Source organism: Pseudomonas fluorescens (genome assembly GCF_001902145.1).
GTDB lineage: Bacteria > Pseudomonadota > Gammaproteobacteria > Pseudomonadales > Pseudomonadaceae > Aquipseudomonas > Aquipseudomonas fluorescens_BV.
Genome location: NZ_MRST01000013.1, coordinates 1 through 103734, shown reverse-complemented (window position 1 = coordinate 103734; position 103734 = coordinate 1). Strand labels below are relative to the sequence as shown.

Here is a 103734-nt window from a genome sequence, read left to right as displayed (position 1 = left end):
GATTCACGCTTCCTCCCCACACTCGGTCGCCCTCATGCAGTTGCGCTTCACTTCGTTCGCTGTGGTCAGCTCACGGCGGGACTCTCACCCACAAGATTGCGCCCATGCTGGGCGCACACAAAAAAGGGGCGATCAGATCGCCCCTTGTCGAGTCATCCGGCTATCAGCCCCGGCGACGCAGTGCGTCAATCCGCTCTTCCAGCGGCGGGTGGCTCATGAACAGGCGAGCCAGGCCCTGCTTGATGCCGCCGTTGATGCCGAAGGCGGTCAGGCTGTCGGGCATATGCACCGGCAGGCCCTGTTCGGAGCGCAAGCGTTGCAGCGCGCCGATCATTGCGCTGGTGCCCGCCAGGCGTGCGCCGGCTTCATCTGCGCGGAACTCGCGTTTGCGCGAGAACCACATCACGATGGCGCTGGCCAGGAAGCCCAGGACCAACTCGGCGAAAATGGTCGCCACGAAGTAGGCAATACCACGGCCTTCTTCGTTCTTGAAGATGACCTTGTCGACGAAGTTGCCGATGATCCGCGCAAAGAACATCACGAAGGTGTTCACCACGCCCTGTACCAGCGCCAGGGTGACCATGTCGCCGTTGGCCACGTGACCGATCTCGTGGGCCAGCACCGCCTTGACTTCGTCGGGCGAAAACCGCTCCAGCAGGCCCTGGCTCACGGCTACCAGCGCGTCGTTCTTGTTCCAGCCGGTCGCAAAGGCGTTGGCCTCATAAGCCGGAAAAATCCCGACTTCGGGCATTTTGATGCCTGCTTCTTGAGACAACTGCTCCACGGTTTGCATCAGCCATTGTTCATGGCGAGTGCGGGGTTGAGTGATGATCTGGGTGCTGGTGCTCATCTTCGCCATCCACTTGGAGATGAACAGCGAGAACAGCGAACCGGCAAAACCAAAGACTGCACAGAAAATCAGCAGCTGATTGAGGTTCAGATCAACCCCATTGGCCGCCATGAACCCGTTGAAGCCAAAAAGGCTCAGGGTGACGCTGGCAATCAGTACGACTGCCAGGTTAGTGGCCAAGAACAGCAGGATGCGCATCATGGTTGTAGAGTTCTCCTCATGCTTAATATGTCGCTCACTGCGGGGTATATAAGGTGCGGCATGGGGTGATTCAACCGGGGGACTATTTCAAACTGTGTCCTACACCGGGGGCGTAGGGCCTTGAAGGGATTTTCCGACCTGTATTGTCAGCCTTGATCGACCCGATGCTACCCCGTCGCCCCGTGATTATAGGGGGTACGTCATTGGCAGGGGCCAAATGAAGTACAACCGCAAGTAAGTGAAACAGAAGTGTTGCCAGATAATCGCTGTACGACCCTTTGTGAGTCGTACAGCGTCAATTGCCTTACTGGCGATAGGACTTCAGGAAGTTACCGATGCGACCAATCGCCATCTCCAGGTCATCCACACGTGGCAAGGTCACCACGCGGAAGTGGTCCGGCCACGGCCAGTTGAAGGCAGTACCTTGCACGACCAGTAGTTTTTCCGACAGCAGCAAATCGAGCACGAACTTCTCGTCGTTGAGGATCGGGCAGACTTTCGGGTCGATCCGCGGGAACGCATAAAGTGCACCCATGGGCTTCACACAGCTCACGCCGGGGATAGCGTTGAGCAACTCCCAGGTGCGGTTACGCTGCTCCAGCAGGCGACCTTGGGGCAGGATCAGGTCGTTGATGCTCTGATAGCCGCCGAGGGCGGTCTGGATCGCGTGCTGGCTCGGTACGTTGGCGCACAGGCGCATGTTGGCCAGCATGTCGATGCCTTCGATGTAGCTCTGGGCATTGTGCTTGGGGCCGGAGATAGCGATCCAGCCGGAGCGGAAACCCGCCACGCGGTAGGACTTGGACAGGCCATTGAAGGTCAGGCACAGCAGGTCCGGGGCCAGGGAGGCGGTGCAGATATGCACGGCGTCATCGTAGAGGATCTTGTCGTAGATCTCGTCGGAGAACACCACCAGGTTGTGCTGACGCGCCAGTTCCAGCATGCCCAGCAATACTTCCCTGGAGTACACGGCGCCGGTGGGGTTGTTCGGGTTGATGATCACCAGGGCCTTGGTGTTGGGGGTGATCTTGGCCTTGATGTCGGCCAGGTCCGGGAACCAGTCGGCGCCCTCATCACACAGGTAATGCACCGGGTGGCCGCCCGCCAAGGTCACGGCGGCGGTCCACAGCGGGTAATCCGGGGCTGGCACCAGGACTTCATCGCCATTGTTGAGCAATGCCTGCATGGACATCACGATCAGCTCGGACACGCCGTTGCCCAGGTAGATGTCCTCGATGCCGACGCCTTCGACCTGTTTCTGCTGGTAGTACTGCATCACCGCCTTGCGCGCGCTGAACAGGCCCTTGGAATCACTGTAGCCCTGGGCGGTCGGCAGGTTGCGGATCACATCCTGGAGGATTTCGTCCGGCGCTTCGAAACCAAACGGCGCCGGGTTGCCAATGTTCAGCTTGAGGATGCGATGGCCTTCCTCTTCCAGGCGTTTGGCGTGCTTGAGCACTGGGCCGCGAATGTCATAACAGACGTTGGCGAGCTTGTTCGATTTGCTGACCTGCATGGCGATGTGATCCTGAAAATGAACGATCCCGACGGCGTAGGCACTACCGTAGGGTGAAGCCTGCACGGCCCGCACCCACAAATACGTTTGAATGCCGATGGCGCGGGTGCCAGACTGGCGTTTTGAAGAGGCGCAATCATACGTGCCGCCTGATCCATGGAAAAGACACAGATCAGGGTTTTTCAGTTGCCGAGGTGTACCGATGGATAAGTTGCAGAAAACTGTAGATGAATGGAAGGCGATGCTCGATCCGCAGCAGTACAACGTGTGCCGTCTCAAGGGTACCGAGCGACCGTTCAGCGGCAAGTACAACGCGACCAAGACCGACGGCGTCTACCACTGCATCTGCTGCAACGAGCCGCTGTTCGATTCCAGGGCGAAGTTTGATTCCGGCTGTGGCTGGCCCAGCTTCTATGAGCCGATTGCCGATAGCGCGATGGTCGAGATCCGCGATGTCAGCCACGGCATGATTCGCACCGAAGTCACCTGCGCCAAGTGTGATGCCCACTTGGGGCATGTGTTCCCGGACGGCCCGCCGCCGACGGGCCTGCGCTACTGCATCAATTCGGTATGCCTGGAGCTGGTGCCGCGCTAGGCTCCATGGCCTGTGTAGGAGCGAGCTTGCTCGCGAAAAGCGTCAACGATAACGCGGGGCTCTTGAATGAACGCGGCGCCCGGGAGTTTTTCGCGAGCAAGCTCGCTCCTACAAATAAGGTTTTTCTTTCCCTGACTGAGGCATTGCCATGAGCGACTCCCTGCTGAGCATCCCTTGCACCACCATCAAGGGTGAGCAAAAGACCTTGGCCGATTTTGCCGGCAAGGCCATTTTGGTGGTCAACACCGCGAGCAAATGCGGCTTCACCCCGCAGTACAAGGGCCTCGAGCAACTTTGGCAGCAATACAAGGACCAGGGCCTGGTGGTGCTCGGCTTTCCCTGCAACCAGTTCGGCAAGCAGGAACCCGGCGATGAAGGCGCGATATCCGAGTTCTGCGAGCTGAACTTCGGCGTCAGTTTTCCGCTGTTCAAGAAAATCGACGTCAATGGCAGCGATGCCCACCCGTTGTTCGTGCAGTTGAAAAAACAGGCCCCGGGGCTACTGGGTTCCAAGAACATCAAGTGGAACTTCACCAAGTTTCTCATCGGCCGTGATGGCAAGCAGGTCAAGCGTTTTGCGCCAACCACCAAGCCCCAGGACTTGACCCAGGAGATTGAAGCCCTGCTCAAATGACCGCAATATTGCGGGTACCCATCAGAGGCTGGTTGTCTTCGGTACCCACAGTTCCAGTAAGGCGTTGAGCTCTTCCCGGCGAAACGGCTTGGCCAGGTAATCGTTCATTCCTGCGGCCCGGCAACGCTCGCGCTCTTCGGCCATCGCGTTGGCGGTCAAGGCAACAATGGGTAAGTCCGGCCAACGCCCGCTGCGGCGAATTTGTCGGCTGGCCTCATAGCCATCCATCACAGGCATGTTGCAGTCCATCAACACCAAATCGAAGCGCTGGTCCTCCAGAAGCTTGAGGGCTTCGCCACCATGGGCCGCTACGATCACCTCACACCCGAGCTTGCTGAGCATGCCCTTGGCCACCAGTTGATTGACCGCGTTGTCCTCCACCAGCAGGATGCGCGCGCGGTGCGCAAGCGGAGCGGTTTCTATCTGGACCGGGTCGAGCACCAGTTGCGCGTCGCTGCGCAGGTTGCGTTGCAGGATCTGGTACAGCGCGTTGCGGCTCAATGGGCGCGCTTGTTGCTGTAGCGGCGCCAGGGCCGTGACTTCTTCGCTGGGCAAAAAGTTGCCATAGGCGGTAACCAGCAGAATCGGCGCGTTGATGCCCGGGCGCAAGCGGAACAGGCATTCAGGGCAGTCGGTGATCAACAGGTCGGGTACAAGCCCGCTCAAATCATCGTCCTGGGAATAGCAGCGCGGTGTCAGTCCCCAAGAGGGCAGCAGCGTGGTGAGCAGCTCCGTCAGCCCGCCGCCGGCGTTGGTGATGGCGATCACCTCGCCCGTGAGCGGTGCATAGCGCATGGCAGGCAAATGCGCGGGCAGTGGGAGGTCGGCGCTGAACTGGCTGCCAAAGCCCACCTCCGAGCTGATACTCAAGCGGCCTTGCATGGCTTCGCACAGGTTACGAGTCAACGCCAGGCCCAATCCCGTCCCGCCAAACTGGCGGGTGATGCCAGCGCCGGCCTGGGTGAACGGCTGGAAGATTTTCACCTGGGCTTCTTGGGCGATGCCGATGCCGGTATCGCACACTTCAATGCTGACCCGGCCTTCAAAGGCGCACAGGCGCACATCGACGCGGCCAAAGCGGGTGAACTTCAAGGCGTTGGAGAGCAAGTTGCTGACGATCTGTCGCACACGGGTAGGGTCGCCGATCACCTGGGCGGGAAACTGCGGGTCGATCAGGCAGGTCAGTTCCACACTCGGAGCGGCATTTTGCGATAGCAGGTTGGCGGTGTCTTCCACCAATGAGCCCAGGTCGAACGGGATATGCTCCAGTTCCAGCTGGCCGGCGTCGAACTTGGACAGGTCAAGAATATCGTTGAGCAACTCCACCAGCACTTTGCCTGAGTCATGGGCAATGGACAGTTGCTGGCGCTGTTCGGCGGTCAGCGGGCTGTCCAGTGACAGGGCAATCATGCCCAGTAGTCCATTGAGCGGCGTGCGGATTTCATGGCTCATATTGGCCAGGAATGCTGCCCGTGCCTGAGCCATGCCCAGCGCAGTCATTTTCGCCGCCTCCAGCTCATCATTGGACTGGCTCAAGCGTTGGTTGCTGGCCTTGAGTTCGAGGGTGCGCGCAGAAACGATATTTTCCAGTTGCCCCAGGTACTCCGTAAGGCGATCTTCGGCGTGGCGCCGTTGCTGGATCTCGGTTTCCATGTTTTCGAATTGTTGGTTGGCGACGCTGACCAGCACGCCGATTTCATCGTGCTCATGCCCCGGTGGGCAATCCAGGCGCGCCTGTTTGCGTGTGCTCAGCTCGCGGATAATGCGCACCAGCGGTTGGGTGAGCATTACGTAGAACAGGCCGAGCAAAATCCCGGTGAGCAGCAGGCTGCGGGCGAAGCCATTGAGCAGGGTGATCTCGGCACGATGCAGGAAACGGCTGCCAAAGGCATAGGTATCGACGTCCAGGCGTAGCACACCAAGGGAGTCGTTGGGCATATGGCTGAGAAACAGTCGGTCTTCGAACTGGCGATTGGCGCCAAACAGAAAATCGCTGACCGGCCGATAGTTGCTTTCCTTGCGCGGACGGTTGACGTCGGCTAGCACTATGCCATTGTTGTCGATCAACTGCGCGCGGATGATGGCAGGGGAGTGCAACAGGCCCAAGGTCAGTTCCTGGGCGAGTTCGGCATCGATGTTGTAGGCGATTCGTGACGCCGGGTTATGGCTGATTTCAATCAGTGAGCGTATTTCACGGTTGATGGATGCGTCTTCACTGGCATAATCAATGCCGATTTGGATCAGACTGAGCAGGGTTCCCAAGACGAAACCGACCAGCACAGTCAATCTGGCTTGTTTATAAGACAAGCGGTGGGCGAACTTGATATCCATCGAGTGTTGAACCACTTAGCGTTTCCCTTCGCCCGGCAAGCATAGCTGAACATCCACAAGCTTTGGCTCGCCCGGCATGAATCGTTTGTTTGATGCAGCCCTGCAGTTTGCCGCAGGGTTGCCAATACGCCATCTTTTGCAAGAAGTTGCCAGAGGAATAGCTGTGGATTCTCGATTGAATGCCTTTCTTGAGCGCGCCGATGCGGTGCTGGCTCGCCTGGAACCGTTGTTACCCGCCCCACGCCAGGCGATCGACTGGCACCAATGCCTGGCCGCCCGTTGGCAGCGCGAAGGTCGCAATGGCTTCCTGTTACCGTTGGAAGTGAGCCTGGACATGCGCCTGTCGGACCTGATCGGTGTCGACAAACAACGTGAACAACTGGCGCGCAACACCCAACAGTTCCTCGACGGGTTGCCCGCCAACCATGCCCTGTTATGGGGTTCGCGTGGCACCGGCAAGTCTTCCATGGTCCGGGCTTTGCTCGCCCAGCACGCCAGGGCGGGCCTGCGTCTTATCGAGATCGAGCGTGACCACCTGGCTGACCTGCCGCGGGTGGTCGAGCAACTGATCAAGCTACCCCAACGCTTCATTTTGTTTTGCGATGACCTGTCGTTCGAGGCCGGCGAAGGTGACTATCGCGTGCTCAAGAGCGTGCTGGATGGCTCCCTGGAACAGGCGCCGGAAAACGTGCTGCTGTATGCCACATCCAACCGTCGCCACCTTGTGCCGGAAAACCAGAGCGACAATGACAACTGGAAACGCGTGGATGGCGAATTGCACCCGAGCGAGGCGGTTGAAGACAAGATTGCCTTGTCGGATCGTTTTGGCTTGTGGTTGTCGTTCTACCCCTTTACCCAGGAGCATTTCCTGGATGTGGTGGAACACTGGATCGGTGAGTTGGCCAGCAAGGCCGGCTTGCAGTGGCAACGCGATGAGCAGCTTGACGTTCTCGCGGTGCGTTGGGCCACTGGGCGCGGCAACCGCAATGGCCGGTGCGCCTATCAATTCGCCCGTTACTGGGTGGGTCTTAAATTGCTGGAACGTCAACCATGATCGATTTACAACAGGCCGGCAGCGGCCTTGATGGCTATGCCATGCTCTGCGCGCAACTGGAGTCACTGCTGGCTGATGAGCGCGATTTTATTGCCAACAGTGCGCAGTTTTCCGCGTTCCTGTTCAACCAGCTGGATGACTTGAACTGGGCTGGCTTTTACCTCAATCGTAACGAAGAGCTGGTGCTTGGGCCCTTTCAGGGGCAGATCGCCTGTGTGCGCATTCCGTTTGGGCGCGGCGTGTGTGGTGCGGCTGCGGCCTCACGCAAAACCCAGCGCGTGGAGGATGTGCACGCGTTCCCAGGCCATATCGCCTGCGACAGCGCTTCGAACAGTGAATTGGTGGTGCCATTGGTCAAGGACGGCCAACTGATTGGTGTCCTTGATCTCGACAGCCCCTTGCTGGGCCGGTTTACCCCTCAGGACCAGGTGGGAATTGAGCGGCTGGCGGAGATTTTCCTGCAGTTGACCGACTGCTGAAGCGGTTGGTGCTTATGCTGGTCGCGGTAGGAGCGAATTTGCTCGCTCCCGCCACGACGGGGCCTGGTGCTATGGGTCCTGCAGCTCATCCAGTTGAACCCGCAGCATCTTCTCCAATTCCAGCATGAGTTGTTCCAGGGCCCTGATGCCGCTTTCGATCACGGCCCACTCCTCATTGCGAGAACAGGTTTGCTCCAAGGCTTCGCATTGCCCCGCCAACGAGTGGGCTTGAACGATGCGGGCCGCACCCTTGATCTTGTGGGCTTGCTCAATGATGTCCGAGGGGGGCGCGTGTCGATCCCGCAGTTCGATAAGGACCCTGCGGTCGTGAAGGCTGCTGCTCAGCAGCTCCTCCAGCAAGCGTCGACTCAACTGTGGATCACCGCCGGTCAGCGCTTCCAGGCATTCGAGGTCCAGCCGTTGGAGCACGGGTTCAGGGACGATCTGTGCCAGTTGGCGCTCTAGTACGGTAAGGCTGATGGGTTTGAACAGGCAGTCATCCATGCCGGCTTGCACGCACTGTTGCCTTTCCTCCGGCTGGGCGTTGGCGGTAAAGCCCAGTACTACGCAGGGCACCAATTGTTCGCGTTGCTCATACTCACGGATTGAACGACTCAGTTCGTAGCCGTTCATGATGGGCATGTTGCAGTCGGCAATCACAAGGTCGAAATGCTCTTTACGCCAGGCCTGGAACCCTGCGGCTCCGTGCTCGGCAGCGGTGAACTTATGCCCCAGATAGCCCAATTGCTGGCACATCAGCAGGCGATTCGCCGAGTGGTCGTCTACCACCAGTACGTTAAGCGCCCGTGCGGTGGCCGGCGTTGGCGGCGTGTGTTCACCCACCGTCTGGATCGCTTGCAGGCGAGGCATGCTCAGGTTGACGTGCACCTGGGTGCCTACCATGGGCACGCTGCTCAGGCTCAATTGGCCGCCCATCATCGCGCACAGGCTGCGGCAGATCACCAGCCCCAGGCCCGCGCCACTGCGTGCCAGTTGCCCGGAATTGTCCGCCTGGGCAAAGGGTTCGAACAGGCGCTGTTGGTCCTCCCGGCTGATGCCGATGCCGGTGTCTTCCACCACCAGTTTCAGCTCGATCTGCTCCGGTGCCTGGGTAGGCTGCAGCTCGACCTTGATCTTGACCTGCCCTTGTTCGGTAAACTTGATCGCGTTGCTCACAAGGTTCGATAGCACCTGCTTGAAGCGCAGCGGGTCAATCAGCACCTCGATATCGTTCAGGTCGGGTTTGAACTCCAGCAGCAGGCTGAGGGTTTTCTGCCGTGCGAGACCGTCGAAGACGCGCACCACTGATTCAATTACCTCCCGCAGGTTGACGCGCTCCGGCGCCAGGCTGAGGCGGCCGGACTCGATACGCGCGATGTCGAGAATGTCACCGATCAGCTCCAGCAGATCTCTGGCCGAGTTGTACGCCACCTCGATCGCCGGACGGTCAAGGTGTCCTTGGTCGGCGCGCTTGAGCGTCAGTTCGAGCATGCCGATCACCGCGTTCATCGGGGTGCGAATCTCGTGGCTCATGGTAGCCAGGAACGTGCTCTTGGCGCGGTTGGCTTCGTCGGCGCGCTCCTTGGCAGCACGTAGTTCATCGAATAGCTGGCGTCGGTCACTGATATCGATCCAGCCACCGATGATGCCTTGGACTTCACCCGTAGAGTCGCGGTAGGGAAGGATCCAGTGATAGATGGTCAGTTTCTTGTCGTGGATATGCAGGCTGCGATCGAGGATCAGCGGGTTACCCTCGGCCACCACACGCAGATAGTCAGCATGATACTGGACTGCCTCCGACGCCAGCGCCATGGTCATCTGGGTCACGCTTTTGCCGATCACCTCTTCGCGCTTGACGTCGAACACCTGCAGGTAGCTGTCGTTACAGGTCTGCAACAACCCATTGCGGTCGCGCACGTAGATCGGATGGGGCGTCTCATTGACCAGTGCACGCATGAACTCGAACTGATCGTTGAGGGCGCGTTCGGCCATTTTTCGATGCTTGATCTGGCGACGCATGTAGGCGTTCCAGGCCAGGGATATCAATAGCAACAGCCCGGTGCCGATGATGATTCGCGCGATCAGTTGATGGTAATTACGCCAGTAACTGTCGGACGCGGCGGTGTAGCCACGCCAGCGACTGTTGATTACACCCATTTCATCCGGGGCAATGCTGAGCAGGGCCTTATCGAGGATCGAGCTCAATTCCGTGGCTTGGCGCGAGGTGGCCAGGGTGAAGGTGGCGGGAGTGGTGCCGATGCTGGCGCTGATTTGCAGGCGGTCCTGGAAAACCTGGGAGGACAGGAAGTAGTTGGCAATCACCAGGGTGTTCACGGCCCCATCCACTTGTCCCTGTGCGAGCAGCTCAGATGCTCTGAATGTATCACTGGTTTCCACCAGGTGAATCTCTGGAAAGTCCTTGCCCAAGGTTGCGGCCAAGGGGTTGCCCTGGGTTATTGCCAGACGCTTTCCTGCCATTTGCTCCATGTTCGACGGCGCTCCTGGCTCTTTGCGCGTCAACAGCACATAGGAGTTTTCGAGGTAAGGGCGGCTGAAATTAAGCTGTGAATCTCGTTCGTCGCTGGGAACGATGGCCCCGATCATATCGACTTTCTGGGTTGCGACCTGGTCGATCATTGCGTTGACGTCGCGCTCGCGCTGTACCGAAAAGCGCAGGCCGGTGCGCAAGCGTATCAACTCCAGTAAGTCGGCGGTGATGCCACGAAAGTTGCCGTCCGTATCGAAGAACGTCAGGGGCGCGAAGGTTTCGTTGACGACCACCGTGACCACCGGATGCTCTTTGAGCCAGCGCTCTTCGCGCTGGGTCAGTTGCAGTTTCTGGTCGGTCAGCAGGATGTCGCTGCCGGCGCTCCAGCGCTTGGCAATACTGTCCCTTTCGTTGATGGGCACTGAGGCCAGGGCTGAATCGACAATGCTGAGGAGCATCCGGTTGTCCTGGCGCGTGGCAAAACTGAAGCCATAAGCTTCATGCTTGCCGAAGTTGGCCATGCGAATGTTTTTGAGATAGCCCTTGTTGATCATGTAATGGGTGGAAATGGTGTCACCGAGAAACACATCCGCCTGGTCGAAGGCCACTGCATTCAAGGCATTTTGATAAGACGGGTAGGCGCGGATGATCGCCTTGGGATACAGCTTTTCCACCTCATCGAGCGGTAGGTAATGATAGACGAGGCTCAGGCGCAGCCCGTCGAGGCCGTCGCTGAGGCTGCGGGTTTCTCCCTCGCGCGTGACCAGTACCGGCTGGTCTACGGCATAGGGTTCGGAAAGGATCAGATTCGGCGTCGCAGCTTCAAACCCGTTGGAGGAGCCCAGCAGGTCAATTTCCCCCGCTTCCAGGGCACGAATGGCCGCCGCCCGAGAGGGATAGCGCATCACAGTGATTGGCAGGGAGAGTGCCTTGGCCAGCAATCCTGCGTAGTCGGCGGTAAGGCCTTCGTAGTCATGGCCGCTGGAAGTGAGGTCGAAGGGCGGGTAGTCAGGGGTGGATGTCCCCAGCGTGAGTTCACGTTTGTTCTGCAGCCACTGGCGCTGGGCCTTGTCAAAATGGGTGTCCAGTTGCACAGCTCCCGCACGACTCAAGAGGGTGAAACGTTCCGGGCTGGTTTGGTGCTCCGCCAGCACGGCAGTGCTGAAGTACAAACCGGCACTTAATATAATCAGATAGTCCTTTATACGCCTGGGCATCCGCTTTCTCACACTAGCGCGTTTCGTTTTGCCATCTCGATGAGTTCTACCAAGGATTTGGCTTTGAGTTTCTGCATGAGTCTCTTTTTATAAGTGCTGACTGTCTTGTTACTTAAAAACATACCTTTGGCTATTTCCTTGTTAGTGCGACCTTGCGCAAAAAGTTGCAGGACCATCAGCTCACGGTCGTTAACGGACTTGAACAGTTCCAGCTCCTGAGCATCCATGCCTTCGGCTCCGGGGCCACTCAATGCCTGGCTGGGGAAGTAGTTGTAGCCGGACAGGACAGCGCGGATGGCGCTCAGCAACTCGCTCAGGTCACCCTCCTTGCACACGTAGCCTTCGGCGCCCGAGCGCATGCACCGCGTAGCAAATAGCGTCGGGCACTGGGCCGTGAGCACCAGGGTTTTCATCGAGGTGTTCATGGCATTGAATCGGCAGAGCACCTCGAGGCCGTCGAGTTTCGGGATGCTGATATCCAGAATCACCAGGTCTGGAAGGCACTCACGGACCATTTGTATGGCATCGCACCCGTTGTCTGTTTCGCCGACAACCTTGTAACCTTCGTGCTCCAGTAACATTCGAATAGCAAGCCGGATAACGGGGTGGTCATCGATAATAAAAACTGAGTTCATAATCACATTCCATGCAGGTGCAAATAAAGCGGGCACATTAGCTCAGAAGATAAGGGCACGGCATGAAGCTCAGGAGCAGTAGATGCAAAACAGGAAAGTTCCTACAATTAAAAAGGTATAAGCCTACAAGTTGTCGGGTAGTCGCGGCAGCGTATGTGAGCGTTTCGAACCCAATCGTGGCATGGGGGGATGCTTGAGTTTTTACGGCGGGCTTCGTAGCGTATTTCGTCGAGGGAGAGGTTTAAAGTCCTACGTGGGGGGGGTTAAAAGTTAAGCTGATTAACTTTTCCAGTTCGTCCTTGTTCAAAGGTTTTGATAAATAGCCAAGAAGCGGAAGACTTCGTTGCAAGGCTTGTTTTGTCAGGCTTATCAGTTCTGGCGTGGGTAACCCGCTTAACAGAATAGCGCTGGTAATGAAGCGCCGACGGCTGGCGATTTCCACCAGTTCAAGTCCGGGCAAGTCAGGCAGGCATTGGTCGCACAACATCAGGTCAAAGGGATGTTCGGACTGGCTCATTGTGCGTATGGCCTGCTCGGCGTTTTCCACCGGGGTCAGTTGATCGAAGCCGAAGCTTTTGAGCAGGCATTGGGTGGCCAGAAGTTGAAACGGGTGATCCTCCACCAAAAGAATACGAAGAGAGTATCTGGGCATAGAAAGCACACAGTGAGGCAAGCGTCGATGGGGGCAGTAGAATTGCTCGGTCGGTCGGTTGGGAGCGCGTGATTATTCTTCGGATGCTTGTACGAATTCGATCAGTCCGCTCTGTTCCCATCGTAGGGCGATTCGCTTCAGGGAACAGGCGGGCTGATGTAAGCGTTACTGAGGGCTGGAACGCCCAGTCATTTCTCGTGCCATTTCGGTGGCGTAGCTGTCGGTCATACCGGCAATGAAGTCGATCATTCGCAGGAACGAGGCGTGCAGTGACCAGGCCGGGTCCGGCGCGCTGTTGCCCAGCAAGTCGAGAATGCGCCGATTCTTGAACGATGGTGTTCGCCCGCCATGTTGTTCAAGGGCCGCGCCGCAGAACGCGTTCAGCAGGATTTCCAGGGTGGTGTAAGCCCCGATTTCATGCAATGTCTTGCGCTTGTCCTGGAAGATTTTCTTGCGCGCCATGTCCTTGGCATCTAGCACGCAGCGCTTTGCCGGGCCGTGCATATGCTCCACCAGATCTCCCGGCAGCGTGCCGGCCAGCAGGGCGTCCTGCTGTTCGACAAACGCCTGCGCAGCCGCGTTGGTCAGGTGCTCGATGGCTTTGCCACGCAGGATCGCCAGCTTGCGGCGGCGAGAGTCCAATGGGCCCAGCTGGCGATAGGTTTGTGGCAGGTCATCACCAACCAGGTCTAGCAACAACGATTCGACTTCGGCGTACTGCAGAAGCTCCATTTCCAGGCCATCTTCCAGGTCGATCAACGCGTAGCAGATGTCGTCGGCTGCCTCCATCAGGTAGACGAGCGGGTGACGCGCCCAGCGTTGTTCCTCTAACTGGGGCAGGCCAAGCTTGTGGGCGATCTGCTCAAGAATTGGCAACTCGCTCTGGTAACAGCCGAACTTGTGTTTCTTGTAGCCCAGCGAGTCGGCGTGGCGGGCAGTCCAGGGGTATTTGAGGTACGTGCCCAAGGTGGCGTAGGTCAGCCGCGTGCCGCCGTCGAACTGATGGTATTCAAGTTGGGTGAGTACCCGAAAGCCCTGGGCATTGCCTTCGAAGTTAAGGAAGTCATTGCGTTCGGCGCTGCTCATGTCATCCAGCCAACCGCGCCCGGCGGCCTGTTGGAACCAGTGGCGAATGGCGTCTTCGCCGGAATGCCCGAATGGCGGGTTGCCGATGTCATGGGCCAGGCAGGCCGATTGCACCACCATGCCCAGATCGCTCGGGTCGCACCAATCGGGCAGGGCGCTACGCAGGGTTTCGCCCACGCGCATGCCGAGTGAACGCCCCACGCAGCTGACTTCCAGGGAGTGGGTCAAGCGTGTGTGGATATGGTCGTTGCTCGAAACCGGATGCACTTGGGTCTTGCGTCCCAGGCGCCGGAACGCGCCGGAGAAAATAATGCGGTCGTGATCTTTGTGGAAGGGGCTGCGGCCCAGTTCTTCAGGGCTATGCAGGGGTTTTCCAAGACGTTCGCGGGTTAGCAGGGTGGGCCAATCCAAGGCGCAGGCTCTCCGTAGTGTGAATGACAGTTCCAGCTTCCCGGTTCGGCCTTCAAGGGCAAGCGAATCCAGCGGTCGGCCGCGTCGGTATCAATTAACAGGCAGCACGAAAAACCGCAATGACCAGCAGGTGTCTGGTCATTGCGGTCATCGGCTCACGAGGGTCAGCTTTTGCGCGAAGAGCCTTGCATGGCCAACTTGATCAGCGGGATCAACCCGGCACCCAGCCGCACCAGGCGCGTGATGCTGCTGATACTGCCGCCCTTGGCACCCTTGCCGGTAAAGAAGCCCATCAGCGTTACCGCCGCCACGCCCCACAACGGCGCGTGCTTGATGCCCAGGCTGTCCTGCCAGTTGTGGCGCATGTTGCGCATTTTGTGCAAGGGCGCCATGAGTTGTTGGGACTCATGACGGATTTCCTGGCGGTGCATTTCCATGCGCAGGCGGATCAAGGCCTTGCGCATTTCCCGGCGAGAAGTATTTTGCGGGATCTCAGTCATGCTCATGGCAGCAGGCGCTCCCGATCATTGGCCAGTTCTTCAAGCGTGGCGTGGAAGGGCGTGGATTCATCGAACACCGCCGCCTTCAAGCGCACACCGCAGAACGCAGCGGCCAGGCTATAGAACACGCAAAGGCAGATAATGCCGGTCAAGCGATAGCCCGTGTCCCACACCAGGATCATCACCAGCGTCGACAACCCCACCAGCAACAGCAGGGCAAACACCAACGCCAGGCCGGCAAACAGCAAAAGGCTGACGGTACGGGCCTTTTGCTCTTGTAATTCAATGCCGAACAACTCGACATGACTGTGCAGCAAGCCCAGCACAGCTGCGCCCAGGCGTCGGGAAGTTGAACCGCTTGCTGAGGAATGTGCGCTCGTGGATGAGCTGGATTCGCCGATAGACATGGTTAGCGCCTTGTAGCCAGTAGACCGATCAAAAAGCCTACGCCGGCAGCAATGCCGACTGACTGCCATGGGTTGGCTTGCACGTAGTCTTCGGTGGCGGTGATCGCCGCCTGGCCGCGCTCGCGCAATGAGTCTTCGGTCAGTTGCAGGGTCTCGCGGGCCTTGAGCAGGCTCTCGTGGATCTTGGTGCGCAGCTCGTCAGCCTGGTCACCGGCCAGCACGGCAGTGTCGTCCAGCAACTTTTCGGTATCGCTGACCAGGGTTTGAAAATCCTCCATCAGTATCTCTTGAGCAGTCTTTGCTGTTTTACCGGCCATGGTTATCTCCGTGGGTAGCTGATCTGTACGTGTGGTTTCGAGTCGCGGCGTTCGCTGAAGGTTCATTGCAATTGTTTGGTACAGCTTTTGCTTTGCCTTGGTGCGCAGGTTCTGGAGCCTGCGCTGAATCCGGGCGGTCGAGGTAAAAACCTTGGAAAACCTTACCCTAAATCACTTAATTTCGCGGAAAAACCCTTTCGGCAACGGCCTGTTGTGTTGATCGCTGCGCTAAAGCGGTTCACGCCCTCTGAAGAACGGCGAAGCCGGCGGTGCCAATTTAGTGCGCTAAACCCTGGCTTGAACCGCTTTGGTGCTTTTTGCCTTGATGCAGGCCTGCCAACCTTCATGGAAAACTTGCAAAGCGCGGTGGACACTCTCGTCCACAGTTCCAACACCCTGTTCATCCTGATTGGCGCGGTCATGGTGCTGGCCATGCACGCCGGCTTTGCCTTCCTTGAGGTTGGCACGGTACGGCAGAAGAACCAAGTCAACGCCTTGTCGAAAATCCTCAGTGATTTCGCGATTTCAACGCTGGCCTATTTCTTTATAGGCTATTGGATCTCCTACGGTGTGAGCTTCCTGCAACCGGCCGCGGTGATCAGCGCCGATCATGGCTACGGCCTGGTGAAGTTTTTCTTCCTGCTGACGTTTGCCGCGGCGATTCCGGCAATTATTTCCGGCGGGATTGCCGAGCGTGCGAAGTTTGCCCCGCAGCTGTGTGCCACCGCGCTGATCGTGGCGTTTATCTACCCGTTCTTCGAAGGCCTGGTATGGAACGGCAACCTTGGCCTGCAAGCCTGGCTGCTCGCAACCTTTGGCGCCAGCTTCCACGACTTTGCCGGCTCCGTGGTGGTTCACGCCATGGGCGGCTGGCTGGCGCTGGCGGCGGTGTTGCTGCTGGGCCCGCGCAATGGGCGTTATCGTGAAGGGCGCCTGGTGGCGTTTGCGCCGTCGAGCATTCCTTTCCTGGCGCTGGGCTCGTGGATTCTGATCGTGGGCTGGTTCGGCTTCAACGTGATGAGCGCGCAAACGCTCAATGGCGTCAGTGGCCTGGTGGCCGTCAATTCGCTGATGGCCATGGTCGGTGGCACCGTGGCTGCCCTGGTAATTGGCCGTAACGATCCCGGTTTTCTGCACAACGGTCCCTTGGCCGGGTTGGTGGCAATCTGCGCCGGTTCCGACCTGATGCATCCGGTGGGCGCGCTGGTCACGGGTGTGGTCGCTGGTGGCTTGTTCGTGTGGTGCTTTATCGCTGCCCAGGTACGCTGGAAGATCGACGACGTGCTGGGCGTGTGGCCATTGCATGGCTTGTGTGGCGTGTGGGGAGGCATTGCCTGCGGCATCTTCGGGCAGGCTGCCCTGGGTGGGCTGGGCGGCGTGAGCCTGATCAGCCAGTTGATCGGCACCGGGCTGGGCGTGGCGGTAGCGTTTGGCGGCGGCTTGCTGGTGTACGGCGTGATCAAGCGCGTGCAAGGGCTGCGCTTGAGCCAGGAACAGGAGTATTACGGCGCGGACCTGTCGATTCACAAGATCGGTGCGGTCAGTCAGGACTGATCGACGCTTCTTCGTCAGTGTTTGTGGGTGGGTAAAAGCCGTGTAGCAGGCGATAGCGGTTGTGCCGTACTTCATCCACCCGCGCCTGCACCTGTTGGTCCGGCAGGCCTAGCAGGATCAGGGCGTGGGCGGCGAGCATCAGGCTCGACTCCAGCAACTCGGGCACTACTTCGCTGGCGCCCGCGGCCTTCAGTTCAGCCAACTGGCTGTCATCGCGGGTGCGCACCAGGATCGGTACGTCTGGGTTGATCTGCCGCGCCTCCTTGAGCACGGCCAGGGCGACATCGCTGTTGTCCACGGCGATCACCACCAACCGCGCCCGCTCCAGGCCGACGGCGCTGAGCAATGCACCACGGCAGCAGTCGCCGTAATGCACACTGCTGTCCTCGGTGGCGGCTTCCTGCACCCGTTCCGGATCGTCGTCCAGAGCGATAAACGCCTGTTGTTCCCGGCGCATAAAGCGCCCGATTGACTGGCCTACCCGGCCATATCCGCAAATCACCACGTGCCCATGCAGTTGGGCGTTGAGCGCGGTGATGTGTTCCAGTTGCACTTGCTGGTTGGGCTTGCGGTGCAGGCGCAGGGCGAGGGCCGGTGCCGCACGCAACAGCAGCGGTGTCAGCAGCATCGAGCAGAAGGTGGCGGCCAGTAACAAGCCGTTGAACTCATCGGGAATCAATCGGCTCTGCTGCATCTGCGCCATCAGCGCAAAACAGAACTCGCCGCCCTGGGCCAGCGCCAGGCCGCTGCGCCAGGCCGTTTCGGTGTCGCTGTTACGCCACTTGACCAGCGCCGCGACGACCATGCCTTTGACCAGCATCAGTGCGAGCGTCAGGCCGAGGATCAACAGGCTGTGACTGACGAACAACTGCAAGTCGATGAGCATACCGATGCTGACAAAAAACAGCCCTAGCAGGATGTCGCGAAACGGGCGGATATCCGCTTCTATCTGGTGCCGGTAATGACTCTCGCCCAGCAACATGCCGGCCAGGAACGCACCAAGGGCAGGGGACAGGCCCAGCAGGTGGGTGAGCCAGGCGGTGAGCAAGACAATCACCAGTGCCAGCAGCACAAACAATTCCGCCGAATGAGATGCGGCCACTTCATGGAATAGCCGTGGCAGCAACCAGCGACTGGCGAACAACAAGCCGACGAATAGCACTACGGTCTTAGCCAACGTCAGCGGCAGCGCCCAGTACCAGGCTTGGTCGCTGCTGCCGGCGAACACCGGCACCAGTGTCAGTAGCAACACCGCCACGACATCCTGGAACAGCAACACGCCTATCGCATTCTGGCCATGACTGCTGAAGATTTCACCGAGGCTGGTCAACTCCTTACTGACAATGGCCGTGGACGATAACGCCAGCCCTGCGCCCAGCAACAACGCGATGCCGGGTGCGAGGCCAAAACCCATCAACAAAGCGCCCAGCAATGCCCCACACCCCAGCACTTGCAGGCTGCCCAGGCCAAATACCGCGCTGCGCAGCGCCAACATTTTCGACAGGGAAAACTCAAGCCCCAGGGAAAACAGCAGGAATACCACACCCATCTCGGCCAGGTCCGGCAGGTCTTCGTTGTCATTGACCCAGTCCAGCGCGGTGGGGCCCACTGCCAGGCCTACGCACAGGTAGCCCAGCACGGGTGGCAGTTGCAGCCGGCGAAACAGCGCAATCACTACCAGGGATGAGGCCAGAATAATCAGCAGGTTGGTGAACACAGGCATCTCCGTTGCAGGGCGAGCGGCAAAAAGCCGCGAGAATCGCTGAATCAGTTATAGGCCATGGTGATCTGGATCAGGCTTTTTGCACCGTAGGAGCGAGCTTGCTCGCGAAAAACGTCAACGATAACGCGCGGTTCCTGAGTGAACGCGGCGCGCGGGAGTTTTTCGCGAGCAAGCTCGCTCCTACAGGGGCTTGTTGGGATTAGAATGGACGTTCGTTTCTTGTTCGAGTCCTTTCGCCATGCTTCCTGAATGCCAGCTGTTCGGCACCCTGGGTTGCCATCTGTGTGAGATAGCCGAAGCCGAAGTCATGCCGCTCGTCGAACACGGGCTGCTGGTGGAGTTGGTGGATATCACCGACCCCGAGGACCTGACAGATGTCTACGGCCTGCGGATTCCGGTGCTTCGCCGCACGGACACCGGGGCGGAACTGGACTGGCCGTTCGACACCGAGCAGGTGGTTGCCTTCCTGCGCTGAGATTTATGCGATGGCGGCTTTCCAAATATTAAGTTACTGTATATTCGTACAGCGATTGAATAGAGGGAACGCCCGTGGTGAATGTTGAACAACTTAAAAGCAGCGTCAATCGCATGTCCGCCGATGTGGTGCGCGACGCGGTGAACGAGCTGCGCCTCGATGGCCTGGTCACGGAAGGCAAGACGCCGTTTAACAAAGTGCATTTCAACACCTGCTTCGCGGAAATCGAGGCGCTGTTCCAGCGCGCCGGTTATCACAAGCAGCTGGATGTGGTGGGTTATCAGGGCTTGCTCTACGCGCTGTATGACCCGGGCCGTTGGGAAGCGGTGGACGTGCTGCGCTGGCTCAAGGAATTCACCGAGGCGGCGAGCGCCTCGCCGGTGCTGCGGGCTCAACTGGCCAAGGCCTGAGATAGGCCCTAGGCAATCGCGCGCCATGGGCGATAATGCCCGCCTGTTTTCCAGGCTTTGAGCGTCGGCATGTCCACTTCCGTTTTTTCCCCCTCCCAGCACCAAGCCAGCACCCTGTACCTGCCGCCGGGCTCCTGGGTGACGGTGCTCGATTGCCTGTGCGCACACTTTCCGGCCATTGGCCGTGAACAGTGGCTGGACCGCATTGCTCGCGGCCGGGTGCTGGATGTCAATGGCAACCCGATCAGCCTGGGCCTGGGCTACAAGGAAGGCTTGTGCATCTATTACTTTCGCGAAGTGCCCAACGAGAAAGTGATTCCGGTGCTGGAAAGCATCCTGTACGCCGATGAGCACCTCGTGGTGGCGGACAAACCGCATTTCCTGCCAGTGACACCCGCTGGCGAGTACGTCGAGCACACCTTGTTGCGACGCTTGATCCGGCGCCTGGACAATCCCGCCCTGGTGCCTCTGCATCGCATCGACCGGCACACGGCGGGGTTGGTGCTGTTCTCGGCCAACCCGCACAGCCGTTCGGCCTATCAGCAATTGTTTCCCACGCGACGTATCGACAAATTCTACGAAGCCATCGCACCGGCCTTGCCGCACCTCAGCTTCCCGTTGGTGCACAAAAGCCGTCTGGTGGATGGCGAACCCTTCTTTCGCATGCAGGAAGGGCCGGGTGCCAGCAACACCGAGACGGCGGTAGAGGTGCGCGAGAAAAACGCTGATCTATGGCGCTACGGCCTGTTCCCGGTGACCGGTAAGAAGCACCAGCTGCGCGTGCATATGACGGCGCTCGGGGCGAGCATCTGTAATGACCCGTTCTACCCCGAGGTGATCAAGGATGCCGAGGACGATTATGCCAAGCCACTCAAGCTACTGGCCCAGGGCGTGCGCTTTATCGACCCGGTGACTGGCCAGGAGCGCAGCTTTCGCAGCCAGATCACCCTGGACTGGTAAACCCCAGGAACAACAAGGCCCGCGCGAGGCGGGCCTTGTGTGCAAGCGCTGAGGCTTACAGGTCTTTAACGGTGCGAACCTGATCTTTGTTGATACGGGTGTGCTTGCCGTCCAGTTGTTCGAATTCGTAGAAGCCCGAATCTTCATCGTACTTCGGGGTGTCGACGGCCTGGATTTCGCGACCGTCATTCAGGGTGATCACTGTTGGCGAAGCGCAACCGGCGAGGGTGGCGAGGCCCAGTGCAAGCATGAGAGCGGCGATGGTCCGTTGAGTCATGAGTTTGTCTCCGAGAGAATACTTTTAAATTGCTGACCTTGTGACGTATGGGACGCCGGCAAAGTTCCTTGTGCAGGGTTCATTCTGACATGCCAGCCCCGGGGAGCAACAGCTCGGGCGTATTAAGATTGGCCAGGCGCGGGTCATCAGCCGGACATTCCAGCGCCACGGCACCCAGTTGCAGCCACAGCTTGCGCGGGCTGCGCTCTCCCGCTTGCCACGCCTGTTCCACCTGGTTTTTCAGGCGAGTGGGGATGATGCACAGCAAGGGTTCCCAGAAGTCACCCTGGCGCACCATCACCGGTCGCTGCCGATTGCGTCGTGCGGTCGCACGCAGGTCGGCCAGCAGTCGCGCATCGATCTGCGGCACATCGCAAGGCAAGATCAGCAGATGCGCATGGCGTGCGGCGAAGAGTCCCGCACGGATACCGGCCAGCGGGCCGGGGAAGTCCGGGTTGTCATCGCTCACCTGTTGGTCGGCGTAGGGCGCGTAGCGTTCATGGTTGCGGTTGCACGAGATGATCAGGTCATCGGTGAGTGGTCGGGTCAACTGGTGCAGGTGAGCGATCAAGGGCTGGCCTTGCCATTCCAGCAGGCCTTTGTCCTGGCCACCCATGCGTTGGCCGCGACCACCGGCCAACAACAGGATCGAACATGGCAGGGAGGAAAATTCAAAGGTCATGATGGTTGCGCTGCGGCAGGTAAACAGGGGCCTGTGATATAACATCGGGCTGTTCCTTCGACAACCGGACCGTGCCATGAAAGCCAAGGCCGATGCGCCCTTTGTACCCCTGAATATTGCTGTATTGACCGTCAGCGACACCCGCACCCTGGAGACTGACACCTCCGGCCAGGTCTTCGTCGACCGCCTCACCGCCGCCGGCCACCGCCTGGCCGAGCGCGTGCTGCTCAAGGATGACCTTTACAAGATTCGCGCCCAGGTGGCCCACTGGATCGCCGAAGACGTGGTTCAGGTGGTGCTGATTACCGGCGGCACCGGCTTCACCGGTCGCGACAGTACCCCTGAAGCAGTGAGCTGCCTGCTCGACAAGCAGGTCGATGGTTTTGGCGAGCTGTTCCGCCAGATATCCGTGGCCGATATCGGCACCTCTACCGTGCAATCGCGCGCCTTGGCGGGGTTGGCCAATGGCACTCTTGTGTGCTGCCTGCCAGGTTCCACCAATGCCGTGCGCACCGGTTGGGACGGCATCCTCGCCGAGCAGCTGGATAACCGTCACCGCCCATGCAACTTCGTCCCGCATCTGAAGCAGGCCGAACCTTGTGAATCCCGTGGATAAGCCCGGCAAGACCGGCGCCCTGATGCCGGTGGAAGCAGCCCTGCAGCGTTTGCTCGACATGGCCGCCGCCGCGCCGATCCGCGAGCAGGAAGTAATGTCCCTGGCTGAGTGTGATGCCCGGGTATTGGCCCAGGACCTGATCTCCACACTCGACCTGCCACCGTGGCCCAACAGTGCCATGGACGGCTACGCCGTGCGCCGGGCGGACTGGACCGGCGAACCCTTGGTGGTGAGCCAGCGGATTTTCGCCGGCACTGCCCCTGAACCCTTGGCGGCCGGCACCTGTGCGCGCATCTTTACCGGCGCGCCGGTGCCCCAAGGCGCTGACTGCGTGCAGATGCAGGAAAACGCCGTGGTGCATACCGACCAGCGCGTGAGTTTCACCGAGCCATTGCAGATGGGCGACAACATCCGTCCGCAGGGCCAAGAGACCACGGTCGGCGAGACCGTACTCAGTGCCGGCACCCGCCTGGGCCCTATCGAACTCGGTTTGGCCGCGTCTCTTGGACGTGATCGACTGGAGGTGGTGCGGCGCGTGCGCGTGGCCGTGTTGTCGACCGGCGATGAACTGATCGAGCCAGGGTTGCCGCTCGGCCCTGGGCAGATCTACAACAGCAACCGCCGCGTGCTGTGCAGTTGGCTGGTGCGCATGGGCTGCGAAGTGATCGATGCCGGGATTCTACCGGATGATCTGGAACAGACCCGCGCGCGCCTGGCGGGGCTGGGCAGCGTTGACCTGATCCTCTCGACCGGCGGTGTGTCGGTGGGCGAAGCGGACTTCCTCGGCATTGCCTTGCGGGAAGAGGGTGAGCTGGCGTTGTGGAAGCTGGCGATCAAACCGGGCAAGCCGCTGACCTTCGGGCATTTTCGTGGCGTGCCGGTGATCGGCCTGCCGGGCAATCCTGCCTCGACCCTGGTGACTTTTGCGCTGCTGGCGCGCCCGTATCTGCTGCGCCGTCAAGGTGTGCGGGAGGTGCAGCCGCTGCGCTTCGAAGTACCGGCAGGGTTCGTCTGGCCCAAGCCCGGCAACCGCCGCGAGTACCTGCGCGGGCGGATCGAACAGGGCAAGGCGATCATCTACCGCAACCAAAGCTCCGGAGTGCTGCGCAGTGCGGCGTGGGCTGAAGGCTTTGTGGAGGTGATGGAAGGGACCACGCTGGCCATCGGCGACCGGGTCAACTTCATCCCTTTGAGCGAAGTCCTGAACTGACCACGCGCTAAAAAAGTAGGAGCGAGCTTGCTCGCGAAAAACGTTAACGATAACGCGGGCTTCCTGAATAAACGCGGCGCCTGCGGGTTTTTCGCGAGCAAGCTCGCTCCTACAAAAACACATTTAGATTTGTGTATGCCTATGAGCGGTCAGTAATCGTCGCCACGCTCAGTGACATCCCACTCCACCGGCCCTGCCTCCGGGTCGTAGCCGGCCGGGAACTTTCCCTTCAACGTCCAGGCAAACGCAATGATCTCGGCAATCGTGCGGTACAGCTCTTCCGGAATGCTGTCCCCCAATTCCATGCGCGCCAGCAGCTTCACCAGCTCGGGGTTTTCGTAGATCGGTACTTCGTTCTCCCGTGCCAGCTTGAGGATGGCCTCGGCCAGGGCGTCATCGCCCTTGGCCGTCAGGGTGGGGGCCTGTTGGCCGTCGTACTTGAGGGCGATGGCCTGGCGGGGCGGGGCGGCGTTTTTCATGCGGTTTCATCCACCCAGCGTTGCTCCAGTCCGGTTTTTGGCCCACGGGGCGGGGTGCCCAGGTGGCAATCCAGGTCGCCAACGTTGAGCCCGGATGAGACCAGGCGCTCACGCAGGCTGCCCAAGTGGCTTTCGATCAGGCTGGCAGTGAAAGGGCGGCTGGCCCATAACTGGCTGGACAGTTTGCCTTGGGACAGCTGCGCCTGAACTTGCAACGGCCCCAGCGGCTCCATGTCGAAGGCCAGTTCGACGCGCCAAAGCATTTGTTTCGGGTCTTTTTTATCCTGGCGCTCGGGCTGGTCCTTGTCTGGCGCGGGCTCCTCGCGTTGGAACTTGACCTGCAACGGCACGATGTCTTGCAGGGTGCGCATGGGGATCTCCAACTGCCAGGTCGTTTGCAGGCGGCCGTCGGCGGTGGTGCCGGTCTGTTCCAGGCTCGACAGTTGATGGCTCTGCAAGCGCGAGATCGCCCCGGCGGCCAGGCGCAGCAGGTTTTCCAGGTCGCCTTCACCTTCCAGTTTGGCCATCAGTCTTTCGGGCAGCGGAAAGCCGGCTGGCATCTGGCGGGCGCCGACCTGGCCGAGGGTGTTCAGCGGGCTGCGCACAAAGTGCGGCAACACCTGGGCCAGGGTATTGGCGGCGAGGATCGCATTCAGGTTGGTGCTGGCGGGCAGGGCGGGCAGCAGGTCTGCGACCAGGCGCAACAGCGCGCCTTTCATGTCCAGCGGTGGGATTTGCGGGTTCTGGCCGGCGAGCAGTTTGGCTTCCAGAAAGGCGCCGCTGTTCTGCACCACCTGGGCCAGCACCTTGGGGTTGCTGACCTGTGCCAGATCGGGCAAGGCTGCCAATAATCGCTCGGCGGCGGCCCGCAGCTCGGCCGATGTGCTGTCGCCACGGGGCAGGTTTTGCAAGGCGGTGAACACCGCATCCAGCGAGCCTTGGCGACTTTGCTGAGTGGCAAGCTGTTGCGCCACGGCCAGTTGGTCTTTCAGCCCACTCAGCGGCACGAAATTCAGGGTTTGCGCATTCTGCACTACGGCGCTGAGCAAACTGCCCACCCGCAAGGGCTGAGGGCTTTCCAGCGTCAGGGTGGCACCAGCCAGGGCGTTATTGAGCACACTCACCAGCGAGCGATAGATCGCTGGTTGCGCCGTGCCCTGGGGCAGCATCTGCGTGGTCAGCACCTTGGCTTGCAACAACGTACCCACCGGCATCTGGTGGGTGTCGAGGCGAGTGAGGGCGGCGACGTTGGCACTCATGGCTTGCTGCAAGGTGATGGCCAGGTTGCCCGCAGGCGTCTGACTCACCGCCACATTGCTACCTAACGGCAAGGGCTGGGCACTACTGGCTTGCACCAGGGTCTGGCGACCGCCGTCGAGGGTCAACTTGAGCAGCAACTGAAAGGCTTCGCCGCCTTGTTTAAGCGCGATGACCTCAGCGTTCACGGTTTTCCCCGGGCCGATCAACCCGGCCTGTGGCTCCAGCAGTTTGAGCAGCTCGCCGGCGGCCGGCAGCGGGGCGGGCCCAGGGGCTGGGGAGGGCGGCAGTGGGGGAAGGTTGATCTCACCGGTCATCGTGCGCATCGTCTCTGGGGAAATTGCCCTCTTTAGAGTAGGGCATCGCATGTATAATGCCGCCCGTCTGCAAAGAGAGCGGTAAAAACCTCACAACTATTTGATCCAGCTCTCTAAAATCGGTCGCCAAAGCCGTTATTGTGCATCTCTCTATAACGGCCGCTGCACCGCCGACTTGAACCGTAAAGGCCCGCGATCTTTTGACCAGCCCTCTTCTTGAAGCCGTAGCGCTTGCCTGTGAACGCGACCTGCGCCTGCTGTTCGAGCAACTCGACCTGCGGCTTTCGGGTGGCGACATGGTGCAAATCAGTGGCCCCAATGGCAGCGGCAAGACCAGCCTGCTGCGCCTGCTGGCCGGGCTGATGCAACCGACGGCCGGCGTGGTGCGTCTCAACGGCAAGCCGTTGAGCGAACAGCGTAGCGAGCTTGCGCGCAACCTGATCTGGATCGGCCACGCAGCCGGCATCAAGGACGTACTCACCGCTGAAGAAAACCTCAGTTGGCTCAGCGCCCTGCACCATCCTGCTACCCGCGATGCCATCTGGCAGGCCTTGGCCGCGGTGGGCCTCAAGGGCTTTGAGGATGTTCCCTGCCACACCCTGTCCGCCGGCCAGCAGCGCCGCGTGGCCCTGGCCCGCTTGTACTTGCCCGGCCCGCCGTTGTGGATTCTCGACGAACCTTTCACGGCCCTCGACAAACAAGGCGTGGCTCAACTGGAAGCACACCTGGCCCAGCACTGCGAGCAAGGCGGCCTGGTGGTGCTCACCACCCACCACACCTTGGCGCGCATGCCCGCTGGCTACCGTGAGTTAGACCTGGGGCGGTGGTCGCTATGAGTGTGTTCGCCCTGTTGGTCGCCCGGGAGGCACGACTGTTGTGCCGCCGCCCCGCCGAACTGGCCAACCCGCTGGTGTTCTTTGCCATCGTGATCGCGCTGTTCCCGCTGGCGGTCGGCCCGGAGACTAAACTGTTGCAAACCTTGTCCCCAGGACTGGTGTGGGTCGCCGCGCTTTTATCGGTTCTGCTCTCGCTGGACGGGCTGTTTCGCAGTGATTTCGAAGACGGTTCCCTGGAACAGTGGGTCCTTTCGTCGCACCCGTTGCCACTTCTGGTACTGGCCAAGGTGCTGGCACACTGGGTTTTTTCCGGCTTGGCGCTAGTCTTGCTCTCGCCACTGCTTGCCATGATGCTCGGGTTGCCCGTTGAATGCCTGCCGGTGTTGCTTCTGTCCTTGTTACTCGGCACGCCGGTGCTCAGCCTGTTGGGGGCGGTGGGCGCAGCGTTGACGGTCGGCTTGAAGCGGGGCGGGCTGTTGCTGGCCCTGTTGATTCTGCCTTTGTATATCCCGGTGTTGATCCTGGGCAGCGGCGCGTTGCAAGCCGCGCTCATGGGCATGCCGGCGACCGGTTACCTCTTGTGGCTGGGTAGCCTGACCGCCCTGGCGGTAACTCTGACACCTTTTGCTATAGCCGCCGGCCTGAAAATCAGCGTCGGTGAATAATGAGGTCTGACCCGGCGTCAATGACGCTGAGTCAGTAAAGACCCTGAGCTTTTCGCCACGACGAAAAGCACCGTGATGGAAACAGCAATGAACTGGACCTGGTTTCACAAGCTCGGCTCGCCCAAATGGTTTTATGGCATCAGTGGCAAGCTGCTGCCATGGTTGAGTATCGCCGCCATCCTGCTGATCGGCACCGGCCTGGTCTGGGGCCTGGCCTTTGCGCCGCCGGACTATCAGCAAGGCAACAGCTTTCGCATCATCTATATCCACGTGCCTGCCGCGATGCTGGCCCAGTCCTGCTATGTGATGCTGGCGGTGTGCGGCATCGTCGGTCTGGTATGGAAGATGAAGCTGGCCGACGTGGCCCTGCAATGCGCCGCGCCCATCGGTGCGTGGATGACCGCCGTGGCGCTGGTGACCGGTGCGATCTGGGGTAAGCCGACCTGGGGCTCGTGGTGGGTGTGGGATGCGCGCCTGACCTCGATGCTGATCCTGCTGTTCCTGTATTTCGGCCTGATTGCCCTGGGCAACGCCATCAGCAACCGTGACAGCGCCGCCAAGGCCTGCGCGGTGCTGGCGATTGTCGGCGTGATCAACATCCCGATCATCAAGTACTCGGTGGAGTGGTGGAACACCCTGCATCAGGGCGCCACCTTCACCCTCACCGAAAAACCGGCGATGCCCGTGGAAATGTGGGCGCCGTTGCTGCTGATGGTGCTGGGCTTCTACTGTTTCTTCGGCGCCGTATTGCTGCTGCGTATGCGTCTTGAGGTGCTCAAGCGTGAAGCCCGTACCAGTTGGGTGAAAGCCGAAGTGCAAAACTGCCTGGGAGCACGTGGATGAGTTTTGCTTCTTTCAGCGATTTTCTCGCCATGGGCCACCACGGCCTGTATGTCTGGACGGCCTATGGCATCTGCCTGGCGGTGCTGGCCCTCAACGTCGCCGCGCCGATCCTGGCCCGCAAGCGTTACCTGCAACAAGAGGCGCGACGTCTGCGCCGGGAGACCGAAAAGTGAATCCGCTGCGTAGAAAGCGTCTGTTGATCATCCTTGCCATCCTGGCCGGCGTCGGCATTGCCGTGACCCTGGCCCTGAGCGCCCTACAGCAGAACATCAACCTGTTCTACACGCCCACCCAGATCGCCAATGGCGAGGCACCGGTCGATACGCGCATCCGCGCTGGCGGCATGGTGGAGCAGGGCTCGTTGAAGCGCTCCGGCGATTCGTTGGACGTGACTTTCGTAGTCACCGATTTCAACAAGGCCGTGACCATCACCTATCGCGGCATCCTCCCGGACCTGTTCCGCGAAGGCCAAGGCATTGTCGCCCTGGGCAAGCTCAACGCCGATGGCGTGGTAGTGGCTGACGAAGTGCTGGCCAAGCACGATGAAAAATACATGCCGCCCGAGGTCACCAAAGCCTTGAAAGACAGCGGCCAAACCGCTCCCGCCACCCCAGTCAAGGAGGGCTGAGCCATGACGTCAGCACTGTTTATTCCGGAGCTGGGCCAGTTGGCGATGATCCTCGCGCTGTGCTTTGCCGTGGTCCAGGCCGTGGTGCCCTTGCTCGGTGCCTGGCGTGGCGACCGCCTGTGGATGAGCCTGGCGCAGCCGGCCGCCTGGGGCCAGTTCGCCTTCTTGCTGTTCGCCTTTGGGTGCCTGACCTACGCCTTCATGACCGACGATTTTTCTGTCGCCTACGTTGCCAACAACTCCAACAGCGCTTTGCCCTGGTACTACAAGTTCAGCGCCGTGTGGGGCGCCCACGAAGGTTCATTGCTGTTGTGGGCCTTGATCCTCGGCGGCTGGACCTTCGCCGTCTCGGTGTTCTCGCGCCAATTGCCGCAAGTGATGCTGGCGCGGGTGCTGGCGGTGATGGGCATGATCAGCATCGGCTTCCTGCTGTTCCTGATCATGACCTCCAACCCGTTCAGCCGCATCCTGCCGCAGATCCCGGTGGACGGTCACGACCTTAACCCGTTGTTGCAGGATATCGGCCTGATCGTGCACCCGCCGATGCTCTACATGGGGTATGTGGGGTTCTCCGTGGCCTTCGCGTTTGCCATCGCCGCCTTGCTCGGCGGCCGCCTGGATGCGGCATGGGCGCGCTGGTCGCGGCCATGGACCATCGTCGCCTGGGCCTTCCTCGGTATCGGTATCACCCTGGGCTCATGGTGGGCCTACTACGAACTCGGCTGGGGCGGCTGGTGGTTCTGGGACCCGGTGGAAAACGCCTCCTTCATGCCGTGGCTGGTGGGTACTGCGCTGATTCACTCTCTGGCCGTCACCGAAAAACGTGGCGTGTTCAAGAGCTGGACGGTACTGCTCGCCATCGCGGCGTTTTCCCTCAGCCTTCTCGGCACTTTCCTGGTGCGCTCGGGCGTGCTGACCTCGGTGCATGCGTTTGCCTCAGACCCTGAGCGCGGCGTGTTCATCCTGATCTTCCTGCTGTTTGTCGTCGGCGGCTCGCTCACCCTGTTTGCCCTGCGCGCGCCGGTGGTCAAGAGCCAGGTCGGTTTCAACCTGTGGTCGCGGGAAACCCTGTTGCTGGGCAATAACCTGGTGCTGGTGGTAGCCGCGTCGATGATCCTGCTCGGCACCCTCTACCCACTGGTGCTGGATGCCCTCAGCGGCGCCAAGCTGTCCGTGGGGCCGCCGTACTTCAACGCGTTGTTCATACCGCTGATGGGGCTGCTGATGGTGGTGATGGCGGTCGGCGTGCTGGTGCGCTGGAAAGACACCCCGGTGAAATGGCTGGCGGGCATGCTGATGCCGGTGCTGCTCGGCAGCGTGGCCCTGGCGGTGATCGCCGGGTTTGCCTACGGCGACTTCAATTGGGCGGTACTCGCCACCTTCCTGCTGGCGGCCTGGGTGTTGTTGGCGGGGGGGCGGGACATCGTCGACAAGACGCGCCACAAGGGGTTGCTCAAGGGCCTGCCCACCCTGACCCGCAGCTATTGGGGCATGCAGATCGCCCACCTTGGTATCGCGGTGTGCGCCCTTGGCGTCGTGCTGTCCAGCCAGAACAGCGCCGAGCGCGACCTGCGCCTGGCGCCGGGCGAGTCCATGGACCTGGCCGGTTACCACTTCATCTTCGAAGGTGCCAAGCACTTCGAAGGGCCGAACTTCACCTCCGACAAAGGCACGGTGCGCGTAGTGCGCAATGGTAAGGAAATCGCCGTGCTGCACCCGGAAAAACGCCTGTACACCGTGCAGAGTTCGATGATGACCGAGGCCGGCATCGACGCCGGTTTCACCCGTGACCTGTATGTGGCCCTCGGTGAACCCCTGGGCGACGGCGCCTGGGCCGTGCGCGTGCATGTCAAACCCTTCGTGCGCTGGATCTGGTTCGGCGGCTTGCTCACCGGGTTCGGCGGGTTGCTCGCGGCGCTGGACCGGCGCTATCGGGTCAAGGTCAAGAGCCGGGTGCGTGAAGCGCTTGGCCTTTCGGGAGCTGCGGTATGAAGCGTTGGTTGATGGTTGTGCCGCTGGCGTTGTTCCTGCTGGTGGCGGTGTTTTTGTATCGCGGGTTGTACCTGGACCCGGCCGAGCTGCCTTCGGCGATGATCGGCAAGCCGTTCCCCGCCTTCAACCTGCCAACAGTGCAGGGTGACAAGACCCTCACCCAGGCCGACTTGCAGGGCAAGCCGGCGCTGGTCAACGTGTGGGCCACCTGGTGCATCTCTTGCCGCGTCGAACACCCGGTGCTGAACAAGCTGGCCGAGAGGGGCGTGGTGATCTACGGCATCAACTACAAGGACGACAATGCGGCGGCCTTGAAGTGGCTGGCGGAGTTTCATAACCCGTACCAGCTGGATATCCGCGACGAAGACGGCAACCTGGGGTTGAACCTGGGCGTGTACGGCGCGCCGGAAACCTTCTTCATCGACGCCAAAGGTGTGATCCGCGACAAGTACGTCGGCGTGATCGACGAAACGGTGTGGCGCGAGCAACTGGCCGCCAAGTACCAGGCCCTGGTCGATGAGGCCAAGCCATGAAGCGTTGGTTGACCGCTGCCGTTTTAGCCTTGGGCCTGGCCGGCGTGGCCCACGCCGCCATCGACACCTATGAATTCGCCAACGACGCCGAGCGCGAGCGTTTCCGCGACCTGACCAAGGAACTGCGCTGCCCCAAGTGCCAGAACCAGGACATCGCCGACTCCAACGCCCCGATCGCCACCGACCTGCGCAGAGAAATCTTCCGCATGCTGGAGGAGGGCAAGGACGACCAGCAGATCATCGACTTCATGGTCGACCGCTACGGTGATTTCGTGCGCTACAAACCGGCACTCACCGGCAAGACCGCGCTGCTGTGGTTTGGCCCGGCCGGGCTGTTGCTGGCCGGCGTGGTGGTAATGGCCGTGATCGTGCGTCGCCGCCGTGTCGCACCGATTGATGGCGCCGATGCGCTGTCCCCTGAAGAGCGTAAACGCCTCGACCAATTGCTGGACACCAAGACTGATGATTGATTTCTGGCTCGCAGCCGGTTTGCTGCTACTGATTGCCCTGAGTTTCCTGTTGATCCCTGTGTTGCGTGGCCGTCGCGCCCAGCGTGAAGAGGATCGCACCGCGCTGAACGTGGCGCTGTATCAAGAGCGCGTCGCCGAGCTGCAAGCGCAGCAGGACGAAGGTGTATTGAACGCCGTGCAACTTGATACTGGTCGCGCCGAGGCGGCCCGCGAGTTGCTGGCCGATACCGAGGGCGTGGAAAAACCCCGTGAATTGCGACTGGGCAAACCGCTGCCGTTTTTGGCGGCGTTTCTGGTGCCCGTGCTTGGCGTTGCGCTATACCTGCATTACGGGGCGAGCGACAAGGTCGAACTGACCCGTGAGTTTTCCCAACCGCCGGTGTCCATGGCCGACATGACCCGCCGCCTGGAACGCGCCGCTGCTGCGCAACCGGATTCGGCAGAAGGGTTGTACTTCCTTGGGCGCGCCTATATGGCCCAGGACCGTGCCGCCGATGCCGCCAAAGTCTTTGAACGTACGGTTGCGTTGGCCGGGCGCCAACCCGAACTGCTCGGCCAATGGGCCCAGGCGCAGTACTTTGCTGACAACAAACAATGGTCGCCCCAGGTTCAGGCGCTGACCGACGAAGCCTTGAAGCTCGACCCCAAGGAAGTCACCAGCCTTGGCCTGTTGGGTATCGCTGCCTTTGAGGGCCAGCGTTATCAGGAAGCCATCGACTACTGGAACCGCCTGCTCGCGCAATTGCCGGCAGAGGACAATTCCCGTGTCGCCTTGCAAGGCGGAATCGACCGCGCGGCAGAGAAGCTCAAGGAGAGCGGTGGCAGCGTTGCTCCGGCGCCCAAGGCGCTGCTGACGGTGCGGGTGGACTTATCTGCCGAAGTGAAGGCCAACGTCCTGCCAGGCGACAGCGTGTTCATCTTTGCCCGCGCCGTAAACGGCCCGCCGGCGCCCTTGGCTGCCAAGCGTGTGACCGTCGACGCATTGCCGGTCACCGTCGAACTGGGCGATGCCGACGCGATGATGCCGCAGTTGAAACTGTCCAACTTCCCCGAAGTCCAACTGGTTGCGCGCATATCCCGGGCCGGCCAACCGACCACTGGCGAGTGGATCGGCCGCAGCCAACCGTTGGCCAGCAGCACCACTGCACTGCAGCAATTGACCATCGACACTCCGGACCAGTAATTCTGAGGACACACCCATGACCGCATTTGCACGCATCACCCTGCTCAGCCTGGTACTCGGCCTGAGCGCCTGTGCGGTCCACCGCCCACCTCCGGCGCCGACCGGCCCGACTATTCCACCGTCTGGCCCCTCGACCCAGCCGAGCACCAAGCCCAGCACCAAACCTTCCGGCCCGGTGACGCCGCCGCCCAAGCCTCTGCCAAGCAAATCGCCGACCTTCGCCCCACCGCCGGGCGCCGCCAGCCACTGGGACGGCAAGATGCAGGTGTACGTGCTGGACGATCAGCCTGACACCTTCTACCGCCAGCGCACCTACTACCGCTGGAGCAACGGCTGGAGCCGCTCCATCAGCCCCAACGGGCCATGGGAAGAAACCAACGTGCAAGGCGTGCCGCCGGGGTTGAGCAAGCAGTACGCGCAATGACAAAAGGCGGCCTGAAGGTCGCCTTTTTGATGGCTTCCAAATGCACTGTGTGGATCACGGCAGGGCTAAGCAATTAAAGCCCGACGTATGCGCCGAATGCGGAGCGCGCTGTAGTGATGTGGCGATTGCTGGCCTAGCATGGGAAGGATTGCTAGGTATACTTTCCTACGACTACTACGACGCGGCCTCCCGGGTGCAAACCAGGCGCTGCGCAGTGGTCCCGGGAATGCACCGGTCTGGGGACAAGCGAAGAGGGTTTTTAATGGCAGGCAGGTTGATCTATCTCATCGGGCCATCGGGTTCGGGCAAAGACAGTCTGCTGGATGCCGCACGCCCACGTCTGGTTGAGCGTGGGTGCCGCATGGTACGACGGGTGATCACTCGGTCCGCGGAGGCGGTGGGCGAAGCGGCGCAAGGTGTGAGCCCTGAGCAGTTTGCGGCCATGGAGGCCGAGGGCGCATTTGCCTTGAGCTGGCAGGCTAATGGCTTGTCTTACGGCATCCCCAGGGAAATTGACGATTGGCTGGCCGCGGGGGACGACGTTCTGGTCAACGGTTCTCGTGCGCACCTGGCGCAAACCCGCGAGCGTTATCCGACCTTGCTGGTATTGCTGCTGACGGTGGACCAAGCGGTGCTGCGCCAGCGTCTGATTGCTCGTGGGCGGGAGTCATTGACGGATATCGAGGAGCGCCTCGCGCGCAATGCGCGGTTCACTGCTCAGTTGATTGCCGGTCATGGCGAGGGTTTGTTCGTATTGGATAATTCCGGCCCGTTGGCGCATACCGTCGAACGCTTGCTGTGTTGCCTGGAGCACGGGCATAGCGTAAGCACCTGACCCAATCCCGGTAGGTTGGGACAACCCATTCATGTAGTGCGTGGTCATCCCAGCACTCCGATAAAACCCTGGTGCCAGGCTTATCTTTCGCTGATATGTTTGATTGGATTACTGGATATTTGAAAGTTGATGACTGGTCCGATTAATTTAATGTTTTGCAAGTTTATTTGCGTGTGTTGTATCAGCGTTTTATAGCGGTTGATAAGGCATAGGTGGGGGGCGTTGAATATAACGTGTGTGATTTTTTTGCATGCGTGTTTATAGGGTTTTCTTGAAAAGACTTAGCGGTGGTGAAGGCGTTTTCAATATGGGAGCTTTATCGGGATGACTACGGATCAGTCAGTGTCGATAATTCCTATGCATGGATGGGTCATTTCACTGTTCAGAGTAACAAATTACTATGCAAATCCCTGTCAGACAGTCTTGCCAGTCGCATCCCCCAGAGACATTGCACTCCAATTTCTCACATGATGAAAATCAGGTTCTTCTCTGGGCCAATAATAAAAGATCTTTCACCACCGATCAGGCGGCGAAAAATATTACGCGCAGTGGTTCCAAGTTTCAGGATAGAAATAGAGATGGCGAAATTGTTGTGGGGTTTAACTTTGGCGGTAACTTCAATGCCGCTCAGAAACAGCGTGCCAGGCAAGCCCTTCAATACTGGGCCGATGTCACCAATATCAAATTTGTTGAAAATGGCTCAAATACCGATGGCCACATCACTATCAACGGGACTGGGGGCTCGGGAGGCGTGGCGATCATGCCGACCGGTCACAGTTCGAGAGTCTACGCCAATGTAGGCACTCAGGGTGCGCATAACCCGACAATGGGCAGCGGCTTCCTGACTCTGCTGATCCACGAACTGGGACATACCTTGGGGCTGCATCATCCAGGTGGTTACAATGGCGGAGGCACTTACCAGCGCAATGCTGAATATGCCCAGGACACCAAGGCACGCAGTGTCATGAGCTATTGGGCTGAGACCCATCAGCCGGGGCACAATTTTGCCGGGAGCAGCCCGGCTGCCCCGATGATGGACGATATCGCCGGCTCCCAGCTTCTCTACGGCGCTAATACTAAAACCCGCAATACCGACACCACCTACGGCTTCAATTCCAATTCAGGTCGGGAGGTTTATAGCCTCAAGCAGGGGACTGAGAAGCCGGTTTTCACCGTCTGGGACGGCGGCGGTAACGATACGCTCGACTTCTCCGGGTTTACCCAAGACCAAGCCATCAACCTCAAGGCTGAGTCATTCTCGGACGTGGGAGGCTTGCGGGGGAATGTGTCGATTGCCAAGGGTGTGAATGTGGAAAATGCCATTGGCGGTACCGGCAACGATACCTTGAAGGGGAACGAGGGGAACAACCGTCTCACGGGCGGCAAGGGGGCCGATAAGCTGTACGGGGGGGCTGGGGCAGACACGTTTGTTTACCGCCGCGCCAGCGATTCAACGCCGCAGGCACCCGACATCATCCAGGACTTCCAAAGCGGGAGCGACAAGATCGACCTGACCGGTGTTCTTCAGGAAGCGGGGCTCAAGTCGCTGAACTTCTCCGAGAAATTCAGCGGCAAAGCGGGCGAGGCTGTGCTCGGCCACGACTCGAAAACCGGACGTTACACATTGGCTGTGGATACGACGGGCAATGGCAAGGCGGATCTACTGGTTGCCAGCCAAGGCCAAATCAAACAGACGGACATCATCTGGAACGGTCAGGCGCCGACAGTGACTCCGACGCCTGGCCCCACGGTTTCCCCTGTTTCTGACCCCGTCCCGCCCCCCGTTTCAGAGCCGACTGAACCTGATCCTTCCCCAAAACCTAGCCCATCGCCCGCCCCGGCTCCCCGACCTGGCGATGGGGTTATCAATGAAATTCTTTCGTTGTTCAGGACGCTCCTCAACAAGGTGCGGTCGATTTCCTGATAAGTCCAACGCTATTCGCCTGCCTGATCAGCCGGGCTCGGGCGGGGCAGCGAACCAGCGTTCCCGATAATCCACAACGTCGATGCCTTGGCGCTCTACATCCTGCTTGTGGGAAATGCCGCCCAAAGATCGCTGGGCGGTATTTACCGCCGTGACCTTCGGGGCGAAGATCACCGTCAAATGGCCAGTTATCGTAGTGCTCTTTACACCACGCTAACAGAGCGTGGTGATTCCCTCCTAAGTGCCCATCCTTGATTATTCGAAATCAGCCAACCTCCAGGTTTTAAATACCTTGACAGCGCTGGCTGTAAGAGCAGATTACCTGTATCGAAAGTCAGCTCCCTTGCCACGATCGCCCTTTGATTCCTCCACTTGCCGTAGGATCGGCATGGTTATTCATGGATCAGTTTGGGGGTGTCAGTCTGATCGGTTGTTGCCGTGCATTGAGTTACCGTTGTGCCGGAGATTAAAGCCACTATATGGAAAATGCTGATTTTGTCCTTCATGCCCCGTTCTAATATTCTTTATTCAACCGGGTCGTTGTGTGGAAGGAAGTAAAAGGTTGCGGGTTGGCTGAATGTTTATGGATGGCTCAGGTCTTGTCTGTTTGTGAATTGTTTATTTGAAATGAATGTGATTTTAATTTTGTTTGTGGATTTTTATTTTTTATAAAACAGAGGGTTATGGTTTTTATTGTAGGTTTTTTCAGTGTTCATGATTTCAGGTTTTTACAGTGTTAAGCCTAAAGTGTTTTTAAATTTTAGAGTGTGTCGGTGTGAATTAATTAGCGGCTGGCGTGGTTCGCGCAGGTGTGCGAATTTAAGGTTGTGCCGATAACTACTGCTGCTCTTGTTGGGCGGAAATCGGTATCTCGAATTTGTCGGTTTATAGTTCGGGCCTGATTTTTATGAGGACTTTGGTTTATGAGAGTTTCAGGACCTTCCACAACTCATGTTAGTGTGCAGCAGGCGCCAGATCCCAAGAGTGGTATCAGCTCGGAGAGCTCTGTTGAGGTATATGCACTTCATAGCGAAAAGCCAGTTTTTACGGCTGAACAGGCTGGGAAACACATCACCCGCAACGGTTTCAAAGTTCATGACCGTAACGGTGATGGCCAAATTACAGTGTCTTATCGCGTTTCCAAAGGTTTTACTCCACAGCAGGCAGAGCAGGCCCGGCGGGCACTGCAGTACTGGCAGGATGTCACTAACGTTACATTCACTGAAAATGGAAAAAATGCTGACGGCCATATTGACATCAACGATATGCCCAAAGCTTCTGGCGGCGAGTCCTCACTCCCTGATATGTATACGGTTCGAACTTTCGCAAATATTGGAGTAGCGAATGCAGGAGCGAACCCTGCACCAGGCGATTTTTTTCGCTCAGTCCTTACTCACGAGATAGGCCATACCTTAGGTCTGGAGCATCCGGGAAACTATGATGGCTCTGGAAACTATGAGCGTGACGCAGAGTACTCCGGGGATACTCGAGCGCGTTCTGTAATGAGTTATTTTTCGGAAAAAAATCAGTCGGGGCACAATTTCAAATTGTTGTACCCTTCTGTGCCGATGATGGATGACATATCCGGCATCCAGAAAGTTTATGGAGCAAATACTAAAACGCGCAATACCGATACGATATATGGGTTTAATTCCAATACGGACCGTGAAGCGTTTGGTTTGAAGTCGGCTAACGACAATCCTGTTTTTTGTGTGTGGGATGGCGGCGGGGATGACACCCTGGATTTCTCTGGGTATTCACAGAATCAGAAAATCAACCTCAATGCCGGATCCTTCTCGGATGTCGGGGCGTTGAAGGGTAATGTCTCCGTTGCCAAAGGCGTCACGCTGGAAAACGCAGTGGGCGGCAAGGGGGACGACGCACTTATAGGTAATCATGTCGCCAATCGTCTCAAAGGGGGAGCAGGGGCCGACAGATTGTCTGGCGGTGCCGGCGCAGACACATTTGTTTATGACCACGCTAGTGATTCTACCCCGGACAGCCCTGACGTAATCCTGGATTTCGAGAGTGGCGCAGACAAGATTGATGTATCTGCAGTCTTGAAACGGGCGAATATCAGTGCTCTCAAATTCGTCGATCGCTTAATTGGCCAGCCCGGCCAGGCTGTGATCGGGTATGACGAGGGGAGCAACGAGGGGTGTCTGGCCCTTGACGTGACAGGCAACGGCAAGGCTGACCTATTGATAAAAAGCATCGGTCGGATAAAACCCACTGATATCTTGGTGTATTGCGATACAACAACGCCTAACCCTGAACAGAAAGATCCCAAGCCGCAGCCGCGGCCTCAACCCGAGGAGCCCAAGCCCAAGCCCAAGCCTGAGCCTAAACCGAAGGAACCAAAACCGGACGAGCCAAAGCCCCTTCCGGATTTGTGTGAGCCGCAGCCGTGTCCGGATTCGTGTGAGCCAAAGCCCCGTCCGGATTCGTGTGAGCCGCAGCCATGTCCGGCTCCGCGTGAGCCGCAGCCCCGTCCGGAACCGGTTGAACCGCAGCCCCGTCCGGATCCGAGTGAACCAAAGCCGCGTCCAGACCCGCGTGAGCCGCAACCCCGTCCGGAGCCGAGTGAACCAAAACCGCGTCCGGACCGGCGTGAGCCGCAGCCCCGTCCGGACCCGAGTAAACCAAAGCCGCGTCCGGACCCGCGTGAGCCGCAGCCCCGTCCAGACCCGTGGAAACCGAGGCCGCGTCCGGATCCCTGCGAACCCCTGCCACGTCCAGACCCATGGAAACCGAGGCCGCGCCCGGATCCGTGGGAACCTCAGCCGCGTCCAGACCCATGGAAACCGAGGCCGCGCCCGGATCCGTGCGAACCCCAGCCGCGTCCAGACCCGTGGAAACCGAGGCCGCGCCCGGATCCCTGGGAACCTCAGCCGCGTCCAGCCCCATGGAAACCGAGGCCGCGTCCCGATCCGTGCGAACCGAAGCCGCGACCAGATCCGTGTGAGCCGAGGCCGCGTCCGGCACCCTGTGAGCCCAAACCAACCCCTCGCACTGATCCTTGCGAGCCGGATGCCTTTACTCGAAACGCAAGACCAGCCTATGGCTTCAGTCCCTATCCAGGCGGGTACCGAGCGATGCAAGCGTCGGTTTTTAATCAGTCGGCGATTTCAGCAAGGGCGTGGAGGGAAATTCATTCAACGTCAGATGCGCGCTGAATATAGTCAAGTCGTTCCCTGTTGGATGAGTGAAACAGTACGCCAATAGTAAGTGCTAACTACAAGTAATGACTTGTTGTTTGTCAATGGTGCGGCTTTTTGCCGCGCGCTTAAAAGTTCGAGTAGTCATTGTTGAAACTGGCTATTTAAGAGTTCACGGGTGTTTTGCTTGTGAAGTGTTGTGTTGTTGTTTTTAACTAACTGAGAAAACGTGAATATGATTAATGTAAATACATCCGCTGTAAACTACCATGTGCCCACGCCGAACGTGACCCCTCAGCCTTCTCAGCTGGCACATCCTGGCAACCAAGGCAGCAGTGAAGCCGTGAAGTCATCTCATGGTGAGACGAACTCAGCGGCAGACAACCAAGCCTCGGCAAGCGCCAAGCTGCTTAATCTTTCCGCTCCGCTGGTAGGTGAGCGCCCTGGCCTGCAGCGAATGTATGGATTGAGCCTGAACTCCGGCCTGCTTCAACTTGGAGACGTTAATCCCGGCAAAGTGGTGACCGCTCGTTGCTATACGAGGCCAGTGGAAGATACCAAACCTCCAGCGGACGCTCCGAAGAACAGTGGTACCAGCACAGCGGACGTGTCGACGAAGGGCAGCAGCACCTCGACCGCGGACGCGACGAAGAAGGACGGCACCACCTCGACCGCGGACGCGACGAAGAAGGACGGCACCACCTCGACCGCGGACGCGACGAAGAAGGACGGCACCACCTCGACCGCGGACGCGACGAAGAAGGACGGCACCACCTCGACCGCGGACGCGACGAAGAAGGACGGCACCACCTCGACCGCGGACGCGACGAAGAAGGACGGCACCACCTCGACCGCGGACGCGACGAAGAAGGACGGCACCACCTCGACCGCGGACGCGACGAAGAAGGACGGCACCACCTCGACCGCGGACGCGACGAAGAAGGACGTCACCACCTCGACAGCGGACGTGTCGACGAAGGGCGGCACCACCTCGACCGCGGACGTGTCGACGAAGGGCAGCAGCACCTCGACCGCGGACGCGACGAAGAAGGACGTCACCACCTCGACAGCGGACGTGTCGACGAAGGGCGGCACCACCTCGACAGCGGACGTGTCGACGAAGGGCGGCACCACCTCGACAGCGGACGTGTCGACGAAGGGCGGCAGCATCTCGACCGCGGACGTGTCGAAGAAGGGTGACACCACCTTGGCAAGGGACGTGCCGACGACGGGCGGTCGCCCCTTGCCAAGGGACTTGTGGACGAAGGGCACCACCACCTCACCAGCGGACGGGCCGAAGAACGACGCAGGCGTCACCGAGCCAAAAGTTAGCACCAAAAAAAGGACCGATGACACCATCTACGGATTCAATTCAAATACCGGCAAGCCGGAAACGACCCTGAAGTCCGCATCCGATAAACCAGACTTCAACGTATGGGATGAGCGCGGGAACGATACCTTTGATTTTTCTGGCTTCAAGCAGAATCAAATCATCAGCTTGCGTGGTGGTTCGTTTTCCAGCGTGGGCGGGATGAAGGAAAATGTCAGGATCGACGAGAAAACAGTGATCGAAAATGCCGTGGGTGGCCGGGGTAATGATCGCATCATAGGTAACAGTGCGAATAATGTGCTCACCGGTGGCGCAGGGGCTGATACGTTGGAGGGCGGCGGCGGCTGGAATACCTTCAAGTTCAATGCGTTTAGCGATTCAACACGCACCCATGCCGACTTGTTGGTGGACTTCAATACGGGGAAAGACAAGATCGACCTGTCGCAAATGGCACGCGACGGCAAGGTAGCCTTGAACTTCGTTGAGAACTATACAGGGGCGGCAGGCGACACCATCATCAAGTTCAATCCGCAGACGGGACGTTACTTGCTGGCGATCGACCTGGATGGAGATGGCAAGACCGATTTCCTGATCAAGAGCACCCGAATGATCAGCCCGGAAGATGTCATTGGGCTCAACATAAAAGATGGCGGTTACCTCTAACGACTTGACCGGGCACGTTTGACGGTCGCCATTGTTTGACGCAACGCGGGGCGGGACTTACTCAATGATTGATTAAGTCCCGCCCCTTTGTGCGTTGTGAACAGTTTTTATGAGCCGAAGGACCCGTCAGGACGCTTGGGCATTGGCCAACGCGGCTTTACGTGACGCACTCAGGAAGCGCAACAAGGCCACCAGCGCAAATGCACTGCCCACCAGCATTACGGCCAACCAGCCGCCATGTTCATACACGCTGCTGGCAATCGCCGAGCCGAACGCACCGCCGATAAAAATGCTGCTCATGTACAGCGCGTTCAGGCGGCTGCGGCTGTTGGCATCGAGGGCGTAGATGGCGCGCTGGCCGAGGACCATATTCATCTGCACGCAGAAGTCCAGGACCACACCGGTGACTGCCAGGCCGATCACGCTGTAGAGCGGGTGTACCAACGCTGGCAGGAAACTCAGCGCGCCAAACAGCATCGCCAGCAACGAGGCGCGGTGGGTATGGCCGGCATCGGCCAGGCGACCGGCCATGGGCGCGGCGATGGCGCCAAGGGCACCGACCAGGGCAAACAGTGCGATCTCGCTTTGGCTCAGGCCGTGGTTACGTGCCAGTTCCAGCGGTGCGGCGGTCCAGAACAGACTGAAGGCGGCGAACATGCAAGCCTGGTAGAACGCCCGTTGGCGCAACAGCGGTTGCTCACGCAACAGGGTGCCCAGGGAGCGCAGCAACTGGCCGTAGCTGGCACTGTGATCGGGTTGGCGTTTGGGGATGGTCAGCATCAGCACCACGCTGATAAACGCCATCAGTGCGGCGGCCGCCATGAACATCGCACGCCAGCCGAAGTGATCGGCCACCACGCTCGACACCGGCCGTGCCAGCAGGATGCCCAGCAGCAGGCCGCCCATGATGCTGCCGACCACGCGGCCCCGGGATTCGGCCGGCGCCAAGTGTGCCGCCAGCGGAATCAGGATCTGCACCGAGACGGAACTGAAGCCGATCAGCAGCGACACCAGCAAGAACAGGTTCGGCTGCTCGATAAACGCCGCACCCAACAGGCTGGCGATCGCCACGACGGTGGTGGCAATCATCAGCTTGCGGTTTTCCAGCAGGTCGCCCAGAGGCACCAGGAAAAACAAGCCCAGGGCATAGCCGATTTGCGTGAGGGACACGATCAGGCTGGCCATTGCCGGTGTCAGGCCAATGTCCGGGGCAATCAGCTCGATGATCGGTTGTGCATAGTAGATGTTGGCGACGATAGCGCCGCAGCAAAACGCGAACAGCATGACCATGCCCCGGGTCATGGTGCCTGCAGCGTGAGAGGTTGCGTTCATGGTGCACTCATAAAGGCGAAGGAAGTGGCGTGAGAGAGTAAAGACAAGGCTCGCAAGTGAGTAGGCTGCTTGTGGTGATATCACTTATGCCGAGTGATGATACATTCAGATACATCTGCCTTGCGCGAAAAAAGTGGGAGCTGGCTTGCCTGCGAAAGCTGTGTATCCGTCACCTGAAATATGACGGATAGATCGCTTTCGCAGACAAGCCAGCTCCCACAGGTTTGACCGAGTTGATTCAGTCAGATGGGTTATTGGCCAGAGTAGATCTGGTCAAACACCCCGCCATCATTGAAGTGAGTCTTTTGCACCGTGCGCCAGTCACCAAAGGTTTTCTCCACCGACAGGAAATCCACCTTCGGGAACCGGTCGGTGTACTTGGCCAGCACCTTCGGGTCCCGTGGGCGCAGGTAATTGTTGGCCGCGATTTCCTGGCCTTCGGGCGACCATAGATACTTGAGGTAGTCCTCGGCCGCGGCACGGGTGCCTTTTTTCTCGACAACTTTATCCACCACCGACACCGGCGGTTCGGCCTCGGCGGAAACGCTTGGATAGACCACTTCGAACTGATCACGGCCAAACTCGCGGGCGATCATTTCTGCTTCGTTTTCAAAGGTCACCAGCACGTCGCCAATCTGGTTGGTCATGAAGGTGGTGGTGGCGGCGCGGCCACCGGTGTCCAGCACTGGCGCTTGCTTGAACAACTTGCCAACGAAGGTCTTGGCCTTGTCTTCATCGCCGCCGTTCTTCAACACGTAGCCCCAGGCCGACAGGTAGGTGTAGCGGCCGTTACCCGAGGTCTTCGGGTTGGGCACGATTACCTGCACGCCGTCCTTGAGCAGGTCGGGCCAGTCCTTCAGGGCCTTGGGGTTACCTTTGCGCACGATAAACACCGTGGCTGAGGTGAACGGCGCACTGTTGTTCGGCAGGCGTGTCACCCAGTTGTCCGGCACCAGCTTGCCGTTGTCGGCCAGGGCATTGATATCGGTAGCCATGTTCATGGTGATCACGTCGGCGGGCAGGCCGTCGATGACCGAGCGCGCTTGTTTGCTGGAGCCGCCGAAGGACATCTGCAACGTCAGCTTGTCGTCTGGGTGCTCGGCTGCCCAGTGCTTCTGGAAGGCGGTGTTGTAGTCCTTGTAGAAATCGCGCATCACGTCGTAGGAGACGTTGAGCAGGGTGGTCGCGGCCTGGGCGGAGCCCGCCAGGGCCAGGCCGGCGGCCAGTAGAGAGGCGCTGAGGATTTTTTTCACTGCTCATTCCTTGTTGTTCGAGAAGAGGGGAGGCAATTTGCCAGCGACTATAGCCGGGCCTGCATAGAGCTTTAAAGATTAAAACGAACTTTGCTTATTCCAGTTTGCGAAACAGATTGCTGCCACAGCGCGCGCAAAACGCAGCGTTGGGTTCATGGCTGTCCTTCTTGCACACGGGGCAGTCGGTATGCAGCTGTTCGCCGCGCATGGCACTGGCCAGTTCAGCGGTAAAAATACCCGTCGGCACCGCGATGATCGAGTAACCGGTGATCATCACCAGCGATGAAATAACCTGGCCCAGGGGCGTCTTGGGCACGATATCGCCGAAGCCCACGGTGGTCAGGGTGACGATCGCCCAGTAGATGCCCTTGGGAATACTGGTAAAGCCATGTTCCGGGCCTTCGATCACGTACATCAAGGTGCCGAACACCGTCACCAGGGTGCACACGCTGACCAGGAACACCACAATCTTCTGCTTGCTGCCGCGCAGCGCCGCCATCAGGTAATTGGCCTGCTTGAGGTACGGGCTGAGCTTGAGCACGCGGAAGATGCGCAGCATCCGGATGATGCGGATGATCAGCAGATACTGGGCGTCGCTGTAGTACAGCGCGAGGATGCCGGGGACGATGGCGAGCAGGTCCACCAAGCCATAAAAGCTGAAGGCATAGCGCAGCGGCTTGGGCGAGCAATACAGGCGCAGGCCGTACTCGATGGCGAAGATCAGCGTGAAGCCCCACTCGATATAGGCCAGCACGTCGGCGTAGTTCTGATGGATTGTGTCGATGCTGTCGAGCATCACGATCACCAGGCTGGCGAGGATGATCAGCAGCAGGATGCCGTCAAAGCGCCGCCCGGCGACGGTGTCGCTTTGGAACACCATGATGTAGAGGCGCTGGCGCCAGTCGTTGTTGCTGTCCATAAACCCTGCCTGAAACGAATATCGAGCAAGCCTAGGGCGATTCGAACGGGCTGTCCATGTGAGGCTTGTGCAGCATTCGCTGACCGGCACGCACCAGCCAGCACGCGAGGATAAATGGCGCGGTCAGCGCGGGCAGGTGCAGGCCGGCGAAGCCCGGGGTGAGCAGGATGGCCAGGCCAATGCCCAGCAGTGATAACCAGGGCTGGCGACGTGACGAGCACAGGGCCAGGGCGGCCAGCGCGGGGTTATAGCTGTGCAGGCCGAGCAGGGCGCCAGCGGGGTCGTTCAACCACAGGCCGGCCAGCATGCCGAGAGTGGCGCCGCCCAAGGCCCACGCGACGGCGCGACGGTCGGCCAGCAGCAAGCCCAGGGCGATCAGTACGCCCGCCAGGGGCTGGTCCAGCAACATGATTTGCCCAAGGCCGGTGAAGGGCGCGGCCAGTACAGCGACAGTGTCGGGCTCGCTCAGCACAAGGGTGTTCTCCGGGACCTGGCCGAGCAGCAACCAGCCCAGGCCAACAAAGGGCGCGGTGTAGGCGGGCAAATCCTGGGGCTGGGTCGCGTGTTTCAACCAGTGCCGAGTGAGGATGGCACTCACGCCGCCGCACGCCAGGATCAGTGGCGGCACCAGCGCCGACCAGGCAAAGTGCTGGCTGATCAACAGGCCCAGCAATACGCCGTTGTAGCTATACAGCCCGGCCTGGCGCTCGGCCTTGGGATACCCCCGGCGCTGGGCCGTGAGCAACCCTGCGACACCCCCAAGCAAGGCCCCGCCAAGCAAGGCCGGGGCGCCGATCAGGATCGCCAGCAGGCACAGCAGGCCGCACAGCGGGTGGCGCTGCAGGAAGATTTGGCTGAAGCCGTTGAGCAGGGCTTCGGCCCAGTCGGGGCAGGTTGGGTTGTGCATGTCAGCTCCCTGTAGGAGCGAGCTTGCTCGCGAAAAACCTGAGGGCGCCGCGTGCATTCAGGATGCACGCGTCATCGTTGACGTTCTTCGCGAGCAAGCTCGCTCCTACAGTAGGGTTTCGATACGCAGCGAATTGGTAGACCCCGGCTGCCCGAACGGCACCCCCGCGGTAATCACCAAGGTATCGCCACGCTGCGCCATGCCCTGGGCCTGGGCAATTTCCAGCGCGGTGGAACACACCTCATCCACCTGGCGCAGCCGATCATTGACCACCGAGTGCACGCCCCACGCCACGCTCAAGCGTCGCGCCGTAGACAGGTTGGGCGTGAGGTTGAGAATCGGCGCCACGGGCCGTTCCCGCGCCGCGCGCAAGCTGGAACTGCCGGACTCGCTGTAGTTCACCAGCACAGCCACCGGCAGGATGCTGCTGATGCGGCGGATCGCACAGCTGATGGCGTCCGACACCGTGGCATCAGCCTTGGGCCGGCTGACATCCAGTTGTGCCTGGTAGTCCGGGCCGTTTTCCACCTGGCGGATGATCTTGCTCATCATCTGCACCGCTTCCAGCGGGTACTCGCCCGAGGCGGTTTCCGCCGACAGCATCACCGCGTCGGCACCTTCAGCCACCGCGTTGGCGACATCGGTGACTTCGGCGCGGGTGGGTGCCGGCGAGAAGCGCATGGACTCGAGCATCTGCGTGGCCACCACCACCGGCTTACCCAGTTGGCGGCAGGTGCTGATGATGTCTTTCTGGATTTGCGGCACGCTCTCGGCCGGCACTTCCACGCCCAAATCGCCCCGAGCCACCATGATCGCGTCGCTCAATTCGGCGATTTCTCGCAGCCGTTGCACCGCCGAAGGTTTTTCGATCTTGGCCATCAGAAACGCTTTATCGCCGATCAGCTCGCGGGCTTCGCGGATGTCTTCCGGGCGCTGCACAAACGACAGCGCCACCCAGTCCACACCCAGCTCCAGGCCGAAGCTCAGGTCGCGACGGTCCTTGGCGGTGAGTGGGCTCAGTTCCAACAGCGCTTGTGGAACGTTCACACCTTTACGGTCAGACAGTTCGCCGCCATTGAGCACGGTGGTGTCGATGGCGTCGGTATGCTTGGTGATGACGCGCAGGCGCAGCTTGCCGTCGTCGAGCAGCAGGTCCATGCCCGGCTCCAGGGCTGCGATGATTTCCGGGTGGGGCAGGTTGACCCGGCGCTGGTCGCCCAGGGTTTCATCCAGGTCCAGGCGCAGCGCCTGGCCGCGCACCAGTTGCACCTTGCCCTCGGCAAAGCGTCCCACCCGCAGCTTCGGCCCTTGCAGGTCCATGAGGATACCGAGCGGGTAGTTGAGCTGGCGCTCGACCTGGCGAATCCACTGGTAGCGCTGGGCATGGTCGGCGTGGTCGCCGTGGCTGAAGTTGAGACGGAAGATATTTACCCCGGCCTCCACCAGCTCGCGGATGTCGTCGATACCGCCGGTGGCCGGGCCCAGGGTGGCGAGGATTTTGACCTTCTTGTCAGGCGTCATGGTTGGCAGTCTCAAGGATCAGGATGGCGCGCAAGTCGTTGACGTTGGTGCGCGTCGGCTCGGTGACGATCAAGTCGCCCAGGGCGGCGAAATAGCCGTAGCCGTTGTTGTTGTCCAGCTCATCACTGGCCGACAGGCCCAGGGCTTCGGCACGGCGGTAGCTGCAGGGGGTCATGATCGCGCCGGCGTTGTCTTCTGAACCGTCGATGCCATCGGTATCGCCGGCCAGGGCGTACACGCCGGGCAGGCCCTTGAGGCTGTCGGTGAGGCTGAGCAGGAATTCCGCATTGCGCCCGCCACGGCCGTCGCCGCGTACGGTGACGGTGGTTTCGCCCCCCGAAAGGATCACGCACGGAGCCGCCAGTGGCTGACCATGCTGCACGATCTGCCGGGCGATGCCGGCGTGTACCTTGGCCACATCGCGGGCTTCGCCTTCCAGATCACCGAGGATCAGCGGGCTGAAACCAGCCTGGCGCACTTTTACTGCTACCGCTTCAAGGGATTGCTGCGGGCGGGCGATCAATTGGAAGTGGCTGCGGGCAAGCACCGGGTCGCCGGGCTTGACGGTTTCCGAGGCCGGGTTCTGCAACCAGCTGCGCACCGAAGCGGGGGCGTCGATGTGGTAACGCTTGAGGATCGCCAGGGCCTGTTGCGAGGTGCTCGGGTCACCGACCGTCGGGCCCGAGGCAATCACCGTGGCCTGGTCGCCCGGCACATCGGAGATTGCGTAGGTGTACACCGTGGCCGGCCACGCAGCCTTGGCCAGGCGCCCACCCTTGATGGCTGAGAGGTGCTTGCGCACGCAATTCATCTCGCCAATGGTGGCGCCGGATTTAAGCAGGGCTTTGTTGATGGCTTGCTTGTCGGCCAGGGAGATGCCCTCGGCGGGCAGGGCGAGTAATGCCGAGCCACCGCCGGAGAGCAGGAAGATCACGCGGTCGTCTTTACCCAGATGGCTGATCAGTTCCAGCACGCGCTGGGCCACGGCCAGGCCGGCCGCATCCGGAACCGGGTGGGCGGCTTCGACCACTTCGATTTTTTTGCATGGCGCGCCGTGGCCATAGCGGGTGACCACCAGGCCCGAGACTTCGCCCTGCCAACAATCTTCGACGACCAATGCCATGGCGGCCGCAGCTTTGCCGGCGCCGATCACGATCACACGGCCACTGCGGTCGGCAGGCAGGTAGGGTTCAAGGACTTGCCGGGGGTGGGCGGCTTCGATGGCTGTGGCAAACAGCTCGCGAAGCAGGTGTTGCGGATCGACCGACATAAGCGGGCTCCCGGGGGATTCTTGTTATTTGTAGGAGCGAGCTTGCTCGCGAAAATCGTCAACGATAACGCGGGTCACCAGGCAGCCAGCGGTGCTCTCAGGTTTTTCGCGAGCAAGCTCGCTCCTACCGGGGGGGTATTGCGTATTTTCGTTACTTCTCGCGAATCGAGAAATTCGCCATATGCTCCAGGCCCTTGATCAGCGCCGAGTGGTCCCAGTTGCCGCCGCCAATTGCGGCGCAGGTGCTGAACACTTGCTGGGTGCCGGCGGTGTTCGGCAGGTTGATCCCCAGCTCCTTGGCGCCGGCCAGGGCCAGGTTCAGGTCCTTCTGGTGCAGGTTGATGCGGAAGCCCGGGTCAAAGGTGCCCTTGATCATGCGCTCGCCGTGCACTTCCAGGATCTTGGACGATGCAAAGCCACCCATCAGCGCTTCCCGCACCTTGGCCGGGTCGGCGCCGTTTTTGGAGGCGAACAACAACGCTTCGGCCACCGCCTGGATGTTCAGCGCGACGATGATCTGGTTGGCGACCTTGGCGGTCTGGCCATCGCCATTGCCGCCTACCAGGGTGATGTTTTTGCCCATGCTCTGGAACAGTGGCAGCGCGCGTTCGAACGTCTGCGGTTCGCCACCGACCATAATGCTCAAGGTGCCGGCCTTGGCTCCCACTTCACCACCGGACACCGGGGCGTCCAGGTACTGCGCGCCGGCCTGGTTGACCTTGGCGGCGAATGCTTTGGTGGCGGTGGGGGAGATCGAGCTCATGTCGATCACCACCTTGTTCGGTGACAGGCCCGCAGCCACGCCGTCGGCGCGAAACAGCACGTCATCGACTTGTGGGGTGTCGGGCACCATGACGATGATGAACTCGGCTTCCTGTGCCACTTGTTGCGGGTTGGCCAGCGCCACGGCGCCGGCGCTGATCAGTTCAGCCGGTGCCTTGCCATGATGTTCGGAGAGAAACAGTTGATGACCTGCTTTCTGCAGGTTGGCGGCCATGGGTTGGCCCATGATGCCGGTGCCGATAAATCCGATTTTAGCCATGATCAAAATCCTCTTGTTATTAGGCCTACAGGCCTGGCACGGTCTGCTAAGCACAGGAGATCCCCCTGTGGGAGCGGGCTTGCTCGCGAAAGCGGTGAGTCAGTCGACATCAGTCGTTAATGTCAGATCGCATTCGCGAGCAAGCCCGCTCCCACATGAAGTCCTGTTTGTGTTCTGTCAGATGGCGTTATGGGTTTTGAGCCAACCCAAACCCGCCTCGGTAGTGGTCAACGGCTTGTACTCACAGCCGACCCAACCCGCGTAACCAATGCGGTCCAGATGCTCGAACAGGAAGCGGTAGTTGATCTCACCCGTACCTGGCTCGTTGCGCCCCGGGTTGTCCGCCAGTTGAATGTGGTTGATCTCGCCCAGGTGCGCGGCCATGGTCCGCGCCAGGTCGCCTTCCATGATTTGCATGTGGTAGATGTCGTATTGCAGGAACAGGTTGGCGCTGCCCACTTGCTCGCGAATCGACAGGGCCTGCGCCGTGTTGTTGAGGTAGAAGCCGGGAATGTCGCGGGTGTTGATCATCTCCATCACCAGCTTGATACCCGCCGCCTGCAGCTTCTCGGCGGCGTACTTGAGGTTGGCGACAAAGGTCTTTTCCACGGTCTCGTCATCGACGCCTTGTGGCCGGATGCCCGCCAGGCAATTGACCTGGGTGTTGCCCAAGACCTGGGCATAGGCGATCGCCAGTTTGACCCCGGCACGGAACTCCTCGACCCGGTCCGGGTGGCAAGCCAGGCCGCGCTCGCCCTTGGCCCAGTCACCGGCAGGCAGGTTGAACAACACCTGGGTCAGGCCGTTGGCGTCCAGCTGCGCCTTGATGTCGGCAGAGCTGAACTCATACGGGAACAGGTACTCCACGCCCTGGAAGCCGGCATCGGCAGCCGCTTTGAAGCGGGCAAGGAAATCCTGTTCGGTAAACAGCATGGACAGGTTGGCAGCAAAGCGCGGCATAGGGTTCTCCTTAATCGAGCAGGGAAATGGCAGTCGGCGCGTCGTTGCCGACCAGGGCCAGGTCTTCGAATTCATTGACGGCGTTGATCTCGGTGCCCATGGAAATATTGGTCACCCGTTCCAGAATAATCTCAACGATCACCGGCACCTTGAATTCTTCGATCATCTCTTGGGCGCGGCGCAAGGCCGGTTGGATCTGGCCTGGCTCGAACACACGCAGGGCCTTGCAGCCCAAGCCCTCGGCAACCGCCACATGGTCGACGCCGTAGCCGTTGAGTTCGGGGGCGTTGAGGTTGTCGAAGGACAGCTGCACGCAGTAGTCCATCTCGAACCCACGCTGTGCCTGGCGGATCAGGCCCAGATAGGAGTTGTTCACCACCACGTGGATGTACGGCAGCTTGAACTGTGCGCCCACCGCCAGTTCTTCGATCATGAACTGGAAGTCATAGTCGCCCGACAAGGCCACCACTTTGCGGCTCGGGTCGGCCTTGACCACGCCCAGCGCCGCAGGAATGGTCCAGCCCAGTGGGCCAGCCTGGCCGCAGTTGATCCAGTGGCGTGGCTTGTACACATGCAAGAATTGCGCGCCGGCAATCTGCGACAGGCCGATGGTGCTGACGTAGCAAGTGTCTTTGCCGAACACCTGGTTCATCTCTTCGTACACGCGCTGTGGCTTGACCGGCACGTTGTCGAAGTGAGTCTTGCGGTGCAGGGTGGCCTTGCGTTGTTGGCAGTCATGCAACCAGGCACTGCGGTCCTTGAGCTTGCCGGCGGCTTTCCACTCGCGGGCCACTTCAATGAACATCGTCAGCGCGGAGCCGGCGTCGGAAACGATGCCCAGATCCGGTGTGAAGACGCGGCCAATCTGGGTCGGCTCGATGTCGACATGAATGAATTTACGGCCTTCGGTGTACACCTCTACCGAGCCGGTGTGACGGTTGGCCCAGCGGTTGCCGATGCCCAGCACCACGTCCGACTTGAGCATCGTCGCGTTGCCGTAGCGGTGCGAGGTTTGCAGGCCGACCATGCCCACCATCAGCGGGTGGTCGTCCGGGATAGTGCCCCAGCCCATCAGGGTCGGGATCACCGGGATGCCGGTCAGCTCAGCGAACTCCACCAGCAGCTCGCTGGCGTCGGCGTTGATCACGCCGCCACCGCTCACCAGCAATGGGCGTTCGGCTGCGTCGAGCAGAGCCAGGGCTTTTTCCACTTGCACACGGGTCGCCAGCGGCTTGGCCAGGGGCAGCGGCTGGTAGGCGTCGATGTCGAATTCGATCTCGGCCATCTGTACGTCGAACGGCAGGTCGATCAGCACCGGGCCGGGGCGGCCGGAGCGCATTTCGTAGAAGGCTTTCTGGAAGGCATAAGGTACCTGGCCGGGCTCCAGCACCGTGGTTGCCCACTTGGTCACCGGCTTGACGATGCTGGTGATGTCGACGGCCTGGAAATCTTCCTTGTGCATCCGGGCGCGGGGGGCTTGGCCGGTGATGCACAAGATCGGGATCGAGTCGGCCGAGGCGCTGTACAGGCCGGTGACCATGTCGGTACCCGCCGGGCCCGACGTGCCGATGCACACGCCGATATTGCCGGCCTTGGTGCGGGTGTAGCCCTCGGCCATGTGCGAGGCGCCTTCAACGTGGCGAGCAAGGACGTGATCGATGCCACCCACCTTTTGCAAGGCCGAATACAGCGGGTTGATCGCGGCGCCTGGGATACCGAAGGCGGTATCCACACCTTCACGGCGCATCACCAGGACGGCGGCTTCGATTGCTCTCATTTTGCTCATGGTTTTGGTGCCTCTTGCGTTTTGTAATTGTATACAAGTGGTGTCTGTCCAAAGTGTATTCACGCCGAGCTGCGTTGGTCAATGCCTTTCGTAAACTGGCCTTCGCGTTCGTCGGAAGCGCTTTTTTCGACGTATGGAGCTTTTGTTTGAGAATATTGTATACAAAAACAAATATCATTGTGTTCTATTTGTGCGATCGAGCATCTGATCACACAGACCTCACCGCTTTACCCATAACAAGATAAGGACGGCACCTATGAGCGCTTTAACCTTGAAACTCGCCACCCAACTGGCCACCCAGGCCCTTACCGCAGGCCGCACCATTTCGGCTGCGCCACTGACCATCGCAGTGCTCGACAGCGGCGGCCACCTGGTCACCCTGCAACGCGAAGACGGCGCCAGCCTGCTACGCCCGCAAATCGCCATCGGCAAAGCCTGGGGCGCCATTGCCCTGGGCAAGGGTTCACGTTTGCTGGCACTGGACGCCCAACAGCGGCCGGCGTTTATCGCGGCGTTGAACAGCCTGGGGCAGGGCAGCGTGGTGCCGGCGCCGGGTGGGGTGTTGATACGAGATCAGAGCGGCGTGGTGCTGGGCGCAATCGGGATCAGCGGGGACACGTCCGATATTGACGAGCAGTGTGCGATCACGGCGATAGAGGGGGTGGGGTTGATGGCGGATGCGGGGGTTTCGGCTTGAATTTGGGTTGATGGATAGGGCCTCTTCGCGAGCAAGCCCGCTCCCACAGGTGAATGCATTCCAAATGTGGGAGCGGGCTTGCTCGCGAAAGGGGCGCCTCGGTCTTGGCTCTATACCCAAACGGCATCCCACAGCGGATAGTCGCCAATACGCTTCACCAGCCCAGCTCTCAGCGGGTTAGCAACCACATACCTGGCCATTTTCACCAAGTCATCGTCCTTACGCAGAGCCCGATCATGAAAGCTGGTTTGCCACAGCCGACCTTTGCGGCCAGTAGCGCCGTTCACGCTTCGGGTGCTTTTGGATTTCACCTGGCACATCAGATCTCCCAGCGAACCTTTTTGCAGTTCGATCAGCCAGTGGAAGTGGTCGGGCATCACCACCCAAGCCAGAGAGTGTGCCAGCCCTTGGTATTGGGCGAGTCTGAATTGCCAGACGACCAAGCGGCCCAGATGAAAGTCATTGAACATCGGTACACGTTCATGGGTGTTGGTGGTGATCAGATAGATGCGGTTGGGCTCGCTGAATCGACCGATACGCAGGCGGTATGAAGTAGCTCGATCAGGCATTCCTTGGCCTCTCTTCAGATGGGGTTCTGAGAGGCTAGATCTCGGTGGATGATGCTGATCTTTGGGCTTTTGGCAGAATGTGTCTGGGAGGGCGCCTTCGCGAGCAAGTCCGCTCCCACAGGGGATTTGTGCGGTTTATACAATGTGTTTCTGGCACTACTGCTCGCGAATGGTACAGGCTCTGCGGTCTATCAATCCGGCTCACACCCCTTGAGCACCAACCGAATAATCGTCTGCGCCGCCGCCTCATAGTCGGCTTCATCCAGCTTGGCCTTGCCGGTTACTGCCGAGATCTGCCAGTCGAAATCGGCATAGGTCTGGGTGGCTGCCCAGATGCTGAACATCAGGTGGTTGGGGTCAATCGCGGCGATCAGGCCACGGTCAACCCAGCTCTGGATGCAGTTGATATTGTGCTTGGCCTGGGCATTGAGCTGTTCAACCTGGTCGGCGCTCAGGTGTGGGGCGCCGTGCATGATTTCGCTGGCGAAGACCTTGGAGGCGAACGGCAGGTCGCGGGAGATGCGGATTTTGGAGCGGATGTAGTTGCTCAATACTTCCTTGGGCTCGCCTTCGGGGTTGAACGGCGTGGAGGCGGCCAGGATCGGCTCGATAATGCTTTCTAGCACCTCGCGGTAGAGGTTGTCCTTGGACTTGAAGTAGTAATAGACGTTGGGCTTGGGCAGACCGGCCTTGGCGGCGATGTCGCTGGTTTTGGTCGCGGCGAAGCCCTTGTCGGCAAACTCCTCGCTCGCCGCCCGCAGGATTTTTTCTTTGTTGCGCTCGCGAATGCTGCTCATAAACCAGACGTTTCCTTGCCATGACAGGCGGTTGCGCATGGTAGCACCGGCCATCCGCGGGCCTCAACAATCTACCCGCAACGCTTTGCGCCGCGCTATGCTCGCCCCATCTCTCTCTAACGGAAGTCCGGTTCATGGCAGGAAGCAGCTTATTGGTGTTGATCGACGATATCGCCGCGGTACTCGATGACGTTGCACTGATGACAAAAATGGCCGCCAAGAAGACATCGGGCGTGCTGGGCGATGACCTTGCGCTGAACGCCCAGCAGGTCTCGGGTGTGCGCGCCGAGCGGGAAATTCCCGTGGTGTGGGCGGTGGCCAAGGGCTCGTTCATCAACAAATTGATCCTGGTGCCGACGGCCCTGTTGATCAGCGCCTTCGCTCCGTGGGCGGTGATACCGCTGTTGATGCTCGGCGGTGCCTACCTGTGTTTCGAGGGCTTCGAAAAACTCGCCCACAAGTTCCTGCACAGCAAGGCTGAAGACCAGGCCGAACACGCACAGTTGACTGAAGCGGTGGCCGACCCGGCAACCGATCTGGTGGCGTTCGAGAAAGACAAGATCAAGGGCGCGATCCGCACCGACTTTATTCTCTCCGCCGAGATCATTGCCATCACCCTCGGCATCGTCGCCGACGCGCAGCTCACGCAACAGGTGATCGTGCTGTCGGGTATCGCCATTGTCATGACCATCGGCGTATATGGATTGGTGGCCGGTATCGTCAAGCTCGACGACCTGGGGCTGTGGCTGACGCAGAAGCCGGGTCAGGTGGCGCGCAGTATTGGCGGCGCGATTCTGAGTGCGGCCCCCTACATGATGAAGAGCCTTTCAGTGATCGGCACGGCGGCGATGTTCATGGTCGGTGGTGGCATCCTCACCCATGGCGTGCCCGTGGTGCATCACTGGATCGAAACGGTAAGCCAAAGCATGGGGGCTCTGGCATGGTTGATGCCGACGTTGCTCAATGCGCTGGCGGGGATTGTTGCAGGGGCTTTGGTGCTGATCGTTGTCCAAGCAGTCGGCAAGGTATGGCGAATAGCTAGGCGCTGATGAGTTCGCATTGATTGCAGGTTGAAACACTGTTTAAGTTTAATCCTACAGCCCGATTTTCCATGCATTTATAGGATGCGTCGCGCTTCTTCATGTGAAGTGGCGCGAAAAATGGATCGATAAGGGGTTAAGGATGAACTGGTGTTTTCAAGCAATAAAAAACTATGCCAAGTTCAGTGGGCGAGCCTGCAGAAGGGAATATTGGGCGTTTGTAGTGATGGACATCATGCTGATTTGGGGCTCTATATTGATAGCGTACTTAGCGGAGGTTCTCTCGAGTCCGTGGTTTATCGTTCCATTTGGGTTTTACGTCTTGTTCATGATCCCCCCTGCGGTTTCAGTGACATTCCGCAGGCTTCATGATGTGAACATTACGGGGGCGTATGCACTTTGGTTTTTGATACCGGTCGTTGGTTTTATAATGGTGTCCGTCCGCCTATTCACCCAAGGCGATAAGGGGGGGAACGATTATGGCTTGCCTCCAATTACAGAGTTTCTATCTGAGTAAGTGAGCAAAATCAATGCAATAAAAAAGGCCATTCAATCGAATGGCCTTTTTTATCGCTGCGGTTTACTCGGCAATCTGCAACTTGCGCGATTCGGTGTAGATATACCGCACCTTCTCATACTCGAACGGCGAGTTCATCTGGCCGTAGCGGAAGCTGGTCTGGTAGCGCTTGTCCACGGCGCGCAGGGCCCAGACTTCCGGATGGTTGGAGCTGACTTCGGATACGTTGAGGAAGTTGATCTGCGATTCGGCGCTGTAGTCCACCAGCAGGCCGCCGGTGTCACGCAGGTTCGACGGGCCTAAGATCGGCAGCATCACATAGGCGCCGCCCGGTACACCGTAGAAGCCCAGGGTCTGGCCGAAGTCTTCGCTCTGGCGCGGCAGGCCCATGGCGGTGGCTGGGTCCCACAGGCCCGCGATGCCAATGGTGGTGTTGACCAGCAGGCGCCCGGTGGTTTCCAGGGAGCGGTGGCCCTTGAGCTGCAACAAGCTGTTCATCAGGTTGGGCACATCGCCCAGGTTGTTGAAGAAGTTGCTCACGCCGGTGCGCAGGAAGCTCGGCGTGACGTAGCGGTAACCGTTCACCACCGGCAGGAACACCCACTGGTCGAAGCGATAGTTGAAGTGGTACACGCGGCGGTTCCACGACTCCAGTGGGTCGTAGACGTTGAGCGCGGTGAGCGTGGAGCGTTCGAATTCACGTTGGTCCAAGCCTGGGTTGAACTTGAGCTTGGTCAGCGGCTCCTTGAAACCGTCGGCATCGACCTTGACGGGTTCTTGAGCCTTGCTGTTGTCGGCATTGGCCACGCCTGCGCATATCAGTGCAGCGAGCAGCAGAAGATATTTAGCCACGGAAGAACTCCAGCATGGCGTCGGCGTTGACGCGGTAATTGAGGTTGCCGCAGTGGCCGCCCAGCGGGTAGACGGTCAAGCGATCGCCGAAGGTTTTACGCAGGAAGCCCAGGTCGCCAGGGCCGAGGATCACATCGTCGGCGTTATGCATCACGGCGATTTTCGGGCTGTCGCGCAGGTAGTCCTTGAGGGCGTACAAGCTGACCTGATCGATCAGTTGCAGCAGGCTGCCGCCATCGGAACGAGCGCGCCACATCGGGATCACTTGTTCGGTGAGGTAGCAGTCGAAGTCGCACTGCAGGGCACGCTTGAGGAACGGCGTGAGGCTGGTGCCTTCGGTGATGGGGTACTTGGGCGGAATGATCAGGCCGCGGCGGTTGATCAAGTCCGAGGTGAAGGCAATGTCGGCGGCCGAGAAGCGGAACGAGGTGCCGATCAGCATGGCCATCTGTTCGTTGCTCAGGTGTTGCTTGGACTGCTGGAAGTCATAGAGCAAGGCATCGTTGAGGTCGATGTAGCCTTTTTGCTGGAAGTAACGCGTCAGTTTGCTCAGCACCAACTCATAGAAGGTGGTGCTGTTGTTGATGCCCTTGACCTCGGTCTGTACCAGCTTGTCGAGGTTGGTGATCGAGGTATAGAGGTTGACCGGCGGGTTGAGCAGCAGCACTTTCTTGAAGTTGAAGCTGCGGCGGGTCTCATCCAGCTTGCTGACAAATGCAGCATCCAGGGCGCCCAGGCTATAGCCGGTGAGGTAGAAATCGGTCACTGGCAACGAGGCGTTCTGCGCGCGTACGGCTTGCATCACGCGGTACATGTCTTCGGCGTCTTCCTGGGTGATGCCCGGGGTGGCGAAGCGCGAAGCGGCGCTGATGAAGTCGAAGCTGGTTGGCGAGGACAGCTGCACCACATGGTAGCCGGCCTGGTAATACAGCTTTTTCAGGTATTCGTTGATGCTGCTGTCAAAGCGTGCACCGGTGCCGGCGATCAGGAAGATCAAAGGCGCGGCGCGGTCCTGCTTGGCAATGCGGTAGGTGAGTTTCTTCACCGCCCAGAAATTGTCCGGCAGGCTGAACTCGCGCTCGGGGCGCATCGTCAGGGTGTAGTCGGATTGGTTGATCTCGTCATCGGTCGGCAGGGTTGGCCGCAGATCGGGAGGCGTGGTGGCGATGGTCGCTTCGAACGGGTTGGTCAAAGGGTAGCCATAGCTGGCTTGGTCGATATCGACGGCCAGTGCTGACGCACTCAAAAATAGGCTGCCCAGCAAGGCAGCACAGCGCAAGGAACGGAGCATGACTTAATCCCTAAGAGGAACGGGCTGAATGAAGTTCGCAGGCTATGACCACCGCCTTGTCACCGAAGTGCCAGCACTCGGCACGAAAAGTCGGAAAAAACGTCGGAATCGGGGTAATAGTAGCGAGACGATACACTTTGCCATGCTTTGTTGAACAGATATCTGTGCGAACACCTTGCTAACGCCCGCCGTGGGATTAAGCTGGGCGCCGTTTTTGCCTATCGGAGTGCCCCATGTCCCGTCGTTTGCCGTTGATCCTGCTGCTTATTGCCCTGCCGTTATGGCTGGCCGCCAGTTATGCCGCACGCTACGGCTTCATGGAGGATGGGCAATGGGTTGGCATCTGCGCTGATGAGGCCAGCCGCTGGGAATGCCAGGTGCGTTCGAACCTGGGTTTGATGATTCATTTCAAGCTGCTGGGGTGGGCGGCGTTGATCACCTCGGTGCTGGGCTTTTTTGTACCGGGGCGTGCGGGGTGGGCGTTGGCAGTGGCGGGGTTGGTGTTCGGGTTGCCGGCGCTGGCGCTGTACAACACGACGTTTGCGGTGTTTGCGGTGGTGATTGCAGGGTTGCGGTTGGTCAGGAAGCCTCGCGGCGCCTGATGTGGCCTCACCCCTGTAGGAGCGAGCTTGCTCGCGATGGTCGTTAACGATAACGCGGGGTACCTGATGCCCCGCGTTATCCTGGCGTTTTTCGCGAGCAAGCTCGCTCCTACAGGTGATTGCGTCAAGCCGTGCGCACTCGCAAGCAACGCCACAAAGCCGCAACCATCAGCACGCTGACCACTGCCCAACCCCAGGCCTGTTGGCTCAACAGCCCTTCACGGTACAACTGCGGCGCAATGCCGGCACCGATGATGAAGGCCAGCAACGCAATCTCCCGACGCGGCCCGGTCACCGGGCGTACCAGGTACACCAGGGCCGGCAATACCAGCGCTGCGCTCGGGAAGCTGCGATAGCGCGGGTCAAACACCAGCGCCAGCATCATCACCGCACCGGCGAACCCGGCGATTGCCACCAGCCAGCCGGCGCGTTGCTCCAGCCAGTTGAACCCGCGCTCACGCCAGCCTTCCCGGGCGCTGAGGGCCAGGGCGGCATGGGCCAGCACCAGCAGGTTCAACACCACCAGCACACCTGCCCACACCCATTCATCGTTGAAGCGTGCGGTAACGCGAGTCAATTCGGCCCAGCTGCCGATAGAGCACGCTGCGACGGCCCCGAGCAATGGCAGTATCAATGCTGGGCGCGTGCTGCGAACACGGCCGCCGAGCACCAGGGTGCCGAGCAGGATGAGCCCACCGACCCCCAGCCACAACGGCCAGTACGGCACATTGGTCACAGGGCCGGCGAGAATGCCTTTGTCCTGACGGTCTGCATCGAACAGCCCCCAGTAACCACCCACAGCCCCTTCACTGGCGCGCTTCCATGGCTGGTCAAAGGCTTCTATGAGGTTGTAGCGCCAGCCATTGGCTTCGGCCATGGCCACGAAACCGCGCATGAACCTGGCTTCGTTGACTCGGCTGGGCACGGCGGTTTCGCGCTGGCGGCCTTCGCTGGGCCAGCCGGTTTCGCCGATCACGATGTCCTTGGGTGCAAATTTATGGCCGAAGGTCTGGCGTACGTCGCCCACATGCTTGAGCGCCTGGTCGATACCGGACGGTTCATCTTCCCAGTAGGGCAGCAAGTGAATGGTCAGGAAGTCTACCGCCGGCTCGATTTCCGGGTGTTGCAGCCAGAATTCCCAGACGTCGGCATAGGTGACGGGCTGCTTGATCTGGCTTTTGACCTGATGGATCAGCGCCACCAGTTGCTTGGCGGTGACTTCCTTGCGCAGCAGGGCTTCGTTGCCGACGATCACCGAGGTCACCACGTCCGGGCTGGCATTGGCAGCCGCGATCAACGCTTTGATTTCTTTCTCGGTTGCCACTGGATCGCTACTGACCCAGGCACCGGCCATCACCTTCAAGCCGTGCGCGCGCGCCATGCTTGGCAGCGCTTCCAGGCCGAGCATGGTGTAAGTGCGAACGCATTTAAAACGCGTAGCCAGCAGCGCCAGGTCGGCGTCCATGCGCTCGGGGCGCAACCTGAACGGCTGGTCAAATGGGGATTGGTCTTTGTCGAACGGCGTATAGGAGGCACATTGCAGCTTATGGCTGGCGCTGGCGACGTCCGGCAACACCACCGGCCGGCCGAGGCCGTACCAGTAGCCGACAAGGGCAAGCACGCCGAGGATCAAGGCGAAGAAATAGGGGAGGGCAGGAAAGCGGGCAGTCGCGGGCATGGTCGGCTTATCTGGGGAGCAAAGGCGCGCATCTTACCCGGATTTGCCACAGCCCAGTGCGGCTGCATAATTTTGACATGCAAACTTCGGGCGGGATTCTGGCGATAACGCCTACAAAGCGTCTTACTGGCGATGTGATGTCGTTTCTTGCTCAACCAAGGTCGCAGGCAGAGCAGGGCAAAGCGCTACGCAGGTTGAAGATAAAACTGTCAGTACTCCACTGATGCCTCAGCAACCGGATCGATGCGCGTGAAGGGGGCGCGGTGCACCCTATAACAACAGTTTGACGTCGCTCGGCATCCGCCGGGCGCAGCACTTTCGGGGAAGTACTATGAAGATGCGACGACTCTTGGGCGCAGCTGCCACTCTGGTAGTTGCGATGGGCTCCACACTGGCCAGTGCCGACAGCAAGACCCTGAGCATCGGCTACGTGGACGGCTGGTCCGACAGCGTGGCCACCACTCATGTGGCGGCAGAGGTGATCAAGCAAAAGCTGGGCTACGACGTAAAACTGCAAGCGGTTGCCACCGGGATCATGTGGCAGGGCGTCGCCACCGGCAAACTCGATGCCATGCTCTCCGCCTGGCTACCGGTGACCCACGGTGAATACTGGACCAAGAACAAGGACAAGGTGGTCGACTACGGCCCCAACTTCAAGGACGCCAAGATCGGCCTGATCGTGCCGGAGTACGTCAAGGCCAAGTCCATTGAAGACCTCAAGACCGATACCACCTTCAAGAACAAGATCGTCGGCATCGACGCCGGTTCAGGCGTAATGCTCAAGACCGACGAAGCTATCAAGCAATATGGCCTGGACTACAAACTGCAAGCCAGCTCGGGTGCGGCGATGATTGCCGAACTGACCCGCGCCGAAGACAAGCAGGAGTCGATTGCGGTCACCGGTTGGGTGCCGCACTGGATGTTCGCCAAGTGGAAACTGCGTTTCCTGGACGACCCAAAAGGGATTTATGGTGCTGCTGAAACCGTCAACAGCATCGGCAGCAAGGGCCTGGAGAAGAAAGCGCCGGAAGTCGCGGCCTTCCTGAAGAAATTCCAGTGGGCCTCCAAGGATGAAATCGGTGAAGTCATGCTGGCGATTCAAGAAGGCGCCAAGCCGGACGCAGCGGCCAAGGACTGGGTAGCCAAGCACCCCGAGCGCGTGGCCGAGTGGACCGCTAAATAACCCCGCCCCAACTGTAGGAGCGAGCTTGCTCGCGAAGAACGCACAGGCACCGCGATCATCCAGAATGAACGCGTTATCGTCGGCGTCTTTCGCGAGCAAGCTCGCTCCTACATTTCTTACAAAACCTCGCTATGCTCGATCTACTACTAAGGTCGTCTGGAACCCATTGCGCAGCCGCATACAGTGGATACGTTCCAAAATAATAAAAAGCTGTGCTGCGAGGATAAAAACAATGAACGACAGCATTTACCTCTCGATTCAAAACAGCCCGCGTTTCAAGGAGCTGGTCAGGAAAAGGGAAAGGTTCGCCTGGATTCTCTCGGCGATCATGCTAGGGCTTTACTCCGCTTTCATCCTGTTGATTGCCTACGGGCCACAAGTACTGGGGGCCAAGATCAGCCCCGGTTCCTCGATCACCTGGGGCATTCCCCTGGGCGTCGGGCTGATTGTGTCGGCCTTTATTCTCACGGGCATCTACGTGCGTCGGGCCAACGGCGAATTTGACGACCTGAACAATGCGATTCTCAAGGAGGCTGCGCAATGATCCGGCGTCTATTGGCTCTATTCGGTGCTTCGCTGTTGGCTCCGGCCGTTTGGGCGGCGGACGCATTGACCGGTGAAGTGCACAAGCAACCGCTGAACGTCTCAGCCATTGTGATGTTCGTCGCGTTTGTCGGTGCCACCCTGTGCATCACCTACTGGGCGTCCAAGCGCAACAAATCGGCAGCGGACTACTATGCGGCGGGCGGCAAGATCACCGGTTTCCAGAACGGTCTGGCGATTGCCGGTGACTACATGTCGGCGGCGTCCTTCCTGGGGATTTCCGCGCTGGTATTCACCTCCGGCTACGACGGCTTGATCTATTCGATCGGCTTCCTCGTGGGCTGGCCGATCATTCTGTTCCTGATCGCCGAGCGCTTGCGTAACCTGGGCAAATACACCTTTGCCGACGTGGCGTCCTATCGCCTGGGGCAAACCCAGATCCGCAGCCTGTCGGCGTGTGGCTCGCTGGTGGTGGTGGCGTTCTACCTGATCGCGCAGATGGTCGGCGCGGGCAAGCTGATCCAGCTGCTGTTTGGCCTTGATTACCATGTGGCGGTGATCCTGGTCGGCATCCTGATGTGCCTGTATGTGCTGTTCGGCGGCATGTTGGCGACCACCTGGGTGCAGATCATCAAGGCGGTGCTGCTGCTGTCCGGTGCCTCGTTCATGGCGCTGATGGTCATGAAGCACGTCAACTTCGACTTCAACATGCTGTTTGCCGAGGCGATCAAGGTTCACCCTAAAGGTGAAGCGATCATGAGCCCGGGCGGCCTGGTGAAAGACCCGATCTCGGCATTCTCCCTGGGCTTGGCACTGATGTTCGGTACCGCTGGCCTGCCGCACATCCTGATGCGTTTCTTCACGGTAAGTGACGCCAAGGAAGCGCGTAAGAGCGTGCTGTACGCAACCGGCTTCATCGGCTACTTCTATATCCTGACCTTCATCATCGGTTTCGGCGCGATCCTTTTGGTCAGCACCAATCCGGCGTTCAAGGATGCAGCGGGCGCCTTGCTCGGTGGTAACAACATGGCAGCGGTGCACCTGGCCAACGCCGTGGGCGGCAGTATCTTCCTGGGCTTCATCTCGGCCGTGGCGTTTGCCACCATCCTCGCGGTGGTTGCCGGCTTGACCCTGGCGGGTGCTTCGGCGGTGTCCCATGACCTGTATGCCAGCGTGATCAAGAAAGGCAAGGCCAACGAGAAAGATGAGATTCGCGTGTCGAAGATCACCACTATCGCCCTGGCGGTGTTGGCCATCGGCCTGGGTATCCTGTTCGAAAGCCAGAACATTGCGTTCATGGTCGGCCTGGCGTTCTCCATTGCCGCCAGCTGTAACTTCCCGGTGTTGCTGCTTTCCATGTACTGGAAAAACCTCACCACCCGTGGCGCCATGATCGGTGGCTGGTTGGGGCTGGTCAGTGCTGTCGGCCTGATGGTGCTTGGCCCGACCATCTGGGTCTCGATCCTGCACAATGAAAAAGCCATCTTCCCGTACGAGTACCCGGCGCTGTTCTCGATGATCATTGCGTTCGTCGGCATCTGGTTCTTCTCCATCACCGACAAGTCGGCCGCGGCAGAGAAAGAGCGTGCGCTGTACTTCCCGCAGTTTGTGCGTTCGCAGACTGGTTTGGGGGCGAGTGGGGCGGTCAACCACTAAATTGTCAGCTGCATAAGAGATACCCCGGTCGAAAGGCTGGGGTATTTTTTTGCCTGGGCTCTTTGTGTTGTCTGGGCTGGCCTCATCGCGGGCAAGCCCGGCTCCCACATGTTGACTGTTTGAACCCGATCGACTGTGGGAGCTGGCTTGCCTGCGATGGCGGTAGGCCAGGCACCACAAACAAAAACGGCCTCCACTAAGGGAGGCCGTTCTCGGTGCAACTAAACCAAGGGCTTACTTGCGATCTTCCAGCTTGGTAATGTCACGCGACTCGTAGCCGGTGTACAGCTGGCGCGGGCGGCCGATCTTGTACGGGCTGGAGAGCATTTCTTTCCAGTGGGAGATCCAACCCACGGTCCGCGCCAGGGCGAAGATCACGGTGAACATGCTGGTTGGAATGCCGATCGCCTTGAGGATGATCCCCGAGTAGAAGTCGACGTTCGGGTACAGCGAGCGTTCGATGAAGTACGGGTCGGTCAGGGCGATCTCTTCCAGGCGCATGGCCAGTTCGAGTTGCGGATCGTTCTTGATGCCCAGTTCCTTCAACACTTCGTCGCAGGTCTGCTTCATCACGGTGGCGCGCGGGTCGCGGTTCTTGTAGACCCGGTGACCGAAGCCCATCAACTTGAACGGATCGTTCTTGTCCTTGGCCTTGGCAATGAAGGTGTCGATGTTGGACACATCGCCAATTTCATCGAGCATGGTCAATACGGCTTCGTTCGCACCGCCGTGGGCAGGGCCCCACAGTGCGGCGATACCGGCGGCAATACAGGCGAACGGGTTGGCACCCGAAGAGCCCGCCAGGCGCACGGTAGAGGTGGAGGCGTTCTGCTCGTGGTCGGCGTGGAGGATGAAGATCCGGTCCATGGCCTTGGCGAGCACCGGGCTGATCGGTTTGATCTCGCACGGGGTGTTGAACATCATGTGCAGGAAGTTTTCCGCGTACGTCAGGTCGTTGCGCGGGTACATCATGGGCTGGCCCATGGAGTACTTGTAAACCATTGCGGCCAGGGTGGGCATCTTGGCAACCAGGCGGATCGCGGAAATTTCGCGATGCTGCGGGTTATTGATGTCCAGGGAGTCGTGATAGAAGGCCGACAGGGCGCCTACTACACCGCACATGACGGCCATCGGGTGGGCGTCGCGACGAAAGCCGTTGAAGAAGGTCTTCAACTGCTCGTGAACCATGGTGTGGTTCTTCACGGTGCTGACGAACTGGGCTTTCTGCTCGGCTGTCGGCAATTCGCCATTTAGCAGCAGGTAGCAGGTTTCCAGATAGTCCGACTTTTCAGCCAGTTGCTCGATCGGGTAGCCGCGATGAAGCAGAATGCCATTGTCACCATCGATATAGGTGATCTTCGACTCGCAGGAAGCGGTCGACATGAAGCCTGGGTCGAAAGTAAAACGGCCCGTGGCCGTCAGGCCCCGTACGTCGATAACATCGGGACCAACGGTGCCGGTTAAAATGGGCAGCTCGACGGGGGCTGCGCCCTCGATGATCAACTGCGCTTTTTTGTCAGCCATGTGGCCTCCTATTTATGCTTCAAATCATCAGACAGACCCCCCACGCAGGGCCCGCACCACTATATTGATATAAATCCAGATGTCAATTTGCCTAAAGTCTTGCGCCAGAAGGCTTTAACCGTACTTTTTCGTCGAAATTGCCTGCCATTTACGCCTTTTATCCCGCCAGCGCAATCAGCTATTAGGGTGAGGTGCGCGCGTTGTCATTAGTAACCTAACTGTCTATACTCGGCCACCGACCGCCAAGGGCTTTTGGGCTTGCTTTCATTGGGGGTCGCACTCCCTGGGTGGTGCTTACCTGACCAGTCGCACTCCCCAACAACTTTGCCCTGATTGTTAGGGGCTCTTCAGTGTGAAAAAAAGCCGTGAATAGCCAACGACCTGTAAACCTAGACCTAAGGACCATCAAACTCCCCATCACCGGCGTTACGTCGTTCCTGCACCGTGTTTCCGGCATCATCCTGTTCCTGGGCTTGGGCATCATGCTTTATGCATTGAGCAAATCCCTGGGTTCCGAGGAAGGATACGCCGAGGTGAAGGCATGCTTGACCAGCCCGCTGGCCAAGTTCGTAGCATGGGGCCTCCTGTCCTCTCTTCTGTATCATCTGGTAGCCGGTGTGCGCCACTTGATCATGGACATGGGCATCGGTGAGACGCTGGAAGGCGGCCGCCTGGGCTCGAAAATCATCATCGCCATTTCCGTGGTGCTGATCGTTCTGGCAGGAGTTTGGATATGGTAACCAGCGTAACGAATCTGTCGCGTTCGGGCCTCTATGACTGGATGGCACAGCGTGTGTCTGCGGTCGTTCTCGCGGCTTATTTCATTTTCCTGATCGGATACCTCGTCGCAAACCCGGGCATCGGCTATGAGCAATGGCACGGCCTGTTTTCCCACAATGCGATGCGAATCTTCAGTCTGCTGGCCCTTGTAGCCCTGGGCGCTCACGCCTGGGTTGGCATGTGGACCATCGCGACTGACTACCTGACGCCGATGGCGCTGGGCAAGTCCGCGACTGCAGTACGTTTCCTCTTCCAGGCAGTATGCGGCGTCGCGATGTTCGCTTACTTCGTCTGGGGTGTGCAGATTCTTTGGGGTATCTGATTCATGGCTAACATTCCAACTATTTCATTCGACGCCATCATTATTGGTGGCGGCGGTGCTGGCATGCGCGCTGCGCTGCAGCTGGCCCAGGGCGGTCACAAGACTGCCGTGATCACCAAGGTATTCCCGACGCGGTCCCACACCGTATCGGCCCAGGGTGGCATCACCTGCGCCATCGCCTCCGCCGACCCGAACGATGACTGGCGCTGGCACATGTACGATACCGTCAAGGGTTCCGACTATATCGGTGACCAGGACGCTATCGAATACATGTGTCAGGAAGGCCCGGCCGCAGTGTTCGAGCTGGACCACATGGGCCTGCCGTTCTCCCGTACCGAGCAAGGTCGTATCTACCAGCGTCCATTCGGTGGCCAGTCCAAGGACTACGGTAAAGGTGGCCAGGCTGCCCGTACCTGCGCCGCGTCCGACCGTACCGGTCACGCGCTGCTGCACACCCTTTATCAGGGCAACCTGAAAGCCGGTACCACGTTCCTGAACGAGTACTACGCTGTCGATCTGGTGAAGAACGGCAAGGGCGAGTTCGTCGGCGTGATCGCCATCTGCATCGAAACCGGCGAAACCACCTACATCCGCGCCAAGGCTACTGTTCTGGCGACTGGTGGTGCAGGCCGTATCTACGCTTCGACCACCAATGCTCTGATCAACACCGGTGACGGCGTGGGCATGGCCCTGCGTGCTGGCGTACCGGTACAAGACATCGAAATGTGGCAGTTCCACCCGACCGGCATCGCTGGCGCCGGTGTACTGGTGACCGAAGGTTGCCGTGGTGAAGGTGGTTACCTGATCAACAAGCACGGCGAGCGTTTCATGGAGCGTTATGCTCCGAACGCCAAAGACCTGGCGGGTCGTGACGTTGTGGCCCGTTCGATGGTTAAAGAGATCATCGCCGGTAACGGCTGTGGCCCGAATGGCGACCACGTACTGCTCAAGCTCGATCACCTGGGCGAAGAAGTGCTGCACAGCCGCCTGCCTGGTATCTGCGAGCTGTCCAAGACCTTCGCCCACGTTGACCCGGTGGTTGCTCCGGTTCCGGTAGTTCCAACTTGCCACTATATGATGGGCGGCGTGCCGACCAACATTCACGGCCAGGCAATCACCCAGAACGCCGAAGGCGTGGACGAGATCATCCATGGTCTGTTCGCAGTAGGCGAAGTGGCTTGCGTATCGGTTCACGGTGCCAACCGCCTGGGCGGCAACTCGCTGCTCGACCTGGTGGTATTCGGTCGCGCTGCCGGCCTGCACCTGGAAAAGGCCCTGACCGACGGCATCGAATACGATGACGCGACAGACGCCAACATCGAGGCCGCCCTGGCGCGCCTGAACGCTCTGAACGAGCGTACCGATGGCGAAGACGTGGCTACCCTGCGTCGCGAGCTGCAAAGCTGCATGCAGAACTACTTCGGTGTATTCCGTACCGGCGAATACATGCAGAAGGGTATTGCTCAGCTGGCTGACCTGCGCAAGCGTATCGCCAACGTCAAGATCAACGATAAGAGCCAGGCGTTCAACACCGCTCGTATCGAAGCCCTTGAACTGCAAAACCTGCTGGAAGTGGCTGAAGCGACGGCGATCGCCGCCGAGGTTCGTAAAGAATCCCGTGGTGCTCACGCTCGTGAAGACTTTGAAGATCGCGACGACGAAAACTGGTTGTGCCACACCCTGTACTTCCCGGGTGACAAGCGCGTAACCAAGCGTGCCGTGAACTTCTCGCCGAAGACGGTGCCGACGTTTGAACCGAAGATTCGGACTTACTAAGGGTGGCTGCCATGTTGAAAGTCAGTGTTTATCGCTACAACCCTGATCAGGACGCCGCGCCGTTCATGCAGGAATTCCAGGTCGATACCGGTGGTAAAGACCTGATGGTGCTGGATGTATTGGCACTGATCAAAGAGCAGGACGAGGGTTTCTCCTATCGTCGCTCTTGCCGTGAAGGTGTGTGCGGTTCCGACGGCATGAACATCAACGGCAAAAACGGCCTGGCGTGCATCACGCCGCTGTCCGCCGTGGTCAAAGGCAACAAGCTGATCGTTCGTCCTCTGCCAGGTTTGCCGGTTATCCGTGACCTGGTCGTCGATATGAGCATCTTCTACAAGCAATACGAGAAAGTTAAGCCGTTCCTGCAGAACGACACGCCGGCTCCGGCCATCGAGCGTCTGCAGTCCCCGGAAGAGCGTGAAAAGCTCGATGGCCTGTACGAGTGCATCCTGTGCGCTTGCTGCTCGACATCCTGCCCGTCCTTCTGGTGGAACCCGGACAAATTCCTGGGTCCAGCTGCGCTGCTGCAAGCCTATCGCTTCCTGGCAGACAGCCGCGACACCAAGACGTCCGAGCGTCTGGCTTCGCTGGATGACCCGTTCAGCGTATTCCGCTGCCGCGGGATCATGAACTGCGTCAACGTATGTCCTAAAGGCCTGAACCCGACTAAGGCCATTGGTCACATCCGTAACATGCTGCTGCAGAGCGGCGTGTAACTGACGTTGTAGTAAAAGCAGGACCGTTGTGCCCGTAAATGCTGCGGCGCAGGCTTCAACCGGCGCCGTAGTTTTAACTTGAGCAGCGACTTACAAAGCCGCGGCTCTTATTTTGAAGAAATGAGACAAGCAGGGGCATTCGGGTTGGTACCCGAACTATCAGCGTGATCCTAAGTGGCTTGTTTTGGTCGCTGCACTTGGCCTTTTGCAAGCAAACTCGGTGTTTTCGCCGGTGGTGTCCCCAAATCGAGGGTGACCAAGCATGCAAGAAAGCGTGATGCAGCGCATGTGGAACAGCGGCTATCTTTCAGGTGGTAACGCTGCCTATGTGGAAGAGCTTTATGAGCTCTACCTGCACGACCCTAACGCTGTGCCAGAAGAATGGCGCACCAAATTTCAGACGTTGTCTTCAGACGGCAACGCTGCCACCGATGTATCGCACGCAACAATTCGCGATCAGTTCGTGCTGCTGGCAAAGAACCAGCGCCGCGCCCAACCGGTTTCCGCCGGCAGCGTGAGCAGTGAGCACGAGAAGAAGCAAGTTGAAGTACTGCGACTGATCCAGGCCTACCGTATGCGTGGCCACCAGGCAGCCCAGCTTGACCCGCTGGGGCTGTGGCAGCGTCCTGCACCTGCAGACCTGTCGATCAATCATTACGGCTTGACCAATGCCGATCTTGATACGACCTTCCGTGCCGGCGACCTGTTCATCGGCAAAGAGGAAGCGAGCCTACGCGAAATTCACGAAGCGTTGCAGCAGACATATTGCCGCACCATCGGCGCTGAATTCACGCACATCACCGATTCCGAGCAGCGCCAGTGGTTCCAGCACCGCCTGGAAGGCGTGCGTGGCCGTCCGGTATTGTCCGCCGATGTGCGCGGCCACCTGCTGGAGCGTGTGACCGCGGCCGAAGGCCTCGAGAAATACCTGGGCACCAAATACCCAGGCACCAAGCGTTTCGGCCTGGAAGGCGGCGAAAGCCTGATTCCGATGCTCGACGAGCTGATCCAGCGTTCCGGTTCCTATGGCACCAAGGAAATCGTGATCGGCATGGCTCACCGTGGTCGCCTGAACGTGTTGGTCAACACCTTCGGCAAGAACCCGCGTGAGCTGTTCGACGAGTTCGAAGGCAAGAAGAAGGTCGAACTGGGTTCCGGTGACGTTAAGTACCACCAGGGCTTCTCGTCCAACGTGATGACCACCGGCGGTGAAGTTCACCTGGCCATGGCATTCAACCCCTCCCACCTGGAAATCGTTTCGCCAGTGGTCGAGGGTTCGGTACGTGCTCGCCAGGACCGTCGTAACGACGCCACCGGTGAGAAAGTGCTGCCGATTTCCATCCACGGTGACGCGGCGTTCGCCGGTCAGGGTGTGGTCCTGGAAACGTTCCAGATGTCGCAGACTCGCGGCTTCAAGACCGGCGGTACCGTCCACATCGTCATCAACAACCAGGTGGGCTTCACCATCAGCAACCCGTTGGATGCGCGCTCCACCGAGTACGCCACCGACGTTGCCAAGATGATCCAGGCGCCGATCCTCCATGTGAATGGTGATGATCCGGAAGCCGTGCTGTTCGTGACCCAACTGGCTGTCGACTACCGCATGCAGTTCAAGCGTGACGTAGTCATCGACCTGGTTTGCTACCGCCGTCGCGGTCACAACGAAGCGGATGAGCCAAGCGGCACCCAGCCGTTGATGTACCAGCAGATCATCAAGCAGCGCACCACCCGTGAGCTGTACGCTGAAAGCCTGACCAAGGCCGGTGTGGTGGACGATGCGCGTGTTCAGGCGAAAGTCGACGAATACCGCAACGCGCTGGACAACGGCCTGCATGTGGTGAAAAGCCTGGTCAAGGAGCCGAACAAAGAGCTGTTCGTTGACTGGCGCCCATACCTGGGTCACACCTGGACTGCACGTCACGATACCTCGTTCGATTTGAAGACGTTGCAGGAACTGTCCGCCAAGTTGCTGGAAATTCCCGAAGGCTTCGTCGTACAGCGCCAGGTTGCGAAGATCTACGAAGACCGTCAGAAGATGCAAGCCGGTGGCCTGCCGATCAACTGGGGTTACGCCGAAACCATGGCGTACGCGACCCTTGCGTTCGAAGGTCACCCGATCCGCATGACCGGCCAGGACATCGGCCGCGGTACGTTCTCGCACCGTCATGCTGTATTGCACAACCAGAAAGACGCGGGCACCTACATCCCGTTGCAGAACCTGTACGAAGGCCAGCCACGTTTCGATCTGTACGATTCGTTCCTGTCCGAAGAAGCCGTACTGGCGTTCGAATACGGTTACTCGACCACCACGCCGAACGCGCTGGTGATCTGGGAAGCCCAGTTCGGCGACTTCGCCAACGGTGCCCAGGTGGTTATCGACCAGTTCATCACCAGCGGCGAGCACAAGTGGGGCCGTCTGTGCGGTCTGACCATGCTGCTGCCACACGGTTATGAAGGCCAGGGCCCAGAGCACTCCTCGGCCCGTCTGGAGCGTTACCTGCAATTGTGCGCCGAGCACAACATTCAGGTGTGCGTGCCGACGACCCCGGCGCAGATCTACCACTTGCTGCGTCGCCAGGTGATCCGTCCGCTGCGCAAGCCGCTGGTGGTGTTGACGCCGAAGTCGCTGTTGCGTCACAAACTGGCCGTTTCGACCCTGGAAGATCTGGCCCAAGGTTCGTTCCAGACCGTGATTCCAGAGATCGATACGCTGGACGCCGCCAAGGTCAATCGCCTGATCCTGTGCAGCGGCAAGGTCTACTACGATCTGCTGGAAAAACGCCGTGCCGAAGGCCGCGAAGACATCGCCATCGTGCGTATCGAGCAGCTTTATCCGTTCCCGGAAGATGACCTCATGGAGATCATCGCGCCTTACACCAACCTCACGAACGTGGTGTGGTGTCAGGAAGAACCGATGAACCAGGGCGCCTGGTACAGCAGCCAGCATCATCTGCGTCGCAGCATCGGCAACCACAACAAGGCCTTGGTCCTTGAGTACGCCGGCCGTGATGCTTCTGCTGCACCTGCCTGTGGTTATGCGTCGATGCACGCCGAGCAGCAGGAAAAACTGCTGCAAGATGCTTTCACTGTTTAACGCCTTCGCGCTGACTGAAACCGAATTTTAAGGACCTACAGATAATGGCTATCGAAATCAAAGCCCCGTCATTCCCGGAATCGGTTGCCGATGGCACCGTTGCCACCTGGCACAAGAAACCAGGCGAGGCCGTCAAGCGTGACGACCTGATCGTCGACATCGAGACCGACAAAGTCGTTCTGGAAGTATTGGCCGAAGCTGACGGCGTGCTGGGCGCGATCGTTGCGGAAGAGGGCGCTACCGTTCTGTCGAACCAGGTACTGGGCTCGATCGAAGAGGGCAGCGCTGCTGCAGCGCCTGCTCCTGCCGCTGCTGCACCGGCTGCTTCGGCGCCTGCCGCTGCACCGGCTGCAGGTGGCGAAGACCCAATCGCTGCACCGGCTGCGCGTCAACTGGCTGAAGAAAACGGCATCAACCTGGCCTCCATCAAGGGCACTGGCAAAGATGGCCGCGTGACCAAGGAAGACGTGGTTGCCGCAGTTGAAGCCAAGAAGAACGCTCCGGCTGCCGCACCTGCCAAGGCTGCAGCCCCTGCTGCCGCTGCGCCTGTGTTTGCCGCTGGCGACCGCACCGAGAAGCGCGTACCGATGACTCGCGTACGTGCCACCGTGGCCAAGCGCCTGGTTGAAGCACAGTCGAACATGGCGATGCTGACCACCTTCAACGAAGTCGACATGACTGAAGTCATGGCCCTGCGTTCGAAGTACAAGGACCTGTTCGAGAAGTCCCACAACGGCGTGCGCCTGGGCTTCATGTCATTCTTCGTCAAAGCGGCCACCGAAGCGCTGAAACGCTTCCCGGCAGTCAACGCTTCCATCGACGGCGGCGACATCGTTTACCACGGCTATGCAGATATTGGCGTTGCCGTATCCAGCGACCGTGGCCTGGTGGTTCCAGTGCTGCGTAACGCCGAGCTGATGAGCCTGGCCGAAATCGAAGGCGGCATCGCCGGCTTCGGCAAGAAAGCCCGTGACGGCAAGCTGACCATCGACGAGATGACCGGCGGTACCTTCACCATCACCAACGGTGGTACCTTCGGTTCGATGATGTCGACGCCGATCGTCAACCCACCGCAAGCCGCGATCCTGGGCATGCACAACATCATCCAGCGTCCGATGGCCATCAACGGCCAGGTCGTGATCCGCCCAATGATGTACCTGGCACTGTCTTACGATCACCGCCTGATCGACGGTAAAGAAGCCGTGACGTTCCTGGTGACCATCAAGAACCTGCTGGAAGACCCGGCTCGCCTGCTCCTGGACATCTGATAGAAGCAGCTGCACGTTGCGAGCTACAAGCTGTAGGAAAAAGCAGCTTGGCTTGCAACGTGTGGCTACAAGCTTGTCGCAAATAGAGGATCTATTTTCATGACACAGAAATTTGACGTTGTAGTGATTGGTGCAGGCCCTGGCGGCTATGTTGCCGCTATCAAGGCTGCGCAACTGGGCCTCTCCACTGCTTGCATCGAAAAATACACCGACAAGGAAGGCAAACTGGCGCTGGGCGGTACTTGCCTGAACGTGGGTTGCATTCCATCCAAGGCGCTGCTGGACAGCTCCTGGAAATTCCACGAAGCCCAAGACGGCTTCGCGATCCACGGCATCAACCATGCTGGCGTGACCATGGACGTACCAGCAATGGTCGGCCGTAAAGCCAACATCGTCAAAGGCCTGACTTCCGGCGTTGCCACCTTGTTCAAGGCCAACGGCGTGACTTCCATTCAAGGCCACGGCAAGTTGCTGGCCGGCAAGAAAGTTGAAGTCACCAAGCCAGACGGTTCGGTTGAAGTCATCGAAGCCGAAAACGTGATCCTGGCGCCAGGTTCGCGTCCAATCGACATTCCGCCTGCTCCTGTTGACAACAACGTGATCGTTGATTCGACCGGCGCCCTGGAATTCCAGGCTGTGCCTAAGCGTCTGGGCGTGATCGGCGCTGGTGTAATCGGTCTGGAGCTGGGTTCGGTATGGTCGCGCCTGGGCGCTGAAGTCACCGTGCTGGAAGCCCTGGATACGTTCCTGCTGGCTGCCGACACCGCGGTGTCCAAGGAAGCGCTGAAAACCCTGACCAAACAAGGTCTGGACATCAAGCTCGGCGCCCGTGTTACCGGTTCCAAGGTCAACGGCGAAGAAGTCGTAGTGACCTACACCGACAAAGACGGCGAGCAGACCATCACCTTCGACAAGCTGATCGTCGCCGTGGGCCGCCGCCCAGTGACCAACGACCTGCTGGCTTCCGACAGCGGCGTGAACATCGACGAGCGTGGTTTCATCCACGTTGACGATCATTGCGCTACCACCGTGCCTGGCGTCTATGCCATTGGCGACGTGGTTCGTGGCATGATGCTGGCCCACAAGGCTTCCGAAGAGGGCATCATGGTCGTTGAGCGCATCAAGGGTCACAAGACCCAGATGAACTACGACCTGATCCCATCGGTTATCTACACCCACCCGGAAATTGCATGGGTCGGCAAGAACGAACAGCAGTTGAAAGCTGAAGGCGTTGAAGTTAACGTCGGCACCTTCCCGTTTGCCGCTTCTGGCCGTGCCATGGCAGCCAACGACACCGGTGGTTTTGTCAAAGTCATCGCTGATGCCAAGACTGACCGCGTATTGGGCGTCCACGTGATTGGCCCAAGCGCTGCAGAACTGGTTCAGCAAGGCGCGATCGGCATGGAATTCGGCACCAGTGCCGAGGATCTGGGCATGATGGTCTTCTCCCATCCGACCCTGTCCGAAGCGCTGCACGAAGCCGCGTTGGCAGTGAATGGCGGCGCCATCCACATCGCCAACAAGAAGAAGCGTTAAGCGAGATAATAAGAAACCACGGCGGAGTTGCCCGTCGTGAGCCTTGCGCGCAAGACTCACCGCGGAATATCCGCTGGACGCAGCCTTGCGCAGCTTTACGGGCCATAAGCCCCGCAAGTTGCGCAAGCAGCAGTCACAGGTGGCGCGGCACTCATAATGAGCGCAGCGCCGAATGCGCAGTACCTAACGAAGACGGTAAAAAGCATGAATCTTCACGAGTATCAGGGTAAGCAGCTGTTCGCTGAATACGGCCTGCCAGTTTCCAAGGGCTACGCAGTAGACACCCCGGAAGCAGCAGCAGAAGCTTGCGACAAAATCGGCGGCAGCGAGTGGGTTGTCAAAGCCCAGGTCCACGCCGGTGGTCGCGGTAAAGCGGGCGGCGTCAAGCTGGTTCGCAGCAAAGAAGACGCCAAGGCCTTCGCACAGCAGTGGCTGGGCAAGCGTCTGGTGACTTACCAGACTGATGCCAATGGCCAACCAGTCACCAAGATCCTGGTTGAATCGTGCACTGATATCGCTAAAGAGCTGTACCTGGGCGCTGTCGTTGACCGTTCGAGCCGTCGCATCGTGTTCATGGCTTCCACCGAAGGTGGCGTGGACATCGAGAAGATCGCTCACGAAACCCCAGAAAAAATTCTGAAGGCCACTATCGATCCACTGGTTGGCGCTCAGCCATTCCAGGGTCGCGAGCTGGCTTTCCAGCTGGGCCTGGAAGGCAAGCAAGTTGCCCAGTTCGCCAAGATCTTCGTAGGTCTGGCCAAACTGTTCCAGGATCACGATCTGGCCCTGCTGGAAGTGAACCCGCTGGTGATCAAGGCTGACGGCGATCTGCACTGCCTCGATGCCAAGATCAACATCGACGCCAACGCCATGTACCGTCAGCCTAAGCTGAAGACTTTCCACGATCCGTCGCAAGACGATCCGCGCGAAGCGCACGCTGCCAAGTTCGAACTGAACTACGTAGCCCTGGAAGGTAACATCGGCTGCATGGTCAACGGTGCCGGCCTGGCCATGGGTACCATGGACATCGTCAACCTGCATGGCGGCAAGCCAGCCAACTTCCTCGACGTAGGTGGTGGCGCTACCAAGGAACGCGTTACCGAAGCGTTCAAGATCATCCTGTCCGACTCCAACGTCGCTGCAGTACTGGTCAACATCTTCGGCGGCATCGTTCGTTGCGACATGATTGCCGAAGGCATCATCGGTGCAGTGAAAGAAGTCGGCGTTAAAATCCCGGTTGTTGTTCGCCTTGAAGGTAACAACGCTGAACTGGGCGCTAAAGTACTGGCAGAAAGCGGTTTGAACATCATCGCGGCTACCAGCCTGACCGACGCTGCTCAACAAGTTGTCAAAGCTGCGGAGGGCAAGTAATGAGCGTCCTGATCAATAAAGACACCAAAGTTATCTGCCAGGGTATTACCGGTTCGCAAGGTAGTTTCCACACCCAGCAAGCCATCGAATACGGCACCCAGATGGTTGGCGGCGTAACACCAGGCAAGGGCGGCACCGAGCATCTGGGCCTGCCCGTGTTCAACACCGTGAAAGAAGCGGTAGAAGCCACTGGCGCCACTGCCAGCGTGATCTACGTTCCAGCTCCTTTCTGCAAGGACTCGATCCTGGAAGCGGCATTCGGCGGCATCAAGCTGATCGTCTGCATCACCGAAGGCATTCCTACCCTGGACATGCTGGACGCTAAAGTTAAGTGCGACGAACTGGGCGTAGTCCTGATCGGCCCTAACTGCCCAGGCGTGATCACCCCAGGCGAATGCAAGATCGGCATCATGCCAGGTCACATTCACTTGCCAGGTAAAGTCGGCATCGTTTCCCGTTCCGGCACTCTGACCTACGAAGCTGTTAAGCAGACCACTGACGCCGGTTTCGGTCAGTCGACTTGCGTCGGCATCGGCGGTGACCCGATCCCAGGCTCCAACTTCATCGACATCCTGAAGCTGTTCCAGGAAGACCCGAAGACCGAAGCGATCGTGATGATCGGTGAGATCGGCGGTTCGGCTGAAGAAGAAGCGGCTGCCTACATCAAGGCACACGTGACCAAGCCGGTTGTTTCCTACATCGCTGGTGTGACTGCCCCTGCGGGCAAGCGCATGGGCCATGCTGGCGCAATCATCTCTGGCGGCAAAGGCACTGCAGACGAGAAATTCGCTGCACTGCAAGACGCAGGCGTTAAAACCGTGCGTTCGCTGGCAGACATCGGCAAGGCCCTGGCCGAGCTGACCGGTTGGGCTGTCAAGTAAGCCTCGCGCTTAGCTGACGCTTCACCACACAAAGGCCACCTTCGGGTGGCCTTTGTGCATTCTGGGCCTGCGAACATTGCCCTCTGTAGGAGCGAGCTTGCTCGCGAAAAACGTCAACGATAACGCGTGCCTCCTGAACGAATGCGGCGCCTGTGAGTTTTTCGCGAGCAAGCTCGCTCCTACAAAAAACCTGTATTGCCCAATTAAGTATGAAAACGCGACATAGGAATGTCGCTTATCGGACAGTCCGCCCCGCAACAGTGCGTTTGTCAGCCTAATTCTGTACTCTAGCCGCCTCTTTATGCGTCCGCGTCTCAAAAGGAAGCTGCGCGCTAGACCGGTCGGTCCCCACAAGGGCCGGCAGCATTTCCCTCATCCATAGGGAAGCCCTCTCTAAATTCCGATTCAGTAGTGTGGTATTTCCTCAAATGAAAGTGTTGAAAAGCCAGGATATCCTGGCGCTGGGCTTTATGACCTTTGCCCTGTTCGTGGGCGCCGGCAACATAATCTTCCCGCCTATCGTTGGTTTGCAGTCCGGGCCGCATGTCTGGATGGCGGCGCTGGGCTTTCTGATCACCGCGGTCGGTTTGCCAGTGGTCACCGTGATCGCCCTGGCCAAGGTCGGTGGTGGTATGGACGCGTTGAGCAGCCCGATTGGCAAGATTGCCGGTGGCCTGCTGGCGGCAGCGGCCTACCTGGCAGTGGGTCCGCTGTTTGCGACCCCCCGCACCGCAACAGTATCGTTTGAAGTGGGCCTGGCGCCCTTGACCGGTGAAAGCCCGTTGGCGCTGTTCCTCTACAGCTCGGTGTATTTCCTGGTGGTGTTCTTTGTCTCCCTGTACCCAGGTCGACTGCTGGACACCGTGGGCCGTTTCCTGGCGCCGCTGAAAATCATCGCCCTTGCCATTCTCGGTATCGCGGCGTTTGCCTTGCCCGCAGGTGAGGTGGGGGTTGCCACGCCGGAATACGTTGCCGCGCCGTTCTCCCAAGGCTTTATCAATGGTTACCTGACCATGGATACCCTGGGCGCCCTGGTGTTCGGCATCGTGATCGTCAACGCGATCCGCTCCCGTGGCGTCGAGTCGCCCAAGCTGATCACCCGCTACGCGATCATTGCCGGGCTGATTGCCGGCGTGGGCCTGGCGCTGGTGTACGTCAGCCTGTTCCGCCTGGGTTCGGGCAGCCATGCGGTGGCTGCGGGTGCCAGCAATGGCGCGGCGGTGCTGCACGCCTACGTGCAATACACATTCGGCTCCCTGGGCAGTGGTTTCCTCGCCGTGCTGATTTCCCTGGCATGCCTGGTGACTGCCGTTGGCCTGACCTGTGCCTGCGCCGAGTACTTCAGCAAGATCCTGCCGCTGTCCTACAAGACCCTGGTGGTGATCCTGGCGCTGTTCTCGCTGTTTGTGTCCAACCTGGGCCTGACCAAACTGATTGCCTTCTCGATCCCGGTGCTGACCGCGATCTACCCGCCGTGCATCGTGCTGGTGGCCTTGAGCTTCTGCAAAGGGTTCTGGCAGGAACAGGGCCGTATTGTCGGCCCGGTGATGCTGGTGTCGTTCATCTTTGGCTGCATCGACGCAATCAAGGGGGCGGGCCTGGCGGGTTGGATGCCTGCGCAGTTGCTAAACCTGCCGTTGAGCGAACAAGGCTTGGCGTGGCTGGTGCCGTCGGTGATGACGCTGGCCGTGGCTGTGGTGATTGACCGTATGCTGGGCAAGCGCAGCGAAGCCATCGCATAACACGCGGTTCATGCTGTACTGAAATGCCCCGTATCAAACGATACGGGGCATTTTTTTTGAGTCGCAGGCAGTGTCTTTTTTTGGGGGAAGGCGTCAAAAAACTTCAAGTTGATAACACCGGTCGGTGTGGGAGCTGGCTTGCCTGCGATGGCGGCGCATCAGTTGGCGCGATGGTGGCTGGAGATACGCTATCGCAGGCAAGCCAGCTCCCACTTTGGGCCGCGTCCGCCCAACTATCTCGTGTACAAGGACCCGCATGTCGTTCGTCGAAACCAATCAAGTCCATTTGCTTGCCGCGCTCTGGTTCATCTTGTGCTGGGGCGGCTATACCCGTTATGCCACCTGGAAAGCCCGGGACACGGCCTGCCTGGCCAGTGTGTTGCACCTGTACCGTGAAGACTGGATGCGCCGCATGCTGCTGCGCGACAACCGTATCGCCGACGCCAGTGTGATCGGCAACCTGGAGCGCAATGCCTCGTTCTTTGCCTCCAGTACCCTGATCATCCTCGCCGGTATCCTCACGGTGCTAGGGGCTTCGGAACGCGCAGTGTCACTGCTGGCGGATATTCCCATGGTGCAGCAGGCATCCCAGGGCATGTCGGAGATTAAATTGCTGTGCCTGGCGCTGGTGTTCGTCTACGCCTTTTTCACCTTCAGTTGGTGCATGCGCCAGTACAACTTCGCGGCGGTGCTGGTGGGCTCGGCGCCCATGATCGGTGAACGGCACGTGTCAGAGCAGGAGCGCAAGGCGTTTGCTCTGCGGGCAGCGCGAGTGATTTCAATGGCGGCCAACCAGTTCAACTTTGGCCTGCGTGCGTATTACTTCGGCATGACCATGCTGGCCTGGTTTGTCAGCCCCTGGTTGTTCATGTTGATGAGCAGTGGGGTGGTGTTGGTGCTGTACCGCCGCGAGTTCCATTCCGATGTATTGCACGTGATGGTGTACACCCCGACCGATATGCCGGCAGTCGACGCTGTAAAAGAAGGCGCATCGTAACGCTGGTAGCAAATCCCAGACAAAGAAAAGCCCGCTTAGTCAGCGGGCTTTCTTTTTACTGCAATACAGCTTTAAACCCTGCGATTACTGCTTGGCAGGTTCTGCAGGTGCGGCAGGTGCAGCTTCTTTTGCAGCAGCTTCGTTCGATTCGGCCTGAGCTTTGGCAGCTTCGGCGTTTTCTTTCGCAGCGTCGTTCACTTTATCCTGTGCTTTAGCCATATCTTGCTGAGCTTGCTCAGCATGTGCAGCAGCGTCTTGGGCTTTGTCTTCGGATTTCTTGTCGCAGGCAGCCAGACCGAGAGCAGCGGCCAGCATCATGGAAATAGCTAATGTCTTACGCATGGGGTGTTTCTCCTTATTGAAGATATCTACTGGCCTTTCGAACCCAAGGGGCCAGCATTAGTTCCTTATGTCCCACAGATATATAGCATGTTTCGTACAGGAACTTTACCCCGTCATTCCAATCCGCCAAATTCACACTAATAAGAGTCTAAAAACAATGACCGAAAACCCTTTGTTAGAGCGTGCCGTGCGCTTCGTTTCGGCCCTGCGCCATTGCCAGGTGCTGGGTGTCACGGTGCACGAAGCCAGCGAGGAGGGCATGACCCTTGTACTGCCTTATGGGCCGCATATCGTCGGTGATCCCCTGACCGGGGTGATCCACGGCGGCGCGCTGACCTCATTGATGGACACCGCTTGCGGCATGGCGACCCTGTGCGTATTGCCCGAGTTCGAGGTGTGCCCCACCCTGGACCTGCGTATCGACTACATGCATCCCGCCGAACCCCATAAGCCGGTGTATGGCTTCGCGCAATGCTACCGGGTGACCACCGATGTGATCTTCACCCGTGGCGTTGCCTATCAGGATGACTCGCAACAACCTATTGCCCATGTGGTGGGCACGTTCATGCGCATGGGCAAGCGCCTCAAAGGCACCCAAGGCTTGGGCACTGTCATCAAGGGAGAGCAGGCATGACGCATCGCTTCAAGACCCGCCTGGAGCAAGCCCTTGATCGCGGCAACTACGACGCGCTGCTCGAGCTGGTGCCCTATGCCAGGCTGATCGGCATCGAATGCACCCGCCTGGGGGATGAGTTGCTGTTTCGCCTGCCAGCCAACAAGGACAATATTGGTAACCCCATATTGCCAGCGTTGCACGGAGGGGTGATCGCCGGCTTCATGGAGCTGGCAGCCGCCATGCACCTGCTGGTGTTCACTGGCGCTCCGGGCCTGCCGAAAATTATCGACTTCTCCCTGGATTACCTGCGCGCCGGCCAGTTTCGTGACACCTATGCCAAGTGCCAGGTATGGCGCCAGGGCCGGCGCGTGGCCAACGTGGCGATTACCGCCTGGCAGAGCACACCGGCCGAACCGATTGCCACTGCCCGGGCACATTTCAAAATTGAGGAATTGGTTCGCCCTTGAAATCCTGGTCTGAGCCCCCAACTTTGATGACAACCCGCCGCCAACCCTCAAGGGCGCGGCCACTGCCATCCAATTGGAGTTTGATGACCATGAGTGTGGAAACTCAAAAGGAAACCCTGGGCTTCCAGACCGAGGTGAAGCAACTGCTGCACCTCATGATCCATTCGCTGTATTCCAACAAGGAAATTTTCCTTCGCGAATTGATCTCGAACGCCTCTGACGCTGTCGATAAATTACGTTTCGAAGCCCTGTCCAAGCCTGAGTTGCTGGAAGGCGGCGCGGAACTCAAGATCCGTGTGAGCTACGACAAAGACGCCAAGACCGTCACCCTCGAAGACAACGGTATCGGCATGAGCCGTGACGATGCGATCACCCACCTGGGGACCATCGCCAAATCCGGCACCGCAGATTTCATGAAGAACCTGTCGGGCGACCAGAAAAAAGACTCTCACCTGATCGGCCAATTCGGCGTGGGCTTCTATTCGGCCTTCATCGTCGCCGACAAGGTTGAAGTATTCAGCCGCCGCGCCGGCCTTGACGCCAGCGAAGGCGTGCACTGGGCTTCCAAGGGCGAGGGCGAATTTGAAATCGCCACTATCGACAAGGCTGATCGTGGCACGCGCATCGTGCTGCACCTGAAAGCCGGCGAAGACGAATTCGCCGATGGCTGGCGTCTGCGCAACATCATCAAGAAGTACTCCGACCACATCGCGTTGCCGATCGAGTTGCCCAAGGAACAGACCGTTGCCGAAGGCGAAGAAGCCCCGGCGGTGGAATGGGAAACCGTCAACCGCGCCAGCGCCCTGTGGACCCGTCCGCGTACCGAGATCAAGGACGAGGAATACCAGGAGTTCTACAAGCACATCGGGCACGACTACGAGAACCCGCTGAGCTGGAGCCACAACAAGGTTGAAGGCAAGCTCGAATACAGCTCGCTGCTCTACGTACCGGCCCGTGCTCCGTTCGATCTGTACCAGCGTGAAGCGCCAAAAGGCCTGAAGCTGTACGTGCAGCGTGTGTTCGTGATGGACCAGGCGGAATCCTTCCTGCCGCTGTACCTGCGCTTTATCAAAGGTGTGGTCGACTCTAACGACCTGTCGCTGAACGTGTCGCGGGAAATCCTGCAGAAAGATCCGATCATCGACTCCATGAAGTCGGCGCTGACCAAGCGCGTTCTCGACATGCTGGAAAAACTGGCGAAGAACGAGCCTGAGCAATACAAGAGCTTCTGGAAGAACTTCGGCCAGGCCATGAAAGAAGGCCCGGCGGAAGATTTTGCCAACAAGGAAAAAATCGCCGGTTTGCTGCGTTTTGCCTCGACTCAAGGCGAAGACGGCGAGCAGGTTGTATCCCTGGCTGACTACCTGGCACGTGCCAAGGAAGGTCAGGACAAGATTTACTACCTGACCGGCGAAACCTACGCCCAGGTCAAAAACAGCCCGCACCTGGAAGTCTTCCGCAAGAAAGGCATCGAAGTGCTGCTGCTGACCGACCGTATCGATGAGTGGCTGATGAGCTACCTCACCGAGTTCGACGGCAAAACCTTTGTCGACGTGGCCCGTGGTGACCTGGACCTGGGGAACCTGGACTCCGAAGAAGAGAAGAAAGAAGCCGAAGAAGTCGCCAAGTCCAAAGAGGGCCTGGTTGAGCGCATCAAGGCTTCCCTGGGCGAAGCGGTCAGTGAAGTGCGAGTTTCCCACCGCCTGACCGATTCCCCGGCGATCCTGGCCATCGGCGAGCAAGACCTGGGCATGCAGATGCGCCAGATCCTCGAAGCCAGCGGCCAGAAAGTGCCGGATTCCAAGCCGATCTTCGAATTCAACCCGTCTCACCCGCTGATCGAGAAACTCGATGGCGAGCAGAGCGAAGAGCGGTTTGGCGACCTGTCGCACATCCTCTTCGACCAGGCCGCCCTCGCAGCCGGCGACAGCTTGAAGGACCCGGCCGCGTATGTGCGCCGACTGAACAAGCTGTTGGTTGAATTGTCGGTTTAACACCGTTGTAGAAAAACCCGCTTCGGCGGGTTTTTTCGTTCTGGCTCTACTGTAGGGGCGAGCTTGCTCGCGAAGAACGTCAACGATAGCGCGCAAATGCTGAATGAACGCGGTGATCTCACGTTTTTCGCGAGCAAGCTCGCTCCTACAGGGAGCATCGTCAATCCATCTGAATTGGAGAAAATGATGAGCCAAGTCACTGTACGTTCCGTGGTCTATCAAATTGATGACCAGTCTTATGAAAGCCGTCTGGCATTCGATGCCAGCCACAAGGGCCCGTTGCCGGGACTGCTGATGGCGCCGAACTGGATGGGCGTGAGTGCGGGGGCTGAAGAGATCGCGAAGGCCGTTGCCGGCAAAGGCTACGTGGTGCTGATTGCCGACCTTTACGGGCAAAACGTACGTCCTTCAAATGGCGATGAAGCGGGCGCGGCGATGATGCCGTTGAAGAATGATCGCCCGTTGCTGAACAAGCGCATGCAAGCCGCCTTCGAGCAACTGCAAGGCCAGACTGAAGCCGCAGTGGACACATCGAAACTGGCCACCTTCGGCTTTTGCTTTGGCGGTTGCTGCTCCCTGGAACTGGCCCGTACCGGCGCGCCGCTGAAGGCTGCCGTGTCGTTCCATGGCACCCTGGATACACCGAACCCCGCAGACGCGAAGAACATCAAGGGGTCAGTGCTGGTGCTGCATGGCGCCTCGGACCCGTTGGTGCCCAAAGAGCAACTGCCGGCGTTCGAAGATGAAATGAACGCGGCGGGGGTGGATTGGCAGTTGCTCAGCTACGGCGGCGCGGTGCATTCCTTCACCGACCCCCATGCCAATGTGCCGGGCAAGATGATGTACGACGCCAAGACCGCTGCACGGGCTTTCCAGTCGATGCATAACTTGTTGGATGAAGTGTTCAAGGGCTGACTCCTCAGCTCCCACATTTGATGGGTATACACATAAAATGTGGGAGCTGGCTTGCCTGCGATAGCTATTTCACCGGCAACTCGATTCTTTCTGACTCCCCCGGCACAGTGGGCCAATCCCCAGCCGCCCAACGCTGTCTCGCCTGCTCGATCACAGCCGGGTCGCTCGCCACAAAATTCCAGTTGATCCGCCGTGGCCCATCCAGCGGCGCCCCGCCGAATACCATCAGGTGGCAATCACTCTCGGCATACAGGGTCATCTCCTGCCCAGTCGGCAATACCACCAAGCTGTTGACCTCCAGGGCTTCACCGTCCAACTGCACCTCACCCTCCAGCACATACACCGCACGTTCCTCATGTTCATCAGGAATCAACAGGGTGGTGGCGGTTTGCATCTGTACCTCGGCATACAGCGTCGGCGACAGCACCGGCACCGGTGATCTGAGGCAAAAACCATCACCGGCGATCAAACGCACCTGCACGCCGAGGTTATCGCTCATCGGCAAGCTCGCGGCTGGGTGATGGCTATAGTGTCCGGGCCCGGTCTCGTGGTCCTTGGGCGAGGCCAGCCACACCTGCAGGCCATGCAGGTTGAAACCCGTGGCCTTGACCGCTTCAGGTGTGCGCTCGACGTGGGCAATCGCGCTGCCGGCGGTCATCCAGCTGACATCGCCGGCTTGCACAACCTGGTCCGAGCCAAGGCTGTCCTTATGCTGCAAGGTGCCTTCAAACAGGTAGGTGAGGGTGGACAGGCCGATGTGGGGATGCTGGCGGATATTCATGCCGTTACCCGGTGCGTAGCGGGTCGGCAGCATATGGTCGAAAAACACAAAGGGCCCGACGCTGCGGCATTCACGCGAGGGCAGGGGCCGCAGGATAGGCTGGCCTTCTACATCTTCGGGGCGAGGGCGAATCACGGTGAGGGTGGTCATGGGCATCCCAGTCTGAGCGGGTTGGATGCTTTGAGCATAACCCGCTCGATGGGAAGTTGGGGCTATTGGCTGAAGGCGCCTTCCGACAATTTCGTCTCGATAGTGACTTCGGCGGTGGTCATCAGCTTATGTACCGGGCACTTGTCGGCCACGCGATGCAGTTCATCGCGCTGGGCGTCGGTGAGTACGCCCTTGAGGGTCAGCTTGACGTTGAGCTTGTATTTACCCTTTTGCTCTTCGTCGCTGTCGTGCGTGACCTCCACGGTCACGCCGGTCAGCGGGATATCTTTTTTCTGCGCGTAGAGCCTCACGGTCAGGGCTTTGCACGACGCCAGCGCAGCATCGAAATAATCGTGGGGAGAGGGCGCAGAATCGTCACCACCCAGGCTCTTGGGCAGGTCGGTAAACAGCTCGTGATTATTGATATTCACACTGTGACGGAAGTTTTCAGCGTTCAGCGTATTGACGGTAACAGGCATGGCAAACCTCATAAGGGCGCAGGATGAAGGTCATGCAGTTATAGAGCATGCTGGCACTCCAGTGTTCCGGTTTTTTCCGTGCTGAACCCTGAAGGCTGGCGCAAGGTCTACCCGTATCAACCCTTATTGAGGTTTTACCGTGTCTGGAGCCCGCCTGAGTCTTGCCGTGTTTCTCGTCGCCAGCAGCCTTGCCGCGCAGGCCCGTGACTATGCCTACAGCGACGCGCACCTGCATTACGTGGATTTTTTCCAGGAAACCGCCGGCATGGACAAGCTGCTCAAAGCCATGGCGGACAACCGCATTGAGCACGTCATGATTTCCGGGATTCCCGTGGCCAAGAAATGGCACGAAGACGAGCCCAAGCGCCCGCGCTACTACGCCGGTGACGACGCCGATGCCTATTGGTACAGCGCCACGGATGTCATCGTCGCGGCGGCGGTCAATATACTTTCCCCCGAGCAACGCCAGCACTTTCATCCTTTCCTCGCCGGTTTCAATCCCAACGATAAGAACTCCGCCGCCCACATCCAGCGCATGCTCGACCTCAACCCTGGGCTGTGGCAGGGCATCGGTGAGGTGTTCACCCGGCACGATGACCTTACCGCCCTGACTTCCGGTGACACGCCTCGCGCCAATAACGAAGCCATGACGCGCATCTATCACCTGGCGGCCGAAAACGACCTGCCGGTGATGCTGCATTCCAACATCACCTCCAAACGTGAGCGCAACCCACTGTACCTGGCGGAAGTCGAGCAGCCGTTACGCAACCACCCGCACACGCGTTTTATCTGGGCCCATGCGGGTACCAGCAAGGAAATCCACCGTCATCAGGTGCAAATGGATTTTTTGCTGCCCACCTTGGCGCGCCTGCTTGAGGCTTACCCCAACCTGTATATCGACCTGTCCTGGAGCATGCTCACGCCCTATCTGCTGGACGACGCCGGCAAGCCACGGCCGCAATGGGTTGCGCTGGTGGAGCGCTTCCCGGATCGCTTCATGCTCGGCTCCGACGTCGTCGGGCGCTTCAACAAGTTAGGCAAGGAAATGCGTCGTTTCGATCCCTTCCTCGATGCCTTGCCCGAAGACGTTGCCCATAAGGTCGCGCGTGACAACTTCCTCGCCATCCTGCCCAAGCCGCGTCGCGATGGCGACGCACGTTGATATCGCGTTTTGGTCTTATGCCAATGACCTGAGGTGCCGATAACGTCCAAGAGACCCGCTGCAGGTGGATGCAGTACTTTTGGAAGGAACCCTGGCATGAATATCCGCAGTTTGAATATCGCCCCTCGCGCCGGCCTGGGCTTTGGTGTGCTGGCGTTGATGGTGTTCGTCTTGGGCGGCTTTGCCCTGTTGCAGATGGCCAATATGCGCCAGCAGTCGGACCAGGTGGAGACCAACTGGCTGCCCAGCGTGATGGCGGTGGGGGAGATGAACCAGGATGTGTTGCGCATTCGGGCGCTGACGTTGCGCTTGCTGGTCAACCGCGACCCCCAGGCGGTGGCGCAGAACGAGCAGAAAATCGCCGAGATCAAAACCGCATTGCACAACGCTGAAGGCGTGTACGAGGCATTGATCGTCTTGCCTGAGGAGCGCGTGCTGTTCGATCGCTTCAAGGTCGAGGAGCAGCAATACCTGCAACGCCAGGAACAGGTGCTGGGCTTATCCAAGGCCAATCGGCTGGAGGACGCCATTTCGGTGGTCAATGGCGAAATGAACCAGATGGCCGACCAAATGACCGTGACGCTGGGTGAGTTGGTCAAGTTGAACAAGTCCAGCGCCAACGAGGCTGCCCGGTTGGCGCAGCACGTGTTCAGCCAGTCGCGGGTCTGGGTGATGGTCATGATTGCCGTCACCGCGTTGATCACGATCGGCCTGGCGGTGTGGCTGACGCGCAGCATCGTGCTGCCGCTGGCGCAGTCGTTGGAAGTGGCCCAGGGTGTTGCCAGTGGCGACTTGACGGGCGAGATCAGGCTCAGTGGCAGCGACGAGCCGGCACGCTTGCAGCAGGCGCTCAAGCGCATGCAGGAAAGCCTGCGCGACACTATCCGGCGCATATCAGAATCGTCGAACCAATTGGCGTCCGCTTCCGAAGAGCTCAGTAGCGTCACCGAGGATGCGACCCGCGATTTGCACCAGCAGAACCAGGAAATCGAACAGGCGGCCACGGCGGTCAATCAGATGACGGTGGCGGTGGAGGAGGTGGCGAGCAATGCCGTGGCGACTTCCCAAGCGTCTCGCGAGTCCGACCGGATTGCCCAGCAGGGGCGTGAGCAGGTGCAGCAGACGGTGGTGTCGATTGAAGCCCTGGCGACGGATGTGACCGCCAATGCGACCCAGGTCGAAGCGCTGGCGCAAAAGGTCTATGGCATCAGCAAAGTGCTGGATGTGATTCGCTCGATTGCCGAGCAAACCAACCTGCTGGCACTGAATGCGGCGATTGAAGCGGCGCGAGCGGGGGATGCCGGGCGCGGGTTTGCGGTGGTAGCCGATGAGGTGCGGGCGTTGGCCCATCGCACACAACAGTCGACCCAGGAAATCGAGCAGATGATCAGCGCGATTCAGCAGGGCACCGACCAGGCTGTCAACTCGATGCAGCAGAGCAACACGCGGGCGCGCTCGACGTTGGAGATCGCTAAATCGGCGGGCATGGCACTGGAAGAGATTGCCTCGGCGTTTACCTTGATCAACGAACGCAACCTGGTGATTGCCAGCGCGTCGGAGCAGCAGGCGGCGGTGGCTCGGGAGGTGGATCGTAACCTGATGAATATCCGCGACCTCGCGCACCAGACAGCGACCGGGGCTAACCAGACCAGTGCAGCGAGCCAGGAGTTGTCGCGGTTGGCGGTGGATCTGAATTCAATGGTGGCGCGGTTTTCGGTGTAGGGCGGGGAACCGGGTTGGCCCAATCGCAGGCAAGCCAGCTCCCACACTGGACCGTATTCCTTCAGGATGAACGCGGTCGAATGTGGGAGCTGGCTTGCCTGCGATGAAGGCGACGCGGTTTCAAATCAAAGCGCAAAAAAAGCCCCGAACCAGTCGGGGCTTTTTCGTGTGATCAACCTGCGGGCTTACTTGCCCTGCCAGCGCTTCAGTACCAAGGTGGCATTGGTGCCACCAAAACCAAAGCTGTTGCTCATCACGGTGTCGATCTTGGCGTTTTCAACGGTCTTGGTCAGGATTGGCATGTCGGCCACAACCGGATCAATCTCGTCGATGTTGGCCGAGCCGGCCATGAAGTTGCCTTCCATCATCAGCAGGCAGTAGATCGCTTCGTGAACGCCAGCGGCGCCCAGGGAGTGACCCGACAGGCTCTTGGTGGAGCTGATCTTCGGAGCCTTGTCGCCAAATACCGCACGCACGCCTTCCATTTCCTTGGCGTCGCCGACCGGGGTCGAGGTGCCGTGGGTGTTCAGGTAGTCGATTGGGGTGTCGACGGTGGACATTGCCATCTGCATGCAGCGGATGGCGCCTTCACCGCTTGGCGCAACCATGTCGTAGCCGTCGGACGTGGCGCCGTAGCCAACGATTTCCGCGTAGATCTTGGCGCCACGGGCCAGGGCGTGTTCCAGCTCCTCGACCACCACCATGCCGCCACCGCCGGCGATGACGAAACCGTCACGCTTGGCGTCGTAGGCGCGGGAGGCTTTCTCCGGGGTTTCGTTGTACTGGGTGGACAATGCACCCATGGCGTCGAACAGGAACGACTGGCTCCAATGCTCTTCTTCACCGCCGCCGGCGAATACGATGTCCTGCTTGCCCAGTTGGATCTGCTCAACGGCAGTCCCGATGCAGTGGGCGCTGGTGGCGCACGCGGAGGAGATCGAGTAGTTCACACCCTTGATCTGGAACGGCGTAGCCAGGCAGGCGGAAACGGTGCTGCCCATGGTCCGCGTGACACGGTACGGGCCGACGCGCTTTACGCCTTTTTCGCGCAGGATGTCCAGCGCTTCCATCTGGTTGAGGGTCGATGCGCCGCCGGAGCCGGCGATCAGGCCGGTGCGTACGTTCGAAACCTGGTCTTCGCTCAGGCCGGAGTCGGCGATCGCGTCTTTCATGGCCAGGTAGGCGTAGGCGGCAGCGTGGCCGACGAAGCGATAGATCTTGCGATCGATCAGTTCTTCGAGGGGCAGGTCAATGGAGCCGGAAACCTGGCTACGCAGACCCATTTCGGCATATTCCGGGTTGAAGCGGATGCCAGGGCGACTTGCACGCAGGTTAGCGGTGACGGTCTCTTTGTCATTGCCCAGGCAAGAAACGATGCCCAGACCAGTGATAACGACGCGGCGCATGCGGATAACCCTTAAAAGTTGTCAGTGGAAGTGAATACGCCGACCCGAAGGCCTTCGGCAGTATAGATCTCGCGACCGTCGACAGTCACCGAACCGTCGGCGATGGCCAGGTTCAGTTTACCCTTGAGGACGCGCTTGATTTGAATGTTGTAGGTGACTTTCTTGGCGCTCGGCAGTACCTGGCCAAAGAACTTCACTTCGCCCGAACCCAGGGCGCGACCGCGGCCCGGCAGGCCTTGCCAGCCCAGGTAGAAGCCGACCAGTTGCCACATGGCGTCAAGGCCCAGGCAACCTGGCATCACAGGGTCGCCTTCGAAGTGGCAAGCGAAGAACCACAGGTCCGGGGTGATATCCAGCTCGGCGACCAATTCACCTTTGCCGTACTTGCCACCCTCTTCGCTGATATGGGTGATGCGATCCACCATCAGCATATTCGGGGCGGGCAGTTGCGCGTTACCTGGGCCGAACAGCTCACCGCGACTGCAGCGCAGCAGGTCTTCCCGAGTAAAGGCGTTTTGTTTGGTCATGCGAGCTCCTCAATAATCCCATGCGGCAGGGTAGGGCAAATCTTCCCGAACCGAATGAAGCGTTCATGCCTCATAGCGGCAGCCTACACATAGACTATTGCGTTGTAGTGAAAGTCACAGCGGCAAGGCACTGAATGTACACTTGTTCACTGAAATTTTAAACCGGGCCTGTTTATCGGCCCGTTCGGGTGCCTAAGACTGCCGCACTTTCGTCTTTCACGCCAGTCGCAGTTGGCTGATGGCGCGGCGCTATTGCACCCAGCGCTGCAGGATTTGCTGCAAATCCGTGCGTTTGAACGGCTTGGCCAGGTAATCGTTCATTCCGGCTGCAAGGCAAGCTTCGCGGTCGCCCTGCAAGGCGTTGGCCGTCAGGGCGATGATCGGCAGATCGGCGCAGCCGGGCAGTTGGCGAATCTGCCGTGTGGCTTCGTAGCCGTCGATCAAGGGCAGGCGACAATCCATCAGAATGGCGGTGAAAATCAGGCTTTCGGCGCTGCGGATCGCCTCGGCGCCGTCCGTGGCCAGGCTGACTTCAAAGCCCAGGCTGCGCAGCATCGCTTCGACCACGGTGCGGTTGACCGGGTTGTCCTCTACCAACAGCACGTGGCGCCCATCGCCGGCGCTGGCTTTGCCAAGCGCGTCAGGTGCGGTGACCGGCACGTGCTGCTGGTCAATGGCCAGCGGAATCTCCAAGGTGAACACTGAGCCTCGACCTTCTTCGCTCTGGGCGCGCAAGGTGCCACCCATACGTTCGGCCAGGGTGCGCGCAATCGGCAGGCCCAGGCCCGTGCCACCGTAACGCCTGGAAATGGAGCTGTCTGCCTGCTGGAATGCATCGAACATCAAATCCAGGCGTTCGGCGGAAATACCGATACCGCTGTCGCGTACGGTGCAGGTGAACCACACCAACTCATGGTCCAGGGTTTGCCAGTGGGGCTCGACGGTCACGCTGCCATGTTCGGTAAATTTCAATGCATTGCCGATCAGGTTCACCAGAATCTGGCGGATCCGCGTCGGGTCGCCGCGCACACGCAGAGCCTCCATACCCATGGGAATGGGCAGTTCCAGGCTCAGCCCGCGCTGCTGGGCGTTGTGCTGGAAAGCCTGGGCGCAGCTGTTGATCAGATCGGCCAGGTTGAACGGAATATGTTCCAGTTCCAGGGCGGCGCGTTCAATGCGTGAGAAATCGAGGATGTCATTGATCACCTTGAGCAAATGCTCGGTGGACTCGCAAGCCAGCGCCGCGTACTCGGTCTGCTCCTCGGTCATCTGCGTGGTTTCCAGCAGTTGCAGCATGCCCAGCACGCCATTCATGGGCGTGCGCAGTTCGTGGCTCATCATCGCCAGAAAATCCGACTTGGCGTTGTTCGCCCGCTCGGCTTCTTCACGGGTCTGGATCAACTGGGCCATGGCTTGTTGCTGTTCGCGACTGGCCTGTTGAAGGCCCTCGGCCAGGTTGTTGATATGCCGCGAGAGGTCGCCCAGTTCCGAGTCATCGACGATGGGCAGTGGCGTCTTGTAATCGCCTTGTTGGATGGCCTTGACCGCGTGCCCCATGGCGCTGATCGGCTGGGACAGGCTGGCCGACAAGCGTCGCGCCAGCAGGAAGGTAAACAGCAGGGCAAACAGTGCCAGGACCCCTGCCTTGAACAGGATCTCCTGCTGGCGCTGGCTGAAGGCGTCGTTCGACATGCCCACAATCACCCGTCCCAGGTAGTCCGCGCGGGGTGCCTTGGGTTCGCTGAGGTTGTCCTGGAAAAAGTCATTGTTGAGCTGGATGTGTTGCAGGCGGATGGGTGCCTGGAACACCTTCACCGACAGTGAGCGGTCATGCCGTTCGGACGGCTGCTCCACGTACACCAGGATGTTCTCGGTGCTGTCCTGGATCTCCAGGAAGCGCACATGGGGTGTGGCCAAGGTCGCACGCAGCAGGGTTTCAAGCACATCGTTGTTGCCGGAAATCACGCCGTACTCAGTGGCAGGCGCCAGCTGGTTGGCGATCAATTGACCGGTGTGGTCCAGCTCCTGGCGCAAGTCCTGGATGCGCACGAAGGTGAAGAAGGAGATGAGCAGCAGGGTCAACAGCAGCGCGGGGCCCAGGGTAATGAGCTGGGTGCGGGTGTTGATATCCCAGCGACGACGCAAGGTCATGGGCGTTTTTCTCCTTCGGCCAGGCGGGCGGCAACGGCGATTTCATCGACCTGTTCGATGCCCAGTGAGCGCGCGACTTGCGGGTTGCCCACGACTTTGAAGTACTGCGGGTAGAGCGTGTTGGGCCAACTGGCCGGCGGCTGGTCCAGCAGTTGGTCCAGCACCGCGAGCCAGTCGGATTGATCGCTGTAGGTGCTGGCCAGGCTGCCGGCCCGCACAAACCCAGCGTTGGGCCCCACCAAGGGCAGTTGTTGGGCGTAGCTGCTCAGCAACAGGTTTTTTACGGTCTTGGGGTTGTACAGCTGCGGATCGTCGAGGCCCAGTAGCACGTCGCTGTTCTTGAACAGGGTTTGCATCGGGCGACTGTCGCTGGTGTTGTCCCAGAGCTGGGGCATGATTTCCAGGCCCATGGGTTTGGCGAACTGGATCAGTTCACGCAGCAGGAATTCGCTATCGACGCCGTACAGTACGCCGACGCGCTGGGCCTGGGGCAGGATATTGGCGATCAGGCGCAACTGACGTTCCAGCGGCGGGTCGCTCCATAACAGACTGATTTTTGCCGGGTGCAAGTTGCCCAGGCGTTGTCGGGCCTGCAGGCGGCTGATGCGCAGCACAAGGGTTGGTGGCCCTTGAGCATCCTGCAGGCGCCAGTCCAGACCCGGCAGGTCAAGGAGAATCAGGCGTGTGCTGGCAGGCAGTTGACTGGGCGCTGGCAACTGCTTGAGTGGCGTGAAGCTGACCTGGTCTTCGGGGCGTTGTTGGGCAAGGGCCTGGGTAAAGGCGCGCACGCCGGCGCTGTCTTCGGCGGCCGTCAGCAGGATGTTTGCGCTCCATGCCGGCGCCGCCAGCAACAGGCACGCGAGCAGCAGGCCGCGGCGCCAAAACCGTGAAACCAAGAACAGGGTCATCCGTGACTGGTCGGCCATGTCAGAAGTCCAGCTCGGCGCTGAAATAGAGAACGTGGCGATGGTCGTAGTTGTTGTCGGCCCAGGTGGTGGGCTGGTCATCCAGGCGTTGCTGCAACATGCCCGCCAGCTCCACATTGGCTTTGCCTACGGCAATGCGCTTGGCCACCCGCAGGTCGACCCGCTGGAAGCGATATTGGTTGAGTGCGTCGTCGCCATAGTAGAACAAGGCGCTGGACCAACCCTGGCCCCACTCACGCAGCCAACCGGCCGAGCCGCTGTTACGCGCGGTTTGCGCTTTGTCCAGCGGGTTGCTGGAGGTGGCGTCTACATAAGCATAGGTCAGGCGCAGGCGGTCGGCGTTACTCACGCGCCAGTCGAACTGCGACTCGGCACCGCTAAAACGTGAGCTGTTGGCGTTGCTGGCGATGTATTGGTTGTTGCGCAGCGGCGAGCTGATCATGTCGGTGATTTCGTCATAGAACAGCTTCACGTCGACATTCAGCCCCAGCTCGGCAAAGAAGCCGTTGTAGCCCAGTTCGCGCGAGCGCATCAACTCTTTGTCGAGGTTGCCGGGGCCGCGCGTCACGACAAAATATTGACCGGCGTTTTGCCCGTAGGTCGGGGAGCTGAGATTGGTGACGCGGTAGCTCCAATTGACGTTGTTCTCGAACATGTCCGGCGAGCGGATTGCCTCGGAGTAAACCGCGCGCAAGCCGTGGCGGGGGTTGATCAGGTAATTGACCGCCACACGCGGCGTGAGCGAGTTGCCGCTCAGGTGGGTGTCTTCGTACATGGCGCCACCTTGCAGCAGCCAGTGCTCGCTGGCGCGCCATTCCAGGTGGCCAAACAGGCGCCAGGTGGTGTCGTCCAGGGTGCCATTGAAGTAGGTTTCGGAGTCGGCGCGGTCATAGCGGTAATTCATGCCGCTGACCAGGCGCAGGCTGTCGGAGAGGCTGAGCGTGTCCTGGATCTCCACGTCGTAGCGGCTTTCGCGGGTGCTCTGGTCGATATCGCCGCACACGCTTTGGTTGGCACCGTTGCGCCACTGGTCCAGCACCTGGTTGGCCAAGGCCTGTTCGGCGGCGTTGCCCGGTGGGGCGGAGCCTTGGCTGTAGGTGTCCATGTGCCGTGCCAGCAATTCGGCATAGTTGGGGTTGAGCTGCCATAACTGGGTCAGTTCAGGGCTGAACGAGGCCTTGGCGTCACAGGCTTTCCAGATTTGCTTGCGGTCCCATTGCTGTGCCGAGCCCTGGATATACAGGCTGTGGTCGGGGTTGAAGTCGAAGTTCCAGCGCAGGGAGCCTGCGTAGTCCTTGGCGGTGGCGTCGGAATTGCTACCGCCTTCGGTAATCCCGGAAAACACCGGGGTGTAGGTATAAGGGCGCTGGTTGGTGCCTTCCTTGACGTTCAGTTGCCAATCGAGACTTTGTTGCGCGTTCAAGGTCTGGCTCACCGCCAGGCTGAAACGGTTGAGACGACGCCCGTCACGGCGGTCGGCGCCGACTGCGTCGCTGTCAAATCCATCGTCCTGTTGCCCGGACAGAGACAAGCGTAAATCGCCGGTCTCCCAGCCCACACCCTGGCTGGCATAGAAGTCATTGATGCCACGCTCGCCACGGATGACCTTTACCCGCGAGCCGTGGCTGTTGGCTGGCGAGCGGGTGAGGATATTCACCACCGCCATCAGCGCATTGGCACCGTAGCTGACGGTGTTGGGGCCGCGAAAGACCTCGATGCGCTCGATATCCTCCATGGCCACCGGGATATCGCTCCAATCCACCGTGGCCAGGCCGGCGCGGTAGACCGAGCGACCGTCGATCAGCACCTGCATGCGCCGTGCGTCACTGGCGCTGGTGCCATGGTAATTCACCGACGCCTGGTTGCCGCCGGTGTAGCCGACCATCATCCCCGGGACCAGCCGCAGCAGTTCCGAGATGTCCCGGGCACCGCTGGCCTTGATCAGCTCACTGTCGATCACCGTCATGCTGCCGGGCACGGCGGCGGCCGATTGCTTGAGGCGCGTGGCGGTCAAGACCTGGGGCAGCGGCTGGCTGTCGAGGAACAGATCGTCGGCCTGCGCGCAGGTAGCACACAAGAGCAGCAACAATAATGATGAGCGGGGAGGAGGGCCCAGATACACGGCACGGCCTTGTTAATTGCGGATAGCCGCCCATGTTAACCGAGGTGCGGCTGTTTGCCAGTCGTCGGACTTGCATTTACTTCGCACGCCTCTGGCATTTTCTGACTAACGCGAATTGATACGGGGGCTGGCCGCAAGCGGGGCGCCCCGTATAATGCCGCCATCGCCACTGGTATGGATTAACGGATTGCATATGACTGAACAGCGCCCTATTGCGGTCCTGGGAGGCGGAAGTTTTGGTACCGCCGTGGCTAACCTGCTGGCCGAGAACGGTCACGCGGTGCGCCAGTGGATGCGCGATCCCGAACAGGCCGAAGCCATTCGCGTGCATCGCGAAAACCCTCGTTACCTTAAAGGTATCAAGATTCATCCCGCCGTCGAGCCGGTGACCGACCTGCTGGAAACCCTCACGACCTGCGACCTGTGCTTTGTCGCGCTGCCTTCCAGCGCCTTGCGCTCGGTATTGGCGCCCCACGCCGACCGTTTGGCCGGCAAGTTGCTGGTCAGCCTGACCAAGGGCATCGAAGCCCACACCTTCAAGTTGATGAGTGAAATCCTCACCGAAATCGCTCCTCAGGCGCGCATTGGCGTGCTGTCCGGGCCAAACCTTGCGCGGGAAGTCGCCGAACACGCGTTGACCGCCACCGTGGTCGCCAGTGAAGACGAGGCCTTGTGCGAGCGCGTCCAGGCGGTGCTGCATGGCCATACCTTCCGGGTCTACGCCAGCGGCGATCGCTTTGGCGTCGAATTGGGCGGGGCCTTGAAAAACGTCTACGCGATCATTGCTGGCATGGCCGTGGCCCTGGGCATGGGCGAAAACACCAAGAGCATGCTGATTACCCGCGCACTGGCCGAGATGACACGTTTTGCGGTGAACCAGGGCGCCAACCCGATGACCTTCCTCGGTCTGGCGGGCGTGGGTGACTTGATCGTCACCTGTTCGTCGCCCAAAAGCCGCAACTACCAGGTCGGGTTCGCCTTGGGCCAAGGGCTGAGCCTGGAGGAGGCGGTGACGCGTCTGGGCGAAGTGGCCGAGGGGGTCAACACCCTCAAGGTCTTGAAGGCCAAGGCCCAGGAAGTGGGCGTGTACATGCCGCTGGTCGCCGGCCTGCATGCGATCCTGTTTGAAGGGCGCACCCTGAACCAGGTCATCGAGTTGCTGATGCGGGCCGAGCCCAAGACCGATGTCGACTTTATTTCCACCAGTGGTTTCAACTGAGGAACGCGTCATGAACGATCCCAAAGCTGCCCCCCAATACGAGTCGATTGGCTTGCGCATCCTGTGGATGCTGGTATTTGCGCTGGTGTGGCAGGTAGCCCAATTCCTGCTCGGTGCGCTGGTGGTGGTGCAATTGATTTACCGGCTGATCTACGGCGCACCGAACCTGGGCCTGATGAACTTTGGCGACAGCCTCAGCCAGTTCCTGGCGCAGATTGGCCGCTTCGGCAGCTTCCACACCGAACAAAAGCCCTGGCCGTTCGCCGATTGGCCAACCCCACGCGCCCCCGAAGGCGAAGCGGCCCACAGCGTACCGCCGGCACCGCACCCGGTGCGTGATGAAGAGCCGAAGCTATGAAGGTATGGATTCTGCGTCACGGCGAGGCCCAAGCGCATGCGCGCACGGACGCCGAGCGCAACCTCACCGAGCACGGGCGCGCCGAAGTATTGCGCAGTGCTACGCACCTGATTGGCCAGCCCTTGGGCGCCATCATTGCCAGCCCTTATGTACGGGCGCAGCAGACGGCGCAGTTGGTGCGCGATGCGCTGGGGTTTGAGCCTGAGATCTGCACGGTGCCGTGGCTGACGCCCGATGGGGATGTTCAGCAGGTGGTGAAGCAACTGGACACCGATGACAACGTGCTGTTGGTCAGTCATCAACCGCTGGTGGGCAGCCTGATCAGTTTTTTGCAGCATGGGCATCAGCGTCAGCCACAGCCGATGTACACGGCCAGTTTGGCGCAGCTTGAGGGTGACTTTCCGTTGGCTGGCTTGATGAGCCTGGTAGCTGTGAAGAATCCCTAGGCATCGTGCGACGGCCTGCCAACCGACGTTTACCTACCTGAACCCCCACGATCCAACTGTGGGAGCTGGCTTGCCTGCGATGACGGCCAGCCAGCCGACACCTATCTTCCTGACACCTCACAATCCAACTGTGGGAGCGGGCTTGCTCGCGAAGACGGCCTCACTGTCGACACTGTTATACCGAGTACATATCCGTTCCTGCGGTAACGGCCACTTAGGGTTCCGCCCTGACGGCGGCTCACTTTGCAAAAGCGGCAAAGTAAGCAAAACGCTCTTGCCCCACCACTCGGCACCTCGCCTGGGCTCGGTGTGCCCGTAATCCGCCAGAGATTTGGGGGGCCGCCGCCACGCGCCATCCATGGCGCGGGGCGGCTAAACCGGCATCCCTGCCGGTTTACCCCCCAAATCCCTGTCGAATTCCGGCCAGCGTGGTTTGACGGGGCGCCTGAGATCAAGATCAAAAGCAGATCAAGAGCGCGGCTCGCTTCGCATCGTGGTTACCGGCAGGCCGTTTCCTTTGCGTGTGCTATACAGTCAACCAAGCAAGTGCTTGGTTGGCTGTATCTCGGATCACAAAGGAGCGCGTCCCATGCCTGTCGCTTTTCGTTTGCCGTTGCAGGTCTTCTTTGAGCGTGAAGCGCGGCACCCGCGCAAAACCTTCCTCGTTCAGCCCATCGGCGGCGGTGAGGTGCAGACCCTCACGTGGGGCGATGTCGGCCACCAGGCTCGTTGCGCCGCCCACTGGCTGCGGGCGCGGGAGTTGCCCCACGGCTCGCACATTGCCTTGATTTCAAAAAACTGCGCCCACTGGATCATCGCCGACCTGGCGATCTGGATGGCTGGGCACGTGTCGGTGCCGCTTTATCCCAACCTCACCGCGGACTCAGTCGCCCATGTGCTGACTCACTCGCAGGCGCGGTTGGCGCTGATCGGTAAGCTCGATGATTGGCCGGCGATGGCACCTGGCGTTCCTGCGGGTGTGCCGACTATCAGCCTGCCGCTGTGCCCCCCTGAAGGGACTTTCGATTTCAGTTGGGCGGACCTGCAAGCCTGTTCACCGATCCAGGACAACCCGCTACCGGATGCCGCCAGCCTGGCCACCATCATCTACACCTCCGGCACGACCGGCCTGCCTAAAGGGGTGATGCACAGTTTCGGCGCCTTGGGGGTTGCTGCCACGCGCGGTACTGAGCTGTTCGGCCTGGGGGAGGGCGACCGGTTGCTGTCGTACCTGCCGCTGTGCCATGTGGCGGAGCGGATGTTTGTAGAAATGGCTTCGATCTATACCGGGCAAACCGTTTTTTTCGCCGAGAGCCTGGAAACCTTCCTCACCGATCTGCGCAGGGCGCGGCCGACGGCCTTGTTTGGCGTGCCGCGCATATGGACCAAATTCCAACTGGGCGTCTACGCCAAAATCCCGGAAAAACGCCTCGATACCCTGTTACGCCTGCCTTTTATCGGCAAGCGCGTCGGCCATAAAGTTCTCGCCGGCCTGGGGCTGGATGCGCTGCGCATCGCCCTGTCCGGCGCTGCGCCGGTGCCCGAGGCGTTGCTGCGTTGGTATCAGCGCCTGGGCCTGGATGTGCTGGAGGTGTACGGCATGACCGAAAACTGCGGCTATTCCCATGTGTGTCGCCCAGGTGGGCAAACGCTCGGTTGGATCGGCCAGCCCTGCCCAGGCGTGCAAGTGCGTATCGACCCGTCAGGCGAAGTGCAGGTACACAGTGGCGCTACCATGTTGGGCTACTTCAAGGACCCGCAGAAAACCGCGGATACGCTCACCGCAGATGGCTTCCTGCGTACGGGTGACAAGGGCGAGCAGGACGCGGACGGTCGCCTGCGCCTGACCGGACGTCTCAAGGAAATCTTCAAGACCAGCAAAGGCAAATACGTGGCCCCGGCGCCGATTGAAAACCGCCTGGCCGAACATGCACGTATTGAACAGGTGTGTGTGGTCGGCGAGGGGCTCAGTGCGCCGATAGGGCTGTGCGTGTTGTCGGCGCCCGGCGAGGACCGCCAAGCCCTCGGCAGTGGCCTTGAACGCTGGCTGGTGCAGGTGAACGCGGGCCTGGACAAGCATGAACGCATAGGACAATTGGTGGTGGTGAAAGACCACTGGGCGGTGGAAAACGGCTTTCTCACGCCGACCTTGAAGATCAAGCGCAACGTGATCGAGTCGACGTACGGGGCACAATTGCAAGCATGGAGCGCGCGCGCCGAAACCGTTCTGTGGCAGGATTAGGGCCGTAATAAAACCAACAAGGACAACCGTATGAGCCTGTGGCGTACCCAACCGAATATCGAACACCTCAACGCGATCCAGAAAAACACCATCGGTGAAATGCTGGATATTCGTTTCGAAAGCTTCGACGACGAATCCCTTACCGCCAGTATGGTGGTCGACCACCGCACCCATCAGCCCTACGGCCTGCTGCACGGCGGCGCCTCGGTGGTGCTGGCCGAAAGTGTCGGTTCCATGGCCGCCTACTTGTGCATTGATGCAAGCAAGTTTTATTGCGTGGGCCTGGAGGTCAACGCCAACCACCTGCGCGGTGTGCGCAGCGGCCGGGTGACGGCGGTGGCCAAGGCTATTCATATCGGGCGCACCACCCAGGTGTGGGACATCCGCCTGAGCAGCGACGAGGGCAAGGCCAGTTGTGTCTCGCGCCTGACCATGGCCGTGGTGCCGCTGGGTGAACAACCGCCGGCGCGATAGGCGTGGCGTGAGTGTCATCATTCCTGGCAGTTACAGTCATTGCTGTAGGGGCCGGGCATGGTGACAATCCCCCTCTGTTTTTGTTGATGGAACCTGTATGTCGCAGCACGTGTTTTTTACCCACGCCAATGGCTTCCCTTCGGCCACCTACGGCAAGCTGTTTGCCGCCCTGGCCCCGGAATATGCGGTGGCACATCTGCCGCAGCACGGTCACGACCCCAGGTTCCCGGTGGATGATAACTGGCAGAACCTGGTGGACGAGCTGATCCATCATCTGGAGCAGCAGCCAGAGCCGGTGTGGGGCGTGGGCCATTCCCTGGGTGGTGTGCTGCATTTGCACGCAGCCATGCGCTGCCCGCACCTGTACCGGGGCGTGGTGATGCTGGATTCCCCGGTGCTCACCCGCGCAGACCGCTGGGTGATCCGCGCTGCCAAGCGCTTTGGTTTTATCGACCGCCTCACCCCGGCAGGGCGCACGCTTGGCCGGCGCGAAGAATTCACCGACCTGGACACCGCGCGCAGCTATTTCGCCGGCAAGACCCTGTTCCGTGGCTTTGACCCCGATTGCTTTGACGCGTACCTGCAACATGGCCTGCAGCAAGTGGGCGATCGCCTGCGCCTGCGATTCGACCCGGCCACCGAAATCAGCATCTATCGCGGCGTGCCCCACACCAGCCCGGGCCAGGTGCGCCAGTTGAAGGTGCCGCTGGCGGTGGTGCGTGGCCGCCAGAGCCGGGTGGTGATGCGTCACCATGCCAGCGGTGTCGACCGCTTGCCCATGGGCGAAATGCTCACCATGCCCGGCGGCCATATGTTCCCCCTCGAACGCCCTCAGGACACTGCTGCCTTGATCAAGACTCTGTTCGCCCGCTGGCAGGCCCGTGAGCGCAGTTGCGCATGAGTACGCCCGTCGAAGAGGTACGCCTGAGCCTGCCGCACATCGAACTGGCCGCGCATCTGTTCGGCCCCGAGGACGGCCTGCCGGTAATTGCCCTCCATGGTTGGCTGGACAACGCCAACAGCTTTGCGCGCCTGGCGCCCAAGCTGCACGGGTTGCGCATCGTCGCCCTGGACATGGCGGGGCATGGGCATTCGGCGCACCGCCCGGCCGGCGCCGGTTACGCCTTGTGGGATTACGTCTACGACGTGCTGCAGGTGGCCGAGCAACTGGGCTGGAAACGTTTTGCATTACTTGGCCACTCCCTGGGCGCCATAGTCTCCCTGGTGTTAGCCGGGGCCTTGCCGGAGCGGGTGACACACCTGGGCCTGATTGACGGCGTAATCCCACCGACCGCCAGCGGCGAGAGCGCGGCCGAGCGCCTGGGCATGGCCTTGCAGGCGCAATTGAGCCTGCAGGACAAGCGCAAGCCGGTCTACAACAGCCTTGATCGAGCGGTTGAGGCGCGGATGAAAGGCGTGGTGGCGGTCAGCCGTGAAGCGGCGCAGCTCCTGGCCCAGCGCGGTTTGATGCCCGTACCGGGCGGTTACACCTGGCGCAGCGATAGCCGCCTGACCCTGGCATCGCCGATGCGCCTGACCGATGAACAAGCCATGGCTTTCGTGCGAAGGGTAGGGTGCCCTACCCAGTTGGTGGTCGCGGCTGACGGCATGCTGGCGAAACATTCCGAATTGCTTTCTCAGCTACCCTTCACGGTTACCACGCTGCCAGGCGGCCATCATTTACACCTGAATGACGAGCCCGGTTCGGCTCTTGTTGCAGACTGTTTCAATCGGTTCTTCTCCACGCCTTGACTTGGCGGGGTCAACTGCCGAGGCTGGGCGGATTGAAAGGGAGTCAACCATGAACACACTCGATATCGCTGTGACCAACATTGGCCAGGGCTCACTGATCCGATGAGCCTGGGTAAAGGATGTATCCGTGCCCTTGGCCTTTGCTGTTTCAGCCCCCTGGTATTTGCCGCCGACGTGCCGGGCAGCCAGGATCTACCGACGGTAGCCCGTCAGGTTGATGCGCAAATCGTCGATTACCGCCCCGCTGAAGACAAGGAACGCATCTACCCCATGGGCGCGATCCGCAAGATCAGCGGCCAGTTGCGTTATGAAGGCCAGGCCATCGCACGCGGCCCAGCTACTGCAATCACCTATGAACTGCCCGCCGAACACAGCTCCAGCGCCGCCTTTACCGGAACCCGCGAAGCCTTGCAGGCCAAAGGCGCGCAGTTGTTGTTCTGGTGCAAGGCGCGCGATTGTGGCGAAAGCAGCCTGTGGGCCAACGAGGTGTTCGGCAACGCCAAGCTGGTGGGCGCCGATGGCCAACAGGAATACCTGCTGCTACGCCTGGCCGCCCCGCAGGACAATTCCCTGGTCGCGCTGTACGGCATCACCCGTGGTAATCGCCGCGCCTACCTGCATGTGGAGCAACTCGACGCCAGCGCGCCTTTGGGCGAGCTGCTGCCCACTTCGGCCACCCTGCTGCGTGAACTCAAAAGCACCGGCGAGCTGGATTTCCCCGCGCTGGTTGCCGAACCGGATGACACCTGGCTGACCTTGATATCCCGAGCCTTGAACCTCGACACCACCCTGCGCGTGAGCCTGAGCGGGCCGCAGGCCGAGGCCTGGCGCCAGGCGCTGGTAGAGAAGGGCGTGCGCACCGCCCGTCTGGAAACCGGCACCGGTGATACCCAAGGACTGCATCTGCATCTGATACGCTAAGCACCACAGGGCGAACGGACCCGCGCCGTTCGCCTAAGCTCTCTTCCTACAGCCTTCTTTTCGAGATACCCGATGCTCAATAACGATCGCCTGCTGGTGCAAATCCTGCTGCTGGTGCTGTTTGGTGCCAGCTTCTGGGTCATGGCGCCGTTCTGGTCGGCGCTGTTCTGGGGCGCGGTGCTGGCATTTGCCAGTTGGCCGCTGATGCGTTTGCTCACCCGTTGGCTCGGCGGCCGGGAATCCCTGGCCGCTGGCATCCTGACGTTGGGCTGGATGTTGCTGGTGGCGGTGCCATTGGTATGGCTGGGGTTCAACCTGGCTGACCATGTGCGTGATGCGGTGGCGCTGATCAAGGACATCCAGGTCGACGGCTTGCCCGAGGCGCCGACCTGGTTGGGGTCGATCCCCTTCGTCGGCGAGCGCCTGGTGGCGACATGGGACAGCATTGACCAACAAGGTGCGGCGCTGATGGTGAGCATCAAGCCGTACCTGGGCCAGGTCGGCAATTGGTTGTTGGCGCGCAGTGCGCAAATTGGTGGCGGCATTCTTGAGCTGACCCTGAGCCTGGTCTTCGTATTCTTTTTCTACCGTGACGGGCCGCGCCTGGCGATGTTTGTGCACCGCCTGTTGGAGCGCCTGATTGGCGAACGCGCCGGCTACTACATCGAACTGGTGGCCGGCACGGTGCAACGGGTGGTCAATGGTGTGATCGGCACCGCTGCGGCCCAGGCGCTGCTGGCGCTGATCGGCTTCCTGATCGCCGGCGTACCGGGCGCGCTGGTGCTGGGTATCGTGACTTTCCTGCTCAGCCTTATTCCCATGGGGCCGCCGTTGGTGTGGATCCCGGCCACGGCGTGGCTGGCGTGGAAGGGCGATTACACCTACGCGGTATTCCTGGGTGTGTGGGGCACGTTCGTGATCAGCGGCGTGGATAACGTGCTCAAGCCGTACCTGATCAGCCGCGGCGGCAACCTGCCGTTGGTGATCGTGTTGTTGGGCGTGTTTGGTGGGTTGATAGCGTTCGGCTTTATCGGCCTGTTTATTGGCCCGACGTTGCTGGCGGTGGCCTACAGCCTGTTGACAGACTGGAGCGCGAGCCAGGCGCAAGTGCGTCGTGAAGACAAACCTTGTAACTGATCGGTGTACCTAACTGTGGTGCGCCGCGGTACTTGTGGGAGCTGGCTTGCCTGCGAATTGCCATAGGTATCTACACAACTTTGTAGGCTGTAGCCGTCGACGGTAACCACGATGCGAAGCGAGTCGCTCTTGATCTTGATCTGCTTTTGATCTTAGGCGCCCCGTTAAACCACGCTGGCCGTAATC

The 103734-nt window shown here is 59.8% G+C and carries 97 protein-coding genes and 1 pseudogene; 58 read left to right on the top strand and 40 right to left on the bottom strand.

Annotation, left to right across the window (positions count from 1 at the left end; genetic code table 11):
• Positions 1-163 precede the first annotated feature (163 nt).
• The gene (gene htpX, locus BUE92_RS02040) at positions 164-1051 is read right to left on the bottom strand and encodes a protease HtpX (RefSeq protein WP_003189904.1); all 888 of its coding nucleotides are present in this window, start codon (positions 1049-1051) and stop codon (positions 164-166) included.
• A 304-nt stretch (positions 1052-1355) separates the two neighbouring features.
• Positions 1356-2567, bottom strand: a complete 1212-nt coding sequence (locus BUE92_RS02035) for a pyridoxal phosphate-dependent aminotransferase (protein WP_044273990.1) — start codon at positions 2565-2567, stop codon at positions 1356-1358.
• A 202-nt stretch (positions 2568-2769) separates the two neighbouring features.
• On the opposite strand from BUE92_RS02035, the gene msrB reads away from it, so the two are divergent.
• Entirely contained in the window at positions 2770-3162 is a 393-nt protein-coding gene (gene msrB, locus BUE92_RS02030; RefSeq protein ID WP_073521725.1) for a peptide-methionine (R)-S-oxide reductase MsrB, read from the top strand.
• Between the two features lie 148 nt (positions 3163-3310).
• Positions 3311-3796 carry a glutathione peroxidase gene (locus tag BUE92_RS02025; protein ID WP_073521724.1) on the top strand — a complete coding sequence of 162 codons (486 nt, stop codon included), beginning with the start codon at positions 3311-3313 and terminating at the stop codon, positions 3794-3796.
• Positions 3797-3817: 21 nt separating this feature from the next.
• On the opposite strand, the gene BUE92_RS02020 is transcribed toward BUE92_RS02025, so the two are convergent.
• A complete protein-coding gene (locus tag BUE92_RS02020) occupies positions 3818-6127 on the bottom strand; it encodes a hybrid sensor histidine kinase/response regulator (RefSeq protein WP_073521723.1) in 2310 nt (769 codons plus the stop codon).
• Positions 6128-6290: 163 nt separating this feature from the next.
• On the opposite strand from BUE92_RS02020, the gene BUE92_RS02015 reads away from it, so the two are divergent.
• A complete protein-coding gene (locus tag BUE92_RS02015; protein WP_073521722.1) occupies positions 6291-7181 on the top strand; it encodes an ATP-binding protein in 891 nt (296 codons plus the stop codon).
• Complete coding sequence (locus tag BUE92_RS02010; protein WP_073521721.1) at positions 7178-7660, top strand: GAF domain-containing protein; 483 nt, start codon at positions 7178-7180, stop codon at positions 7658-7660. The genes BUE92_RS02015 and BUE92_RS02010 overlap by 4 nt, the downstream gene beginning before the upstream one ends.
• A gap of 69 nt (positions 7661-7729) precedes the next feature.
• On the opposite strand, the gene BUE92_RS02005 is transcribed toward BUE92_RS02010, so the two are convergent.
• From BUE92_RS02005 to BUE92_RS01975, 7 genes are all read right to left on the bottom strand, one after another.
• A complete protein-coding gene (locus BUE92_RS02005; RefSeq protein ID WP_073521720.1) occupies positions 7730-11365 on the bottom strand; it encodes a transporter substrate-binding domain-containing protein in 3636 nt (1211 codons plus the stop codon).
• An 8-nt stretch (positions 11366-11373) separates the two neighbouring features.
• Positions 11374-12000, bottom strand: a complete 627-nt coding sequence (locus BUE92_RS02000; protein ID WP_073521719.1) for a response regulator transcription factor — start codon at positions 11998-12000, stop codon at positions 11374-11376.
• Between the two features lie 241 nt (positions 12001-12241).
• Complete coding sequence (locus BUE92_RS01995) at positions 12242-12652, bottom strand: response regulator (RefSeq protein ID WP_073521718.1); 411 nt, start codon at positions 12650-12652, stop codon at positions 12242-12244.
• 165 nt (positions 12653-12817) lie between these two features.
• Complete coding sequence (locus BUE92_RS01990) at positions 12818-14149, bottom strand: deoxyguanosinetriphosphate triphosphohydrolase (protein WP_073521717.1); 1332 nt, start codon at positions 14147-14149, stop codon at positions 12818-12820.
• A gap of 164 nt (positions 14150-14313) precedes the next feature.
• On the bottom strand, positions 14314-14655 hold the full coding sequence (locus tag BUE92_RS01985) for a hypothetical protein (protein ID WP_034127163.1): 342 nt from the start codon (positions 14653-14655) through the stop codon (positions 14314-14316).
• Positions 14652-15056, bottom strand: coding sequence for a phage holin family protein (locus tag BUE92_RS01980; protein WP_005786473.1), 405 nt, complete (start codon positions 15054-15056; stop codon positions 14652-14654). The genes BUE92_RS01985 and BUE92_RS01980 overlap by 4 nt, the downstream gene beginning before the upstream one ends.
• A gap of 2 nt (positions 15057-15058) precedes the next feature.
• Positions 15059-15373 (bottom strand): DUF883 family protein, encoded by a 315-nt coding sequence (locus BUE92_RS01975; RefSeq protein ID WP_003189926.1) that lies wholly within the window; start codon positions 15371-15373, stop codon positions 15059-15061.
• A gap of 345 nt (positions 15374-15718) precedes the next feature.
• On the opposite strand from BUE92_RS01975, the gene BUE92_RS01970 reads away from it, so the two are divergent.
• Positions 15719-16927, top strand: coding sequence for an ammonium transporter (locus BUE92_RS01970; protein ID WP_034127164.1), 1209 nt, complete (start codon positions 15719-15721; stop codon positions 16925-16927).
• Here the strand turns inward: BUE92_RS01970 and BUE92_RS01965 are convergent.
• Positions 16914-18644 (bottom strand): cation:proton antiporter, encoded by a 1731-nt coding sequence (locus BUE92_RS01965; RefSeq protein ID WP_143169932.1) that lies wholly within the window; start codon positions 18642-18644, stop codon positions 16914-16916. The two genes, BUE92_RS01970 and BUE92_RS01965, sit on opposite strands and share 14 nt — an antisense overlap.
• Before the next feature lie 244 nt (positions 18645-18888).
• Between BUE92_RS01965 and BUE92_RS01960 the strand changes: the two genes are divergently transcribed.
• The 3 genes from BUE92_RS01960 to BUE92_RS01950 all read left to right on the top strand — a co-directional run bounded on the left by BUE92_RS01960 (position 18889) and on the right by BUE92_RS01950 (position 20495).
• Positions 18889-19125, top strand: coding sequence for a glutaredoxin family protein (locus BUE92_RS01960; protein ID WP_073521715.1), 237 nt, complete (start codon positions 18889-18891; stop codon positions 19123-19125).
• Positions 19126-19199: 74 nt separating this feature from the next.
• A complete protein-coding gene (locus BUE92_RS01955) occupies positions 19200-19535 on the top strand; it encodes a hypothetical protein (protein WP_003189932.1) in 336 nt (111 codons plus the stop codon).
• Positions 19536-19604: 69 nt separating this feature from the next.
• Complete coding sequence (locus BUE92_RS01950) at positions 19605-20495, top strand: pseudouridine synthase (protein ID WP_073521714.1); 891 nt, start codon at positions 19605-19607, stop codon at positions 20493-20495.
• Between the two features lie 55 nt (positions 20496-20550).
• Here the strand turns inward: BUE92_RS01950 and BUE92_RS01945 are convergent, their stop codons facing one another.
• Together BUE92_RS01945 and mobA are read right to left on the bottom strand one after the other, a co-directional pair.
• Positions 20551-20772, bottom strand: a complete 222-nt coding sequence (locus tag BUE92_RS01945) for a YgdI/YgdR family lipoprotein (RefSeq protein WP_003189935.1) — start codon at positions 20770-20772, stop codon at positions 20551-20553.
• A gap of 79 nt (positions 20773-20851) precedes the next feature.
• On the bottom strand, positions 20852-21454 hold the full coding sequence (mobA, locus tag BUE92_RS01940) for a molybdenum cofactor guanylyltransferase MobA (RefSeq protein ID WP_073521730.1): 603 nt from the start codon (positions 21452-21454) through the stop codon (positions 20852-20854).
• A 76-nt stretch (positions 21455-21530) separates the two neighbouring features.
• Between mobA and moaB the strand changes: the two genes are divergently transcribed.
• Positions 21531-22070, top strand: a complete 540-nt coding sequence (gene moaB / locus BUE92_RS01935; protein ID WP_014717696.1) for a molybdenum cofactor biosynthesis protein B — start codon at positions 21531-21533, stop codon at positions 22068-22070.
• Positions 22054-23280, top strand: coding sequence for a molybdopterin molybdotransferase MoeA (locus tag BUE92_RS01930; RefSeq protein WP_073521713.1), 1227 nt, complete (start codon positions 22054-22056; stop codon positions 23278-23280). Before moaB ends, BUE92_RS01930 begins: the two co-directional genes overlap by 17 nt.
• 149 nt (positions 23281-23429) lie before the next feature.
• Here BUE92_RS01930 and BUE92_RS01925 read toward each other — a convergent pair whose 3' ends face one another.
• Together BUE92_RS01925 and fliK are read right to left on the bottom strand one after the other, a co-directional pair.
• A complete protein-coding gene (locus tag BUE92_RS01925) occupies positions 23430-23759 on the bottom strand; it encodes an EscU/YscU/HrcU family type III secretion system export apparatus switch protein (RefSeq protein ID WP_073521712.1) in 330 nt (109 codons plus the stop codon).
• The gene (gene fliK / locus BUE92_RS01920) at positions 23756-25333 is read right to left on the bottom strand and encodes a flagellar hook-length control protein FliK (protein ID WP_073521729.1); all 1578 of its coding nucleotides are present in this window, start codon (positions 25331-25333) and stop codon (positions 23756-23758) included. Before fliK ends, BUE92_RS01925 begins: the two co-directional genes overlap by 4 nt.
• Positions 25334-25533: 200 nt before the next feature.
• On the opposite strand from fliK, the gene ccmA reads away from it, so the two are divergent.
• The 12 genes from ccmA (at position 25534) to BUE92_RS01860 (ending at position 35666) form a co-directional block, all read left to right on the top strand.
• The gene (gene ccmA, locus BUE92_RS01915; RefSeq protein ID WP_073521711.1) at positions 25534-26169 is read left to right on the top strand and encodes a cytochrome c biogenesis heme-transporting ATPase CcmA; all 636 of its coding nucleotides are present in this window, start codon (positions 25534-25536) and stop codon (positions 26167-26169) included.
• Complete coding sequence (gene ccmB / locus BUE92_RS01910; RefSeq protein WP_014717701.1) at positions 26166-26834, top strand: heme exporter protein CcmB; 669 nt, start codon at positions 26166-26168, stop codon at positions 26832-26834. Before ccmA ends, ccmB begins: the two co-directional genes overlap by 4 nt.
• A gap of 87 nt (positions 26835-26921) precedes the next feature.
• On the top strand, positions 26922-27677 hold the full coding sequence (locus BUE92_RS01905; protein WP_054899080.1) for a heme ABC transporter permease: 756 nt from the start codon (positions 26922-26924) through the stop codon (positions 27675-27677).
• Positions 27674-27850 carry a heme exporter protein CcmD gene (gene ccmD, locus BUE92_RS01900; RefSeq protein ID WP_003172771.1) on the top strand — a complete coding sequence of 59 codons (177 nt, stop codon included), beginning with the start codon at positions 27674-27676 and terminating at the stop codon, positions 27848-27850. Before BUE92_RS01905 ends, ccmD begins: the two co-directional genes overlap by 4 nt.
• Positions 27847-28305 carry a cytochrome c maturation protein CcmE gene (ccmE, locus tag BUE92_RS01895; protein ID WP_014717703.1) on the top strand — a complete coding sequence of 153 codons (459 nt, stop codon included), beginning with the start codon at positions 27847-27849 and terminating at the stop codon, positions 28303-28305. The genes ccmD and ccmE overlap by 4 nt, the downstream gene beginning before the upstream one ends.
• A gap of 3 nt (positions 28306-28308) precedes the next feature.
• On the top strand, positions 28309-30297 hold the full coding sequence (locus BUE92_RS01890; RefSeq protein WP_073521710.1) for a heme lyase CcmF/NrfE family subunit: 1989 nt from the start codon (positions 28309-28311) through the stop codon (positions 30295-30297).
• Positions 30294-30830 carry a DsbE family thiol:disulfide interchange protein gene (locus BUE92_RS01885; RefSeq protein ID WP_073521709.1) on the top strand — a complete coding sequence of 179 codons (537 nt, stop codon included), beginning with the start codon at positions 30294-30296 and terminating at the stop codon, positions 30828-30830. The genes BUE92_RS01890 and BUE92_RS01885 overlap by 4 nt, the downstream gene beginning before the upstream one ends.
• Positions 30827-31300, top strand: a complete 474-nt coding sequence (locus BUE92_RS01880) for a cytochrome c-type biogenesis protein (protein WP_073521708.1) — start codon at positions 30827-30829, stop codon at positions 31298-31300. The genes BUE92_RS01885 and BUE92_RS01880 overlap by 4 nt, the downstream gene beginning before the upstream one ends.
• Complete coding sequence (ccmI, locus tag BUE92_RS01875; protein ID WP_073521707.1) at positions 31293-32483, top strand: c-type cytochrome biogenesis protein CcmI; 1191 nt, start codon at positions 31293-31295, stop codon at positions 32481-32483. Before BUE92_RS01880 ends, ccmI begins: the two co-directional genes overlap by 8 nt.
• Positions 32484-32499: 16 nt before the next feature.
• Complete coding sequence (locus BUE92_RS01870; RefSeq protein WP_073521706.1) at positions 32500-32907, top strand: hypothetical protein; 408 nt, start codon at positions 32500-32502, stop codon at positions 32905-32907.
• Between the two features lie 262 nt (positions 32908-33169).
• Positions 33170-33742, top strand: a complete 573-nt coding sequence (phnN, locus tag BUE92_RS01865; protein WP_073521705.1) for a phosphonate metabolism protein/1,5-bisphosphokinase (PRPP-forming) PhnN — start codon at positions 33170-33172, stop codon at positions 33740-33742.
• Between the two features lie 400 nt (positions 33743-34142).
• A complete protein-coding gene (locus BUE92_RS01860) occupies positions 34143-35666 on the top strand; it encodes a M10 family metallopeptidase C-terminal domain-containing protein (RefSeq protein WP_073521704.1) in 1524 nt (507 codons plus the stop codon).
• 27 nt (positions 35667-35693) lie between these two features.
• Here the strand turns inward: BUE92_RS01860 and BUE92_RS28430 are convergent, their stop codons facing one another.
• Complete coding sequence (locus tag BUE92_RS28430; RefSeq protein ID WP_178380672.1) at positions 35694-35840, bottom strand: hypothetical protein; 147 nt, start codon at positions 35838-35840, stop codon at positions 35694-35696.
• A 749-nt stretch (positions 35841-36589) separates the two neighbouring features.
• On the opposite strand from BUE92_RS28430, the gene BUE92_RS01855 reads away from it, so the two are divergent.
• Positions 36590-38842 carry a M10 family metallopeptidase C-terminal domain-containing protein gene (locus tag BUE92_RS01855; protein ID WP_073521703.1) on the top strand — a complete coding sequence of 751 codons (2253 nt, stop codon included), beginning with the start codon at positions 36590-36592 and terminating at the stop codon, positions 38840-38842.
• 516 nt (positions 38843-39358) lie between these two features.
• On the opposite strand, the gene BUE92_RS28650 is transcribed toward BUE92_RS01855, so the two are convergent.
• Complete coding sequence (locus BUE92_RS28650; protein ID WP_256673922.1) at positions 39359-39994, bottom strand: hypothetical protein; 636 nt, start codon at positions 39992-39994, stop codon at positions 39359-39361.
• On the opposite strand from BUE92_RS28650, the gene BUE92_RS28645 reads away from it, so the two are divergent.
• Complete coding sequence (locus tag BUE92_RS28645) at positions 39972-40817, top strand: M10 family metallopeptidase C-terminal domain-containing protein (protein ID WP_256673921.1); 846 nt, start codon at positions 39972-39974, stop codon at positions 40815-40817. The genes BUE92_RS28650 and BUE92_RS28645 overlap by 23 nt on opposite strands.
• A 126-nt stretch (positions 40818-40943) precedes the next feature.
• Here BUE92_RS28645 and BUE92_RS01845 read toward each other — a convergent pair whose 3' ends face one another.
• The 9 genes from BUE92_RS01845 to gcl form a co-directional block, all read right to left on the bottom strand.
• The gene (locus tag BUE92_RS01845; protein WP_073521701.1) at positions 40944-42149 is read right to left on the bottom strand and encodes an MFS transporter; all 1206 of its coding nucleotides are present in this window, start codon (positions 42147-42149) and stop codon (positions 40944-40946) included.
• A gap of 251 nt (positions 42150-42400) precedes the next feature.
• Complete coding sequence (locus BUE92_RS01840; protein WP_073521700.1) at positions 42401-43402, bottom strand: sulfate ABC transporter substrate-binding protein; 1002 nt, start codon at positions 43400-43402, stop codon at positions 42401-42403.
• Positions 43403-43496: 94 nt separating this feature from the next.
• Complete coding sequence (locus BUE92_RS01835) at positions 43497-44321, bottom strand: ion transporter (protein ID WP_014717713.1); 825 nt, start codon at positions 44319-44321, stop codon at positions 43497-43499.
• Positions 44322-44352: 31 nt separating this feature from the next.
• Complete coding sequence (locus BUE92_RS01830; protein ID WP_073521699.1) at positions 44353-45228, bottom strand: urea transporter; 876 nt, start codon at positions 45226-45228, stop codon at positions 44353-44355.
• Between the two features lie 105 nt (positions 45229-45333).
• Positions 45334-46749: a pyruvate kinase gene (pyk, locus tag BUE92_RS01825; RefSeq protein ID WP_073521698.1), complete on the bottom strand. Its 1416-nt coding sequence runs from the start codon at positions 46747-46749 to the stop codon at positions 45334-45336.
• Positions 46739-48019, bottom strand: coding sequence for a glycerate kinase type-2 family protein (locus BUE92_RS01820; protein ID WP_073521697.1), 1281 nt, complete (start codon positions 48017-48019; stop codon positions 46739-46741). The genes pyk and BUE92_RS01820 overlap by 11 nt, the downstream gene beginning before the upstream one ends.
• Before the next feature lie 151 nt (positions 48020-48170).
• Positions 48171-49061 (bottom strand): 2-hydroxy-3-oxopropionate reductase, encoded by an 891-nt coding sequence (locus BUE92_RS01815; RefSeq protein WP_073521696.1) that lies wholly within the window; start codon positions 49059-49061, stop codon positions 48171-48173.
• 177 nt (positions 49062-49238) lie between these two features.
• Positions 49239-50021, bottom strand: coding sequence for a hydroxypyruvate isomerase (gene hyi, locus BUE92_RS01810; RefSeq protein WP_014717718.1), 783 nt, complete (start codon positions 50019-50021; stop codon positions 49239-49241).
• A 10-nt stretch (positions 50022-50031) separates the two neighbouring features.
• Positions 50032-51807 carry a glyoxylate carboligase gene (gene gcl / locus BUE92_RS01805; protein ID WP_003189987.1) on the bottom strand — a complete coding sequence of 592 codons (1776 nt, stop codon included), beginning with the start codon at positions 51805-51807 and terminating at the stop codon, positions 50032-50034.
• A 256-nt stretch (positions 51808-52063) separates the two neighbouring features.
• On the opposite strand from gcl, the gene BUE92_RS01800 reads away from it, so the two are divergent.
• Positions 52064-52504 (top strand): GlcG/HbpS family heme-binding protein, encoded by a 441-nt coding sequence (locus BUE92_RS01800; RefSeq protein ID WP_073521695.1) that lies wholly within the window; start codon positions 52064-52066, stop codon positions 52502-52504.
• Positions 52505-52614: 110 nt separating this feature from the next.
• On the opposite strand, the gene BUE92_RS01795 is transcribed toward BUE92_RS01800, so the two are convergent.
• A complete protein-coding gene (locus BUE92_RS01795) occupies positions 52615-53073 on the bottom strand; it encodes an REP-associated tyrosine transposase (protein WP_073521694.1) in 459 nt (152 codons plus the stop codon).
• Positions 53074-53264: 191 nt separating this feature from the next.
• Positions 53265-53870: a TetR/AcrR family transcriptional regulator gene (locus tag BUE92_RS01790; protein WP_073521728.1), complete on the bottom strand. Its 606-nt coding sequence runs from the start codon at positions 53868-53870 to the stop codon at positions 53265-53267.
• A gap of 134 nt (positions 53871-54004) precedes the next feature.
• Here BUE92_RS01790 and BUE92_RS01785 point away from each other — a divergent pair, with 134 nt between their 5' ends.
• Both BUE92_RS01785 and BUE92_RS01780 read left to right on the top strand, forming a co-directional pair.
• Positions 54005-54919 carry a DUF808 domain-containing protein gene (locus tag BUE92_RS01785; RefSeq protein WP_073521693.1) on the top strand — a complete coding sequence of 305 codons (915 nt, stop codon included), beginning with the start codon at positions 54005-54007 and terminating at the stop codon, positions 54917-54919.
• A gap of 133 nt (positions 54920-55052) precedes the next feature.
• Complete coding sequence (locus BUE92_RS01780) at positions 55053-55427, top strand: DUF805 domain-containing protein (protein ID WP_073521692.1); 375 nt, start codon at positions 55053-55055, stop codon at positions 55425-55427.
• Positions 55428-55490: 63 nt separating this feature from the next.
• Here BUE92_RS01780 and BUE92_RS01775 read toward each other — a convergent pair whose 3' ends face one another.
• Both BUE92_RS01775 and BUE92_RS01770 read right to left on the bottom strand, forming a co-directional pair.
• Complete coding sequence (locus BUE92_RS01775) at positions 55491-56279, bottom strand: MlaA family lipoprotein (protein WP_073521691.1); 789 nt, start codon at positions 56277-56279, stop codon at positions 55491-55493.
• The gene (locus tag BUE92_RS01770; protein WP_003189995.1) at positions 56272-57570 is read right to left on the bottom strand and encodes a serine protein kinase PrkA; all 1299 of its coding nucleotides are present in this window, start codon (positions 57568-57570) and stop codon (positions 56272-56274) included. The genes BUE92_RS01775 and BUE92_RS01770 overlap by 8 nt, the downstream gene beginning before the upstream one ends.
• A 233-nt stretch (positions 57571-57803) precedes the next feature.
• Between BUE92_RS01770 and BUE92_RS01765 the strand changes: the two genes are divergently transcribed.
• Positions 57804-58172, top strand: a complete 369-nt coding sequence (locus BUE92_RS01765; protein ID WP_073521690.1) for a hypothetical protein — start codon at positions 57804-57806, stop codon at positions 58170-58172.
• A gap of 124 nt (positions 58173-58296) precedes the next feature.
• Here the strand turns inward: BUE92_RS01765 and BUE92_RS01760 are convergent, their stop codons facing one another.
• A complete protein-coding gene (locus BUE92_RS01760; RefSeq protein WP_073521689.1) occupies positions 58297-59850 on the bottom strand; it encodes a glycoside hydrolase family 17 protein in 1554 nt (517 codons plus the stop codon).
• A 331-nt stretch (positions 59851-60181) separates the two neighbouring features.
• Between BUE92_RS01760 and BUE92_RS01755 the strand changes: the two genes are divergently transcribed.
• From BUE92_RS01755 to BUE92_RS01745, 3 genes are all read left to right on the top strand, one after another.
• A complete protein-coding gene (locus BUE92_RS01755; RefSeq protein WP_003233255.1) occupies positions 60182-61033 on the top strand; it encodes a glycine betaine ABC transporter substrate-binding protein in 852 nt (283 codons plus the stop codon).
• A 232-nt stretch (positions 61034-61265) separates the two neighbouring features.
• Entirely contained in the window at positions 61266-61577 is a 312-nt protein-coding gene (locus tag BUE92_RS01750) for a DUF485 domain-containing protein (RefSeq protein ID WP_003190001.1), read from the top strand.
• Positions 61574-63232, top strand: coding sequence for a cation acetate symporter (locus BUE92_RS01745; protein WP_073521688.1), 1659 nt, complete (start codon positions 61574-61576; stop codon positions 63230-63232). Before BUE92_RS01750 ends, BUE92_RS01745 begins: the two co-directional genes overlap by 4 nt.
• 234 nt (positions 63233-63466) lie before the next feature.
• Here the strand turns inward: BUE92_RS01745 and gltA are convergent, their stop codons facing one another.
• Positions 63467-64756 carry a citrate synthase gene (gene gltA / locus BUE92_RS01740; RefSeq protein ID WP_014717728.1) on the bottom strand — a complete coding sequence of 430 codons (1290 nt, stop codon included), beginning with the start codon at positions 64754-64756 and terminating at the stop codon, positions 63467-63469.
• A 365-nt stretch (positions 64757-65121) separates the two neighbouring features.
• Between gltA and sdhC the strand changes: the two genes are divergently transcribed.
• The 11 genes from sdhC (at position 65122) to BUE92_RS01680 (ending at position 79239) form a co-directional block, all read left to right on the top strand.
• A complete protein-coding gene (sdhC, locus tag BUE92_RS01735; RefSeq protein ID WP_003190005.1) occupies positions 65122-65496 on the top strand; it encodes a succinate dehydrogenase, cytochrome b556 subunit in 375 nt (124 codons plus the stop codon).
• A complete protein-coding gene (gene sdhD, locus BUE92_RS01730; RefSeq protein WP_003172805.1) occupies positions 65490-65858 on the top strand; it encodes a succinate dehydrogenase, hydrophobic membrane anchor protein in 369 nt (122 codons plus the stop codon). Before sdhC ends, sdhD begins: the two co-directional genes overlap by 7 nt.
• Before the next feature lie 3 nt (positions 65859-65861).
• A complete protein-coding gene (sdhA, locus tag BUE92_RS01725; protein ID WP_056788547.1) occupies positions 65862-67634 on the top strand; it encodes a succinate dehydrogenase flavoprotein subunit in 1773 nt (590 codons plus the stop codon).
• Positions 67635-67645: 11 nt separating this feature from the next.
• A complete protein-coding gene (locus tag BUE92_RS01720; RefSeq protein ID WP_003172807.1) occupies positions 67646-68350 on the top strand; it encodes a succinate dehydrogenase iron-sulfur subunit in 705 nt (234 codons plus the stop codon).
• Positions 68351-68612: 262 nt separating this feature from the next.
• The gene (locus BUE92_RS01715) at positions 68613-71444 is read left to right on the top strand and encodes a 2-oxoglutarate dehydrogenase E1 component (RefSeq protein ID WP_073521687.1); all 2832 of its coding nucleotides are present in this window, start codon (positions 68613-68615) and stop codon (positions 71442-71444) included.
• Positions 71445-71488: 44 nt separating this feature from the next.
• Entirely contained in the window at positions 71489-72712 is a 1224-nt protein-coding gene (odhB, locus tag BUE92_RS01710) for a 2-oxoglutarate dehydrogenase complex dihydrolipoyllysine-residue succinyltransferase (RefSeq protein WP_034127192.1), read from the top strand.
• 99 nt (positions 72713-72811) lie between these two features.
• A complete protein-coding gene (lpdA, locus tag BUE92_RS01705; RefSeq protein WP_005786578.1) occupies positions 72812-74248 on the top strand; it encodes a dihydrolipoyl dehydrogenase in 1437 nt (478 codons plus the stop codon).
• Between the two features lie 204 nt (positions 74249-74452).
• Complete coding sequence (sucC, locus tag BUE92_RS01700) at positions 74453-75619, top strand: ADP-forming succinate--CoA ligase subunit beta (RefSeq protein WP_003190011.1); 1167 nt, start codon at positions 74453-74455, stop codon at positions 75617-75619.
• On the top strand, positions 75619-76500 hold the full coding sequence (gene sucD, locus BUE92_RS01695; RefSeq protein ID WP_003190013.1) for a succinate--CoA ligase subunit alpha: 882 nt from the start codon (positions 75619-75621) through the stop codon (positions 76498-76500). Before sucC ends, sucD begins: the two co-directional genes overlap by 1 nt.
• 428 nt (positions 76501-76928) lie before the next feature.
• Positions 76929-78242 (top strand): branched-chain amino acid transport system II carrier protein, encoded by a 1314-nt coding sequence (brnQ, locus tag BUE92_RS01685; protein WP_073521685.1) that lies wholly within the window; start codon positions 76929-76931, stop codon positions 78240-78242.
• Positions 78243-78498: 256 nt separating this feature from the next.
• Complete coding sequence (locus BUE92_RS01680) at positions 78499-79239, top strand: DUF599 domain-containing protein (RefSeq protein ID WP_073521684.1); 741 nt, start codon at positions 78499-78501, stop codon at positions 79237-79239.
• Positions 79240-79323: 84 nt separating this feature from the next.
• On the opposite strand, the gene BUE92_RS01675 is transcribed toward BUE92_RS01680, so the two are convergent.
• Positions 79324-79581, bottom strand: coding sequence for a hypothetical protein (locus BUE92_RS01675; protein WP_034127196.1), 258 nt, complete (start codon positions 79579-79581; stop codon positions 79324-79326).
• Between the two features lie 157 nt (positions 79582-79738).
• Between BUE92_RS01675 and BUE92_RS01670 the strand changes: the two genes are divergently transcribed.
• The 4 genes from BUE92_RS01670 to BUE92_RS01655 all read left to right on the top strand — a co-directional run bounded on the left by BUE92_RS01670 (position 79739) and on the right by BUE92_RS01655 (position 83573).
• The gene (locus BUE92_RS01670) at positions 79739-80215 is read left to right on the top strand and encodes a PaaI family thioesterase (protein WP_073521683.1); all 477 of its coding nucleotides are present in this window, start codon (positions 79739-79741) and stop codon (positions 80213-80215) included.
• Positions 80212-80664 carry a PaaI family thioesterase gene (locus tag BUE92_RS01665; RefSeq protein ID WP_073521682.1) on the top strand — a complete coding sequence of 151 codons (453 nt, stop codon included), beginning with the start codon at positions 80212-80214 and terminating at the stop codon, positions 80662-80664. Before BUE92_RS01670 ends, BUE92_RS01665 begins: the two co-directional genes overlap by 4 nt.
• 89 nt (positions 80665-80753) lie before the next feature.
• Positions 80754-82658 (top strand): molecular chaperone HtpG, encoded by a 1905-nt coding sequence (gene htpG, locus BUE92_RS01660; protein ID WP_073521727.1) that lies wholly within the window; start codon positions 80754-80756, stop codon positions 82656-82658.
• Between the two features lie 186 nt (positions 82659-82844).
• Positions 82845-83573, top strand: coding sequence for a dienelactone hydrolase family protein (locus BUE92_RS01655; RefSeq protein ID WP_073521681.1), 729 nt, complete (start codon positions 82845-82847; stop codon positions 83571-83573).
• Positions 83574-83637: 64 nt separating this feature from the next.
• On the opposite strand, the gene BUE92_RS01650 is transcribed toward BUE92_RS01655, so the two are convergent.
• Both BUE92_RS01650 and BUE92_RS01645 read right to left on the bottom strand, forming a co-directional pair.
• Positions 83638-84504, bottom strand: a complete 867-nt coding sequence (locus tag BUE92_RS01650; RefSeq protein ID WP_073521680.1) for a pirin family protein — start codon at positions 84502-84504, stop codon at positions 83638-83640.
• Positions 84505-84566: 62 nt separating this feature from the next.
• On the bottom strand, positions 84567-84983 hold the full coding sequence (locus BUE92_RS01645) for an OsmC family protein (RefSeq protein ID WP_034127200.1): 417 nt from the start codon (positions 84981-84983) through the stop codon (positions 84567-84569).
• Between the two features lie 139 nt (positions 84984-85122).
• Between BUE92_RS01645 and BUE92_RS01640 the strand changes: the two genes are divergently transcribed.
• The 3 genes and pseudogenes from BUE92_RS01640 (at position 85123) to BUE92_RS29200 (ending at position 87867) form a co-directional block, all read left to right on the top strand.
• The gene (locus tag BUE92_RS01640) at positions 85123-86145 is read left to right on the top strand and encodes an amidohydrolase family protein (protein ID WP_073521679.1); all 1023 of its coding nucleotides are present in this window, start codon (positions 85123-85125) and stop codon (positions 86143-86145) included.
• Positions 86146-86241: 96 nt separating this feature from the next.
• Positions 86242-87012: pseudogene (locus BUE92_RS29205) on the top strand (MCP four helix bundle domain-containing protein); the annotation flags it as partial.
• On the top strand, positions 87004-87867 hold the full coding sequence (locus tag BUE92_RS29200; protein ID WP_371915178.1) for a methyl-accepting chemotaxis protein: 864 nt from the start codon (positions 87004-87006) through the stop codon (positions 87865-87867). The pseudogene BUE92_RS29205 and the gene BUE92_RS29200, both read left to right, overlap by 9 nt.
• A 185-nt stretch (positions 87868-88052) precedes the next feature.
• Here the strand turns inward: BUE92_RS29200 and fabB are convergent, their stop codons facing one another.
• The 5 genes from fabB to BUE92_RS01610 form a co-directional block, all read right to left on the bottom strand.
• The gene (gene fabB / locus BUE92_RS01630) at positions 88053-89273 is read right to left on the bottom strand and encodes a beta-ketoacyl-ACP synthase I (RefSeq protein WP_003190033.1); all 1221 of its coding nucleotides are present in this window, start codon (positions 89271-89273) and stop codon (positions 88053-88055) included.
• An 11-nt stretch (positions 89274-89284) separates the two neighbouring features.
• Positions 89285-89800 (bottom strand): 3-hydroxyacyl-[acyl-carrier-protein] dehydratase FabA, encoded by a 516-nt coding sequence (fabA, locus tag BUE92_RS01625; protein ID WP_003190035.1) that lies wholly within the window; start codon positions 89798-89800, stop codon positions 89285-89287.
• A gap of 249 nt (positions 89801-90049) precedes the next feature.
• Positions 90050-91951 (bottom strand): ATP-binding protein, encoded by a 1902-nt coding sequence (locus tag BUE92_RS01620; protein ID WP_073521677.1) that lies wholly within the window; start codon positions 91949-91951, stop codon positions 90050-90052.
• Positions 91948-92877: an ABC transporter substrate binding protein gene (locus tag BUE92_RS01615; protein WP_073521676.1), complete on the bottom strand. Its 930-nt coding sequence runs from the start codon at positions 92875-92877 to the stop codon at positions 91948-91950. The genes BUE92_RS01620 and BUE92_RS01615 overlap by 4 nt, the downstream gene beginning before the upstream one ends.
• A gap of 1 nt (position 92878) precedes the next feature.
• Positions 92879-94999 carry a TonB-dependent receptor plug domain-containing protein gene (locus BUE92_RS01610; RefSeq protein ID WP_081372157.1) on the bottom strand — a complete coding sequence of 707 codons (2121 nt, stop codon included), beginning with the start codon at positions 94997-94999 and terminating at the stop codon, positions 92879-92881.
• A gap of 193 nt (positions 95000-95192) precedes the next feature.
• On the opposite strand from BUE92_RS01610, the gene BUE92_RS01605 reads away from it, so the two are divergent.
• The 9 genes from BUE92_RS01605 to BUE92_RS01560 all read left to right on the top strand — a co-directional run bounded on the left by BUE92_RS01605 (position 95193) and on the right by BUE92_RS01560 (position 103548).
• Positions 95193-96218, top strand: coding sequence for an NAD(P)H-dependent glycerol-3-phosphate dehydrogenase (locus BUE92_RS01605; RefSeq protein WP_073521675.1), 1026 nt, complete (start codon positions 95193-95195; stop codon positions 96216-96218).
• Positions 96219-96228: 10 nt separating this feature from the next.
• On the top strand, positions 96229-96576 hold the full coding sequence (locus BUE92_RS01600) for a DUF4389 domain-containing protein (protein WP_073521674.1): 348 nt from the start codon (positions 96229-96231) through the stop codon (positions 96574-96576).
• Positions 96573-97022, top strand: coding sequence for a phosphohistidine phosphatase SixA (sixA, locus tag BUE92_RS01595; protein WP_073521673.1), 450 nt, complete (start codon positions 96573-96575; stop codon positions 97020-97022). The genes BUE92_RS01600 and sixA overlap by 4 nt, the downstream gene beginning before the upstream one ends.
• A 589-nt stretch (positions 97023-97611) precedes the next feature.
• A complete protein-coding gene (locus BUE92_RS01585; RefSeq protein WP_073521671.1) occupies positions 97612-99264 on the top strand; it encodes an AMP-binding protein in 1653 nt (550 codons plus the stop codon).
• Between the two features lie 30 nt (positions 99265-99294).
• Positions 99295-99738: a hotdog fold thioesterase gene (locus BUE92_RS01580; RefSeq protein ID WP_014717751.1), complete on the top strand. Its 444-nt coding sequence runs from the start codon at positions 99295-99297 to the stop codon at positions 99736-99738.
• Between the two features lie 97 nt (positions 99739-99835).
• Positions 99836-100639 (top strand): alpha/beta fold hydrolase, encoded by an 804-nt coding sequence (locus tag BUE92_RS01575; RefSeq protein WP_044273029.1) that lies wholly within the window; start codon positions 99836-99838, stop codon positions 100637-100639.
• Positions 100636-101490: an alpha/beta hydrolase gene (locus BUE92_RS01570; protein ID WP_073521670.1), complete on the top strand. Its 855-nt coding sequence runs from the start codon at positions 100636-100638 to the stop codon at positions 101488-101490. Before BUE92_RS01575 ends, BUE92_RS01570 begins: the two co-directional genes overlap by 4 nt.
• Before the next feature lie 102 nt (positions 101491-101592).
• Positions 101593-102411: a DUF4892 domain-containing protein gene (locus BUE92_RS01565; protein WP_073521669.1), complete on the top strand. Its 819-nt coding sequence runs from the start codon at positions 101593-101595 to the stop codon at positions 102409-102411.
• A 72-nt stretch (positions 102412-102483) separates the two neighbouring features.
• Positions 102484-103548, top strand: coding sequence for an AI-2E family transporter (locus BUE92_RS01560; RefSeq protein ID WP_003190063.1), 1065 nt, complete (start codon positions 102484-102486; stop codon positions 103546-103548).
• Positions 103549-103734: the final 186 nt, after the last annotated feature.

Coding starts and splice junctions, on each gene's coding strand:
- hyi (WP_014717718.1), bottom strand. CDS start 50,021: ATGCCGCGCTTTGCTGCCAACCTGTCCATGCTGTTTACCGAACAGGAT.
- BUE92_RS01750 (WP_003190001.1), top strand. CDS start 61,266: ATGAACGACAGCATTTACCTCTCGATTCAAAACAGCCCGCGTTTCAAG.
- BUE92_RS01830 (WP_073521699.1), bottom strand. CDS start 45,228: ATGCACAACCCAACCTGCCCCGACTGGGCCGAAGCCCTGCTCAACGGC.
- BUE92_RS01655 (WP_073521681.1), top strand. CDS start 82,845: ATGAGCCAAGTCACTGTACGTTCCGTGGTCTATCAAATTGATGACCAG.
- BUE92_RS01975 (WP_003189926.1), bottom strand. CDS start 15,373: ATGGCCGGTAAAACAGCAAAGACTGCTCAAGAGATACTGATGGAGGAT.
- BUE92_RS01680 (WP_073521684.1), top strand. CDS start 78,499: ATGTCGTTCGTCGAAACCAATCAAGTCCATTTGCTTGCCGCGCTCTGG.
- sucD (WP_003190013.1), top strand. CDS start 75,619: ATGAGCGTCCTGATCAATAAAGACACCAAAGTTATCTGCCAGGGTATT.
- sucC (WP_003190011.1), top strand. CDS start 74,453: ATGAATCTTCACGAGTATCAGGGTAAGCAGCTGTTCGCTGAATACGGC.
- BUE92_RS01800 (WP_073521695.1), top strand. CDS start 52,064: ATGAGCGCTTTAACCTTGAAACTCGCCACCCAACTGGCCACCCAGGCC.
- BUE92_RS01925 (WP_073521712.1), bottom strand. CDS start 23,759: ATGAAAAACGCCGCCCCGCCCCGCCAGGCCATCGCCCTCAAGTACGAC.
- BUE92_RS29200 (WP_371915178.1), top strand. CDS start 87,004: ATGCAGGAAAGCCTGCGCGACACTATCCGGCGCATATCAGAATCGTCG.
- fabB (WP_003190033.1), bottom strand. CDS start 89,273: ATGCGCCGCGTCGTTATCACTGGTCTGGGCATCGTTTCTTGCCTGGGC.
- BUE92_RS01620 (WP_073521677.1), bottom strand. CDS start 91,951: ATGACCTTGCGTCGTCGCTGGGATATCAACACCCGCACCCAGCTCATT.
- BUE92_RS01745 (WP_073521688.1), top strand. CDS start 61,574: ATGATCCGGCGTCTATTGGCTCTATTCGGTGCTTCGCTGTTGGCTCCG.
- BUE92_RS01565 (WP_073521669.1), top strand. CDS start 101,593: ATGAGCCTGGGTAAAGGATGTATCCGTGCCCTTGGCCTTTGCTGTTTC.
- BUE92_RS01560 (WP_003190063.1), top strand. CDS start 102,484: ATGCTCAATAACGATCGCCTGCTGGTGCAAATCCTGCTGCTGGTGCTG.
- BUE92_RS01665 (WP_073521682.1), top strand. CDS start 80,212: ATGACGCATCGCTTCAAGACCCGCCTGGAGCAAGCCCTTGATCGCGGC.
- BUE92_RS01880 (WP_073521708.1), top strand. CDS start 30,827: ATGAAGCGTTGGTTGACCGCTGCCGTTTTAGCCTTGGGCCTGGCCGGC.
- BUE92_RS01945 (WP_003189935.1), bottom strand. CDS start 20,772: ATGACTCAACGGACCATCGCCGCTCTCATGCTTGCACTGGGCCTCGCC.
- BUE92_RS01580 (WP_014717751.1), top strand. CDS start 99,295: ATGAGCCTGTGGCGTACCCAACCGAATATCGAACACCTCAACGCGATC.
- phnN (WP_073521705.1), top strand. CDS start 33,170: ATGGCAGGCAGGTTGATCTATCTCATCGGGCCATCGGGTTCGGGCAAA.
- msrB (WP_073521725.1), top strand. CDS start 2,770: ATGGATAAGTTGCAGAAAACTGTAGATGAATGGAAGGCGATGCTCGAT.
- BUE92_RS01715 (WP_073521687.1), top strand. CDS start 68,613: ATGCAAGAAAGCGTGATGCAGCGCATGTGGAACAGCGGCTATCTTTCA.
- BUE92_RS02000 (WP_073521719.1), bottom strand. CDS start 12,000: ATGAACTCAGTTTTTATTATCGATGACCACCCCGTTATCCGGCTTGCT.
- BUE92_RS01770 (WP_003189995.1), bottom strand. CDS start 57,570: ATGCTCCGTTCCTTGCGCTGTGCTGCCTTGCTGGGCAGCCTATTTTTG.
- BUE92_RS01905 (WP_054899080.1), top strand. CDS start 26,922: ATGAACTGGACCTGGTTTCACAAGCTCGGCTCGCCCAAATGGTTTTAT.
- moaB (WP_014717696.1), top strand. CDS start 21,531: ATGAAAGCCAAGGCCGATGCGCCCTTTGTACCCCTGAATATTGCTGTA.
- BUE92_RS01615 (WP_073521676.1), bottom strand. CDS start 92,877: ATGGCCGACCAGTCACGGATGACCCTGTTCTTGGTTTCACGGTTTTGG.
- BUE92_RS01585 (WP_073521671.1), top strand. CDS start 97,612: ATGCCTGTCGCTTTTCGTTTGCCGTTGCAGGTCTTCTTTGAGCGTGAA.
- ccmD (WP_003172771.1), top strand. CDS start 27,674: ATGAGTTTTGCTTCTTTCAGCGATTTTCTCGCCATGGGCCACCACGGC.
- gcl (WP_003189987.1), bottom strand. CDS start 51,807: ATGAGCAAAATGAGAGCAATCGAAGCCGCCGTCCTGGTGATGCGCCGT.
- BUE92_RS02025 (WP_073521724.1), top strand. CDS start 3,311: ATGAGCGACTCCCTGCTGAGCATCCCTTGCACCACCATCAAGGGTGAG.
- BUE92_RS01650 (WP_073521680.1), bottom strand. CDS start 84,504: ATGACCACCCTCACCGTGATTCGCCCTCGCCCCGAAGATGTAGAAGGC.
- brnQ (WP_073521685.1), top strand. CDS start 76,929: ATGAAAGTGTTGAAAAGCCAGGATATCCTGGCGCTGGGCTTTATGACC.
- BUE92_RS01600 (WP_073521674.1), top strand. CDS start 96,229: ATGAACGATCCCAAAGCTGCCCCCCAATACGAGTCGATTGGCTTGCGC.
- gltA (WP_014717728.1), bottom strand. CDS start 64,756: ATGGCTGACAAAAAAGCGCAGTTGATCATCGAGGGCGCAGCCCCCGTC.
- BUE92_RS01765 (WP_073521690.1), top strand. CDS start 57,804: ATGTCCCGTCGTTTGCCGTTGATCCTGCTGCTTATTGCCCTGCCGTTA.
- sdhD (WP_003172805.1), top strand. CDS start 65,490: ATGGTAACCAGCGTAACGAATCTGTCGCGTTCGGGCCTCTATGACTGG.
- BUE92_RS02005 (WP_073521720.1), bottom strand. CDS start 11,365: ATGCCCAGGCGTATAAAGGACTATCTGATTATATTAAGTGCCGGTTTG.
- BUE92_RS01980 (WP_005786473.1), bottom strand. CDS start 15,056: ATGTCTATCGGCGAATCCAGCTCATCCACGAGCGCACATTCCTCAGCA.
- BUE92_RS01835 (WP_014717713.1), bottom strand. CDS start 44,321: ATGGACAGCAACAACGACTGGCGCCAGCGCCTCTACATCATGGTGTTC.
- BUE92_RS02010 (WP_073521721.1), top strand. CDS start 7,178: ATGATCGATTTACAACAGGCCGGCAGCGGCCTTGATGGCTATGCCATG.
- BUE92_RS01760 (WP_073521689.1), bottom strand. CDS start 59,850: ATGCCCGCGACTGCCCGCTTTCCTGCCCTCCCCTATTTCTTCGCCTTG.
- BUE92_RS01670 (WP_073521683.1), top strand. CDS start 79,739: ATGACCGAAAACCCTTTGTTAGAGCGTGCCGTGCGCTTCGTTTCGGCC.
- fabA (WP_003190035.1), bottom strand. CDS start 89,800: ATGACCAAACAAAACGCCTTTACTCGGGAAGACCTGCTGCGCTGCAGT.
- BUE92_RS01720 (WP_003172807.1), top strand. CDS start 67,646: ATGTTGAAAGTCAGTGTTTATCGCTACAACCCTGATCAGGACGCCGCG.
- BUE92_RS01815 (WP_073521696.1), bottom strand. CDS start 49,061: ATGGCTAAAATCGGATTTATCGGCACCGGCATCATGGGCCAACCCATG.
- BUE92_RS01845 (WP_073521701.1), bottom strand. CDS start 42,149: ATGAACGCAACCTCTCACGCTGCAGGCACCATGACCCGGGGCATGGTC.
- BUE92_RS01785 (WP_073521693.1), top strand. CDS start 54,005: ATGGCAGGAAGCAGCTTATTGGTGTTGATCGACGATATCGCCGCGGTA.
- pyk (WP_073521698.1), bottom strand. CDS start 46,749: ATGACGCCTGACAAGAAGGTCAAAATCCTCGCCACCCTGGGCCCGGCC.
- fliK (WP_073521729.1), bottom strand. CDS start 25,333: ATGACCGGTGAGATCAACCTTCCCCCACTGCCGCCCTCCCCAGCCCCT.
- BUE92_RS02035 (WP_044273990.1), bottom strand. CDS start 2,567: ATGCAGGTCAGCAAATCGAACAAGCTCGCCAACGTCTGTTATGACATT.
- BUE92_RS01870 (WP_073521706.1), top strand. CDS start 32,500: ATGACCGCATTTGCACGCATCACCCTGCTCAGCCTGGTACTCGGCCTG.
- BUE92_RS01960 (WP_073521715.1), top strand. CDS start 18,889: ATGCTTCCTGAATGCCAGCTGTTCGGCACCCTGGGTTGCCATCTGTGT.
- BUE92_RS01820 (WP_073521697.1), bottom strand. CDS start 48,019: ATGTCGGTCGATCCGCAACACCTGCTTCGCGAGCTGTTTGCCACAGCC.
- BUE92_RS01995 (WP_073521718.1), bottom strand. CDS start 12,652: ATGCCCAGATACTCTCTTCGTATTCTTTTGGTGGAGGATCACCCGTTT.
- BUE92_RS01790 (WP_073521728.1), bottom strand. CDS start 53,870: ATGAGCAGCATTCGCGAGCGCAACAAAGAAAAAATCCTGCGGGCGGCG.
- BUE92_RS01605 (WP_073521675.1), top strand. CDS start 95,193: ATGACTGAACAGCGCCCTATTGCGGTCCTGGGAGGCGGAAGTTTTGGT.
- BUE92_RS01950 (WP_073521714.1), top strand. CDS start 19,605: ATGTCCACTTCCGTTTTTTCCCCCTCCCAGCACCAAGCCAGCACCCTG.
- BUE92_RS01795 (WP_073521694.1), bottom strand. CDS start 53,073: ATGCCTGATCGAGCTACTTCATACCGCCTGCGTATCGGTCGATTCAGC.
- mobA (WP_073521730.1), bottom strand. CDS start 21,454: ATGACCTTTGAATTTTCCTCCCTGCCATGTTCGATCCTGTTGTTGGCC.
- BUE92_RS01890 (WP_073521710.1), top strand. CDS start 28,309: ATGACGTCAGCACTGTTTATTCCGGAGCTGGGCCAGTTGGCGATGATC.
- BUE92_RS01885 (WP_073521709.1), top strand. CDS start 30,294: ATGAAGCGTTGGTTGATGGTTGTGCCGCTGGCGTTGTTCCTGCTGGTG.
- BUE92_RS01780 (WP_073521692.1), top strand. CDS start 55,053: ATGAACTGGTGTTTTCAAGCAATAAAAAACTATGCCAAGTTCAGTGGG.
- BUE92_RS02020 (WP_073521723.1), bottom strand. CDS start 6,127: ATGGATATCAAGTTCGCCCACCGCTTGTCTTATAAACAAGCCAGATTG.
- odhB (WP_034127192.1), top strand. CDS start 71,489: ATGGCTATCGAAATCAAAGCCCCGTCATTCCCGGAATCGGTTGCCGAT.
- BUE92_RS01855 (WP_073521703.1), top strand. CDS start 36,590: ATGAGAGTTTCAGGACCTTCCACAACTCATGTTAGTGTGCAGCAGGCG.
- lpdA (WP_005786578.1), top strand. CDS start 72,812: ATGACACAGAAATTTGACGTTGTAGTGATTGGTGCAGGCCCTGGCGGC.
- sdhA (WP_056788547.1), top strand. CDS start 65,862: ATGGCTAACATTCCAACTATTTCATTCGACGCCATCATTATTGGTGGC.
- BUE92_RS01675 (WP_034127196.1), bottom strand. CDS start 79,581: ATGCGTAAGACATTAGCTATTTCCATGATGCTGGCCGCTGCTCTCGGT.
- ccmI (WP_073521707.1), top strand. CDS start 31,293: ATGATTGATTTCTGGCTCGCAGCCGGTTTGCTGCTACTGATTGCCCTG.
- BUE92_RS01860 (WP_073521704.1), top strand. CDS start 34,143: ATGCAAATCCCTGTCAGACAGTCTTGCCAGTCGCATCCCCCAGAGACA.
- BUE92_RS01570 (WP_073521670.1), top strand. CDS start 100,636: ATGAGTACGCCCGTCGAAGAGGTACGCCTGAGCCTGCCGCACATCGAA.
- BUE92_RS01645 (WP_034127200.1), bottom strand. CDS start 84,983: ATGCCTGTTACCGTCAATACGCTGAACGCTGAAAACTTCCGTCACAGT.
- BUE92_RS01985 (WP_034127163.1), bottom strand. CDS start 14,655: ATGAGCATGACTGAGATCCCGCAAAATACTTCTCGCCGGGAAATGCGC.
- BUE92_RS01755 (WP_003233255.1), top strand. CDS start 60,182: ATGAAGATGCGACGACTCTTGGGCGCAGCTGCCACTCTGGTAGTTGCG.
- BUE92_RS01970 (WP_034127164.1), top strand. CDS start 15,719: ATGGAAAACTTGCAAAGCGCGGTGGACACTCTCGTCCACAGTTCCAAC.
- ccmB (WP_014717701.1), top strand. CDS start 26,166: ATGAGTGTGTTCGCCCTGTTGGTCGCCCGGGAGGCACGACTGTTGTGC.
- sixA (WP_073521673.1), top strand. CDS start 96,573: ATGAAGGTATGGATTCTGCGTCACGGCGAGGCCCAAGCGCATGCGCGC.
- htpG (WP_073521727.1), top strand. CDS start 80,754: ATGAGTGTGGAAACTCAAAAGGAAACCCTGGGCTTCCAGACCGAGGTG.
- BUE92_RS01575 (WP_044273029.1), top strand. CDS start 99,836: ATGTCGCAGCACGTGTTTTTTACCCACGCCAATGGCTTCCCTTCGGCC.
- BUE92_RS28650 (WP_256673922.1), bottom strand. CDS start 39,994: ATGCTGCCGCCCTTCGTCGACACGTCCGCTGTCGAGGTGGTGCCGCCC.
- htpX (WP_003189904.1), bottom strand. CDS start 1,051: ATGATGCGCATCCTGCTGTTCTTGGCCACTAACCTGGCAGTCGTACTG.